The sequence below is a fragment of the Olsenella sp. AGMB03486 genome (assembly GCF_040884255.1).
Lineage (GTDB): Bacteria > Actinomycetota > Coriobacteriia > Coriobacteriales > Atopobiaceae > Olsenella_L > Olsenella_L kribbiana.
In genome coordinates this window covers 1-115,343 of record NZ_JBEVTM010000003.1, presented here as the reverse complement: position 1 = coordinate 115,343, position 115,343 = coordinate 1, and the positions used below count along the sequence as shown (strand labels likewise).

General features: G+C 62.2%; 105 protein-coding genes, 5 tRNA genes and 2 pseudogenes (1 of these 112 running past the window's edge). 94 read left to right on the top strand and 18 right to left on the bottom strand.

Annotated elements, in window-relative coordinates; genetic code table 11:
• The 3 genes in view from aroB to aroF are tightly spaced (at most 4 nt apart) and all read right to left on the bottom strand, a layout consistent with a single transcriptional unit that may run on beyond the window.
• A protein-coding gene (gene aroB / locus ABVS03_RS02445) for a 3-dehydroquinate synthase (RefSeq protein ID WP_368017879.1) crosses the window boundary here: on the bottom strand, window positions 1–294 show its 5' end (the start). The gene continues 798 nt to the left of window position 1, outside the view; 294 of the gene's 1,092 nt are visible here — the first part of the coding sequence; the start codon lies at window positions 292–294; its stop codon lies beyond the left edge, outside the window.
• A 1-nt stretch (window position 295) separates the two neighbouring features.
• On the bottom strand, window positions 296–1,156 hold the full coding sequence (locus ABVS03_RS02440) for a prephenate dehydrogenase (RefSeq protein ID WP_330971972.1): 861 nt from the start codon (window positions 1,154–1,156) through the stop codon (window positions 296–298).
• A gap of 4 nt (window positions 1,157–1,160) precedes the next feature.
• Entirely contained in the window at window positions 1,161–2,183 is a 1,023-nt protein-coding gene (aroF, locus tag ABVS03_RS02435; RefSeq protein ID WP_330971971.1) for a 3-deoxy-7-phosphoheptulonate synthase, read from the bottom strand.
• Window positions 2,184–2,327: 144 nt separating this feature from the next.
• Between aroF and ABVS03_RS02430 the strand changes: the two genes are divergently transcribed.
• The 3 genes from ABVS03_RS02430 (at window position 2,328) to ABVS03_RS02420 (ending at window position 8,172) form a co-directional block, all read left to right on the top strand.
• Window positions 2,328–2,404 (top strand) — tRNA-Arg (locus ABVS03_RS02430).
• A gap of 542 nt (window positions 2,405–2,946) precedes the next feature.
• Window positions 2,947–7,017, top strand: a complete 4,071-nt coding sequence (locus tag ABVS03_RS02425) for a CAP domain-containing protein (RefSeq protein ID WP_368017878.1) — start codon at window positions 2,947–2,949, stop codon at window positions 7,015–7,017.
• 141 nt (window positions 7,018–7,158) lie between these two features.
• On the top strand, window positions 7,159–8,172 hold the full coding sequence (locus ABVS03_RS02420; RefSeq protein ID WP_368017877.1) for a HipA domain-containing protein: 1,014 nt from the start codon (window positions 7,159–7,161) through the stop codon (window positions 8,170–8,172).
• 102 nt (window positions 8,173–8,274) lie between these two features.
• Here ABVS03_RS02420 and ABVS03_RS02415 read toward each other — a convergent pair whose 3' ends face one another.
• Together ABVS03_RS02415 and secA are read right to left on the bottom strand one after the other, a co-directional pair.
• Window positions 8,275–9,669 carry an FctA domain-containing protein gene (locus tag ABVS03_RS02415; protein WP_368017876.1) on the bottom strand — a complete coding sequence of 465 codons (1,395 nt, stop codon included), beginning with the start codon at window positions 9,667–9,669 and terminating at the stop codon, window positions 8,275–8,277.
• Window positions 9,670–10,107: 438 nt separating this feature from the next.
• Complete coding sequence (gene secA / locus ABVS03_RS02410; protein WP_368017875.1) at window positions 10,108–12,564, bottom strand: preprotein translocase subunit SecA; 2,457 nt, start codon at window positions 12,562–12,564, stop codon at window positions 10,108–10,110.
• Window positions 12,565–12,838: 274 nt separating this feature from the next.
• Here secA and ABVS03_RS02405 point away from each other — a divergent pair, with 274 nt between their 5' ends.
• The 18 genes from ABVS03_RS02405 to rsfS all read left to right on the top strand — a co-directional run bounded on the left by ABVS03_RS02405 (window position 12,839) and on the right by rsfS (window position 33,262).
• The gene (locus tag ABVS03_RS02405) at window positions 12,839–15,259 is read left to right on the top strand and encodes an HAD-IC family P-type ATPase (RefSeq protein ID WP_368017874.1); all 2,421 of its coding nucleotides are present in this window, start codon (window positions 12,839–12,841) and stop codon (window positions 15,257–15,259) included.
• Window positions 15,216–17,891 carry an aconitate hydratase AcnA gene (gene acnA / locus ABVS03_RS02400; RefSeq protein WP_368017873.1) on the top strand — a complete coding sequence of 892 codons (2,676 nt, stop codon included), beginning with the start codon at window positions 15,216–15,218 and terminating at the stop codon, window positions 17,889–17,891. The genes ABVS03_RS02405 and acnA overlap by 44 nt, the downstream gene beginning before the upstream one ends.
• Window positions 17,892–17,960: 69 nt before the next feature.
• Window positions 17,961–18,923: a zinc ribbon domain-containing protein gene (locus ABVS03_RS02395; protein ID WP_368017872.1), complete on the top strand. Its 963-nt coding sequence runs from the start codon at window positions 17,961–17,963 to the stop codon at window positions 18,921–18,923.
• Window positions 18,924–19,033: 110 nt separating this feature from the next.
• Window positions 19,034–19,579, top strand: a complete 546-nt coding sequence (locus ABVS03_RS02390; RefSeq protein WP_330971965.1) for a peptidylprolyl isomerase — start codon at window positions 19,034–19,036, stop codon at window positions 19,577–19,579.
• Window positions 19,580–19,612: 33 nt separating this feature from the next.
• A complete protein-coding gene (locus tag ABVS03_RS02385) occupies window positions 19,613–20,914 on the top strand; it encodes a tetratricopeptide repeat protein (protein ID WP_368017871.1) in 1,302 nt (433 codons plus the stop codon).
• A 49-nt stretch (window positions 20,915–20,963) separates the two neighbouring features.
• Window positions 20,964–22,007, top strand: a complete 1,044-nt coding sequence (locus ABVS03_RS02380) for a rod shape-determining protein (protein ID WP_330971963.1) — start codon at window positions 20,964–20,966, stop codon at window positions 22,005–22,007.
• A 16-nt stretch (window positions 22,008–22,023) separates the two neighbouring features.
• Window positions 22,024–23,127: a rod shape-determining protein MreC gene (gene mreC / locus ABVS03_RS02375; protein ID WP_368017870.1), complete on the top strand. Its 1,104-nt coding sequence runs from the start codon at window positions 22,024–22,026 to the stop codon at window positions 23,125–23,127.
• A gap of 17 nt (window positions 23,128–23,144) precedes the next feature.
• Window positions 23,145–23,741, top strand: a complete 597-nt coding sequence (mreD, locus tag ABVS03_RS02370; protein WP_368017869.1) for a rod shape-determining protein MreD — start codon at window positions 23,145–23,147, stop codon at window positions 23,739–23,741.
• Between the two features lie 2 nt (window positions 23,742–23,743).
• Window positions 23,744–25,774, top strand: coding sequence for a penicillin-binding protein 2 (gene mrdA / locus ABVS03_RS02365; RefSeq protein ID WP_368017868.1), 2,031 nt, complete (start codon window positions 23,744–23,746; stop codon window positions 25,772–25,774).
• Between the two features lie 18 nt (window positions 25,775–25,792).
• Window positions 25,793–27,025, top strand: a complete 1,233-nt coding sequence (locus ABVS03_RS02360) for an FtsW/RodA/SpoVE family cell cycle protein (RefSeq protein ID WP_330971959.1) — start codon at window positions 25,793–25,795, stop codon at window positions 27,023–27,025.
• Between the two features lie 27 nt (window positions 27,026–27,052).
• Window positions 27,053–28,051 carry a hypothetical protein gene (locus ABVS03_RS02355; RefSeq protein WP_368017867.1) on the top strand — a complete coding sequence of 333 codons (999 nt, stop codon included), beginning with the start codon at window positions 27,053–27,055 and terminating at the stop codon, window positions 28,049–28,051.
• Between the two features lie 218 nt (window positions 28,052–28,269).
• Complete coding sequence (gene rplU / locus ABVS03_RS02350) at window positions 28,270–28,611, top strand: 50S ribosomal protein L21 (protein WP_368017866.1); 342 nt, start codon at window positions 28,270–28,272, stop codon at window positions 28,609–28,611.
• Between the two features lie 39 nt (window positions 28,612–28,650).
• Window positions 28,651–28,908: a 50S ribosomal protein L27 gene (gene rpmA, locus ABVS03_RS02345; RefSeq protein ID WP_368017865.1), complete on the top strand. Its 258-nt coding sequence runs from the start codon at window positions 28,651–28,653 to the stop codon at window positions 28,906–28,908.
• A gap of 130 nt (window positions 28,909–29,038) precedes the next feature.
• Window positions 29,039–30,436: a GTPase ObgE gene (gene obgE, locus ABVS03_RS02340; RefSeq protein ID WP_368017864.1), complete on the top strand. Its 1,398-nt coding sequence runs from the start codon at window positions 29,039–29,041 to the stop codon at window positions 30,434–30,436.
• Between the two features lies 1 nt (window position 30,437).
• Window positions 30,438–31,553 (top strand): glutamate 5-kinase, encoded by a 1,116-nt coding sequence (gene proB, locus ABVS03_RS02335; RefSeq protein ID WP_368017863.1) that lies wholly within the window; start codon window positions 30,438–30,440, stop codon window positions 31,551–31,553.
• A gap of 20 nt (window positions 31,554–31,573) precedes the next feature.
• Window positions 31,574–32,248, top strand: a complete 675-nt coding sequence (gene nadD / locus ABVS03_RS02330) for a nicotinate-nucleotide adenylyltransferase (RefSeq protein WP_368017862.1) — start codon at window positions 31,574–31,576, stop codon at window positions 32,246–32,248.
• The gene (yqeK, locus tag ABVS03_RS02325) at window positions 32,238–32,879 is read left to right on the top strand and encodes a bis(5'-nucleosyl)-tetraphosphatase (symmetrical) YqeK (RefSeq protein ID WP_368017861.1); all 642 of its coding nucleotides are present in this window, start codon (window positions 32,238–32,240) and stop codon (window positions 32,877–32,879) included. The genes nadD and yqeK overlap by 11 nt, the downstream gene beginning before the upstream one ends.
• Window positions 32,876–33,262 (top strand): ribosome silencing factor, encoded by a 387-nt coding sequence (gene rsfS, locus ABVS03_RS02320; RefSeq protein WP_330971951.1) that lies wholly within the window; start codon window positions 32,876–32,878, stop codon window positions 33,260–33,262. Before yqeK ends, rsfS begins: the two co-directional genes overlap by 4 nt.
• On the opposite strand, the gene dinB is transcribed toward rsfS, so the two are convergent.
• From dinB to ABVS03_RS02305, 3 genes are all read right to left on the bottom strand, one after another.
• A complete protein-coding gene (gene dinB, locus ABVS03_RS02315) occupies window positions 33,259–34,473 on the bottom strand; it encodes a DNA polymerase IV (RefSeq protein ID WP_368017860.1) in 1,215 nt (404 codons plus the stop codon). The two genes, rsfS and dinB, sit on opposite strands and share 4 nt — an antisense overlap.
• Window positions 34,474–34,549: 76 nt before the next feature.
• A complete protein-coding gene (locus tag ABVS03_RS02310; protein WP_368017859.1) occupies window positions 34,550–35,791 on the bottom strand; it encodes a sensor histidine kinase in 1,242 nt (413 codons plus the stop codon).
• Between the two features lie 5 nt (window positions 35,792–35,796).
• Window positions 35,797–36,477: a response regulator transcription factor gene (locus tag ABVS03_RS02305; protein ID WP_368017858.1), complete on the bottom strand. Its 681-nt coding sequence runs from the start codon at window positions 36,475–36,477 to the stop codon at window positions 35,797–35,799.
• A 265-nt stretch (window positions 36,478–36,742) separates the two neighbouring features.
• Here ABVS03_RS02305 and rpsP point away from each other — a divergent pair, with 265 nt between their 5' ends.
• From rpsP to ABVS03_RS02180, 25 genes are all read left to right on the top strand, one after another.
• On the top strand, window positions 36,743–37,051 hold the full coding sequence (rpsP, locus tag ABVS03_RS02300) for a 30S ribosomal protein S16 (protein WP_330971947.1): 309 nt from the start codon (window positions 36,743–36,745) through the stop codon (window positions 37,049–37,051).
• Window positions 37,052–37,055: 4 nt separating this feature from the next.
• The gene (locus tag ABVS03_RS02295) at window positions 37,056–37,352 is read left to right on the top strand and encodes a KH domain-containing protein (RefSeq protein ID WP_330971946.1); all 297 of its coding nucleotides are present in this window, start codon (window positions 37,056–37,058) and stop codon (window positions 37,350–37,352) included.
• 3 nt (window positions 37,353–37,355) lie between these two features.
• Window positions 37,356–37,877, top strand: a complete 522-nt coding sequence (locus ABVS03_RS02290) for a ribosome maturation factor RimM (protein WP_368017857.1) — start codon at window positions 37,356–37,358, stop codon at window positions 37,875–37,877.
• Window positions 37,877–38,632, top strand: a complete 756-nt coding sequence (trmD, locus tag ABVS03_RS02285) for a tRNA (guanosine(37)-N1)-methyltransferase TrmD (protein ID WP_368017856.1) — start codon at window positions 37,877–37,879, stop codon at window positions 38,630–38,632. Before ABVS03_RS02290 ends, trmD begins: the two co-directional genes overlap by 1 nt.
• Window positions 38,613–39,188 carry a signal peptidase I gene (gene lepB / locus ABVS03_RS02280; RefSeq protein WP_330971943.1) on the top strand — a complete coding sequence of 192 codons (576 nt, stop codon included), beginning with the start codon at window positions 38,613–38,615 and terminating at the stop codon, window positions 39,186–39,188. Before trmD ends, lepB begins: the two co-directional genes overlap by 20 nt.
• Window positions 39,189–39,219: 31 nt before the next feature.
• Window positions 39,220–40,125: a glycine--tRNA ligase subunit alpha gene (locus ABVS03_RS02275; protein WP_368017855.1), complete on the top strand. Its 906-nt coding sequence runs from the start codon at window positions 39,220–39,222 to the stop codon at window positions 40,123–40,125.
• Window positions 40,126–42,222, top strand: coding sequence for a glycine--tRNA ligase subunit beta (gene glyS, locus ABVS03_RS02270; RefSeq protein ID WP_368017854.1), 2,097 nt, complete (start codon window positions 40,126–40,128; stop codon window positions 42,220–42,222).
• Between the two features lie 91 nt (window positions 42,223–42,313).
• Window positions 42,314–42,694, top strand: coding sequence for a kinase/pyrophosphorylase (locus tag ABVS03_RS02265; protein ID WP_330971940.1), 381 nt, complete (start codon window positions 42,314–42,316; stop codon window positions 42,692–42,694).
• Between the two features lie 196 nt (window positions 42,695–42,890).
• Window positions 42,891–45,650 carry a pyruvate, phosphate dikinase gene (ppdK, locus tag ABVS03_RS02260; protein ID WP_368017853.1) on the top strand — a complete coding sequence of 920 codons (2,760 nt, stop codon included), beginning with the start codon at window positions 42,891–42,893 and terminating at the stop codon, window positions 45,648–45,650.
• Between the two features lie 192 nt (window positions 45,651–45,842).
• Window positions 45,843–46,187 carry a 50S ribosomal protein L19 gene (rplS, locus tag ABVS03_RS02255; RefSeq protein ID WP_330971938.1) on the top strand — a complete coding sequence of 115 codons (345 nt, stop codon included), beginning with the start codon at window positions 45,843–45,845 and terminating at the stop codon, window positions 46,185–46,187.
• Between the two features lie 62 nt (window positions 46,188–46,249).
• Complete coding sequence (locus ABVS03_RS02250; RefSeq protein ID WP_368017852.1) at window positions 46,250–47,029, top strand: ribonuclease HII; 780 nt, start codon at window positions 46,250–46,252, stop codon at window positions 47,027–47,029.
• Between the two features lie 150 nt (window positions 47,030–47,179).
• On the top strand, window positions 47,180–47,698 hold the full coding sequence (locus ABVS03_RS02245; protein WP_368017851.1) for a hypothetical protein: 519 nt from the start codon (window positions 47,180–47,182) through the stop codon (window positions 47,696–47,698).
• Window positions 47,695–48,597 carry a DNA-processing protein DprA gene (locus tag ABVS03_RS02240; protein ID WP_368017850.1) on the top strand — a complete coding sequence of 301 codons (903 nt, stop codon included), beginning with the start codon at window positions 47,695–47,697 and terminating at the stop codon, window positions 48,595–48,597. The genes ABVS03_RS02245 and ABVS03_RS02240 overlap by 4 nt, the downstream gene beginning before the upstream one ends.
• Window positions 48,594–49,922: a methylenetetrahydrofolate--tRNA-(uracil(54)-C(5))-methyltransferase (FADH(2)-oxidizing) TrmFO gene (trmFO, locus tag ABVS03_RS02235; protein WP_368017849.1), complete on the top strand. Its 1,329-nt coding sequence runs from the start codon at window positions 48,594–48,596 to the stop codon at window positions 49,920–49,922. The genes ABVS03_RS02240 and trmFO overlap by 4 nt, the downstream gene beginning before the upstream one ends.
• Window positions 49,919–50,848, top strand: a complete 930-nt coding sequence (gene xerA, locus ABVS03_RS02230; protein ID WP_368017848.1) for a site-specific tyrosine recombinase/integron integrase — start codon at window positions 49,919–49,921, stop codon at window positions 50,846–50,848. The genes trmFO and xerA overlap by 4 nt, the downstream gene beginning before the upstream one ends.
• Before the next feature lie 244 nt (window positions 50,849–51,092).
• The gene (gene rpsB, locus ABVS03_RS02225) at window positions 51,093–51,845 is read left to right on the top strand and encodes a 30S ribosomal protein S2 (RefSeq protein WP_330971932.1); all 753 of its coding nucleotides are present in this window, start codon (window positions 51,093–51,095) and stop codon (window positions 51,843–51,845) included.
• 42 nt (window positions 51,846–51,887) lie between these two features.
• Window positions 51,888–52,760 carry a translation elongation factor Ts gene (gene tsf / locus ABVS03_RS02220; RefSeq protein ID WP_368017847.1) on the top strand — a complete coding sequence of 291 codons (873 nt, stop codon included), beginning with the start codon at window positions 51,888–51,890 and terminating at the stop codon, window positions 52,758–52,760.
• Window positions 52,761–52,918: 158 nt separating this feature from the next.
• Complete coding sequence (pyrH, locus tag ABVS03_RS02215) at window positions 52,919–53,641, top strand: UMP kinase (protein ID WP_330971930.1); 723 nt, start codon at window positions 52,919–52,921, stop codon at window positions 53,639–53,641.
• Window position 53,642: 1 nt separating this feature from the next.
• Window positions 53,643–54,188 (top strand): ribosome recycling factor, encoded by a 546-nt coding sequence (gene frr / locus ABVS03_RS02210; protein WP_368017846.1) that lies wholly within the window; start codon window positions 53,643–53,645, stop codon window positions 54,186–54,188.
• Window positions 54,189–54,974, top strand: coding sequence for an isoprenyl transferase (locus ABVS03_RS02205; protein WP_330971928.1), 786 nt, complete (start codon window positions 54,189–54,191; stop codon window positions 54,972–54,974). It begins immediately after the preceding gene.
• Window positions 54,971–55,921, top strand: a complete 951-nt coding sequence (locus ABVS03_RS02200) for a phosphatidate cytidylyltransferase (RefSeq protein WP_368017845.1) — start codon at window positions 54,971–54,973, stop codon at window positions 55,919–55,921. The genes ABVS03_RS02205 and ABVS03_RS02200 overlap by 4 nt, the downstream gene beginning before the upstream one ends.
• Window positions 55,918–57,120 (top strand): 1-deoxy-D-xylulose-5-phosphate reductoisomerase, encoded by a 1,203-nt coding sequence (dxr, locus tag ABVS03_RS02195; RefSeq protein ID WP_368017844.1) that lies wholly within the window; start codon window positions 55,918–55,920, stop codon window positions 57,118–57,120. The genes ABVS03_RS02200 and dxr overlap by 4 nt, the downstream gene beginning before the upstream one ends.
• 1 nt (window position 57,121) lies before the next feature.
• Window positions 57,122–58,495 carry an RIP metalloprotease gene (locus tag ABVS03_RS02190; protein ID WP_368017843.1) on the top strand — a complete coding sequence of 458 codons (1,374 nt, stop codon included), beginning with the start codon at window positions 57,122–57,124 and terminating at the stop codon, window positions 58,493–58,495.
• Window positions 58,496–58,503: 8 nt separating this feature from the next.
• Window positions 58,504–59,592: a flavodoxin-dependent (E)-4-hydroxy-3-methylbut-2-enyl-diphosphate synthase gene (gene ispG, locus ABVS03_RS02185; protein ID WP_368017842.1), complete on the top strand. Its 1,089-nt coding sequence runs from the start codon at window positions 58,504–58,506 to the stop codon at window positions 59,590–59,592.
• 161 nt (window positions 59,593–59,753) lie between these two features.
• On the top strand, window positions 59,754–61,451 hold the full coding sequence (locus ABVS03_RS02180; RefSeq protein WP_368017921.1) for a proline--tRNA ligase: 1,698 nt from the start codon (window positions 59,754–59,756) through the stop codon (window positions 61,449–61,451).
• A gap of 106 nt (window positions 61,452–61,557) precedes the next feature.
• Here ABVS03_RS02180 and ABVS03_RS02175 read toward each other — a convergent pair whose 3' ends face one another.
• The gene (locus ABVS03_RS02175) at window positions 61,558–61,938 is read right to left on the bottom strand and encodes a hypothetical protein (protein WP_368017841.1); all 381 of its coding nucleotides are present in this window, start codon (window positions 61,936–61,938) and stop codon (window positions 61,558–61,560) included.
• Between the two features lie 225 nt (window positions 61,939–62,163).
• Between ABVS03_RS02175 and ABVS03_RS02170 the strand changes: the two genes are divergently transcribed.
• From ABVS03_RS02170 to ABVS03_RS02040, 27 genes are all read left to right on the top strand, one after another.
• Window positions 62,164–62,239, top strand: a tRNA-Ala gene (locus ABVS03_RS02170).
• A 115-nt stretch (window positions 62,240–62,354) separates the two neighbouring features.
• Window positions 62,355–62,429: transfer RNA gene (locus tag ABVS03_RS02165), tRNA-Val, on the top strand.
• A gap of 47 nt (window positions 62,430–62,476) precedes the next feature.
• Window positions 62,477–62,552 (top strand) — tRNA-Ile (locus ABVS03_RS02160).
• Window positions 62,553–62,613: 61 nt separating this feature from the next.
• On the top strand, window positions 62,614–63,399 hold the full coding sequence (locus tag ABVS03_RS02155; RefSeq protein ID WP_368017840.1) for a tyrosine-protein phosphatase: 786 nt from the start codon (window positions 62,614–62,616) through the stop codon (window positions 63,397–63,399).
• A 119-nt stretch (window positions 63,400–63,518) separates the two neighbouring features.
• Window positions 63,519–63,899, top strand: coding sequence for a VOC family protein (locus tag ABVS03_RS02150; protein WP_368017839.1), 381 nt, complete (start codon window positions 63,519–63,521; stop codon window positions 63,897–63,899).
• Window positions 63,900–63,910: 11 nt separating this feature from the next.
• Window positions 63,911–65,905 carry an ATP-binding cassette domain-containing protein gene (locus ABVS03_RS02145; protein ID WP_368017838.1) on the top strand — a complete coding sequence of 665 codons (1,995 nt, stop codon included), beginning with the start codon at window positions 63,911–63,913 and terminating at the stop codon, window positions 65,903–65,905.
• Window positions 65,902–66,180 carry a hypothetical protein gene (locus ABVS03_RS02140; RefSeq protein ID WP_330971919.1) on the top strand — a complete coding sequence of 93 codons (279 nt, stop codon included), beginning with the start codon at window positions 65,902–65,904 and terminating at the stop codon, window positions 66,178–66,180. Before ABVS03_RS02145 ends, ABVS03_RS02140 begins: the two co-directional genes overlap by 4 nt.
• 29 nt (window positions 66,181–66,209) lie before the next feature.
• Window positions 66,210–66,878: a site-2 protease family protein gene (locus ABVS03_RS02135; protein ID WP_368017836.1), complete on the top strand. Its 669-nt coding sequence runs from the start codon at window positions 66,210–66,212 to the stop codon at window positions 66,876–66,878.
• A 4-nt stretch (window positions 66,879–66,882) separates the two neighbouring features.
• On the top strand, window positions 66,883–67,692 hold the full coding sequence (locus ABVS03_RS02130) for a ScpA family protein (protein ID WP_368017835.1): 810 nt from the start codon (window positions 66,883–66,885) through the stop codon (window positions 67,690–67,692).
• The gene (scpB, locus tag ABVS03_RS02125) at window positions 67,692–68,384 is read left to right on the top strand and encodes an SMC-Scp complex subunit ScpB (RefSeq protein ID WP_368017834.1); all 693 of its coding nucleotides are present in this window, start codon (window positions 67,692–67,694) and stop codon (window positions 68,382–68,384) included. The genes ABVS03_RS02130 and scpB overlap by 1 nt, the downstream gene beginning before the upstream one ends.
• Window positions 68,381–69,178, top strand: coding sequence for a pseudouridine synthase (locus ABVS03_RS02120; RefSeq protein ID WP_368017833.1), 798 nt, complete (start codon window positions 68,381–68,383; stop codon window positions 69,176–69,178). The genes scpB and ABVS03_RS02120 overlap by 4 nt, the downstream gene beginning before the upstream one ends.
• 5 nt (window positions 69,179–69,183) lie before the next feature.
• Complete coding sequence (locus tag ABVS03_RS02115; protein WP_330971914.1) at window positions 69,184–69,855, top strand: histidine phosphatase family protein; 672 nt, start codon at window positions 69,184–69,186, stop codon at window positions 69,853–69,855.
• Window positions 69,852–71,387 (top strand): (d)CMP kinase, encoded by a 1,536-nt coding sequence (gene cmk, locus ABVS03_RS02110; protein WP_368017832.1) that lies wholly within the window; start codon window positions 69,852–69,854, stop codon window positions 71,385–71,387. The genes ABVS03_RS02115 and cmk overlap by 4 nt, the downstream gene beginning before the upstream one ends.
• A 3-nt stretch (window positions 71,388–71,390) precedes the next feature.
• Window positions 71,391–72,245, top strand: coding sequence for a 4-hydroxy-3-methylbut-2-enyl diphosphate reductase (gene ispH / locus ABVS03_RS02105; RefSeq protein ID WP_368017831.1), 855 nt, complete (start codon window positions 71,391–71,393; stop codon window positions 72,243–72,245).
• A gap of 37 nt (window positions 72,246–72,282) precedes the next feature.
• Window positions 72,283–73,614, top strand: a complete 1,332-nt coding sequence (gene der / locus ABVS03_RS02100; RefSeq protein WP_368017830.1) for a ribosome biogenesis GTPase Der — start codon at window positions 72,283–72,285, stop codon at window positions 73,612–73,614.
• Entirely contained in the window at window positions 73,611–74,288 is a 678-nt protein-coding gene (gene plsY / locus ABVS03_RS02095; protein ID WP_368017829.1) for a glycerol-3-phosphate 1-O-acyltransferase PlsY, read from the top strand. Before der ends, plsY begins: the two co-directional genes overlap by 4 nt.
• Window positions 74,285–75,286, top strand: coding sequence for an NAD(P)H-dependent glycerol-3-phosphate dehydrogenase (locus ABVS03_RS02090; protein ID WP_368017828.1), 1,002 nt, complete (start codon window positions 74,285–74,287; stop codon window positions 75,284–75,286). The genes plsY and ABVS03_RS02090 overlap by 4 nt, the downstream gene beginning before the upstream one ends.
• A gap of 20 nt (window positions 75,287–75,306) precedes the next feature.
• On the top strand, window positions 75,307–75,984 hold the full coding sequence (rpe, locus tag ABVS03_RS02085) for a ribulose-phosphate 3-epimerase (RefSeq protein WP_368017827.1): 678 nt from the start codon (window positions 75,307–75,309) through the stop codon (window positions 75,982–75,984).
• 14 nt (window positions 75,985–75,998) lie between these two features.
• On the top strand, window positions 75,999–77,162 hold the full coding sequence (locus ABVS03_RS02080; protein WP_368017826.1) for a cysteine desulfurase family protein: 1,164 nt from the start codon (window positions 75,999–76,001) through the stop codon (window positions 77,160–77,162).
• Between the two features lie 24 nt (window positions 77,163–77,186).
• Complete coding sequence (locus ABVS03_RS02075) at window positions 77,187–77,906, top strand: zinc ribbon domain-containing protein (protein WP_368017825.1); 720 nt, start codon at window positions 77,187–77,189, stop codon at window positions 77,904–77,906.
• Window positions 77,907–79,100, top strand: a complete 1,194-nt coding sequence (gene coaBC, locus ABVS03_RS02070) for a bifunctional phosphopantothenoylcysteine decarboxylase/phosphopantothenate--cysteine ligase CoaBC (protein WP_368017824.1) — start codon at window positions 77,907–77,909, stop codon at window positions 79,098–79,100.
• Window positions 79,101–79,157: 57 nt separating this feature from the next.
• Window positions 79,158–80,978, top strand: coding sequence for an ABC-F family ATP-binding cassette domain-containing protein (locus tag ABVS03_RS02065; RefSeq protein WP_368017823.1), 1,821 nt, complete (start codon window positions 79,158–79,160; stop codon window positions 80,976–80,978).
• Window positions 80,979–80,993: 15 nt separating this feature from the next.
• Entirely contained in the window at window positions 80,994–82,724 is a 1,731-nt protein-coding gene (locus ABVS03_RS02060) for an ABC transporter ATP-binding protein (RefSeq protein WP_368017822.1), read from the top strand.
• Window positions 82,717–84,591: an ABC transporter ATP-binding protein gene (locus ABVS03_RS02055; protein ID WP_368017821.1), complete on the top strand. Its 1,875-nt coding sequence runs from the start codon at window positions 82,717–82,719 to the stop codon at window positions 84,589–84,591. Before ABVS03_RS02060 ends, ABVS03_RS02055 begins: the two co-directional genes overlap by 8 nt.
• 67 nt (window positions 84,592–84,658) lie before the next feature.
• Complete coding sequence (locus ABVS03_RS02050) at window positions 84,659–86,134, top strand: NAD(P)/FAD-dependent oxidoreductase (RefSeq protein ID WP_368017820.1); 1,476 nt, start codon at window positions 84,659–84,661, stop codon at window positions 86,132–86,134.
• On the top strand, window positions 86,134–87,396 hold the full coding sequence (locus ABVS03_RS02045; RefSeq protein WP_368017819.1) for an NAD(P)/FAD-dependent oxidoreductase: 1,263 nt from the start codon (window positions 86,134–86,136) through the stop codon (window positions 87,394–87,396). The genes ABVS03_RS02050 and ABVS03_RS02045 overlap by 1 nt, the downstream gene beginning before the upstream one ends.
• Window positions 87,397–87,398: 2 nt before the next feature.
• Entirely contained in the window at window positions 87,399–87,758 is a 360-nt protein-coding gene (locus tag ABVS03_RS02040; RefSeq protein ID WP_368017818.1) for a DUF1667 domain-containing protein, read from the top strand.
• Between the two features lie 53 nt (window positions 87,759–87,811).
• Here the strand turns inward: ABVS03_RS02040 and ABVS03_RS02035 are convergent, their stop codons facing one another.
• The 4 genes from ABVS03_RS02035 to ABVS03_RS02020 form a co-directional block, all read right to left on the bottom strand.
• Complete coding sequence (locus ABVS03_RS02035) at window positions 87,812–88,468, bottom strand: DedA family protein (protein ID WP_368017817.1); 657 nt, start codon at window positions 88,466–88,468, stop codon at window positions 87,812–87,814.
• Between the two features lie 97 nt (window positions 88,469–88,565).
• Window positions 88,566–89,261 (bottom strand): response regulator transcription factor, encoded by a 696-nt coding sequence (locus ABVS03_RS02030; RefSeq protein WP_368017816.1) that lies wholly within the window; start codon window positions 89,259–89,261, stop codon window positions 88,566–88,568.
• 8 nt (window positions 89,262–89,269) lie between these two features.
• Complete coding sequence (locus ABVS03_RS02025) at window positions 89,270–90,697, bottom strand: sensor histidine kinase (protein ID WP_368017815.1); 1,428 nt, start codon at window positions 90,695–90,697, stop codon at window positions 89,270–89,272.
• Window positions 90,676–91,080 carry a phosphatase PAP2 family protein gene (locus ABVS03_RS02020; RefSeq protein WP_368017920.1) on the bottom strand — a complete coding sequence of 135 codons (405 nt, stop codon included), beginning with the start codon at window positions 91,078–91,080 and terminating at the stop codon, window positions 90,676–90,678. The genes ABVS03_RS02025 and ABVS03_RS02020 overlap by 22 nt, the downstream gene beginning before the upstream one ends.
• A gap of 333 nt (window positions 91,081–91,413) precedes the next feature.
• Here ABVS03_RS02020 and ABVS03_RS02015 point away from each other — a divergent pair, with 333 nt between their 5' ends.
• The 7 genes from ABVS03_RS02015 (at window position 91,414) to ABVS03_RS01985 (ending at window position 95,649) form a co-directional block, all read left to right on the top strand.
• Window positions 91,414–92,649 (top strand): immunoglobulin-like domain-containing protein, encoded by a 1,236-nt coding sequence (locus tag ABVS03_RS02015; protein ID WP_368017814.1) that lies wholly within the window; start codon window positions 91,414–91,416, stop codon window positions 92,647–92,649.
• 83 nt (window positions 92,650–92,732) lie between these two features.
• A tRNA-Pro gene (locus tag ABVS03_RS02010) sits at window positions 92,733–92,809 on the top strand.
• Window positions 92,810–93,362: 553 nt separating this feature from the next.
• Complete coding sequence (locus ABVS03_RS02005) at window positions 93,363–93,563, top strand: helix-turn-helix domain-containing protein (protein ID WP_059055374.1); 201 nt, start codon at window positions 93,363–93,365, stop codon at window positions 93,561–93,563.
• A 175-nt stretch (window positions 93,564–93,738) separates the two neighbouring features.
• Complete coding sequence (locus ABVS03_RS02000; RefSeq protein WP_368017813.1) at window positions 93,739–93,927, top strand: helix-turn-helix domain-containing protein; 189 nt, start codon at window positions 93,739–93,741, stop codon at window positions 93,925–93,927.
• A 57-nt stretch (window positions 93,928–93,984) separates the two neighbouring features.
• Complete coding sequence (locus tag ABVS03_RS01995) at window positions 93,985–94,260, top strand: helix-turn-helix domain-containing protein (protein WP_059055378.1); 276 nt, start codon at window positions 93,985–93,987, stop codon at window positions 94,258–94,260.
• Complete coding sequence (locus ABVS03_RS01990; protein ID WP_368017812.1) at window positions 94,257–94,703, top strand: hypothetical protein; 447 nt, start codon at window positions 94,257–94,259, stop codon at window positions 94,701–94,703. The genes ABVS03_RS01995 and ABVS03_RS01990 overlap by 4 nt, the downstream gene beginning before the upstream one ends.
• Window positions 94,704–94,734: 31 nt before the next feature.
• Window positions 94,735–95,649 carry an ATP-binding protein gene (locus ABVS03_RS01985; protein ID WP_059055383.1) on the top strand — a complete coding sequence of 305 codons (915 nt, stop codon included), beginning with the start codon at window positions 94,735–94,737 and terminating at the stop codon, window positions 95,647–95,649.
• 206 nt (window positions 95,650–95,855) lie between these two features.
• Here the strand turns inward: ABVS03_RS01985 and ABVS03_RS01980 are convergent, their stop codons facing one another.
• Together ABVS03_RS01980 and ABVS03_RS01975 are read right to left on the bottom strand one after the other, a co-directional pair.
• Window positions 95,856–96,893 (bottom strand): DUF4236 domain-containing protein, encoded by a 1,038-nt coding sequence (locus tag ABVS03_RS01980; protein ID WP_326831963.1) that lies wholly within the window; start codon window positions 96,891–96,893, stop codon window positions 95,856–95,858.
• A gap of 284 nt (window positions 96,894–97,177) precedes the next feature.
• Window positions 97,178–97,630, bottom strand: coding sequence for a hypothetical protein (locus tag ABVS03_RS01975; protein WP_059055386.1), 453 nt, complete (start codon window positions 97,628–97,630; stop codon window positions 97,178–97,180).
• Between the two features lie 283 nt (window positions 97,631–97,913).
• Between ABVS03_RS01975 and ABVS03_RS01970 the strand changes: the two genes are divergently transcribed.
• The 12 genes and pseudogenes from ABVS03_RS01970 to ABVS03_RS01915 all read left to right on the top strand — a co-directional run bounded on the left by ABVS03_RS01970 (window position 97,914) and on the right by ABVS03_RS01915 (window position 112,252).
• The gene (locus ABVS03_RS01970; protein WP_368017811.1) at window positions 97,914–98,528 is read left to right on the top strand and encodes a hypothetical protein; all 615 of its coding nucleotides are present in this window, start codon (window positions 97,914–97,916) and stop codon (window positions 98,526–98,528) included.
• Window positions 98,525–100,291, top strand: a pseudogene (locus tag ABVS03_RS01965) (VirD4-like conjugal transfer protein, CD1115 family). Before ABVS03_RS01970 ends, ABVS03_RS01965 begins: the two are co-directional and overlap by 4 nt.
• Window positions 100,292–100,376: 85 nt before the next feature.
• Complete coding sequence (locus tag ABVS03_RS01960) at window positions 100,377–100,592, top strand: hypothetical protein (protein WP_059055801.1); 216 nt, start codon at window positions 100,377–100,379, stop codon at window positions 100,590–100,592.
• A gap of 9 nt (window positions 100,593–100,601) precedes the next feature.
• On the top strand, window positions 100,602–101,024 hold the full coding sequence (locus ABVS03_RS01955; protein ID WP_059055392.1) for a PrgI family protein: 423 nt from the start codon (window positions 100,602–100,604) through the stop codon (window positions 101,022–101,024).
• Between the two features lie 37 nt (window positions 101,025–101,061).
• Window positions 101,062–103,494, top strand: coding sequence for a VirB4-like conjugal transfer ATPase, CD1110 family (locus ABVS03_RS01950; protein ID WP_368017810.1), 2,433 nt, complete (start codon window positions 101,062–101,064; stop codon window positions 103,492–103,494).
• Window positions 103,491–105,206 carry a glucosaminidase domain-containing protein gene (locus ABVS03_RS01945; RefSeq protein ID WP_368017809.1) on the top strand — a complete coding sequence of 572 codons (1,716 nt, stop codon included), beginning with the start codon at window positions 103,491–103,493 and terminating at the stop codon, window positions 105,204–105,206. Before ABVS03_RS01950 ends, ABVS03_RS01945 begins: the two co-directional genes overlap by 4 nt.
• Before the next feature lie 17 nt (window positions 105,207–105,223).
• A complete protein-coding gene (locus ABVS03_RS01940; RefSeq protein ID WP_059055396.1) occupies window positions 105,224–105,985 on the top strand; it encodes a hypothetical protein in 762 nt (253 codons plus the stop codon).
• A gap of 2 nt (window positions 105,986–105,987) precedes the next feature.
• Entirely contained in the window at window positions 105,988–106,977 is a 990-nt protein-coding gene (locus ABVS03_RS01935) for a conjugal transfer protein TrbL (protein WP_368017808.1), read from the top strand.
• Between the two features lie 58 nt (window positions 106,978–107,035).
• Window positions 107,036–107,560 carry a DNA gyrase gene (locus ABVS03_RS01930; protein ID WP_368017807.1) on the top strand — a complete coding sequence of 175 codons (525 nt, stop codon included), beginning with the start codon at window positions 107,036–107,038 and terminating at the stop codon, window positions 107,558–107,560.
• Window positions 107,561–107,568: 8 nt separating this feature from the next.
• A complete protein-coding gene (locus ABVS03_RS01925; protein WP_368017806.1) occupies window positions 107,569–110,991 on the top strand; it encodes a VaFE repeat-containing surface-anchored protein in 3,423 nt (1,140 codons plus the stop codon).
• Window positions 110,984–111,106, top strand: coding sequence for a hypothetical protein (locus tag ABVS03_RS01920; protein ID WP_268233403.1), 123 nt, complete (start codon window positions 110,984–110,986; stop codon window positions 111,104–111,106). The genes ABVS03_RS01925 and ABVS03_RS01920 overlap by 8 nt, the downstream gene beginning before the upstream one ends.
• 57 nt (window positions 111,107–111,163) lie before the next feature.
• Window positions 111,164–112,252: an ArdC family protein gene (locus ABVS03_RS01915; RefSeq protein WP_368017805.1), complete on the top strand. Its 1,089-nt coding sequence runs from the start codon at window positions 111,164–111,166 to the stop codon at window positions 112,250–112,252.
• 206 nt (window positions 112,253–112,458) lie between these two features.
• On the opposite strand, the gene ABVS03_RS01910 is transcribed toward ABVS03_RS01915, so the two are convergent.
• Genes ABVS03_RS01910 through ABVS03_RS01900 form a run of 3 tightly spaced genes read right to left on the bottom strand, consistent with a single transcriptional unit; the run spans window position 112,459 to window position 114,670 of the window.
• Complete coding sequence (locus tag ABVS03_RS01910) at window positions 112,459–113,004, bottom strand: hypothetical protein (protein ID WP_059055406.1); 546 nt, start codon at window positions 113,002–113,004, stop codon at window positions 112,459–112,461.
• Complete coding sequence (locus tag ABVS03_RS01905; protein WP_368017804.1) at window positions 113,001–114,239, bottom strand: relaxase/mobilization nuclease domain-containing protein; 1,239 nt, start codon at window positions 114,237–114,239, stop codon at window positions 113,001–113,003. Before ABVS03_RS01905 ends, ABVS03_RS01910 begins: the two co-directional genes overlap by 4 nt.
• A gap of 5 nt (window positions 114,240–114,244) precedes the next feature.
• Window positions 114,245–114,670 carry a hypothetical protein gene (locus ABVS03_RS01900; RefSeq protein WP_368017803.1) on the bottom strand — a complete coding sequence of 142 codons (426 nt, stop codon included), beginning with the start codon at window positions 114,668–114,670 and terminating at the stop codon, window positions 114,245–114,247.
• 284 nt (window positions 114,671–114,954) lie between these two features.
• Between ABVS03_RS01900 and ABVS03_RS01895 the strand changes: the two genes are divergently transcribed.
• On the top strand, window positions 114,955–115,158 hold the full coding sequence (locus ABVS03_RS01895; RefSeq protein ID WP_059055413.1) for a YlcI/YnfO family protein: 204 nt from the start codon (window positions 114,955–114,957) through the stop codon (window positions 115,156–115,158).
• A 3-nt stretch (window positions 115,159–115,161) separates the two neighbouring features.
• Window positions 115,162–115,343, top strand: a pseudogene (locus ABVS03_RS01890) (SAM-dependent DNA methyltransferase); the annotation flags it as partial.

Below are 115,343 nucleotides of genomic sequence, written 5' to 3'. Positions count from 1 at the left end.
ACGCGTAAGCGAGGCATCGGCCATGTCTTCGAGGATGCGTTCGAGCGTCGAGAGGCGCTTGTGCTCCTCTCCTGCGGGAAAGACGCTTCTCGCAACGCGGTAGCCTGCCTTCTCGAGCGAGGATGCTACCTTGTCTGCATAGAGCGGGGCGACGTTGGAGTCGCTCACGATGCAGGCGCAATTGCCGCCAGCAGCCTTCCTTGCATAGGTGCCCACTTCGGAGAGGATGCCCGCACCCACATGGCAGAGATAGTGCTTCGTGGGAGTGGGGACCTCTATCGTATGCTCAGCCATGCTACCTTCCTTCGATCTCGCGCTTGCGGCGGTCGCCGTCAGCGAGAAGCTCTCTCAGATGCCTGCTGTCGCGTGCATCGATTGCATCCTTGTATTCCTGCAGGTGTCCAATGAGACAGCCGATCTCACGCGAGAGGTTGTCCGCATCCTCGAGGAAGAGCTCTGTCCACATATCAGGGTTGAGCCTTGCCACGCGCGTGAGGTCCTTGTAAGAGCCTGCAGAGAAGCCCTTGTGGACCTTTGCCTCAGGGCTCTTCACGTAGGCATTCGATACGACATGGGCAAGCTGCGAGGTGAAGGCGATGATCTCGTCGTGGCGCTCTGCTGTCGTCAGCGTGAAGGTGGCAAAGCCTAGAGGGGCCAGGAGCTGCTTCATGCGCTCGAGGAGGTCGAGCCTCTCGAAGTCGTCCATCTTCGGCGGTACGATTACGAGCGGTGCCCCATGGAACATGTTCGCGCGGGCATGCGCGAAGCCTGAGTACTGGGTGCCAGCCATCGGGTGGCAGCCGACGAACGTAAAGGGATAGTTCTCTGCAACCGGGAAGCAGGCATCGCAGATGACCTTCTTGACGCCACCGGTGTCCATGACAATGGCACCAGGGGAGACAAGGGGAGCGATCCTCTTGAGCTCGGAGATGGCGACCTTCGGATATCCGGCAAGCACGATAAGCTCGCAGGTCGGAACTATTTCATCTGTGAGCTCGCCCTTGATGGTCTCGATCTCTGCCATCTCAAGGACGTCCTCAGAGATGTCCCGGCCATAGACCTCAACGCCGGCTGCAGCAAAGGCCTTTGCGAACGAGCCGCCCATGAGGCCAAGGGAGATGATGCCGACGCGTCCTGGGACAAATGTCTTCTCCATCGGCCTAGCTCCTGTCTTCGGCAAGTGCCGCGCGGAGCTTGGCTATGCGTTCCATCATCTGGGCGAACTGCTCCGGTGTGAGCGCGCGTCCGCCGTCGGCCAGAGACTCTTCCATCGGCTGGTCATCGATCTCGATTGTGAGGCCATCGGCCCCTGCTGCGCAGGCGGCGAGGGAAAGACCCGGCACGAAGCGGGCAAGGCCTGCGGCGCGCGAGGGGTCGCAGATGACCGGGAGGTGCGAGAGGCCATGGACGGCGATGATCGAGGAGATGTCAAGGGTATGACGGTAGCGGGTCTCGGCGGTGCGGATGCCGCGCTCGCAGAGGATGACCTGCTCGTTGCCTTCGCTCATCACGTACTCTGCTGCCATGAGCCATTCGTCGACGGTTGCCTCGAGGCCACGCTTGATGAGGATGGGGACATCCGTGCGGCCAAGCTCTTTGAGGAGCGGGAAGTTCTGCATGCTGCGGGCACCGACCTGGATAACGTTGACGCCAGACGAGACGAAGGTCTCTACATCGCGCGGGTCCATGATCTCGGCCACAGCCGGCATCTCATGGACATGGGCGACAGAGCAGAGCTCGGAAAGGCTCTCAGGCCTGAGTCCGCTGAAGGAGTAGGGCGAGGTCTTCGCATTGTAGGTGCCTGCCATAAGAAGGCGGGCACCTGCTGCCTTCGCCTGTGTGGCAAGGGCATCGAGGTCGCGTCCGTCAAGCGCATTGGGGCCTGCCATGACCTGGAAGGAGCCGTCGCCGATCTTCACTCCGAAGCCGCAGTCAATCACGGAATTCTGTGGATGGAACTTGCGGTTTGCCTTCTTGTAGGGCTCGGAGACGCGCTGGACGCGGTCGATGATGTCCATGGACTCGAGGAGGAACGGATCGATCTTCGTCGTATCGCCGATGATGCCGACAATCGTCTCGTTCTCGCCTTTGGAGACATTCGTCCTGAATCCGCGGTTCTCGATCCAGGATATGAAATGCGCCAGCTGGTCTTCGGTGGCGCTCTGGTTTACGACAGCTATCATCGGAGAAACTCCCATCGTTTCGTGGCATATCGCGCAAAATCCTACTACAAATGTATGAAAGCCAGATTTCGTGTATATGTGAGTATCTGGGTCTTGGAAGTTCGTCTCGCCAAATTTAATGTTTCGGCTATAATCATGCCGCATGCTCCCTTAGCTCAGTGGATCAGAGCGTTCGCCTCCGGAGCGAAAGGTCGTGGGTTCGAGCCCCACAGGGAGCACCATAGCTTGCCTGAAAGAAGCGCTCTGCTGAGAGGCAGGGCGCTTTTCTATATTGTGGTCATGCTCTGTTATGCAGATCGGGCTTTGAACTGGATCCATATGATTGCAGCGCCATGCCGAAAAGGGCCAAAGGACCCCATTCGTGTCTTGAACAGAGTCTGTTCGATGAGAATGCTCATGCATTACGCGTTCTGCCAATCCTGAAACGTTTTCTGTCATCCACAGGCCATATCCCGAAGCACAGCACACCCTGCCTTTGGCATTTCCATTCCTCAATAGAAGCTGCATTGGCAGACACGACCGCGATTGAAGCGGGACGAGATCGAGCGGGCAACCGAAAGCGAAAGCGCTGTGCTGTTCCGTCATTTCTGCCTCCGTTTTGCTCCTCTCCACAATAGATGACCAGGAAGGAAAACTTCATGACCCGGCTGAAGACAACGCTTTAAGGAAGCTATCATGTACCTGTGCCGGAACCAAGGGCTTCCGGAAGACAGAGAGTGTCAATCGTTCCTGCTAAGCAGGTGTATGGAAAGGATAGGTCGCTATGAAGAAGAGCATCACAGCAGGACAGAAGGCGATCGCCGCCGCAGCCGCCATCGCCACCGCAGCCGTCCCGGGCGCCGCATTCGCTGAGGAGGCCCCTGCACAGGCGCAGGTACAGGCTCCTGCCGCCGTCGCAGCTCCGGCAGCAGAATCCACGGCCAAGAGCGTCCCCGAAGCCAAGGCCTCGCTGGACGAGGCCCAGAAGGCACAAGATGCCGCGCAGCAGAAGGCAGACGCCGCGCAGGCAGCAGTCGATGCCGACAACGCCGCGAAGCAGGCTGCCGAGACCGCTCCTGCCGAGGCAGAGGCGGCAAAGGATGCAGCAAACACCGCAATCGATGATGCAAAGTCCCAGACCGCAGAGGACGCAGAGAAGGCCGCAGACGCCACAGAGAAGGCAGACGAGGCCGAGAAGCAGGCTGAGGCGGATGCCGCTGCCAAGGACCAGGCTGCCAAGGATGCGGCCTCTGCCACCGACGAGGCGCAGAAGGCATACGACGAGGCGACGAAGGACGGCGGCTCTTCCGAGGACGTGAAGAAGGCGGAGGACGGCGCTGCCGCAGCGAGGGATGCTGCCGATGCTGCCAAGGATTCCCAGAAGGCCGCAGAGGACGCAGAGAAGGCCGCAGAGGATTCCAAGGCTGCAGCCGACAAGGGCGCTTCCGATGCTGCCCAGGGCGTGAAGGACGCCGAGGATTCCCAGAAGCAGGCAGAGGACACCGAGAAGGCTGCCGAGGATTCCAAGGACGAGGCGCAGAAGGCATACGACAATGCGACCGCCAAGGGCGGATCCGAGTCCGATATCGCCGATGCACAGGCGGAGAAGGACGCTGCCGATGCTGCCGTGAAGGACGCCGAGGATGCGAAGGCCAAGGCAGAGGCAGATCAGAAGGCAGCAGAGGCTGCCGAGGCCAAGGCCCAGCAGAAGGCAGCAGATGCCCAGAAGCAGGCCGAGACGGCACAGTCTGCGCTCGATGAGGCCAATAAGACCGCAGACGATGCACAGGCTGCACAGGACGCTGCCCAGAAGGCATACGACGAGGCGACCGCCAAGGGCGGCTCCGAGACAGACATCGCCTCTGCGAAGCAGAAGCTCGATGATGCTGCAGCCGCGAAGCAGAAGGCCGATGTGGCCCTTGACGAGGCACGCACAGCGACACAGCAGAAGAAGGCAGATCTCGATTCCGCCAACGCAGCCCTCGCAGCGGCCACGCAGAAGGCCGCCGACGCGAAGGCAGCGCTCGATGCGGCGCAGAAGGATGCCGACGATGCCAAGTCCGCGCTCGATGCAGCGCAGAAGGCCTATGACGAGGCATCCAGCGATGCTGAAGGCCAGAAGGTGAAGGACCTCAAGGACAAGGCCGATGCCGCGAAGGCTGCAGCGGATGCCGCTCCCCAGGAGAAGGCGGATGCCGACAAGGCACTCGCAGACGCCGCCACGAAGCAAGCAGATGCGCAGAAGGCATATGACTCCGCTGAGGCAACGGCGAAGAGATCATCTGATTACGCCGCGGCTGCCCGTGACAAATACATGAACGAGGAATATCTCGCCGAGGCGAAGGAAGGGAATCCGAAATTCCACAAGAGCGCCGAGGATGCCCAGAAGGCCGCCCAGGCCGCCTATGCTGCAATCAGGGAGTCCATCGAGAAGGCAGGCGGCGACTGGAATGCATACCTCAACGGCTCATTCGGCTTCTTCGAATGCGTCGGCAGCCAGGATGCGCTCGATGCCCTCACCCGCACCGGATGGAACGACAAGGCCACAGACGGATCCAGCTTCTCCGCAGCCACGCACAAGGGCGATGCCAGCTTCAACGATGCTACGTCTCTGGAGAACGTGAGGCGCGCGCTCCAGCTCATAAAGGAGTGCAACGAGAAGAGGGCGCTCTTCAATAGCGAGAATGCAGATGCGATTGCCGCAGGAAGGACCAGCAAACTGGAGCCTCTGCGCATCTCCGATCTTCTCATGGCGATGTCTGAATCCAATGTGAATTGGTCTGCCACGGCAGGAAACCATGCTGACAACTGCGGCGGAGACTTCATTACTGGAGAGAATCTGTGCTGGGGATACAGCGACCCCTTCGATGGCTGGTATACGGAAGAGATGGCGAACCTGAAGAAGGGCTCCGGGCAGACGGGGCATCTCCGCAACATCCTGAATCCGCAGTATACGACCACTGGCGCATCCTTCACGCAGAACGGTGCCACTAGCGGTCAGACCTTCAATGAAGGAGATGCCTTCTGGAAGGCCGGCAAGCGCTTCGAGACGAAGAGCTATACCGTCGACGAGTGGGAATCCCGCTTCATGGCCTACTACAACAAGGTCACGGGCGGCGTAGATGCGGGGAAGCTCGTCTCTGACTGCCGAAGCAAGGTCAAAGAGGCGAACGGGGCCAAGTTCATGGCGCAGCAGTCGGATGCCTATCTCAAGAGCTGCCAGGATGCGGTGGATGCCGACCAGAAGAAGATGGACGACATCGTGTCTGCAGCAACCTCTTCGGCGAAGGCAGCCCTCGATGCCGCCAGCACGGCGCTTGCAGACGCTCAGGCACGCGCAGCCAAGGCAGATGCCGCAAGCACCGAAGCGCAGGAGATAGCTTCCGCAGCACAGGCCGCATACGACGCAGCCGCCCAGAGCCAGAGCGCGGCGCAGAGGAAGGCGGCACAGGACCTCGATGCCGCGAAGGAAGCGAAGGCGAGCGCGGACAGCGCCCTTGCCGCTGCAAAGCAGGGCCTCGCCGACGCGCAGGCAGACGCCTCCGCAGCGCAGAAGGCAGCCAAGTCTGCCCAGGACGCATATGCAGGCGCCCAGGCAGCGGAGAGCGCTGCACAGAAGGCTGCCGCAGGCGCCCAGGCAGATGCCGCCTCTGCACAGAAGGCATACGACACCCAGCTCGATCTCGCGAAGGGCGCAGAGGACGCCCTTGCCAGGCTCGGCGCGGCCAAGGCTGCCAGCGCCACGGCGCAGCAGGCCGTGAAGGACGCCGAAGCGGAGCTGAAGGGCGCAGAGGCTCGGAAGGCGGCAGATCTTGCGGCGGCATCCGATGCCGCCAAGGATGCGGCTGCAGCCAAGACACGCGCTGCAGAGGCCGATGCGAAGCTGCCTGGGCTCAGGAAGGCAGCAGACGACGCAGCATCAGAGCTCTCGCACCAGCAGGAGCTTGCCAAGGGCGCTCAGGCAGCCCTCGATGCCCTGAACGCCGCGAAGCAGAAGCTTTCCGATGCCACCGATGCCAGGAAGGCAGCGGACGATGCGCTCGCAGCTGCGGAGCAGGCGCTCTCTGCAGCGCAGCAGAAGGCTGCGGACGCCCAGAAGGCTCTTGCCGATGCGCAGGCCAAGGTGCAGGAGGCGTCCGGCAAGGCAGCAGATGCCCAGAAGGCATACGATGCCGCTGCGGAAGAGCTCGCCCACCAGCAGGCTCTTGCCGACGCCGCGAAGCCCCAGAAGGACGCCCTCGATGCCGCGAAGGCTGCACAGGCAAAGGCAGAGCAGGATGCAGCGGACGCGCACCAGAAGCTCGCCGACGCACAGGACGCGCTTGCCGCAGCCAGGGCCGCAGCCAAGGCAGCGCAGGACCTCGCAGACGCGCTTGCCGGCCAGGATGCGGACACGCTCCTCGATGACACCTCGTTCGACCATGTTGGCAGCATCGGCACTTCCGAGCAGGCATACCGCGATGCGCTGAAGCGGGCCAAAGAAGCGCTCGCGGAGTGGAACGCCCGCGCCCCGCACCTCGAGGAGAACCTGGATGCGCTCGAGTCGGCAGCCAGGGAGCTTGCCGCCGCGAAGGACTCCTTCGCAAAGGCGCAGGACGCCTATCTCGATGCCCTTTCACGCGAGGCAGCATCCCAGGCTCACGACGCCACAGACGCCGCAGCCTACGGTTCCGCCATCAAACAGGCAGGATTCGGGCAGGCGGCAGCGCCTGCAGCCGTGCAGAAGGCCGCCAGGGTCCAGGCTGAGGCCTCCACGCCTGATACCGGCGATACCAATGCTGGCCTTGCCGGCATCCTCGCGGCAGCAGCCGCGCTCCTCGGCGCTGGCTCTGCGCTCCGCCGCAGGAACGAATAGCCGGAACAAGCGAAGGCACATTCCAGCAGAAAGGGGAGGCATCCAGCCTCCCCTTTCTCATGCAGCACCCAAGCTTCATTCCATGCGACATTCCTATATGATTGCCATATGGCAATCCCTCAAGACAGGAGATGCAGAACCATGCAGCTCATCGACTTCAACAGCAGCAGGAAGATCCTGAAGTTCTATGGTGGCAATGCCGGACGAAAGATCTGCATCGAAGGGCCCGATGGCGAGCCATGGATGCTCAAATTCCCGGAGAGCACAGCCGGCATGCGTGGCCGCGTGGCGTCCTACACGACGAGCCCGCTTTCGGAATGGCTCGGATCGCACATATACGAGGAGCAGGGTCTGCCCGTCCACAAGACGCTCCTCGGCTTCCGAGAAGGCAAGATCGTCTGCGCCTGCAAGGACTTCACGTACCCCGACAAGACGCTCACGACCTTCCATGATCTCAAGAACTCGCTTTCAGATGACCTGGAAGGCATGTATGCGAACCGCCCTTCCGATGGACGCAGCCTCTACCTCGCAGACATCCTCTCTGCAATCGAGGATTCCAGTGCATCCATAGATTCCGGCCTCCTGCGGGAACGCTTCTGGGACATGTTCATCATCGACACCTTCATCGGAAACGCAGACCGCAACAACGAGAACTGGGGCGTCCTCAGCAGGAACGGAGCCATAACCGGTCTAGCACCGGTCTACGACAACGGCAATTCCTTCTTCAGCAAGAGAAGGGAATCCGTCCTGGAAAGACGGTCCAAGAGCCAGGAATCCCTCATCCAGGATGCTGTGGGCGGAGCCCAGTCCTGCTACCTAAAGGATGACGGGCATCATATAAACCCGCTCAAATACATAACCAGCCTCGCCGACGAACAGTGCAATGCAGCGCTGCTGCGCTTCATGGAACGTCTCGACATGAATCAAATACGCGGGCTCATCGAGGGGCTTCCGGAGGAGTTCCTCAACTTCACGGTCATGCCGGAAGCTGCGAAGGAGTTCCATATCGGCGTGCTCGAGCAGCGGATCGAGAGGTACTACAGCCCTGCAGCAGCCGAGCTCTGCCGAAGGCACGAGGACATCTCCGGCCGCGATGCAGAAGAGGATTCACGGCAGGAAGATGAGGACCAGGAGCGCCCGGAAGACCCATCATGAGCACTGCTCTCCGAGAAGCACAGCAACATTGATACCAAGACAAGAGGGGGCAGGGAGCTTCAGGCTCCCTGCCCCCTCTCTGACATGCATCGAAGATAGATGCTAGCGCTTCCTGAACTTCATGGCCAGATAGCCCGCTACGGATGCTGCCGCCACTGCAAGGCCTACCGCTGCAGCCCTGAGCATCCCCGCGCTTCCCGTCTGGGGCATCACGGCGAGCGGCGTGTTCACGAAGGTGGACGATCCGGAGGACGTGACCTTGCAGACGAGATGCCCCGCACCGTCGTCGGCCACCTCGACCTTCTCGGTCAGGACATGCGCGTCGTACTTCACGTCCGTGCGCGTGCCCTTCACCTCGCGGATGGTATAGACATGCGTCCCGGTGTCGTCTGCCGTGGAGTCCTTCCTGTAGGAGATGGGGGAGAAGGAGACCTTACCGTCAGATCCGCTCACCGCCGTGGAGACCACCTTTCCCGACGAGTCCAGGAGCTCGAAGGACCAGCCGGAGGCCTCGAGGCCAGTCACCTGCTTCGTGGCCGCAAAGGAGACATTGCCCTCTGCATGGTAGGAGTTCGTGACCGTCGCAGTCTTCGTTGCATTCGACTCTATGGTGCCTTCCGTGCCGTCGGAGGACACGTATGCATAGCCGGCAGGGAGCGCCTTCTCGGAGACCGTATAGACCGTGCCGCGCGGCAGGCCGTCGATCCTCACGCTCTGCGCCGCCGTGAACCGGAACGTATAGACGCCGTCGGAAGCGGACCTCGTGGCCGGTGTCCCCTTCCCCGAAGCGTCGAGCACGGCAGCAGAGATGGACGTGACGGGCTTGCCCTCTGCGTCAACCAGACGGGCCTCGAACGTGAACGCCGCAGATGCGCCGGATGTGCCCTGGACGACCTTCCTCAGCACGAGCGAGCCCGGCCTGTGCGTGTTGTCGAAGACCACGCCGGAGGCATCGGTTGTAACCGTAGTATTCAGGACCTTTTCGTTCGCTGAGTTCACGCCTTCTGTGACCTTGACCGTCACCGTCTCGACATGGCTGTCGTAGGCAAGGGACGTGTCGCTGCCCCTCACTTCGCTCACCGTGTAGACATGCGTTCCGGTGTCATCCACACCGGCTGCTGCATCCTTCTCGTACTCAATCGTCCTGAACTCGACGATTCCGCCGTCCGCGCTCCTCTGCGTATCGATGACCTTGCCGGACCTGTCCTTCAACTGGAACGTATAGGACGTACCGTCCTCAGGCCGGGAGCCGTCCACGGTCTTGTAGGCGACAATGTTTGCGCTGCCTCTGAGGTCCTCTTCTGTATACGGCCTGTTCTTGAACCACGCCAGCAAGGTCCTGCGCGATGCGATCTGTCCCACCGTGCCGGAGGAATCGATGAGCGTCCAGCCATCGGGCGGCTGCTCCTCGACCGTGTACGTCGTCCCTGCGGGAAAGCCGTTGATATGGGCCGTCTCGCCGGCATGGATTCTCACGTAGAAGGTGCCGGAAGACATGGCGACAGAGGTGTCGATCGGCTTCCACTGTGCATACAGCGTGGCGGTCTTTCCGGCCGGAGCAAGATCCTTGACGGCAGCTCCGTCCGCGATCTTGGTCCCGGTGCCTTCTTGGTTGCCGTTGCATCGGAGGCGTTCCTGTCGTCGCTAATTGCGTAGCAGGCTGTCCGCCTGTGGACGCAGCAGCTTTATGGTCGTGAGTTGAGCTTCGAGAATCGGGACTATAGCTGTTCATGGCATGGGTGTAGCAATATACGGTCGTCCGGCTATTCGTCATGCTGTCAGAATCTGGAATGAGCTTTCCGATAACATCGAGAGCCTGCAGTCTGCCGTACGTATTGAGGAAGTATCCGGGCAGCTTGCATCCAGGACGGGTTGTGCTTGCCGCTCCTTCCTTTGCATCTGGGGCTGCGGAGCTGTCCTCATCTTGGTAGCTTTTTATCTGAAGTTGCCGGCAGCGTTTCTGGAAAGCAGAACCAATGCGCGGATGAAGTCCTCGGAGACGAGGTCTACCATCTTCTCGAAGGCGGCTGAGGCTTCATGGCGGTACTCGGTCAGCGGCTCCCTCTGCGCATAGCTCCTCAGCGTGATTCCCGAACGCAGGTAGTCGAGATCGGCAAGGTGCTCCTGCCAGCGGATATCGATACCGCCGAGCATGGCACGGCGGGCCAGATCCTGGAAGACGCCTTCAGGATAGGCGGCCTTTCCTTCATCGATGATCCCGGAGAGGGCATCATGGAAATCATGGACCAGCACCCGGGAATCCTTCCCTGCGTCCGGTGCGTATGCGGGAAGGAAGGCCTGCATGTACGCCGCTCCATCGGAGAAGCTGCTTTCCAGCGCTGCTTTTGCCTTCGAGCATGCATGCTGCAGGGATGCCTCGATGAGCGGGTCCATCCTGCAGCCGTCGAGGATCTCGTTCCTGCGTGCATAGATGGCCTTGCGCTGGGCATCGAGGACATCGTCGTAGTCGAGCGTCTTCCTGCGCTCTTCCCGTGCATCCTGCTCGGCCTGTATCTGTGCGTTCTCTATGAGCTGCTCTGCAGACCTGCTCCCGAGCGGGCCGACCGTGCACTGGAGGCGCCTATGCGACCTGAACCAGCGTGCCGTCTCCTTCGGGGCATGGAGCCGCATGAGGTCGTCCTCGAGGGAGCAGAAGAACACCGTCTCTCCGACATCACCCTGGCGCCCTGCACGCCCGCGCAGCTGGTCATCGACGCGCCTGCTCTCCGAATGGGATGCCCCGATGACACAGAGACCGCCTGCACGGCGCACATCTCTGCCGCGCTCGCGGCAGAGGAATGCCGCCTGTCTCCGTGCACGATCTTCGAATTCCTGCGGCATGTGCTCTCTGGGCATCCCTGTCCTGCGGATCAACGTCTCTGCTTCGGCCTCTGCATTGCCGCCGAGGAGGATGTCGGTGCCACGCCCTGCCATGTTCGTAGCTATGGTGACAGCTCCCGGCTTTCCGGCTCCGGCGATGATGGCCGCCTCTGCCGCATCGTTCTTCGCGTTGAGGGTGGCGTGCACGACATGGCGGCTGTCGAGGATGCCGGAAAGGGTCTCGGAGTCGAGGACAGAGTTCGTGCCGACAAGGACCGGCTGGCCTTTCGCGTGATGGCGTTCCACCTCATCGGCGACGGCCTGCCACTTTGCCGACTCTGAAGCAAAGACAACGTCCTTGCGGTCATGGCGCTGGACGGGGCGGTTGGCCGGTATTGCCTGCACGGGCATGTGGTAGGTCGCACGCAGCTCGGAATCCACGGAAAGGGCCGTGCCTGTCATGCCGGAAAGCTTGTCGTAGAGGCGGAAGTAGTTCTGGAGCGTGACGAAGGCAAGGGTCCTGTTCTCGGGGTGCACCTTCACGCCCTCCTTTGCCTCCAGCGCCTGGTGCAGCCCATCGGCATAGCGCCTCCCTTCGAGGATTCGTCCCGTGAACTCGTCGATGATCTTCACCTCGCCTGCAACCACGGCATAGTCCTTGTCGCGCTCGAAGAGATATTCGGCCCTCAGGGCCTGAAGGAGCAGGCTGGTGCTCCTGGGGTCCGGAGCGTCGAAGAGCCCCGGTGTGCCGAGACGCCCCTCGATCTTCGAGAGCCCGGCATCTGTCGCCATGACCGTGCGCTGCGGCCTGTCGAGCTCGTAGTCCTCGTCCTCATCGAGGTCCCTTACCGCCTCGGCGAAGCGGCCGTAGAGGGAAGATTCGTCCTCTGCGGGCGACGAGATGATGAGAGGCGTCCTTGCCTCGTCGATAAGGACGGAATCAGCTTCATCGACGATGGCAAAGCGGTGGCCGCGCTGCACTCGGTCGCGCCTGTGGAGGACCATGTTGTCGCGCAGGTAGTCGAAGCCGAACTCCGCGTTCGTCCCGTAGGTCACATCGCACCGATAGGCCTTCTGCCGCGCGGCGCTGTCCATGCCGCTCCTCACGAGGCCGCAGGAAAGCCCAAGGAATCCAAGGACGCTGCCGACCTCCTCTGCATCGCGTCCGGCAAGGTATTCGTTCACGGTCACGACATGGACCCCTCTGCCTTCGAGCGCATTGAGATAGGCTGCAAGGAGGGCCACGAGCGTCTTGCCTTCGCCTGTCCTCATCTCTGCCACGCAGCCATCGTTCAGGACAAGGCCACCCATGAGCTGCACGATGTAGTGCCTCTTGCCAAGGACCCTGAAGGACGCCTCGCGTGCTGCCGCGAAGGCATCGGGCAGGATGTCCTCCAGCGTCTGTCCGCCTGCGAGACGCGCTTTCAACTGTCCCGTCATGCTCCTGAGATCGCAATCGTCCATGGCTTCGTATCTCGGGGAAAGCCCATCTATCTCCACAGCCTTCCGCTGGTATGTCCTGAGCTGGCTTTCGGACCCGGCCGAGAGCGCGAGATCGAGAACCTTGGGCATTGAAATCCTTCCTCTGGGCTTTCCCTGCCTATAAGCTTACCTGCAGGCCATCGTACTTGGCAGACATTCGCAGGAATGGGTCCTTTTCGTTCCCGATCGTGAAAGAAGACGACTCTTTTCTCTGAGCTTGGCACTATGCAAGGGGAGAAGCCTCCTGTGCATGCAGGCTGCATGTCGAGGGTCCATGTTGTTTAACGATGCTTGAGGTATCTAGGATAGGCTTTGGGTAAGGACCAGAGAGTGCCCTGAGCAGAGTAGCTACCGAGGAGGAGTCGTGCCCAGAGATTTCGAGGACCCCAATACGTTTGGTCTCAGCGCCGCCGAAGTGGAGGAGCGCCGGCAGAAAGGCCTCGTCAATGCAAATGCCGATGTAAAGACGAAATCGATTCCCCAGATTGTCGCGGAGCACACCTTCACGCTCTTCAACGGCGTCAATGCCGTGCTGGCGCTGCTTGTATTCCTGACCGGGCAGTACCGCAACATGCTCTTCATGGTGATCGTGCTGGCGAACCTCTTCATCGGTATCGTCCAGGAGATCCGCGCAAAGCTCACGGTCGACCGTCTGACGCTTCTGACTGCAACGGATGCTCTTGTCATCCGTGACGGGGAGAAGCAGAAGGTTTCTGTTTCCGATATCGTCCAGGACGATATCATCTGCCTCGCGCATGGTGACCAGGTGCCGGCAGATGCCACGATTGTCCGAGGCTCCGTCTCCATGAACGAGAGCCTGCTTACGGGAGAATCCGATGCCGTGCACAAGGGGCCGGGAGATGAGATACTCTCCGGCAGCTTCGTCGACTCCGGATCTCTCATGGCAAGAGTCACGCGTGTCGGCGCTGCGTCCTATGCTGCCAAGATCAATGCAGAAGCGAAGTATGTGAAGCAGGCGAAGTCCGAGATCCAGGACTCGCTTCGGATGGTCGTCGAGTTCTCGACGATCCTCATGCCGTTCCTCGGAGGCGGCCTCTTCCTGAGGAGCGTCTTTGCAGAAGGCATGAGCTGGGAAGCTGCCATCCTCTCTGTCGTGGCAGCGCTTGTCTCGATGATTCCGCAGGGCCTTATGCTCCTGACGTCGACGGTCCTGGCTATCGCGACGACGAGGCTTGGCGCCAAGAATGTGCTCGTGCAGCAGAGCTACTGCGTCGAGACGCTTGCACGTGTCGATACGATCTGCCTCGACAAGACCGGCACCATCACTTCAGGCAGGATGGAGCTCATGGGGCTCCTGCCGCTTGGCGGACATGACGTGTCCGAGGTGCGCCAGGCGGTGCTTGCCATCACAGGAGCCGCATCTGACGATGCGAACGAGACGGCAGCTGCACTTCTGCGTGCCGCGGAAGGCTGGACTGAAGAGGCGGGTGCAGTCTCACGTGTCATCCCGTTCTCGTCCGCCCGCAAGTACTCGGGATGCGTGCTCGAGGATGGGCGCTCTCTTGCTCTGGGCGCAGGCCAGTTCGTGATGGGGGAGCGCTATGCTGCGCTTTCCCGTGATGTGGCGACCTTCGGCCTGCTTGCCCGTGTGCTCGTCGTCGGTTCCTGTGGAGGCTTCGACGAAGAAGGAAAGATCGAAGGCTCATTCGAGCCTTGGGGCCTCGTGGCGCTGCGCGATGAGATCAGGCCGACAGCTCAAGAGACGATCTCCTATTTCCGCCGCGAAGGCGTCGATGTACGCGTGATCTCGGGTGACGATCCACGTACTGTCTCTGCCATCGCATCTGCCGTTGGTGTTCCCCATGCAGAAAGATATATAGATGCCTCGACGATCCAGACCGAAGAGGAGCTCGTGCATGCAGTCGAGACAAAGAAGATATTTGGCCGCGTGACGCCGCAGCAGAAGCGCGAGATTGTCCGCATCCTCGAGTCGCATGGCCACACGGTCGCAATGACAGGCGACGGCGTGAACGATGTCCTGGCCCTGCGCGAGGCAGACTGCTCGGTGGCTATGGCATCAGGATCGGCGGCAGCAAGGAATGTCGCCGAGATCGTGCTTGCCGACAACGACTTCGCCCATATGCCCGAGGTCGTGGCAGAAGGCAGGCGCTCCATCAACAATCTGCAGCGCTCGGCCTCCCTCTTCCTTGTGAAGACGGGCTTTGCCATCGCCCTCTGCTTCATCTGCATCTTCTTCCCGCCATTCCCGTTCCTGCCGATCCAGGAATCCTTCTTCTCGGGCCTCATCATCGGCTATCCGTCGTTCGTGCTCGCGCTCGAGCCGAACCATGAGAGGCTGCATGGCGACTTCCTGACGAACGTGCTTGCCCGTTCGCTCCCTGGATCTATCGCGATCGTCTTCATCATCGCTGTCACGATGATGATGGAGCCTCTGATGGGATGGGACTTCGTCCAGACCTCGACTCTGTGCCTGCTTCTCGTCTGCATGGTCGGCGTCGGCCTCATCTGGCGCATCTCGCGTCCGCTCACGCCGCTGCGCTGCGCCCTTATCGCCTCCATCATCATTGCAATCGCTGGCGGGTCATTGCTATTCGGAAACTTTTTCATGATCGAGCCGCTCACGCCCTGGATGGTCGTGTACCTTTTCAGTGCAGGAGCGCTGGCACTCGTTCTCTTTGCCCTCCTGTACCGCCGTTTCGATAAAAGCATCGAACATGAAGGACGTCTTGCATACGTCGTGAAGAAGGCCGAGGTCGCATATGCTCAGCACAGAAGCCGTGTCAGAAGCCGTACGAGAGGCTAGGAAGCCCAAGCAGATCGAGGCAGGTGGCATCTCGCGGGCTGCGACCATCGTGTCGAAGATTCCTGGTGCCGAGAGGCTGCCCCGTGCGCTTCTGATCCTCCTCGAGAATGTCGTGCGCCGTGCCAAGACGGATGAGGAAGCCATGCTCATGTGTGCCCGCATCCTCGAGGCAGGGGAGAAGGGTGCCCAGGGCAAGGAGATCGAGTTCATGCCATCAAGGGTCCTCTTCCAGGACTTCACGGGCGTGCCGGTCTTCGTCGACTTCGCTGCCATGCGCGATGCGATGGCGGCACGTGGCGGCGATCCCGAGAAGGTGAACCCCCATATCCCCACGACCCTCATCATCGACCACTCCGTGATTGCAGAAGAGGCAGGCTGCGCAGGCGCACGCGCCGAGAACGAGCGCATCGAGGCAGAGCGCAACCGCGAACGCTTCGCCTTCCTGAAGTGGGCAAGCCGCTCCTTCGAGAATGTGAAGGTCGTCCCTCCTGCAGAGGGCATCTGCCACCAGCTCAACATGGAGCGCTTCTCGAAGGTCGTCGGCACCGATGCGCTCTGGCAGGGCGAGGGGGAGATGGCGTGCTTCGACACGCTTGTCGGCACGGACTCCCACACGACCACGGTCAATGGCATCGGCTGCATGGGCTGGGGCGTCGGCGGCATCGAGGCAGAGGCGGCAGCGCTTGGCCAGTCGATCACGATGCTCGTGCCTGAAGTCGTCGAGCTCAGGCTCGAGGGCAAGCTGCGCGATGGCATCTCCGGCATGGACTGTGCACTTACGGTCTGCGAGCTGCTCCGCAAGGCACAGGTCGTCGGCTCCCTCGTCGAGGTCACAGGACCGGGCGTGGCCGAGCTCACAGCAACGCAGCGTGCCTGCATCGCGAACATGACGCCGGAGTACGGCGCGACCACGACGCTCTTCCCGGCGGATGCCCAGACATTCAAATATCTGGCGCTCACCGGACGCGACCCTGAAGAGATCGCCTTCATCGAGGCATACCTGCGCGAGCAGGGCATGCTCGGCGAGCGCGACGCCCACTACGCACGCACCTATACGCTCGACCTCTCGACCGTCGAGCCCTGCCTGGCAGGACCTTCACGCCCCCATCGCCGCGTTGCAGTTCCGGGGCTCAAGGCCCGCTTCGAGGAGTCGTCTGCCGAGCATGGCCACAAGCCCGAGACGGGGAAGATGGCGCTCCAGTTCGGCGACAGGACGTGCGAGCTCGACCATGGCGCGCTTGCGATCGCTGCCATCACGAGCTGCACGACGGCAACCGATCCTGCCATGATGGTGGCAGCAGGCCTTGTCGCGAAGAAAGCCACGGATTTCGGCCTTGAGCCCAAGCCCTGGGTCAAGAAGATCATGGCTCCGGGCAGCCATGCGACGCTCGAAATCCTGAAGCGTGCGCACCTCACAGCACCACTCGAGAAGCTTGGCTTCTTCACCTGCGGCTTTGGCTGCATGAGCTGCATCGGCAACTCCGGAAGCATTGCACCTGCCCTTCATGAGCATGCAGACGATCTCGAGCTCACGAGCATCCTTTCGGGCAACAGGAACTTCGATGGCCGCATCTCGCCCGATGTCGCACAGAACTATCTTGCAGAGCCTGCGCTCGTCGTTGCCTACTCGCTTGTCGGCACGCTCGACACCGATCTCTCTGAGGAGCCGGTGGGTACCGGCAAGGACGGCAAGCCTGTCATGCTCTCCGACCTTCTGCCTACCGATGAAGAGATCCGCGATGTGCTTGCAAAGGTGCTCACGAGAGACCTCTACGAGGAGGCGGCCGAGGGCCTCTTCGAAGGCTCGGACGCATGGAAGGCCATTCCTGCATCTTTCTCTGCAACCTATGCCTGGGACGAGAACTCGACCTATGTGCGCCGCCCGCCCTACTTCGAGGATGCAAAGCACGAGACAGTGCGCGCGGTGAAGGACGCACGCGTGCTGGCACTCCTGGGCGACTTCGTGACGACCGACCACATCTCTCCTGCCGGCACGATTGCCGAAGGCTCTCCTGCCGCCCGCTATCTCACGGAGCACGGCGTGCCCGAGAACGAGTGGAACACCTACGGCACGAGGCGCGGCAACCATGAGGTGATGATGAGAGGCACGTTCGCGAACGTGAAGCTCGAGAATGCCCTTGCCCAGGGCAGGCAGGGCGGCTACACCTATGACTTCGAGCGCGATGAGGTCACGAGCATCTACGATGCCGCTATGGACTACAAGGCACAGCACGAGGACGAGGTCGTTGTCGCCGGAAAGATGTATGGCTCCGGCTCGAGCCGTGACTGGGCAGGCAAGGGCCCGGCACTCCTCGGCGTCAAGGCCGTCCTCGCAGAGAGCTTCGAGCGCATCCATCGCTCGAACCTCATCGGAATGGGCATCGTGCCGCTCCAGTTCGAGGACGGTGTCTCAGCAGGCATGCTAGGCCTCGACGGCACGGAGCGCATCACGGTCGAGCCGATCGACTTCTCGAAGGGGCTTCCGGAGCCAAAGATGGTTGCTGTAAGCGCTGTCAAGCCATCCGGCGAGAAGATCGATTTCCGTGCGCTCGTGCGTGTCGATACGCCGAGCGAGGGTGCCTACATTTCAGAAGGCGGAATTCTGCCTTATGTTCTTGGACAACTTGTGTGACATGGTCCCATCTTCGGGGAGAGTGCTACAGTCTCGCTTCAGCATATGAATCGTGATTTGGAGGATTGCTTGATCTGCCCATTCTGCGGAACGCATATCGAAGACGGTCTGGATGTCTGCCCAGCCTGCCATGCCGATCTGACGGCTGTGGCACATGTATCCCATCCGGACCGGCGCTATTGCGCGAGCTGCGGCGCCCTCATCCCCGAAGGAGCCGATGTCTGTCCTCAGTGCGGCATGCCCTGTATCGCAGATGAGACGGATGCAGATGACGGCGAGGAAGTCACCTGCGAAGGTGCTCACGTGAAGGAAGCGCCTGAGACCCCGCGCATCATCTCTGCCATCCCTACGGCAGATGGACCGTTCTCTGCGACGTCTGCCAATGAGCGCCTGCCAAGGAGGCGTGTCTTCACGCTTGCGTTTGTCGCAGCGCTTGTCTTCGTGGGCGGCGGCATCCTCGCAATCACGCAGCCCTGGAACCCGAATGCCTACTCCATCAAGGCCACGACCGCAGCTGATACGTCGAAGGCAGGCTACCCGGGCGAGATCGACAAGCTTGCAGGACAGGATACGGGCATCGATACCTCCGATGTGGAGTCCGGAGACGCCCAGACCTATGAAGCCATCTCGGGCTACTGGGAGCAGCTCGGAGACATCAGGAAGAGCCTCGAGGAGAGCGAGACCGCACTCAAGGCAGATGTCCAGGATTCCTCGAAGGACATCTCGACCGACTACCAGACGGCAAAGCAGAATGCCCTGGATCTTTCGAACCTCATCTCCGATATCGGGGACGTGGATGTGAGCACGGGCACGTACGCCGACGATGTCACGAATCTCCAGACCTTGGGCTCGTGGCTCAGGAACTGGTCCGATGGCCTTATGGAGGCCTGGGACAGGGCGCAGTCCGGCTCGTACAAATCTGCCGACACGATCCTCGCTCCGCTCTCTTCAAGCGAGAGCACGGATGGCTCGAACTCCTATGCGCAGCTCTTCGATCAGAGCTATGACAGATGGCAGCCGCAGGAGAAATAGCTTTCATTTCCCCGCAATGTCTCTGCCGAATGTGTGAAAGACGCGCCGTGCTGGTACTATCAGAAGATGGAAGAATTGTATGAAGGTGCCACAGGGCCGGGGAGGTTCAGATGGGCTTTTTCAATAGGAACAGCGTCTATGTCCCGAAGCGCGAGCTCAAGGGAACGGAAGTTGCTGTATTCAAGACCAGCAAGGGCACGATCAAGGTGCGTCTCGACTGCAAGGGTGCACCCATCCATTGCGCCAATTTCTGCGAGCTTGCAGAGAAGGGGTTCTACGACGGAACGAAGTTCCACCGCTATGTGCCGGACTTCGTGATCCAGGGCGGAGACCCCAATACGAGGAACATGAGCTCTGCCGATGTGGCAGCAGGCAAGCCCGGACCTGATGGCATGCCGGGCACGGGCGGCCCTGGCTACAGCATCAAGCACGAGTGGGATGTGAATCCGCGCAACAGCCATGAGGATGGCGCGCTTGCAATGGCACGCTCGCAGATGCCCGATTCGGCTGGATCGCAGTTCTATTTCTGCCTTGGCCCGCAGCATTTCCTCGACCCGAACTACACGGTCTTCGGCCAGACGATCGAGGGCCTCGACGTCGAGAAGAGCCTGAGGGCAGGAGACGTGCTCGAGTCTGTGAGCATCGTCGACGAATAAGGGCACGCTTAGCAGCACCTGGAGGTGTGACGCATGAACCAGCAGGCATATGAAGCAGGAAAGGCGGCCTATCAGCAGGGCGACTGGAACGGGGCCGTTGCTCTCCTGCATCAGGCAATAGATGCAACAGAGGCGAATGGCGCAGCAGAGCATATGCTCGGCAACGCCTATATGAAGCTCGGCAGGTATGCCGAGGCAGCTGACGCCTATGGCAAGGCTCTGGCAGATGCTTCCTACGGCAAGGTGGGAGCGCTCTCCTGCAACCGTGGCCGTGCCTATCTGGCCGCAGGCCAGCCGGATGAGGCAATCGCCAGCCTCAACGCAGCTGTCCAGGACCAGTCCTATGCCAAGGCATACAAGGCCTATGTGGCCCTCGGCGAGGCATACCGCATGAAGAACGATGTCAGGAATGCCGGCATCGCCTTCAGGAACGCCGCCATCGACGAGAGCAACCCGGATCCTTCGTTCTCGCTTCGCGAGCTCGGTGCCTGCTTCATCGCACTGCACCGTCCGGTCGATGCTGTCGAGGCCTACCGTACGGCACTCGACTTCGCGACGCCGATGGAGAACCAGAACGCCATCTACTCCGAGCTCGGCATGGCATATGTCGCTGCCAACCGCATGAGCGAGGCTGTGGATGCCTTCGCGCATGCAACGGCCGATGGCACCTATATCCTGCCGACCGACATGCAGATTGCCTACGACTCCGCAAAGCGCGCTGTCGCTTCGACCCAGGCGAACAATCCTTCCGAGACCGATGCCCTGCTTGCTGCTGCTGGCTATGGTACGTCCCAGGACACGTTCGATCCGCTCGATCCCCTCGGCCAGTCGGGGGAGTTCATGCCGTCGCCTGAGAAGACCGGCTTCTTCTCTGTCTCCGAGCAGGACCTCGTCGAGGCTGACAAGAAGGAGCGCAAGGTCCGCCGCAAGAAGAAGCATACGGGTCTCAAGGTCTTCCTCGTGCTCCTGATCGTCGTCGTGGTCGTCGGCGGCGTCGGTGCCTATGCGTACTGGCGTGGCTATGGCTGGCCTACGCAGGAGACGGTCATCACCTCGCTCTTCAATTCGAAGGCATCGGGCGACGATCCTGCAAGCTTCATGGCGCCGAGCCTTTCCGACTCTGAGCGTGCTGCCATCGAGGACATCCTGCCTTCTGGCGCCACGATCTCTGTTGACGGACTCGACAAGAGCATGGACAGCTCGACGGCCCGCGTGACCGCCACGCTTTCTTCCGGCACGACCCAGACCTATACGGTCACGCTCGTCCGCGACGGCATCGGCTGGAGGGTCTCTTCGCTCCAGCTGAGCTATGATTCCGTCTCGAGCAATTCTTAGAAGCATCTTCGGCGGAACTAGACATAGGGAATATCAGGGATAGGAAGACATGTCCTTTATCGACTCCATATTTGGTGAGTATGGCGGAGACCTTGCCATCGATCTCGGCACCGCAAATACGCTTGTCTCGGTCCGTGGCCAGGGCATCGTCCTGAACGAGCCTTCCGTCGTCGCAATCGACAAGGAGCAGGAGCGTGTCCTTGCCGTCGGCTCCGATGCAAAGCGCATGATTGGCCGCACGCCGGGATCGATCATCGCCGAGCGTCCGCTGAAGGACGGCGTCATTGCTGACTTCGATGTCACCGAGGTCATGCTGCGCTACTTCATCGAGAAGGCGCGCGAGCGCAAGTATCCCTGGTCGCCGCGTCCCCGCGTCGTCGTCTGCGTGCCGTCGGGTGTCACGTCCGTCGAGAAGCGTGCTGTCTTCGAGGCAACGATCTCTGCAGGTGCCCGCCAGGCGTATCTGATCGAGGAGCCGATGGCTGCTGCCATCGGTGCCGACCTGCCGATCGAGGACCCGACGGGATCGATGATCGTCGACCTCGGCGGCGGCACGACCGAAGTGGCCGTCATCTCGATGGGCGGCATCGTCGTCTCGCAGTCCATCAGGACCGCAGGAGACGAATTCGACCGCACGATCCTCGAGCATGTGCGCGATGCCTACAACCTCTCTATCGGCGAGCGCACGGCTGAGGACATCAAGATCAAGGTCGGCTCTGCCGCTCCTCTTGCCGAGGAGCTCGACGTCGAGGTCAACGGCCGAGACGTGCTCACGGGCATGCCGAAGACCGTGCGCATCGAGTCCGAGGAGATTCGCCGTGCACTCGACAAGCCGCTCGACGAGGTCACGAAGGCCGTCAAGGATGCGCTCGATGTGACGCCGCCCGATCTAGCCTCCGACCTCATGTACTACGGCATCCTCCTCACGGGCGGTGGCGGACTGCTGCGCGGACTCGACCAGCGTCTGCGCGAAGAGACGGGCGTGCCCGTCAACGTGAGCCCCACGGCCCTCGAAAACGTTGTCAATGGCTGCGCGAAGGTCCTCGAAGCGAATGCCCTTTCCGGCGGCTTCGTCCAGAGTGCCGGCCTGTAGACCAAGGATCTGAAGAATGCCCGCAAATGGTGCTCCGCATGGCCTCCAGAGGACAGGCCAGAATTCCTCTGGAGGCCGTCTCGCTATAGTCCTTTTGGCCCTTTCCGTCATCATGTTCACGGTCAGCTGCCGCATGGGCGATGTCGGTGCGCTCGGTGCTGCCCGTACTGTCTGGCAGACCGTGACGATGCCGATAAGCTACATCGGATCTGTTGCGGTCCAGCCGTTCCAGGGCCTTGGCAACATCTTCGCGAACCTCACGGCAGACCAGGAGACGCTCTCGCAGCTGCAGGAGGAGAACAAGCAGCTCGTGGCAGAGAACGCCGAGCTCGAGGAGGCGCAGCAGACCGCAACGCGCCTGCAGGCGCTGCTCGACCTCAAGGATACCTACAACCTGCAGTCGACCGCGGCACGCATCATCAATGCGTCGTATGACAACTGGTCCCGCACGGTGACACTCGACAAGGGCAGCTCGTCAGGACTGGCTGTCGGCATGCCGGTGACGGATTCCTACGGCGTCATCGGCCAGATATCCGAAGTCAGCGCCACGACTGCCACGGTACGCCTCATCACGGATGAGAACTCGGGCGTCTCCGCCATGATCCAGTCGAGCAGGGCACAGGGCATGCTCAATGGCTCTGCCGATGGCACCTTGAGCCTCAACCTCGTGAGGACCGACCAGACCGTCAATGCCGGCGATATCATCGTCACCTCGGGCCTCGGCGGCGTCTATCCGAAAGGCCTGCCTCTTGGCACGGTGACCTCGGTCGAGAAGTACGACGGCGCCATGTACTACACGATCACGGTAGAGCCCTTCACGAAGACAGAGAGCTACGAGGAAGTCCTCGTGATCACGTCGCTTACAGAGGACCAGGCTGCAACTGCTGAAGACATCGCAGCTGCGGACTCGCAGGAGACCTCGTCGGCAGCTTCTTCGACGACGTCGACCTCGACCGATTCCTCATCTGACTCATCGTCTGATGGCTCGTCCGACTCTTCATCGGACAGCACATCTGGCTCTTCGGCATCCGATTCTTCGTCGAGTACGTCCAAGACCACATCTCAGTCCACATCATCTTCCGCGACGACGTCTTCTTCCTCGACGTCGAGCTCCCATTAGGCAAGGCAGGAGACTTCATGCAGATACAGGACACGAACAGATATCGTCACGATGCGCTCGTTCTGGGGATCGTCTGCCTCGTGCTGCAGCTTGCCGTGGCTCCCTATATCGCGATTGCAAACGGGCATCCGAACTTTGCCTTCATCTTCTCTGCGACCTTCGCGCTCACGGTCGGCGGCCCTACCGGTGTCGCTATGGGCTTTGCGGCAGGCATTATCTATGACCTGGGTGCTTCGAGCCCGATGGGGCTCATGGCATTCCTGCTGACGCTCTCCTCCTACATCCTCGGCATCGAGGCAAGGAACAAGCTGAATGACGACCCGGGAGCAGCGCTCGTGAATGGCCTCATCAGCTGCTTCGCAGTCAGCCTTCTCTATGGGCTCGCGATGCTCCTGACCGGCTCGAGCGCCTCATTCATCGATATGATTCTGACAAGGAGTCTGCCATCCTTCTTCCTGACGGCGCTCTTTGCCATTCCGTTCTATCTCTTCTATTCGCGTCCGCAGTCTTCGGGCGCGACCCTGAACCGCAGCCTCGGGACGAAGATGCCGACGCTTGGCAATACCCGCAGGCGCAGCCAGGGACATCTCGGCACCAGAGGGCGGAAGATCTAGCTGTGAGCCTTTCCACCATCATCATCCTCGTGCTCGTCTCGATCATCGTCGTGGCGGGCCTCGTGCTTCTCTTCTCGCGTGGGGAGATGCGCTTCAAGTTCGATATCGGCGGCTCGGCTCCGCGTGCAGCGGGCGGAAACGATGACTCCGGCGACACGACGATCAGGAACCGCATCATGGGCCTCGGCATCTTCTCCGGTGGCGCCATCGCGGTACTCCTTGCACGTCTCTGGTCCATGCAGCTCGTCTCCTCTGACGAGTATGCTGCCCAGGCAGAATCGAACCGTACGAGGACCATCTCGATTGCCGCTCCCCGCGGACGCATCCTCGACCGCAATGGCAAGGAGCTCGTGACGAACCGTCCGAGCCTCACCGTTGTCGCAGACTCTGAGGTCGAGAACGACGACGTGGAGATGCAGCTTCTCGGCAACCTTCTTGGCATGCCCCGCATGGCCGTGAAGAGGAAGGTCGAGGATTCCTCGGAAGGCGCCCAGTCTGCCCGTCCCGTGATGGTCGATGTCTCTATCCGCGTTGTGGCCTACCTCGAAGAGCACCCCGATCTCTTCACTGGCGTCACGGTGCAGGAAAGGACACAGAGAAGCTATCCGTATGGCTCGCTTGCTGGCCAGGTTCTGGGATACGCCGGCACGGTCACGAGCGACCAGCTGGCGGCATCAGGCACCTCGACCGATGAGGGTGCCATCGAATACGAGTCAGGAGATACGGTCGGCCAGGCAGGCGTCGAATACGAATACGAGAATGTCCTTCAGGGCGTCCGTGGCGAGCAGACGGTCTACGTCGATGCCTCGGGCAATGTCACGTCGTACTCGACGACGGTCGATCCCCAGGCAGGCTCCGATGTGCTGCTGACGCTCGACCTTGCGATCCAGCAGGGCTGCGAGAGTGGCCTTGCCCATGCCATCAAGGTTGCAAACGACCTTGGCTACAAGGACTGCAAGGCAGGCGCCATCCTCTGCATGGATGTCACGAACGGCGAGATCCTGGGCATGGCCTCAGCGCCCTCATTCTCTCCGTCGGTCTTTGTCGGTGGTATATCGAACGACGACTGGAATGCGCTGAACTCGGAAGAGGGTATGTATCCTCTGATCAACCGTGCCATCCAGGGCCAGTACTGCTCTGCCTCGACGATCAAGCCGCTCACAAGCTTCGCTGCGCTCTCGAATGGCATCGCGACCATCACTTCGACCTACTACTGCGCGGGCCTCTGGACAGGCTTCGGCGAGGCATATGGCCAGTACTGCTGGAAGAAGACCGGACATGGAACAATGACGATCGAGACGGGCATCACGTATTCGTGCGACGTCGTCTTCTATGAGATCGGCAAGGCATTCTATCTCTCCGACAATCCGGAAGCCCAGCAGGATCATCTGCGCATGTGGGGCCTGGGCTCGACCTACGATATCGACCTTCCGAGCGAGGCGTCAGGACGCGTGCCTGATGCTGATTGGAAGAACGAGTACTACAGCGCCTACGACGAGGACACCCGCACATGGATGGGCGGCGACCAGACGAACCTCTCCATCGGCCAGGGCGACCTGCTCGTGACGCCTCTGCAGATGGCATGCGCCTATGCAGGCATCGCGAATGAAGGCCCGATCTGGCGCCCGCATGTGCTCAAGGGCGTGCAGGCGCAGGGAGCCTCGGGCACGGTCGTCGAATACCAGCCCGAGATTGCGCTCTCGCCGACAGAGGATGCCACCTACTTCTCGACCATCAAGAAGGGCCTGCGCGGCGTGCTCGAGAAGGAATCGACGAACATCATTGCCCACTTCAGCTCGCTCTCCGTCTCCGTCGAAGGAAAGACCGGCACGGGCGAGGTCAATGGCAAGGACCCGGTCGGCTGGTTCGTGGCCTATGCTCCTGCAGAGAGCCCGAAGTATGTCTGCGCCTGCGTTGTCGAGGAAGGCGGCTACGGCGAGAACTCTGCCATGCGTGGTGTGCGTGACGTCTTCGGTGCCATCTACAACGAGCCGGATACATCCGATGCAAGCAGCACGAGCGGTGCCCGCTAGGGGAGAGAGGAGGACAAGATGCAGTACAGAACGCCCAGGTCGCAGGAAGGCTTCTTTGACAGGATGGCGCATGCTCTGAACGGCAGCCATGGCAGGCACGGAGGCGGCAGGCACGCGACCGTCCGGCGCAGCTCTGGCATCGCATCGAAGGTCTATCTTCCCCAGCTCGTGCCGGCAATGCTCCTTGTGGCCTATGGACTTATCGTTCAGTGGTCAGCCTCGCTCTCGATATCGGAAGCCTCCCTCCCGCGCCAGGCGATAGGTGTGCTCATCGGCTGCATCTTCGCCTTCATGATCTGGCGCTATGACTACCGCACGCTTGCAAACATGCGCACGGCCCTCATGGTTGCAGATGCCGTGCTGCTGCTCCTGCCGAGCATTCCTTTCATCGGCGTCTCTGCCAAGGGCATGACGGGCTGGATCCAGATTCCCGGCATCGGCCTTCGCTTCCAGCCATCGGAAATCGCAAAGCTCGTGACGATCTTCCTCATGGCATCAGTCACAGCGGAATACAACGGCAGGATAGAGACGCTCAGGGACTATGTGAAGCTCTGCGGGACCCTGCTCTTCCCGTTCGTGCTGATCATGACGCAGCCTGACCTGGGCACGGGCCTCGTGCTTCTCTTCTCGGGTGCCTGCGTCATCATCTGCGGCGGCGCGAAGAGAAGCTGGGTGCTCGTGACCATCGCCTTGATCGTCATCGGCGCTGCCCTCATCATCGCCACGTCGATGACAGAGGGGCTGCCCCATATCCTGAAGGAATACCAGCTGAACCGACTCATCGTCTTCGTCGATCCTTCGGTCGACCCGACAGGAGACGGCTACAACCTGGCGCAGGCCAAGATCGCTGTCGGCTCGGGCGGCTTCTTCGGCAAGGGCGTCGAGAACGCGACACAGACGATTGCAGGATTTCTGCCTGAAGCCCATACCGACTTCGTCTTTGCCCTGCTTTCGGAGGAATTCGGTTTCCTGGGCGCGCTCGTGCTCCTGGGCCTCTTCGGCTGGCTCATCTTCTCGACGCTTGCGCTTGCCCTCAAGGTGGAGACGACGTTTGCAAAGCTCGTGCTTGTCGGCATTGTTGCCATGTGGACGTTCCAGGTGCTCGAGAATGTGGGTATGTGTATAGGCATCATGCCCATCACGGGCATCCCGTTGCCCTTCATCAGCTTCGGCTCGTCGTCGATGCTGGCGCAGATCACGGCGGTGGGTGTCGTGCAGTCGATATGGCGGAACAGGACGAAGTCCGCGTAAGGCCTGGACTTCAGGATCGGAGGCATTGTGGCCAAGAGCAAAGGAATACCCTTCAGCAGGATATTCGAGGTTGCCGGCGCCATGAAGATGGCACAAGACCGCTCGGAGTCCAGCGTGAAGGTCGAGGTGCTTGTCGGCGCTGGTGCTCCTGCCGACGAGATCTCTGCAATGAAGCGCTGCTTCGTGCCTGAGACCGCGCGGGCGCATGTCCTGGTCTGGGATCTCTCTTCGAGGGCTGAGACGGCACCTGATGCCGATACCGATCTGGCAGTCGTGCTCGTCGGCACGCAGCCGAAAGAGGCAGCCCGGATTGCGCTTGCCTGCGTACGCAGGAAGTGCGGCTGCATCTTCGTTGTCCCGTCTGCGCTCGAGGCTCCCCAGGAGCTGCCGCGCGAGCTCGAGGACACGGTCGATATCGTGGCTGCTGCAGGCGAGGAAGCCATCCTTTCGAAGCTTGCGCTTGCGCTTGCTGCCCAGGAGGAGCGCATCCTCCTTGCCGCTGCCTTCCCGTTCTGCAGGAAGGCTGTCGCCTCTGCGCTTGTTCGGCAGAGCGCATTGGCGAATATGGGTGTCGGTGCCATCTCGCTCATCCCAGGCTCGGACCTTCCGATCATGCTGGCCGAGCAGGAGCGCCTGGCACTCGATCTCATGGGCGTCTATGGGAAGAAGCCCGGCCCCGAGGCAGCGGCAGATCTTGCGGGCGTCTTCGGTGCAGGCTTTGCCTATCGTGCCATTGCCCGCACGCTTGCAGGGGCAGTTCCTGGCATCGGCTGGGCCTTGAAGGCTTCTGTCGCCTACGGAGGAACTGTGCTTTCCGCCTGGGCTGTCGAAACGCACCTTGCAGGTGACATGCCTGAGATCTGGAGCAATATCCAGGAGTTCGTCTCTGCTCTGGCAGGTGCGCAGGGCAGGGAGGCAGCGCCCGAGCGCCAGGAGCAAGAGCAGCCCAGGATTGTGCCTCTTGCCCAGGCAACGCTTCCTGAAGCGCCGAAAGATGAAGGAGATGGCTATATCACGCTTTCCTAGCAGATGAGGTGCGTGGTGAAGCTGTGGAGTGCCGAAATCTTTAGACAGGAATGGCATGCAGGAGGGCTATTCTTTGTTACGCAAAAGGCATCTCATGAAGGAACGTTCACATTTCGCACTAAAACCGCAGCTAGCTGACTTTTTCTGATTGACGATTGTTCTGAGCGCTAGTAGAATAGCTAGCTGTTGCACTCAAATCAGCAATGAAGGGTTCACACATGTACGCAATCGTTTCAACTGGCGGCAAGCAGTACAAGGTTGCCGAGGGCGATATCATCGACGTCGAGAAGCTCGATGCCCAGCCCGGCGACGAAGTCCAGCTTGACGTCCTCATGCTCAACGATGGCCAGGAGGTCACTGTTGACGCATCCACCCTCTCCGACAAGAAGGTTACCGCCGAGGTGCTGGAGCAGTTTAAGGGTGAGAAGCAGCTCGTTTTCAAGTTCAAGAAGCGCAAGCGCTATCACCGCACCCGTGGCCATCGTCAGTACCTCACGAGGATTCGCATCAAGGCTCTCCCCGTCGAGGCTGCAGCAAAGTCTGCAGAGTCGGCCGAGTAAATTCCGTTCGGTATAGCAAGCAGATAGGCAGGTACTCTCATGGCACATAAGAAGGGCGGCGGCTCCTCTCGCAACGGCCGCGATTCCCGCGGTCAGCGTCTCGGCACCAAGCGTTTTGGTGGCCAGGCAGTGAAGGGGGGCGAGGTCCTCGTTCGTCAGTGCGGCACGCACATCGCACCGGGCGAGAACGTCGGCTGCGGCAGGGATTACACCCTGTTTGCACTCAAGGCTGGCACCGTCGAGTTCACCAAGGGCAAGAAGCACATGGTGCACGTCCGTACGGCGACCACCGCGTAGCAATTGTTGGACACGCATTGCTGAAGGGACCCTTCCGAGGGTCCCTTTTCTTTTCTCGAAGACGTTTTCGGGGCAGATAGAACGACAACCGATATACTCGATTGAGTAGAGCACGATACAAGGAGGGGCGATGTTCACTGACTTTGCCCATATCAACGTACAAGGCGGCAACGGAGGCGCTGGATGCATGTCATTCAGGCGCGAGGCCTATGTGCCGAAAGGCGGGCCTGACGGCGGAGACGGCGGACGCGGAGGAGATGTCATCCTCGAGGCGGACCCCCAGCTCTCGTCGCTCATAGACTACCGCTACAAGCATCACTTCAAGGCAGAGCGCGGCACGCATGGCCAGGGAGCGAGAAAGCACGGCAAGGACGGCGAGGACCTGATCCTCAAGGTGCCTCTCGGCACCGTCGTGCGCGAGCTCGACCATGAGACGCAGAAGCCGCTCTACCAGATTGCAGACCTCACGCATCCCGGCGAGCGCGTCGTCGTAGCCCCTGGCGGCATCGGAGGCCGTGGCAACATCCACTTCGTGACATCCGTCAGGCGCTCTCCGGCCTTTGCCGAGAAGGGCGAGCCTTCGCAGGATCACTGGATCGAGCTCGAGATGAAGCTCATGGCAGACGCTGCCCTTGTTGGCATGCCATCTGTCGGCAAGAGCTCGCTCATCGCCCGCATGAGCGCAGCCCGTCCGAAGATTGCCGACTATCCGTTCACGACGCTTGTCCCGAACCTCGGCATGGTCCGTGCCCGCAATGGCCACTCCTTCGTCGTTGCCGATGTACCTGGCCTCATCGAGGGTGCAAGCGAAGGCAAGGGCCTGGGGCACGAGTTCCTCCGCCATATCGAGCGTACCGCCCTCATCATGCATGTCGTGGACGTGACCGGCTCCTATGAGGGGAGAGACCCTGTGCATGACTTCGAGGTCATCAACGATGAGCTCGCAGCCTATGCTGAGGACCTCGCTGTACGTCCCCAGATCGTCGTCGCGAACAAGTGCGATATGCCGGGGACCGAAGAGAATGTCGAGCGCGTCCGTGCTGCAGCCGAGAAAGCGGGATATCCGTTCTTTGCCGTCTCCTGCGTGACGGGTGCCGGCATCGATGCACTCATGGATGCCACGGCAGAAGAGGTCTTCGAGCTCAGGAGCAAGGCGGCAGAGGAAGCCAGGAAGGCAGCTGAAGAGAAGCCGATCCGCGACTGGGAGGCCGACAGGCGCCGCCGCGACCGCCGCATCGATATCAAGAACCTCGGCGGCAATGTCTGGCGCGTCTCGGGCGTCGGTGTCGAGCGCATGGTCATCCAGACCGACTGGGACAACGAGGAGGGCATCTCCTACCTCATGCACCGCTTCGAGAGGATCGGCCTGGACGAGCGTCTCCAGAAGGCTGGCGTGAAGGACGGCGACGAGGTGCGCATCCTGGGCTATGCCTTCACCTACGAAAGCCCGGACCACGACGATGAGTACGCTGAGCTCAAGGACTCTGACGACGAGGTCGTCGAGGAGTTCATCGAGGGGAACGAATAGCGTGGGAGGACAAGGCCCCATCGTCGTGAAGATTGGCTCTTCCACGCTTGTGGATGCCGCAGGCGCACCTGACCGTGCGTTCATCGGCAGCCTCTGCAGCCAGGTGGCGCGTCTCATGGACGAAGGGCATGAGGTCGTCGTCGTGTCATCTGGCGCTGCTGCCGCCGGCATGGAGCGCCTGGGGCTCAAGGCACGCCCGAAGGACCTGCCGACGCTTCAGGCCTGCTGTGCTGCTGGCCAGGCAGCTCTCACGGAGATCTACGCAGAGGTTCTCTCCCAGAGCGGACATGCTGCGGGCCAGGTGCTCATGACAAGAAGGGACGTCGTCGACAGGGAGTGCTATCTCAATACGAGAAACACCTTCGAGCGCCTCCTGGAGCTCGGCGTCGTCCCCATCGTGAACGAGAACGATACGGTCTCTGTCGCAGAGCTCTCGTTTTCCGACAACGATATGCTCGGTGCCATCGTCTCGGCCCTCGTGGGAGCAAGCCTCTATGTGATCCTCTCTGATGTGGAGGGCCTCTATACGGCAAACCCCTCCACCCATCCCGAAGCCAAGCTCATTCCGCGTGTCGAGGAGCTCACCCCCGAGATCCTCGCAGGAGCTACGGGCGCAGGGTCTGCCTTCGGCACTGGAGGGATGGCATCGAAGCTGAGGGCTGCGCGAGCCATGCTTGCTGCCGGGATACCGATGACGATATGCGAAGGCAGAAAGGCGGACGTGCTCGTCGATGTCGTGCACGGCAAGAAGGTCGGCACGCGCTTCGAGGCTTCTGCCGGACACGCTGCGCATGAAGGCGCCCGCAAGCTCTGGATCGGCCTTGCAGGCGTTCCCCAGGGAACGCTCACGGTGGATGAGGGTGCAGTCCATGCGCTTGTCGACAGAGGCTCGTCCCTTCTTCCTGCAGGTGTCATAGCCACAGAAGGGGAGTATGCGGCAGGAGATGTCGTGGACATCCGTGCGGAGGATGGGATGCTCGTGGCACGAGGCATCACGCGCTACTCAGCTGACGAGGTCATGCGCATCCACGGCCTCAAGCTCGATGTGATCGAGCGCTTCCTTCCTGAACGTGAAGGTGCGCCGCTTGTGCACCGCGACGAGATGCTTGTCTTCTGAGCGGGAGGGGATTGAGCCTTATGGAACAGGAGCGCTTCGATCTGCCGCAGCTCGGCCAGGACCCCTCGAGGACCTACCGCCTTGGCATCATGGGCGGCACCTTCGACCCGATACACAATGGACACCTCGTCGCTGCGGAACAGGCGTATGACGACCTGAACCTCGATCTTGTTGTCTTCATGCCGGCAGGAAGCCCTGCCTTCAAGCAGGGCAAGAAGATTGCCTCGGGCGAGGACCGCTACGCGATGACGCTATTGGCGACCTCGGACAACCCGCATTTCGTGGCAAGCCGTTTCGAGGTGGACCGCCCTGGCATCACCTATACCTCAGAGACGCTCCGTCTTCTGAAGGAGCACTATCCTCAGAATGTGGAGCTCTACTTCATCACGGGAGCCGACGCAATTGCCGACATCGTGCGCTGGAACAACTCGGCAAGCATTGCCGAGAACGCGACGCTTGTGGGGGCAACGCGGCCCGGCTACAACCTCGACAAGGCCGCCGGCGCTATCGATTCTTCCGGCATCGACTTCCATGTGATCTATCTCGAGGTCCCGGCTCTTGCCATCTCCTCGAGCTATCTGCGCGAGCGGGTGGCCAAGGGACAGAGCCTGCGCTATCTGACGCCGGACTCCGTCACAGGGTATCTCCACAAGCATCAGCTCTATGGCGCAAAGGCAGGGAAATATGCCAGATAAGGTATGGAACATACCGCGCTGCAGCATCCCCTATACGGATGGGCAGCGGAAAGAGATAGCAGAGCTCGAGCACGATATCAAGGCGCAGCTTGCAGAGAAGCCGAAGCGCCTTGCCCATTCGCTTTCGGTGGCACGGACTGCCGAGTGGATGGCAGGGGTCTACGGTGTGGACTGCTTCGAGGCACGCTGTGCCGGCATCCTGCATGACTGGGTGAAGGCTGAGACGCATGAAGCGCAGATAGAAGAGGCGAAGCATCTCGGCATAGAGCTGGACGCGCCGCTCGAGAAATGCGAGCCGCTCCTGCATGGCCTCATCGCAGCACGTACCTTACCCCAGCGCTATCCCGAGCTTCCTCAGAGCATCTGGCAGGCCATCTCTCGCCACACCACAGGGGCTGCCGACATGTCGGACCTCGATATGGTGCTTTTTGTGGCTGATGGCATAGAGCCGTTGCGCAAGCCCTATCCGGGTATAGACAATATACGCGGACTTGTCGGCACAGCGCCGCTCGATGAGGTCTTCTGGGCGTCGTTTGCAGGCGGCATCGTCTATGTGATCGAGACCCGGCGCTATCTCTATCCCGGCACGGTCGATATATACAACGCACTTGTAGAAAAGGAACATGCATGAGTGTGACACCGCTCGAACTTGCGAAGGTCGCTGCTGCGGCAGCTGACGACAAGAAGGCATATGACATTGCGCTTCTGGACCTCACGCAGCTTTCGGATATGTGCGACTACTTCCTGATCGCTTCCGCGATGAACGCCCATCAGGCTGATGCCATCGTCGACGAGATCGAGAAGAAGGTCCGCCTGAACTGCGCCGAGGACCCCATCTCCATCGAGGGGCGTGACGGCAAGCACTGGATCCTCATGGATTACGGTCCTGTCGTCATCCATATCTTCGATGAGGAGACGCGCAGGTACTACCGTCTCGAGCGCCTCTGGGGCGATGCACCGAGGATCGATCTCGGACTCGAGAAAGATGGGGAAGAGGAGCCGAAGGAGGCCTAGTCCCCTCCCAGCTCGTCGTCAGGACGTTCTGGCACGTCCTTTCCCTTGAGTCTCATATCGCGGCCATATGATACGGCGCTGCTTCCGAAGCGGCGCCGTATTTCGTCTGCCGCTTCTGACAGTGCGTGGAGGTCACGCGGCGCTGCAGGCTCGGGAGCGCCGTCAAGGTTGAGCGCAAGCTGCTGGGGCTCTGCCTCGCGTCCGAATCCAGAAAGGCCGACGCCGACAAGACGGACACCTGTGCCTTCATGCCAGATCTGGGAAAGGAGACGCCGTGCCATGGGGCCGAAGACATGCTCGTCGTCTGTGGCGCGTCCCACAGGCATCTGCGCCGTGCGGTAGCTGAGGTCATGGTAGCGGAGCTTCAGCGTCACGACGGTGCCCTCGAGCTTCTGGGCACGCAGGCGGGTGCCGCACCGTGCTGCTGCCAGATCGATGGCCGCCAGAAGGTCATGCTCTGTCGTGAGGTCATGCGGAAACGTATGCTCGGCAGAGACCGACTTCGGCTCGCGCTTCTGCACGAAGGGACGTACGGGAGAAAGCTCGAGTCCCTGTGCGCGGCGCTTGAGCTGGGGTCCATACTGCCCCAAGAGCGCTGAGAGATCCTCGTCGTCGGCACGTGCGAGGTCGCCCAGGGTTCTCATGCCGAAGGATCTGAGCCTGCGCTCGGTGGCAGCGCCTATGCCTGACATGCGCGACAGCGGAAGGGGAGCAAGAAAGCGCTGCTCTGTGCCTGGATAGACTGGCGTAAGGCCGCGAGGCTTTCGTGTCTCTGAGGCAATCTTTGCTACGGTCTTCGAGGTTCCAAGGCCGATCGAGCAGGTGATGCCAAGCGCAGCCACGCGCTCCTGAAGCCGCTCGGCAATGAGCACAGGGTGCTCGTTCGAATAGCGTCCTGGCGTGATATCGAAGAAGGCCTCATCGATCGACATCTGCTCGACAAGCGGCGTCTCGTCGAGGATGAGTGCCATGACTTTGTGGGAGAGCTCGCGGTAGCGGTCGAAATGGCCGCGCGTCCATATCGCATTGGGGCAGAGCTTCTGGGCAGTGGCAGAAGGCATGGCGGAATGGACGCCGTACTTCCTTGCTTCATAGGAGGCGGTCGAGACGACGCCGCGGTCTTTGGGACTTCCTCCGACAATCACGGGCTTGCCACGCCAGGCAGGATGGTCGAGCTGCTCGACGGATGCGAAGAAGGCATCGAGATCCAAGAGCCCTATGGCAGGACCCTCCCATGCGGGGAGGGTCCTGTGATTTCCTGCATTGGTTTTGCTGTGGCTGTCCATATCACCGTGTCTCGGGCAGACGTACCGTGAAGGTCGTGCCGTGCTCCTTGTCGCTTGCGGCCTCAATCGTACCACCATGCGTCTGGGCGATGGATTGGGCAATGGCAAGGCCGAGGCCAAAGCCGCCTGTCTCGCGGGTGCGCGCCTTGTCAGAGCGGTAGAAGCGCTCAAAGACATGGGGAAGGTCCTCGGGGTCGATTGGCGTGCCGAGATTGTTGACGGAAAGGACCGCGTGTCCGGAATCGTCCTTGAGATTCAAGGTGACGACCGTGCCCTTGGCAGCATACTTCGTCGCGTTGTCCACGAGGATCTTGGCAAGGCGCTTCAGGGACTGAGCATCTCCCTTGACCTTGAGGCCTGGCTCGATCGTGCTTTCAAGCTCGCAGCCGCGCTCGAATGCCATCGCATCGAACTCGAGGGCGACGTTGTCCACGATATCGGAGAAGTCGAGCGTCTCCTGCGGCATCTTGCCCTTCGTGGCAGCACCGTTCTCGTCGGCACGGGCAAGCGTCAGGAGGTCGTTCACGAGCGATGCCATCTGCTGCGCCTCGTCGGCCGTGGAGTCTACCCAGCGCCTCGAGTCCTCGGGCAGGTTCTTGTCAGCCTGAAGGATCTGGCTGTTCGCCAGGATGACGGCAAGCGGTGTCTTGAGCTCATGCGAGGCATCGGCGACGAAGCGCCTCTGCGAGGTCCATGCCTCCTGCACCGGCTTCAGCATCCACTTCGTGAGATACCAGGTGATAAGGAGAAGGGCGGCAAGAGCGCTCGAGATGATGACAGCAGCAGATACAAGCTGGCGCGAGAATGCCTCATCGAGGATCGAGGTCTCGACAAGCGCAATCGTCGTCGTGCCATCTGAGTTGCTTGTGGACTGCCATTGGATGTGCTGGTCTGCGATGTGCCCCGAAGACTGTCCCGATTTCAGGACCTTTGCAATCGTGTCCTCGAGCTGGTCTTCCGTGAGCTGGGCGATTGTCGTCGTATAGCCCGTGATCGTGCCATCGCTCTCGACCCTGACTGCTGCCGTCAGCATGTTGGGGCGCGGGCTGTCCTTCCCGAGGCTGATGCTCGTCGAACCTGTAGCGGAGTTGACCTCATGAAGCACGTGCTCGAGGCTCTCATGCACCATCTGCTGCTGGTTGCTATAGTTCGAATAAAGGCTCATACCCATGACACCCACGAGTATGAGCCCTACGAGAAGAACCGTGACGATCACGAACTGCTTATGCAGCTTCTTGAGCATCTGAGCTACTCCTGATCGAACATCTCCAGACGATAGCCAAGCATGCGCAGCGTCGTGATCTGGACCTTCGAATTGATATGGTTGAGCTTCTTGCGGAGGAACGAGATGTAGGCCTCGGCAGAGTTCTCGGAAGCCTCGCCGTCAGTGCCCCAGACACGGGTCAGGAGGTCCTGCTTGGAGACGACGCGCTGCGTGGAGCTCATGAGAAGCTTCAGGACTTCGAACTCCTTGCCGGAGAGGTGCACGGACTTCGTGCCGCAGGAGAGGTCGTGCGTATTGAGGTCGAGCGTGAGGTCGCCGAAGTTCGCCTCGTCGAGTATCACGGCGCCCTGGCGGCGGCCAAGGGCACGCACACGTGCCAGGAACTCAGCAGACTCAAATGGCTTTGTCAGATAGTCGTCCGCACCTGCGTCGAGGCCCTCGACCTTGTCTTCCGTCGAGGTGCGTGCCGTCAGCATGAGGACAGGGGTGGAGTTCTTCTCATGGCGGAGATTGCGGAGCAGCTCGATGCCATCCATGCCCGGAAGCATGCGGTCAAGGACGATGAGGTCATAGAGTCCGCTTTCGGCATAGGTCAGGCCGCTCTGTCCGTCATAGGTTGCTTCGGCGTTGTAGCCGGCGTCGGTCAGTATGCGAACGATTGCATCGGCAAGCTTGCGCTCGTCTTCTATTACCAGTACATTCATGAGGCCATTCCTTCCTGCCGTGAGAGCAAGGCCATACGCTGTGGAACTTGTCGCGTATCGTACGTGGCCCAGCTTAAGCTACGCTTAACATCTTCCCCTCAGAGGCCTGAAAGCGTGAAATCGGCGCAAAGTCGCTGGCTGCTCCACAAAAACTGCACCTTGCATGCATGCCTGAGAGTCGTACAATTTACAGTTGCTGTATAGAGCCAATGCGGCCCATCATCCCTACATTCTCAGAGGGCCGCGCGTCTAGAGGAGTTTTGCCTTGGCAGTTAAGATTCGCCTGGCCCGCCATGGTGCCAAGAAGCGTCCGTACTATCGTGTTGTCGTCGCTGACGGCCGCAGCCCGCGTGATGGTCGCCTGATCGAGGAGGTCGGCCGCTACAACCCGCTGACCAACCCGAAGACCATCGAGCTCGACCTCGAGAAGGTCGACGCTTGGATCGCCAAGGGCGCTCAGCCCTCCAGCGCAGTGTCTCACCTCATCGACATTGTGCGCACCGGCGCTCCTGCACCTGAGAAGAAGGCAAAGCTTTCGAAGAAGGCTGCTGCTAAGGCTGCAAAGGCTGAGTAGTTTCATGGCTGAGGAAATCGATCAGACCACGGACGAGACCGAGGCCGACGTCGAGATGCCCTCAGACAAGGTTGCGGACCTGGTGGAGTATATCGTCTGCGGACTCGTGGACGATCAGGATGCAGTCTCTCTCGATGTGACGGACTCCGAGTCCGGCACGCTCATCGAGGTCAGCTGCGCTGCTGCCGATGCAGGCCGTGTCATTGGCCGCAAGGGCCGCACCATCAAGGCAATCCGCACGCTTTCCCGTGCACTCGGTCAGCGTGTCGGTACGTCGGTAGAGGTAGAGGTGTTGGGCTAGGGCATGCCCGATTATCGCGTGATAGCCCGTGTCGTCAAAGCGCACGGGAAAAAGGGGGAGGTCGTGACGGTTCCCGTCCACGGCCTTCCCTCTCTTATGCATGAAGGGCTTTCTGTCTGTGTCGTGCCGCCCCGGCTCAAGGGGCCGCGCTGGCACAAGGTCCTTTCATGCGCATCGGATGGGCGCGGACAGCGCATAGCTCTGGACGGCGTAAGCGATCTTGGGGCTGCAGAGGCTCTGGTCGGCCGCTCCCTTCTCGTCTCCGTCGACGATCTTCCTGACAATTTTGCCTTCATGGACCTCGACGCCCTCATCGGAAGGCGTGTCGAAGATCCTGGATATGGCGACCTCGGCGAGATCGAGGAGATCCTGACAGGCCCTGCCAATGATGTATGGGTCGTGAGAGGGACTTCAGCCGGAGAGATCCTGCTTCCCGTCATACCTGATGTCGTGTCCGAGATACCGTCTTCGGGCAGCATCGAGGTGCATGTGCCGAAAGGCACGATTCCCGAGGAGGGGGACTAGTGCTCTTCGAAGCAATATCCGTCATCCCCGAAGTGTTCGAGCCCTATGTTGGTGCCTCCATCCTGGGGCGCGCCCGCAAGAAGGGCGTATTCGATTTCTCTGCCTATGACCTGCGCACCTGGACGCATGACCGCCACCGCACGGTGGACGATGCTCCTTTCGGGGGCGGCCAGGGCATGCTCATGAAGCCGCAGCCCATCTTCGAGGCGGTGCATGCCGTCTCCGAGATGCATGAGGAGAAGCCATATACGATCTTCTTCTCTCCCTGCGGAGAGACCTTCACGGAAGAGATTGCCCAGGAGCTCTCGGAACAGGACCGGATCCTTTTCGTCTGCGGACGCTATGAAGGCATGGACGAGCGCTGCTACACGCTGGCAGACAAGGTGCTCTCGATAGGCGACTATGTGCTTACCGGAGGAGAGCTTGCCTCCCTCGTCGTCATGGATGCCGTGGTGAGGCTCTTGCCAGGCGCCTTGGGAGACGAGAAGAGCGCACTCGACGAGTCGTTCTCTGATGGTCTTCTCGAATACGCCCAATACACGCGTCCTGCATCATTCGAGGGCATGGATGTGCCCGATGTGCTCCTGTCCGGAGATCACGGCAAGGTAGATGCCTGGAGAAGGAGAAGCTCGCTCGAGCGTACGGCTGCCTGGCGGCCAGACCTTCTCGAGGATGCTGAACTAACGCCGGATGAGCAGCGCTTCATCGATGAAATCACCGAGAGGGGGAAGCGAGATGGCAGCACGCCATGCTGATACGGGCGAAGATGCCCCGAAACACAACGAATTCCTGGAATGGATCCTCGTCATTGCGATAGCGATCGGCTGCGCGCTGGCGTTCAGGACATTCGTTGCGGAAGTCTATGAGGTGCCATCGGGCTCGATGCTCGACACGATCCAGATCGGCGACAGGCTCATCGGAGAGAAGATCTCCTACCACTTCAGCTCTCCCAAGCAGGGAGACATCGTGACCTTCATCGATCCTGAGGATTCGAAGTCCACGCTCATCAAGCGCGTGATCGCCACGTCAGGCCAGACGGTAGAGTTCAAGGACGGCGTCGTCTATGTGGACGGCGAGGCGCTCGACGAGCCCTATACGGAAGGCAAGCCGACAGAACCTCTCGCGATGCAGTCTGCGAACGCAGGCTCCATAGAGTACCCTTATACCGTTCCTGAAGGCTGCGTCTGGGTGATGGGGGACAACAGGACCAATTCGCTCGACTCCCGCTACTTCGGTCCCATCGAGGTCAGCTCCATCACCTCGCATGGGCTATTCATCTTCTGGCCGCTATCGGATGCCGGCTCTCTGTAGCAGGCACGCACACATACGAAGGAGATATGTCATGGGCACCTCTGCGCTCACATTCCAGGACATGATCCTGGCACTCGAGCATTACTGGGCAGACAAGGGCTGCACCGTCATGCAGCCGTATGACTCCGAGGTAGGTGCAGGCACGTTCCATACGGCAACGCTTCTGCGCTCGCTCGGTCCGGACGCCTGGAGGACCTGCTATCCGCAGCCCTGCCGCCGTCCTGCCGACGGCCGCTACGGCGACAACCCGAACCGCATGCAGCACTACTACCAGTTCCAGGTCGTCCTGAAGCCCTGCCCTGAGGATTCGCAGGACCTCTATCTCGGCTCTCTTGCCGCCATCGGCCTCGATCCTGCCGAGCACGACGTGCGCTTCGTCGAGGACGACTGGGAGAGCCCGACGCTTGGCGCCTGGGGCCTTGGCTGGGAAGTCTGGATGGACGGCATGGAGGTCACGCAGTATACGTACTTCCAGCAGGTCGGCGGCATCGAGGTCGATCCTGTGCCTGTCGAGATCACCTATGGCCTCGAGCGCATTGCCATGTATGCCCAGGGCAAGAACTCCGTCTACGACATCGTCTGGAGCTATCTGCCGGATGGCACGCCGATGACCTACGGCGACGTGTTCCACGAGAACGAGGTCGAGTTCTCGGCCTACAACTTCGAGGTCGCCAACGTCGACATGATGAGGAACAAGTTCGATGACTACGAGCAGGAGTGCCACTCCTGCCTCGAGCGCGAGCTGCCGCTTCCTGCCTATGACTGCGTCATGAAGTGCTCGCATGCCTTCAATCTCCTCGATTCGCGTGGCGCCATCTCGGCGACGGAGCGCGCGAACTACATCCTGCGTGTCCGCACGCTCGCAAAGCTCTGCTGCGAGTCCTATCTCGAGCACGTAGCCAACCGCAACAAGGCACAGGAAGGCGAGGTGGCCTAGATGGCTGAAACGAAGGACTTTCTGCTGGAGATCGGCACCGAAGAGATGCCGAGCGCTCCGCTCATGAACGCACAGAAGCAGCTTGGCGCGCTTGTCGCCAAGAGGCTTGACGCCGAGGGGCTCTCCCATGGGGAGGTCACGACGTTCTCGACGCCGAGGCGCCTGACGGTACAGGTGAAGGATGTCGCTACGGCGACCGAAGAGGTCCACGAGATCAAGCGCGGCCCCAATGCTGCCATCGCCTTCGGCAAGGACGGCAAGCCTTCGAAGGCTGCCCAGGGCTTTGCCCGCAAGTTCGGCCTCGCAGCCGAGGACCTCGCCGTGCGCGAGGACAAGGACGGAAAGACCTATGTGTGGGCAGAGAAGTCCGTGCCGTCCCGCGCAGCCGAAGGCATCCTCTCGTCTCTTGGCCATGACACGATTGCCGGCCTTGAGTGGCCGAACTACCGCAGCCAGCGCTGGGGATCTGAGCATGAGACGTTCGTGCGCCCGATCCGCTGGATCGTGGCACTTCTGGGCGACGAGGTCGTGCCGGTGACCTATGCCGGCGTCACGAGCGGCAACAAGACGCGCGGACACCGCGTGCTCGGCCCGGGCGAGCACGTCGTGAAGACGCCCGCAGACTACGAGAAGGTTCTCGAAGATGCCGGTGTCCTCGGCGAGAAGAGGCGTCGCGAGGCCATCCTCGAGGGCGTCCGCGAGGTCGAGGAAGAGCGCGGAGGTGCCCACGTGGACATGCCGAAGCGCACGTTCGACGAGGTCGTCAACCTCTGCGAGTGGCCGACCGTGCTTGTCGGCAAGTTCGACGAGGAGTTCCTCCAGGTCCCGCATGAGATCATCTGCGAGTCAATGCTCACGAACCAGCGCTACTTCCCGATCTACGACAAGGACGGAGAGCTCACGCGTGAGTTCGTCGTCGTCTCGAACGCAGACCCCAAGGTCTCCGATACGGTCGTCGACGGCAACGAGCGCGTCGTGCGTGCACGTCTCGATGACGCGAAGTTCTTCTATGAGGAGGACCTGAAGCATCCGCTCGAGTACTACGTGGACAAGCTCGACAAGGTCGTCTTCCAGGAGAAGCTCGGCACCGTGCTCCAGAAGACGAAGCGCATGGTCAAGGTTGCTGGAGCTGTCGCCCGCGAGGCCGGCGCTACCGACGAGCAGACGAAGAACGCAGAGCGTGCAGCCTACCTGGCCAAGGCAGACCTCGTGACGCAGGCTGTCGTCGAGTTCACGAGCCAGCAAGGTGTCATGGGCGGCTACTATGCGAAGGCATCCGGCGAGCCCGATGAGGTCGCAGAGGCAATCCGCGAGCAGTACCGTCCGCGCTTTGCAGGAGACGAGATTCCGTCCCATCTGGTCGGCCGCTGCGTCGCCATTGCAGACAAGCTCGATACCGTGTGCGGCATGTTCGCGATCGACGAGCCGCCGACAGGCTCTTCGGACCCGTTTGCACTGCGCAGGAGCGCCATCGGCATCATCGCCATGCTCCGCACGATGCCTCAGGTCTCGCTCTCTGCCATCATCGAGGCTTCGCTTGCTGCCTATGCCGAGCAGGGGCTCGAGTTCGATGCTGCAAAGGTCCAGGAGGCTGTCGAGCAGTTCTTCGCAGGACGTCTTGCTGCCATCGCAAAGGACGAAGGCATCGCACCCGATACGATCGAGGCAGTCTCTGCCGTCGGCGTCATCGATCCGGACGAGTTCCTGAAGCGCGCACACGCTCTCGACGAGGCCCGCTCGGGCGAGCCTGAGCTCTTCGAGGACCTTGCCATCGCCTATGCACGTGCATCGCATCTGGCCGATGCAACGCTCGGCGAGGACGTGGATGAGTCGATTCTCACAGATCCGGAGAAGGACCTGCTTTCTGCCTGCAAGAATGGCAGGGAGGAGGTCGCAGCAGCGCTTGCGGCAAAGGACTATGCCGGCGCCCTTGCAGCGCTTGCAAAGCTCCGCGAGCCCATCGATGCCTTCTTCGACGACGTCCTCGTCATGGATCCGGACGAGGCCATCAAGAACAACCATCTGAGACTTCTGAACAAGTTTGCGCAGACATTTGCCGATGTCGCCGATATCGGCTGCCTTTCGCGAAAGAAGTAGGGCATTTCGGCGGTGCAGCACTTGCACCGCCTGACATATCCTCTAATCTAGCATTGCACGTATTCGTTCGAATTCGAAGGAGGAATCGGGCATGGACACTCTTGAGCTCGATTACCAGCCCCCCAAGGCCAAGGTCCTTGTTATCTCTGACTCTCTCGGAACCACCGCTTCTGCCGTCGTAGACGCAGCCGAGGCGCAGTTCGACAAGGATCTCGTCGACGTCGTCCGCCTGACCAGGGTCCGCACGATCGAAGAGGTCGAGAAGTTCCTGGACGAGCAGATGGAGTCCGACCGCCCGATGGCAGTGTTCCATACGATCGGCACCTCGGCGCTCCGCCGCGAGGTCCGCGATGCCTGCGAGTCGAGGGGCATCCCTTCGATCGACCTCATGGGTCCGGCCATCACGGTGCTGTCCGGCCTCACCGGTGTCGAGCCGTCCGAGGAGGTCGGCGCTCTGCGCAACCGCCAGTAATCAGAGCTAGCATGTCAGAATCACAACTTGTTAACGAAATCAAGCGTAAATCCGTTAACGGCTAAAAAACCATTCTGGCATAGCGCACTGCATTCCTTGGATATACTAAAAAACGTGATCAGTGGATGCCTGCCTCGGGTAACTGCGGCAGGCATCTTCTTGATAGACGGCAAGTACAAGTTGTTTAAGGAGTGCTATGGCTGAGAAGCATGTGTATCGCTTCGGCAAGGACGCCAACGGCAACAATGTGACCGAGGTCGCAGGCAAGACCGTTGACGAAGCGAAGTGGATTACGGGCGGCAAGGGTGCAAACCTTGCAGAGATGGCAAACATCGGTCTTCCTGTCCCTCCAGGATTCACGATTTCCTGCCAGACCTGCGTCGCCTACTCTGGTGCTGGCAACGTGTGGCCTGATGGCGTTCTCGACGAGATCGATATCTACCGCAAGGATCTCGAGGAGCGCATGGGCAAGAAGCTCGGCGACAAGGAGGATCCTCTGCTTGTCTCCGTCCGTTCCGGTGCACCGTTCTCGATGCCGGGCATGATGGACACGGTCCTGAACCTCGGTCTCAACGATGACTCCGTCCAGGGCCTCATCAAGCAGACCCAGAACCCGCGCTTCGCATGGGACTCCTATCGTCGTTTCGTCCAGATGTTCTCTGACGTCGTCATGGGCGTGAATGGCCAGCTCTTCGAGGATGCCATCAACGCCAAGAAGGCCGAGAAGGGCGTCAAGCTCGACACCGAGCTCGATGCAGACGACCTCAAGGACCTCGTCGCAACCTTCAAGCAGATCTTCGCCGACAACGTCGACGCAGAGAAGTATCCCGAGGTTGCAGAGGGCGGCAAGGCTGTCTTCCCGTCCGATCCGTACCTGCAGCTCCGCCTTGCAGAGCAGGCAGTCTTCGGCTCCTGGAACACGCCGCGCGCAATCCTCTACCGCAAGCAGAACAAGATCCCCGACGATCTCGGCACGGCCGTGAACGTCCAGGTCATGGTCTTCGGCAACAAGGGCAACACCTCCGCAACCGGCGTCGCCTTCACGCGCAACCCTGCTGACGGCTCCAACGAGCGCTACGGCGACTTCCTCGTCAACGCTCAGGGCGAAGACGTCGTGGCTGGCATCCGCAACACCCAGCCGATCTCCGACCTCCCGAAGACCCCGGGCCTCGAGGCGGCAGGCAAGGAGCTCTACCACGTCTTCGAGATCCTCGAGGACCACTACGCAGACATGATGGACCTCGAGTTCACCATCGAGCAGGGCAAGCTCTGGATGCTCCAGACCCGTGTCGGCAAGCGCACTGCACTTTCCGCTCTCAAGGTCGCCATCCAGATGTATGAAGAGGGCCGCATCACCAAGGAGCAGGCTGTCATGCGCGTCGCTCCTGAGCAGCTCGACCAGCTTCTGCACCCGCAGTTCGACAAGTCCGCAAAGTACGATGTCCTCGCCAAGGGCCTCAACGCTTCTCCTGGTGCAGCAACCGGCGGCGTCGTCTTCTCCTCTGCCGATGCAGAGGCCTTCAAGGAGGCAGGCAAGCCCTGCATCCTCGTCCGCTGGGAGACCACGCCTGACGACCTCAAAGGCATGGTTGCAGCTGAGGGCATCCTGACGTCTCACGGCGGCAAGACCTCTCACGCAGCAGTCATCGCTCGTGGCATGGGCGCGCCGTGCGTCTGCGGCGTCGAGGCACTGAACATCGATGCTCCTAACAAGATGGTCTCCGTCTCCGGCACCGATGTCGTGCTCCACGAGGGCGACGTCATCTCCATCGACGGCACGACCGGCGATGTCATCCTGGGCGAGGTTCCTCTGGTACGTCCAGAGCTCGGCGGCGACCTCGAGACCATCCTCGACTGGGCCGACGAGATCCGCAAGGATTCGGAGCGCGGCCGCGTCATCGGTGTCCGTGCAAACGCCGACAACCCGGCAGATGCACAGCTCTCTGCTGACAACGGCGCAGAGGGCATCGGTCTCGACCGTACCGAGCACATGTTCCTCGGCGATCGCAAGCAGCTCATCCAGAACTTCATCCTCGCAGAGGACGACGCCGTCAAGGCTGACTCCCTCGAGAAGCTCGGTGCTGCCCAGAAGGGCGACTTCCTCGGCATGTTCAAGGCCATGGACGGCAAGACCGTCATCGTCCGTCTCCTTGACCCGCCTCTGCACGAGTTCCTCGACAACCCGCGCGATCTTGAAGTCGAGATTACCAAGGAGGAGGATGCTGGAAAGGACTGCACCGAGAAGCGCCAGCTCCTGGCAAAGCTCGACTCCTTCCAGGAGGCCAACCCGATGCTCGGCCTTCGTGGCTGCCGTCTCGGCCTCGTCTATCCTGAGCTCAACGTAATGCAGGTCAAGGCAATCGCCTCTGCAGCAGCCGAGCTCATCAAGCAGGGCCTGAACCCGAAGCCGGAGATCATGATTCCGCTTGTCGGCTTCGAGCGCGAGATCGAGATCGTCCGTGGTGTCGTCGAGGAGAACGTCAAGAAGGTCGCCGACGAGTACGGCGTCGAGCTTGACATCCCCGTGGGCACGATGATCGAGCTTCCGCGTGCTGCCATCATGAGCGAGGATATCGCTCATCACGCAGACTTCTTCTCCTTCGGCACGAACGACCTCACGCAGACCTGCCTCGGCTTCTCTCGTGACGACGTCGAGTCCGCATTCATGCCGCTCTACCTCGAGAAGAAGATCGTCAAGACGAACCCGTTCGCAACGCTCGATCCGGGTGTCGCAAAGCTCGTCGAGATGGGCGTCAAGGGTGGCCACAAGGGCAACCCGAACATCGTCTGCGGCGTCTGCGGCGAGACCGGTGGCGATCCTGAGTCCATCCACATGTACTACGACCTCGGCCTCGACTACGTGTCCTGCTCGCCGTACCGCGTGCCTATCGCACGTCTTGCTGCGGCACAGGCAAAGATCGAGTCCAACGGCGGCGCAAAGACGCTTGCCAAGTAGGCATATCGCCTGACTGATTGAAGGGAGGGACGCGCTGAGCGTCCCTCCCTTTGTGCTATCTTGGATTGTGCAGGTTATCTGCAGTCATGTTTCTGTTGTGGCGGAGCCAGACCTGCCGTATAATCACATCTTGTGTGTAAACCTATGTGTCGTTCGCAGGAGCGTCGGCACCTCTAGAGACAAGGAACGAATATGGACTACATCCGCGCTATCGAGCGTCAGCAGATCCGCGAAGACATTCCGCAGATCCTCGTCGGCGACAATGTGAAGGTTCACTACCGCATCAAGGAAGGCGACCGCGAGCGTATTCAGGTCTTCCAGGGCGACGTCATCCGCATGAGCGGCGCAGGCGCACGCGAGACCTTCACGGTCCGCAAGATTAGCTTCGGTATCGGCGTCGAGCGTACCTTCCCGGTGAACTCCCCGAAGATCGCCAAGCTCGAGGTTGTCCGTCACGGCGAGGTCAACCGCGCAAAGCTCTACTATCTGCGCGACCGCGTCGGCAAGGCTGCTCGCATCCGCGAGAAGCGTGCCTAAGCACACAAGCACGGAAGGAAGAGGGCCGATGAGGCCCTCTTCTGCTATAGAGGGAGCCGCTGGTGGAGAAGAGAGAGCCTGCACGCGATATAGCGCGGAAGCTGCATGGGGCGAGCTTCGAGGAGCTTGGCGCCCTCGAAGAGCTCTATAGGGATGACAGCAGAAAGCAGGTCCAGGACGCGCTTGCGCGCGCAGATAGACGGCACGAGAAGGAGGCAGCAGAACGTGAGCGTGTCGAGCAGATGTATGCCCTCCAGGAAGAGCTCGGTGGCCCTGGGCTTGTCATCGGCGTCGACGAGGTCGGACGTGGCGCCATAGCAGGACCTCTGACCGTCGGTGCCGTCATCCTGCCAGCAGATCCCAAGATCTGGGGCCTCAATGATTCGAAGCAGCTGACGCCAGAGAAGAGGGAAGTGCTTGCGGCAGAGATTGCAGATGTCGCCATCGCTATCGGCATGGCCCATATCCCGCCCGAGACGATAGATGCTCTCGGCATGTCGGCATGCCTGAGGCGTGCCATGGCAGAGGCGATCGCTTCCTGCGGTGTCGAGCCTGACTGCGTCCTGATCGATGGCAACCCGGTGCATGTCCACCCGAAGGAGAAGACCCTTGTGAAGGGCGATGCACGCATCGCTGCCATCGCTGCAGCCTCCATCGTCGCCAAGGTCACGCGAGACCATCTCATGTGCGAGCTTGCGGAGGAATATCCTGCCTACGGGTGGGATGCCTGCAAGGGGTATGGCTCGAAGGAGCACATCGATGCCATCAGGAAATATGGCCTCACACCCTATCACCGGGCATCGTTCTGCAGCAATTTTGTGGAGGGCACCAGGCTCTTCTGATGTTTTCTCTGCCTGAGCTGCTTGCAGCCATGCTTCTGACCAGCACCTCTGGGGTAGCTGCCAGCTTCCTGCGAGGTCCGTGGCAGCGAAGGCTTCTATCTGTGCAAGACGTCTTTGCCATAGTCCTTTCAGCGAAAGAAGGGAGCCTCTATGGCAGAGCGTGGGAATGGCGCAGAAGAGCTGGACGAAAAGGAAGCCAGGGAGTTCGGCGGAAGGCCGGCGGTCTTCTGGCATGCTGGAGATGAAGGCACCGAAGAAGGCGCCTCGCTCCATCAACAGGGCATACGCATCGCTGCATCCTATTTCCGCTACCGGGAGGCAGACATCCTCTCTCTGGGAGATGGAAGCAAGGATACGCCGGATATCTGCTGCACGCTTGACGGCGAGACCATCCTTGCGGACATGGTATCTGTCTCCGATATCGAAGAGCAGATGTCCATACCAGAACTGACGGTCACGTCGGACGACTTCTGGCGCTGCCGCAGGAAAGCGCTCCTGTGGCTTGCAGACCATCGCGTCCCTTCGGTGCGCTACGACCTGATGGCGCTGGGCATCTTCGCTCCGAAGCATGCGCGCATCCGCCATCTTGCCGGCGTCTATTTCTGGTCGGACGAGCCAGACCAGCTTGCCTTCTACTGCTCAGATGAAGACGAAGGCAGTCTGCGATGAGCGGGGAGGAACGCTTCGAGCTCGATCCAGATGATGCCGGCTATCCGGCACTGGTGCAGGAAGGCTATGAGACGCCGCCGCATATTTACGGCATAGGGGACCCGGAGGCGCTCCAAGGGCCTTGCATCTCCATCATCGGGGCCCGGAGAGCGACACCTTATGGGCTCGAGGTCGCGCATATGGCAGGAAGGGTCTCGGCTGAGGCAGGCATCTGCATCGTCTCGGGAGGGGCGCTTGGCTGCGATGCCCAGGCAAGCAGGGGAGCGCTCGAGGCAGGCGGACGTACGGTCATCGTCTCAGGATGCGGCGCCGACCGTGTCTACCCAAGGTCTTCGGATGATATCTTTGCAGCGGCAAGGAAAGGCGCTGGCTGTGTCATTTCGCTTGAAAGGTGGGGCGAAGGGCCAAAGCGCTATACGTTTCCCAAGCGCAATGTCCTGATTGCTGCACTCTCGCCCGTCCTCATTGTCTGCGAGGCAGGCAGGAAATCCGGGACCATGGGAACAGCGGAGGCTGCCATGGAGATGGGGCGAAGCGTCTACGCCGTGCCAGGCTCGATATTCTCGCCGACTTCCCAGGGAACGAACTATCTGATCCAGAATGGCTGCGGCCTCATCGCAGACGAGCTCGGCCTCGAGCAGGTGCTCTCGAGCGATTATGGATGCGAACGCAGGCTCACCCGGTCTGGCATGCCAGCCTGGGGACGTGTTCTTTCGGCGCTCGTGGCCTCTCCGATGCGCCCGCAGGATCTCGCGGGTAAGATAGGTCTCGATGAACTGACAGTCGCCGATACGCTCTCATCCTATGAAGAGATGGGGCTCGTGACGAAGCTTCCGGACGGATGCTTCGCCCCGAGCGAGAAGGCGTATCGCCTCATGGAAGCGGAGCCAGACGGATGACAGATACGGTCACAGTCGTAGGAGCAGGACTTGCAGGGTCGGAATGCGCATTGCAGCTCGCCCATAGGGGCGTGCCTGTGAAGCTCTATGAGCAGCGCCCGACGAACAATACGGTGGCACATCATACTGACCGCTGTGCTGAGCTTGTCTGCTCGAACTCGCTCAAGGCGACACGGCTCGAGAGTGCAGCCGGACTCCTCAAGCACGAGCTCGAGACGATGGGGTCATATGTCCTGGCTGCTGCCAAGGAGCATGCAGTGCCGGCAGGCGGCGCGCTTGCCGTGGACCGCGATGGGTTCTCGGAAGCGGTGACCGAGATGGTCGAGGCGGAGCCTCTGATCGAACTTGTCCGCGAAGAGGTGTGCGAGCTGCCGGAAGGCCCTGCTGTCATCGCCGCGGGCCCGCTCTGCTCGGATGCGCTCTTCAAGGCACTGTCTGACAAGCTCGGCGGTGCAGCGCTTTCCTTCTTCGATGCAGCAGCCCCCATCGTCGACGCCGAGACGATCGACCGCACACGTGTCTTTGCGCAGTCGCGCTACGAGGAAGAGAGCTCAGGGGACTACCTGAACTGCCCCATGGACAAGGAGGAGTATCAGAGGTTCTACGACGAGCTCATCTCGGCCAAGCGCGTGATTGCTCGCGATTTCGAGCAGTCAGATCTCTTCTGCGCCTGCCAGCCGGTCGAGGAAGTGGCACGCACGGGTGTCGATTCCCTGCGCTTCGGTGCCTTGAAGCCGGTTGGCCTCAAGGATCCACGTACCGGCAGGCGTCCCTGGGCGGCCGTGCAGATGAGAGCCGAGAACAAGGCTGGCACTGCCTACAATATGGTGGGCTTCCAGACGAACCTTACCTGGCCCGAGCAGAAAAGGGTCTTCCGCCTGATTCCAGGACTTGAGGAGGCAGAGTTCTTCCGCTACGGCGTCATGCACAGAAATACGTTCGTCGAATCGCCGAAGGTCCTCGACCGTACCTTCGGCATCCCTGGCACGAAGATCCGCCTTGCCGGGCAGATCTGCGGCACGGAAGGCTATGTCGAGGCTATCGCTTCGGGCCTGCTTGCGGCGCTCAATACCTACGCAGACATCACGGACAAGCCTCTCGTCACGCTTCCGCCCGAGACAGCCTTCGGTGCGCTTGCCGCCTACGCGACCGATCCGGAGACGAAGGACTATCAGCCGATGCATGTGAATTTCGGTCTCGTGCCACCTCTTGCAGACCAGTCGCTCAAGAAGCGCGAACGCTATGCGGCCTACCGTGACCGTGCCATTGCTCAGATGGATGCCTTCATGGAAGAGCGCAGAGATCTCTTCGAGAAGGAAGCATGACAGAGGCTGCGGATGCCCGCACGGAGGACCAGACGCGCTTTGCGGACGAAGCGGAAGAATTCCTGCAGTACCTCGGCGAGATCAGGAACCTCTCGCCCCAGACGGTGCGGGCCTATCGCACAGACCTTGCTGCCTACATCGCTTGGACGAAGCGTGAGGGAGTGCTTCCGCATGAGGTGACGCACCGCCAGCTCAGGAGCTACCTCTTCGAGCTCAAGCGTGCAGGATATGCCACGACGACGATCGACAGGCACCTGAGCGCGCTGCGCTCCTGCTACAAGTGGCTCCTGGGCGAGGGGAAGATCGCGACAGATGCGGCTGAGGCCGTCTCTGGCCCGAAACGCGCAAAGCGCCTGCCCCATGCAATGACGGACAGCGAGGCTGACCGTCTCATCGAGGCCTGTCCCGAGACGCCAGAAGGCCTGCGGGACAGGGCCTTCCTCGAGCTCCTCTATGCGACTGGCGCCCGCATCTCAGAGGCTTCTGCCCTCGATCGGAAGGATATCGATTCTGACCAGATGCTTGTGCACCTCTTCGGCAAGGGCTCGAAGGAGCGCATCGTGCCCATATATAGAAGCGCCCTTGACGCCGTGGAGCGCTACGAGAGGGAAGCGCGGCCGCTCTTTGCAAAGGAGAGCCCCGTGATGACAGATGCACTCTTTCTCTCCGCACGCGGACGCCGCATGAGTGCCGATGCCTTGCGCAGGCGCTTCAGAGAGGCTTCGGCCGAGGCGGGGATCGATCCGACCTATACGCCCCACTCCCTCCGACATGCCTTCGCGACGGAACTGCTTTCAGGCGGTGCCGATATGAGGAGCGTCCAGGAGCTCCTGGGACATGAATCGCTTGCGACGACGCAGATCTATACGCATCTTTCGATCGACCGTCTCAAGGATGCGACGCACACGGCGCATCCGAGGGGGTAGAATCTGTGGAGACTGCGTGGAAGTTTTCGTCCTGCGTCTGAAAAATCATGCAGGACCCGTGAAGAGCATTTGCCAGAGACGGGAAGCAGAAGCGCTGCTATACTAAGTACTTGCTGTGCGTCCGCACGGCAAAAGTCGCACACGTGACTACTCGGAGGCCATGGTGCCCGCAGCCATAAGCCAGGCTGAGGGTGGTGCTCCGGGGCTGACATCACGTGGAGGAAGAACCAATGGAGGTTTGAACATGGCTGTCAAGATCAATCTCAAGACCCTGCTCGAGGCTGGCTGCCACTATGGCCACCAGACGCGTCGCTGGAACCCGAAGATGAAGCCCTATATCTTCGGCGAGCGCAACGGCGTCTACATCCTCGACCTCAAGCAGACGGTCATCGATGCCGACCAGGCATACACGTTCCTCAAGGAGACCGCTGCCAAGGGTGGCACCATCCTGTTCGTCGGCACGAAGAAGCAGGCTCAGGAGGCCATCAAGACCCAGGCCGAGCGCTGCGGCATGCCGTACATCGCTGAGCGCTGGCTCGGCGGCATGCTCACGAACTTCACGACGATGCGTTCCCGTATCGACCGCATGGAAGAGCTCGAGGCCATGGTCGAGGACGGCCGCATGGCTACGCTCCCGAAGAAGGAGCAGGCTGTGCTCGGCAAGGAGCTCGAGAAGCTCCAGCGCAACCTCGGTGGCGTCCGTGATATGAAGTCCCTTCCGCAGGCTCTCTTCGTCGTCGACACGAAGCGCGAGGAGCTCGCTGTCCGCGAGGCCAACCGCCTTCACATCCCTGTTGTCGGCCTTCTCGACACGAACTCCGATCCTGACGTGATCGATTACGGCATCCCTGCAAACGACGACGCTATCCGTTCCGTCGCCCTTCTGACCGAGCTTGTTGCCGACGCAATCCTCGCTGGCACGGGCAAGGAGCAGATCACCGAGGCCGAGATGGCAGGTGCAGCCGAGCCGGCTGCAGAGGCACCTGCTGCAGAGTAAGTAGCTGGAAACCGCAAAGTAACTACGCTTTAAGGAGGTCACATGGCAACCAAGATCACCGCCGCCATGGTCAAGCAGCTCCGTGAGATGACTGACTCCCCGATGATGGAGTGCAAGAAGGCACTCGTCGAGGCTGATGGCGACATCGACAAGGCCGTCGATGTCCTTCGCAAGATGGGCGTCGCAAAGGCTGTCAAGCGCGCTGGCCGTGACACGAACGAGGGCACCGTCGCTGCCTTCATCTCTGAGGATGGCAAGAAGGCAGCTCTTCTCGAGCTCTCCTGCGAGACCGACTTCGTCGGCACGAACCCGAAGTTCGTCGGCTTCGCCACGAAGCTTGCTGGTGTCGTTGCAGAGAACAACCCTGCTGACGTCGACGCTCTGAAGGCTCTTCCGATGGCCGAGACGACTGTCGCTGACGAGCTCACCGAGCAGATCCACCTCTTCGGCGAGAACATGAAGGTCCTGCGCTTCGTTGCCCGCTCCACGGAAAATGGCGCCTTCGGCTCCTACATCCACAACGGCGGCAAGATCGGCGTCATCGTCGAGTTCTCCTTCACGAAGCCTGAGACCGGCGCCAGCGAGGAGTTCAAGACGTTCGCCCACGACGTCGCACTCCACGTTGCAGCTGTGAACCCGATTAGCGCTCGTCGCGAGGATGTCCCTGCCGAGACCATCGAGCACGAGATGAGCATCTACAAGGCACAGGCAGCCGAGTCCGGCAAGCCCGAGGCCATCCAGGAGCGCATCGCTCAGGGCCGCATGGAGAAGTTCTACAAGGAGTCCGTCCTGACCGAGCAGGAGTTCGTCAAGAATCCCGACGTCACGGTCGGCCAGCTTGCAAGCCAGGTCTCCAAGTCCCTCGGCGACACGATCGAGGTCGTGAAGTTCGACCGCTTCGAGTTTGGCGAGTAGTTCGAAATATGAGAGCCGGCCTTCGGGCCGGCTCTTTTTTTATGGCGCGAGACCGTTGGTCCTGCTGGGCCCGTTCATATATGCGCCGCTTTGGTACAATCACCTATTGACCTGCGTGCCCGAAGACACGCATAGGATTGAGCTGAGTGGAGGATATCTTGTCCGGCTACAAGTATAAGCGGGTGCTCCTCAAGCTTTCAGGCGAGGCCCTCATGGGCTCCCAGAGCTTCGGCATCGACCCCAAGGTAATGAACAGGCTTGCTGAAGAGATAAAGCCGATCTGGGAAGACGGCGAGGAGATTGCCATCGTTATCGGCGGCGGCAACATCTTCCGTGGGCTCTCCGGAGCGGCACAGGGCATGGACCGTGCCCAGGCAGATAACATGGGCATGCTGGCTACCGTCATCAATTGCCTGTCCCTGCAGGATACGTTCGAGCATCATGGGATGGACTGCCGCGTCATGAGCGCCCTCGAGATCCGCCAGGTCGCAGAGACCTATATCCGCCGCCGTGCCATCAGGCACCTCGAGAAGGGCCGCATCACGATCTTTGCGGCTGGCACCGGAAATCCCTACTTCACGACGGATACTGCAGCAGCGCTTCGTGCCTGCGAAATCAATGCCGAGGTCCTCATGAAGGCAACGAAGGTCGATGGCATCTACGACAAGGATCCTGTGAAGTATCCGGATGCGAAGAAGTACGATACCATCACCTATCTCGATGTCCTGACGAAGGACCTGAAAGTTATGGATGCAACTGCCACGGCGCTCTGCCATGACAACCACATGCCGATCCTGGTCTTCAACATCGAGACCCCTGGCGTCATCAAGAAAGCGCTGTGTGGCGAGCCGGTTGGCACCACCGTCGTAGAGGAGGCATAGAGTGAGCGAGATCACCGATTACGCAAAGAGCCATATGGAGAAGTGCCTGAAGGCACTCCAGGACAATTTCTCCCGTGTCCGTACAGGCAGGGCAAACCCGCATGTGCTGGATGACATCATGGTTGACTACTACGGCCAGAAGACGCCTGTGACCCAGCTTGCTGGCGTCAAGGTCCCCGAGGCTGCCACGCTCGTCGTCGAGCCGTGGGACAAGTCGTCCCTGCGCTCGATCGAGAAGGCCATCGAGGCATCCGATCTCGGCATTACCCCGTCGAACGACGGCATGTGCATCAGGCTTCCGTTCCCGCAGCCGACGGAGGAGCGCCGCAAGGAGCTTGTCCGGGAGTGCCAGAAGTACGCCGAGGAGGCAAAGGTCTCCATCCGCAACGTCCGCCGCGATGCGAACGAGAAGGCGGAGAAGGATGACAGCTACTCCGAGGACGACGTGAAGCGCGAGAAGAAGGCCATCCAGAAGCTCACCGATACCTATGTGGACAAGGTCTCCTCTATGCTCAAGACGAAGACTGCCGAAGTGATGGAGATCTAGGTGCAGATCGATTCCGAAAAGCTTCAAGCCTACTATGCGGATGCGCCAGACGATATTGCCCTTTCCGATATCGATCTTGCGCGCATCCCGCGTCATGTCTCGATCATCATGGACGGCAATGGCCGCTGGGCGAAGGCGCGTGGCCTTGACCGCTCCGAAGGCCATGTCGCAGGCGTCTCATCATTGCGCGAAGCCGTGACGACGAGCGTCAGGCTTGGCCTCGATGTGCTTTCCGTCTATGCCTTCTCGACCGAGAACTGGAAGCGTCCGCAGCATGAGGTGGATCTCCTCATGCATCTCTTCGCGACAACGCTGGTGCATGAGCTTCCGCTCTTCCACCAGGAGAACGTGAAGCTCCGCTTCCTGGGCGACATCGAGTCGCTTCCTCAGGAGACGCGTGACGTCTTCCAGGAGGGCCTCGACGAGACCGCTGATCATACAGGCATGGTGTTCGCGCTTGCCGTGAACTATGGTGCACGCAAGGAGATAGTGCGTGCGGCTCGGCAGCTTGCAGAGGCCGCCTGCGCCGGGAGCATTGCGCCGGAAGAGATCGATGAAGATATGTTCTCCTCGCATCTCTATACGGCAGGGCTTCCCGACCCCGATCTTCTGATCAGGACGTCCGGCGAGCTGAGGCTTTCGAACTATCTGCTCTGGCAGCTTGCCTATACCGAATTCTATGCAACCGATGTCTTCTGGCCCGACTTCACGCGCTGGGACTTCCTGCGCGCCATCCGCTCGTTCCAGGGGAGGAACAGGCGGTTCGGAGGGGTCCAGAACGCATGAGCGGACATGAAGGGGAGAGCGGACACAGCGGGGAGAGCCGTGGACTTGACCGCGGCATCGATTCGCTCGAGCGGAAGCGCCAGGCGAAAGAGCCTGCCCGCATTGCGGGAACGCTCCGCGGCCAGAAGGTGCGCCTCGGCACGGAGAAGCTCCTGACGAGGACGACCTCCGGCATCATCTACGCGATCGTCGTGCTTGCAGGCCTCTTCATCGGCCCTCATGCGACGATGATTCTCGTGGCGGGCATGGCATGGCTGTGCTGCTCCGAGTTCTTCCGCATGTGCCGCATGTCTGGCAGGATGCCGAACGAGGCCATCGGCCTTGGCGCGGCAGTGCTCTTCCCTCTGGCTGCGCAGTTCAATGGCTACCAGTCGCTCATGGCCCTTCTCATCATCCTCTGCTTCGCTGTCGCGGGCTGGTATGTCGTGACGCCACGTGCGAACATCGCCGATGTCGCGACGACGATCTTCGGGCCGATCTATACGAGCTTCCTCTTCTCGAGCGTCGTCCTCATCAGGAATGTGGACCCCGGCTTCGAAGGAGCGCTCCTTGCCTTCGGCGTCATGGGCTCCATCTGGGCAAATGATGCAATGGCCTATCTGGTCGGGTCGAGGATCGGACGCCATAAGATGGCGCCACGCATCTCCCCGCACAAGTCATGGGAAGGCTTTGCCGGCGGCATGTGCGCCTCTCTCATCGTCTGGCTCCTGACTGCAGCGCTCCATGTCTGTGGCGTCACGTGGCCGCTGGCCCTTGCGGGCGGCCTTCTTTCGGGCATCGGCGGCGTTGTTGGCGATCTCTTCGAGTCCAGGATCAAGCGCGGTGTCGGCGTCAAGGATTCCGGCAACATCATGCCTGGCCACGGTGGCCTTCTCGATCGCTCCGACTCCATGCTCTTCGGTGCGACTGCGGCCTATTTCATACTTTTCCTAGGAGGAATCCTTTGAGCTTGAAGACGACTTCTGAGACGGCTTTGGTGCCGGAAGGAAGGAAGCTGCGTCTGGCTGTGCTTGGGGCCTCGGGCTCCATCGGCACGCAGACGCTCGATGTCGTGAGGCATCACAGGGACAAGACCGAAATCGTCTGCCTCTCGGTACACACGAGGACCGATGTCGCTGCAGCCGCAGCGCGCGAGTTCGGCTGCCGCCTCATTGCCGTGACCGATCCGGCCCATGCCCATGATGCTGCGCTCGAAGACCTGCCCGAGGGCACGAAGGTGCTCGTCGGCCCTGAAGCGCTCGTAGAGCTTGCGACCAGGGACGATGTGGACTGCGTCGTATCGGCGGTCGTCGGCTTCGCTGGCATCGAATCGAGCTATGCCGCAGCCAAGGCGGGAAAGCGCCTTGCCTACGCGAACAAGGAATCCATCGTCGTCGGCGGCGACCTCATCATGCCGCTCCTTCAGCCGGGCCAGCTTGTGCCGGTCGATTCAGAGCACTCCGCCATCTTCCAGTGCCTTCAGGGGGAGGAGAAGGGCACTATCGAGACGATCTGGCTCACCTGTTCGGGAGGTCCGTTCTATGGGATGGAGCGCAAGCGTCTGCGTGAAGTGACCGTCGCGGATGCGCTGGCGCATCCGACATGGTCCATGGGATCGAAGATCACGATCGATTCTGCGACGCTCATGAACAAGGGCCTCGAGGTCATCGAAGCCTGCCGTCTCTTCGATGTGGACGAGGCGCAGGTGCATGTCCTCATCCAGCGCCAGAGCCGCATCCACTCGATGGTGGAGTTTGTCGATGGCTCCGTGAAGGCGCAGATGGGTGCTTCCGATATGAGGAGCTGCATCCGCTATGCCCTGAGCTATCCTGGACGCTGGGCATCGCCCGAGGCAGAGCGCGTCTCCTGGGGCAAAGAGCAGCCGCTCACGTTCGGCGAAGCAGATATGCAGACTTTCGGGTGCCTTGCGCTTGCCAGAGAGGCATATCGCCGAGGGGGTACGCTTCCCTGTGTGATGAATGCAGCGAACGAGGTGGCAAATGCTGCCTTCCGCCATGGTTCCTGCGGCTTCCTTGATATCGAGGACACCGTCCGTGCCGTGATGGATGGCGCGAAGATCGAGCCTGTCGAGAGTGTCGAGCAGCTCGAGGAGGTCGACGCCTGCGCCCGTGCAGCTGCACGCAGCTATCTCGGGAGGAGGCGCTAGCATGAGCGTCGCATCTGCTGTCTTCTGGGGGTTGATCACCCTCTCATTCCTTGTCTTCATCCATGAGGGCGGGCATTTCCTTGCTGCCCGCATGTGCGGCATGCGCGTGACCGAGTTCTATCTCGGCATGCCCTGCCGCTTCAAGCTGTTCCGCAAGAGCCGCCGCTATGGCACGGAGGTCGGCGTCACACCGATACTTCTGGGCGGCTATACGCGCATCTGCGGCATGGAAGGCGAGCCTCACGAGCGTCTGGCCGACATGCTCTGGCTTGTGCAGCAGAAAGGGCGCTTGAGCGCCGAAGAGGCTGCGTCCGAGCTTGGCTGCACCGAGGATGAAGCCTATGGGATGCTCTCGATGCTTGTCGACTGGGCATCAATCGATCCCTACTACAACCCTGAGCTCGGCGAGAAGCCGGGACAGCGCGACTGGCCTCAAGCCTTCCAGACCGTGAAGAGGGACGCAAAGTGCCTTACGGAGTATGACCGCGAAAGCGACTTCACGCTTCCGGGCGCGACCGAGGCAGGGGAGGCAAGGCTTCCTCAAGGGGATGCTGCATCGTTTCTTGCGGCCGAGAAGTCCCATACCTATGCAGGCCACGGCTTCTGGGCGCGCGTCTTCACGCTCTTCGCAGGTCCTCTTATCAACCTCATCTTTGCTCTCGTCGTCCTTATGGCTGGCTTCTCGCTTGTAGGCGTCACGGTCAGCGTGAACGAGAACACGATCGGACAGGTCGTCTCAGGCTCGCTTGCTGAAGTCTCGGGCCTGGAGGCGGGGGATACCGTGACGGCAATAAATGGCGAGGAAGTCACGGACTGGCAGAGCCTCGTATCGGCGCTCCAGCCCTGTCTTGCAGATGGCTCTGACTTCACGCTCGAGATCGAGCGCGATGGAGCCGCACAGACGCTCTATGTCGATCAGGATGAGAGCGCGCCATCTTCGACGCTTGGCATCGTCGCACCCTCGAAGACCGTGCATCTGAGCATCGCCGATTCCTTCCAGGCTTCGGTCTCCTATGCGAAGCAGGTGGCAGATGCTGCGATATCGCTCATCAGGCCATCGCAGACGATGCAGGTGCTCAACGAGTCCACCTCCGTCATGGGCATATCGGTCATGGCATCAGAGGCAGCATCCGAAGGCGTCTGGGAGCTCATGCTGTTCATGGCAATGATCTCTATGTCGCTTGGCTTCATGAACCTCCTGCCGATCCCCCCGCTCGATGGCGGGAAGATCGTGATCGAGATCGGCCAGAAGATCGTGAGGAAGAACCTTCCCCAGAAGGCGCAGATCGGCATCTCCTATGCAGGGCTTGCCTTCTTCCTCTTCGTGTTCGTCTTTGTACTCAGAAATGACATCCTGAGATTCGTAGTGGGGTAGATGCAGGCATGAGCGAAAAAGCAGCACGTACAAGAACACGCCAGGTGCAGGTAGGTACGGTCGCCGTCGGCGGCGGCGCGCCGGTATCGGTGCAGTCGATGTGCACGACGAAGACCGATGATGCAGAGGCGACGCTGGCACAGATCGAGAGCCTGGCTTCTGAGGGCTGCGAGATCATCCGTGTCGCTATCCCGAATGCCGGAGCGCTCGATGGCTTCGAGGAGATCTGCGCTAGGTCTCCGCTTCCTGTGATTGCAGATATCCACTTCGACCACAAGCTTGCTATCGAGGCGGCAAAGCGCGGCGCTGCCGCCTTCCGCATCAACCCAGGAAACATCGGCTCCTGGGAGCGGGTCGACGCCTGCATCGAGGCGGCGGGGGAGGCTGGCATCCCGATCCGCATCGGCGTCAATGCTGGTTCTCTCGACCCGAAGGTGGACGCTGACGAGAAGCTGACGCTGCCTGAAAAGCTTGTGGCCTCATCGGTCTCCTTCGTCGAGCACTTCGAGGATCGAGGCTTCAAGGATATCGTCCTTTCTGCCAAGGCACATGATGTGCCGACGACGCTTGCGACCTACCGTGCACTCTCGCGCGAGCTCCCCGACATTCCGCTCCATGTCGGCGTGACCGAGGCAGGCACGCTCAGACAGGGCACCGTGAAGAACTCGGTCGGCGTAGGCATCCTTCTTGAGGAGGGCATAGGAGATACGATCCGCCTGTCGCTCACGGCTGAGCCCGAAGAGGAGGTGCGCGTTGCCTGGGAGCTTCTCCAGGCCCTTGGCATGCGTCGTCTCCATCCTGAGCTCGTGAGCTGCCCGACCTGCGGACGCTGCCAGGTGAACCTCATCGGCCTTGCCGACGAGGTGGAAAAGCGCCTCTCGAAGATCGAGGCACCGATTTCTGTCGCTGTCATGGGCTGCGTCGTGAATGGCCCGGGCGAGGCAAAGAGCTGCGACATCGGCATCGCATCCGGCAAGGGGCAGGGGCTTCTCTTCCTCGAGGGAAAGCCGCTCAAGAAGGTGCCTGAAGACCAGATGGTCGATGCGCTCTTCGATGAGATCAAGGAACGCTTCCCTGAGGCGCAGGCAAAGGAATAAGGGGAACTTCCAGAAAGGCTCCTGCGGGAGCCTTTCTTCTCTCCGGCATGTGGTTGTGTCCAAGAGCGGCATCGATGGGCCATCCGGCAGCTCAAAAGGCTTAGAATGAAACCCGTATGTGTGGGATGCCGAAAGGACATGCATTGAATACCTACAAGCTCATGAGCAATCTCTATGCGCCGACCCTCAAGGAAGACCCGACGGAGGCCGTGCTTGCCAGCCACAAGCTGCTGCTTCGTGCCGGCATGATTCGCCGTGGCTCGGTCGGCCTCTATTCCTATCTGCCGCTTGCCTGGAGATCGATTCTGAAGATCGAGAACATCATCCGCGACGAGATGGACAAGATCGACTGCCAGGAGATGATGACGCCGATCCTGACCGACGCCGAGCTCTGGCGCAAGAGCGGCCGCTGGAATGCCTATGGCCCCGAGCTCATGCGTCTCAAGGACCGCTATGGCCATGAGTATGCGCTGGGCCCCACGCATGAGGAGACCTATACCGATCTCGTGACGAACGAGCTCAAGAGCTACAAGCAGCTGCCTGTCATGCTCTACCACATCCAGGACAAGTTCCGCGATGAGCGCAGGCCGCGCTTCGGCCTCATGCGCTCCCGCGAGTTCATCATGAAGGATGCCTATTCCTTCTCCGCGAGCGTCGAGTCCATGCGCGAGTGCTACGAGGAGCAGAAGGAAGCCTATGCAAACTTCTGCCGCCGTGTCGGGCTCAGGGCCCTTCCGGTCGTGGCCGACTCCGGCCAGATCGGCGGCGACACCTCCGTCGAGTTCATGGCGCTTGCCGATGCCGGCGAGGCCGAGATCTGCTACTGCGATGCCTGCGGCTTTGCAGCAGACACCGAGGCGGCAACGGCCAAGATCAGCCTCGTCGAGGGCGAGGCTGGAGAGCTCGAGAAGGTAGAGACGCCCTCCTGCAGCACCATCGCAGATCTTGCTGCCTTCCTCAAGGTCCCCGAGGCAGGCACGCGCAAGGCGCTTGCCCTCGTCGACGGCGACAAGTGTCCGGTCGTCGTCTTCGTGCCGGGAGACCATGACCTGAACGACGTGAAGGCAGGCCATGTCTTCGGCGAGTATCACCTGATGTCCGACGAAGAGCTCAAGGAGTATGGCCTTGTGAAGGGCTTCATCGGGCCGATCGGCCTGCCTGAGAACGTGAAGGTCTACGCCGACGAGACGCTCAGGAGCTCCGTGTGGTGGGCTGTCGGCGCCAACGAGCAGGACTTCCACTACATCCATGCAAAGCAGGGACGCGACTTTGAGATCTCGAACTGGGCAGACCTGATCACCGCAAAGGAGGGCGACCTCTGCCCGCACTGCGGCGCTGCGCTCAAGATCGCTCGTGGCATCGAGGTCGGCCAGGTCTTCCAGCTCGGCACGAAGTACTCCGAGACCATGGGCGCCACGTTCACGGATGAGGATGGCACGGAGAAGCCGTTCCAGATGGGCTGCTACGGTATCGGCGTCGGCAGGACGCTGCAGGCCATCGTCGAGCAGCACCACGACGAGCACGGCATCATCTGGCCGGTGAGCGTCGCTCCCTACGAGGTGGAGATCGTGCCGCTCGATACGCATGACGAGCTCGTGTGGCCGATCGCAAAGAAGCTTGCCGGCGAGCTTGTCGAGCGGGGCATCGAGGTCATCGTCGATGACCGCAAGGAGCGTCCAGGCGTCAAGTTCAACGAGGCAGACCTCTTCGGCTTCCCGTATCAGGTCGTCTGCGGCAAGCGTGGCATCAAGAACGGTGTCGTCGAAATCAAGGAGCGCGCAACGGGCGAGCGCCAGGAGATTGCAATCGATGATGCAGTCGACGAGCTCGTCGAGGCCATCGTCTCGAAGCGTGCCTAAGCACTGAAGGCACTGAAGACGCTGCGTCAGACATACAGCGAATGAAAGAGGCGCCCAGAAGCTCTCAGAGGCTTCTGGGCGCCTTCTGTACCTATTCGCGGAAGCGCTACTTCAGGCTTTCCTGATAGACGCGGTTGCCGGCAAGAGCGCCGATAAGACCATCGGCGAGGACGAGGATGGCAAGGAAGGGGAAGACGACACCTGGATTGGGTGCGAAGAGGCCTGCGGCATAGAGGATGACAGAGACGACGCCGAGGGCGCAGGCCACGATATAGATCGGGATGATGCCCTTCGTGCGAGACGGCGTATTGGCAGCACGTGCTCCCTGGAAGCCGGAGATGGCGCATACGAGCCCGTCCACGCCGAGCACGCCGTATGCCATGCCATTGCCGAGGCAGGCAGCGACGATACCGACGATAGCAAGGACAAGGCCTGCGAACATGCTGGCAAGGCTCCAGATCTTCAGGAACTTCTGATTCTCTGTCATAGGATGATTCCTTTCAGGTGTAATCGAGCTTCTAGGTCCTTGTACCACATTGGCCTGTGCGTAAGCCGTGTTCGGGCCAAATAGCGCCTGAAGGGCATCACGCGCAGGGGAGCGGATGGGCTGGACAGCGGTTTCCGGCATGTCGAGAAAGCGTGAAGGCGCAAACTTGCGAAAATCGTGCTTGACCGGAATCGAGCTTCTGTTATAGTAATTCCCGCACCGCATGGGGAATTAGCTCAGTTGGGAGAGCGCGTGACTGGCAGTCACGAGGTCAGGGGTTCGAATCCCCTATTCTCCACCATGATTACTCCGCAGGCCACTTAGTGGCCTGCTTGCTATGGGAGGGCAGCGAGGCGCTGCATTTCATCCGGCTGGATGGACTGAAGAGGCTGAATCTGCTAATATCACTCCCGCACGGGCGATTGGCTCAGGGGTAGAGCACTTCCTTCACACGGAAGGGGTCGCTGGTTCGAATCCAGCATCGCCCACCAGGAATATGAGGGCGGCGGCTCAGGCCGTCGCCTTTTTTCTCTATTTCGGGCTCATGGCGCAACGGTTAGCGCAGGGGACTCATAATCCCTGGGTTGCAGGTTCGAATCCTGCTGGGCCCACCAGAAGATCGAGGCCGGCAGCCAGCGCTGCTGGCCTCTTTTTTGTGGAAAGGATGGTCTGCCGATGTTCGAGTTCCTGAAGCGGCATGGCAAGAATGCGGAATCCGGCACGCAGGACAGCGATGCCTTCGGCCTCGAGGATGCGACATCGATCTTCAACCTCCGCGAGCTTGCCGGATATCCTGCTGAAGGCGGACTCACGCTACCTCACCGGTTCCTCCGTTCGGGTGCCTTGGACACAGCCGCAGCTGCCGACTGCGACTTCCTGAAGAGCTACGGCGTCACGCGTGTCGTCGACCTCAGAGGAGAGGCCGAAGTGGCCCGGGGCGATGGCCCGCTTGCAGAAGATCCTGACATCTCCTGGATCAATGTGCCGCTCTTCGACTACAACATGAGCGATCCCTACCTCATGCCCCGCACGGGTGCTGCGGGATATCTCGCCGAGAGCTACTGCACAATCCTTGCGAACAAGCCTGCCGTGAAGGAGATCTTCGAGTTCTTCGCAGAGGCAGGCGCAGATGATTGCGTGCTCTTCCACTGTGCCGCTGGCATGGACAGGACCGGCGTGACCTCCATGCTCCTCTTGGGCCTCTGCGGCGTCGACCGCGACCACATCATCTGCGACTACTCCTACTCCTTTGGTGGCGCCCGCGAGGTCGACAAGGCGGTCATGTCCGGAAAGCCTCCCGAGAAGATGCGCGTGCGCCCCGAGCTCAAGAGCCGCATCAAGGCGATATCGGAGACCTGGGACCTGCTCATTGCAGGATATGGATCGGCCGATACCTATCTCGACTCCTGCGGCATCATGCCGGAGACGAGACGTGCCGTGCGGGAGCATCTCGAGGGCTGAGAGAGCCTCAGCAAAGCTGCAGCTCCAGGCGCTTCCCTGTACTTCACGTGGCGTTTTCGCAGACGTGCTTTCCGTACCTTATACTCTTTGGTTAAGGCAAAGTCCGGAAAGGGGACGCTATGGCAGAAAGCGAAGATCCGAAGCAGCTCTTCGGCATGTATGTGGCACATGTCGGCATCAACGCCTCGTCTGACGAGGAGGCCGAGGCCATCGTGAAGGAATTCTCCGACCTTATGGGCCTTGCCCGTCAGGTCATCTCGCCGGCCTCCGTCTTCGCGAGCGACCTTATCGAGGTCATGCGTCCCGGCCGTGGCCGTGGCACGAAGGGCCATATCGGCTTCCACGTGGACGATATCGCCGCTGCGGAGAAGTGGTTCAAGTCCCGCGGCTTCGAGATCAACGAGGATTCCCGCGTGAAGAATCCGGACGGCTCGACATACCTTGTGTATTTCAAGCATGAGATCGCTGGATTCGCAATCCATCTGACCGTGCAGAAGTAGGAGTCTTCCACGTGATAGTTCTTGCGGACAAGATCACAAAGTCATTCGGCGGCCGCGTTCTCTACGCGGCCGCTACCTTGCAGCTCAATGCTGGCGAGCGCTGGGCGCTTGTCGGCCCTAACGGAGCAGGCAAGACCACATTCCTCAAGATCCTCATGGGTCAGGAGACGCCTGATGAGGGAACAGTCTCCTTCGCGAAGGATACGACGGTCGGCTACCTCGAGCAGGAGACGAAGATCTCCGGCACGAAGACAGCTCTCCAGGAGGTCATCGATTCGGCAACCGAAATCAGGCGCTGGGAGAAGCGCGTGCACGAGCTCGAAAGGGAGATCTCGAACACGCCGGAAGGGCCTGCCCTCGACCATATGCTCGAGGACTATGCACATGCCCAGGAGCGCTTCGAGCACCTCGGCGGCTATGAGCTCGATGCCCGAGCCCGCCAGATTCTCGCTGGCCTCGGCTTTCCTGTCGAGGACTTCGACAAGCCTGCCGTCGACTTCTCGGGCGGCTGGCAGATGCGCATCGCGCTCTCGAAGCTCCTTCTCCGCCATCCCGACCTGCTGCTCCTCGACGAGCCGACAAACCACCTCGACCTCGAAAGCGTCCAGTGGCTCGAACACTTCATCTCCTCGTATGATGGAGCAGTCCTCATCGTCTCGCACGACCGCTCCTTCATGGATGCCTGCGTGAGCCATGTGGCTTCGATCGAGAACCGCAAGATCCAGACCTATGTCGGCAACTACGACTCCTACCTGAAGCAGCGCGAGGACAACCTCGAGCAGATGCGTGCGAAGCGTGCGGCACAGGAGCGCGAGATTGCCCATATGCAGGTCTTCGTCGACAAGTTTCGCTACAAGCCGACGAAGGCAGCACAGGCGCAGGAGCGCATGAAGCGCATCGAGGAAATCAAGAAGGAGCTGGTGATCCTGCCGGAAGGCCAGAAGCAGGTCCACTTCTCGTTCCCCGATCCTCCGCGCACAGGCGATACCGTGATTGCCATGAAGGATGTCGCGAAATCGTTCGGTACGAACCATGTCTACGACCATGTGAATGTGAGCCTCTACCGTGGCGACCATGTGGCGCTTGTGGGCCCGAATGGCGCCGGCAAGTCGACGCTCATGAAGCTCATGAATGGCAAGCTCACTCCCGATGAGGGCACGGTCGAGCTGGGCCAGAACGTGACGGAGTCCTACTACGCCCAGCACCAGCTCGAGGAGCTCGATCCTGCGCATACGGCGCTCCAGGAGATCGATGCAGTGGCACCGGGCTGGACGACATCGGAGGAGAGGCGCCTGCTTGGTGCCTTCCTCTTCCACGGCGACGATGTGGACAAGCACGTGAGCGTCCTTTCCGGCGGCGAGCGGGCGCGTCTGGCACTTGCCAAGATGCTCGTGAAGCCAGATCCCCTGCTTCTGCTCGACGAGCCGACAAACCACCTCGATATCGACTCGGTCGATGTCCTCGAGGAGGCCTTGAAGGACTTCCCGGGCACGATCGTCCTCATCAGCCACGACGAGCATCTCGTGCGTGCTGTCGCGAACAAGGTCATCGATGTCCGCGACCACAAGGTCACGATCTACGACGGCGACTACGAGTACTACCTCTGGAAGAAGGCAGAGCTCGAGGCGCGTGCCGCCGAGGACGAGGAAGGCTCCGGCGTCGTGGCGGCTCCGCAGAAGAAGGCGCCTGTGCCTGAAACGGAGCAGACTGGCCGCAACGTGAAGACGAAGGAGCAGCGCCGCGCCGAGGCAGAGGCCAGAAATGCGCTCAACCGTGCGCTCAGGAAGGAGCGCAAGCGCCTGAAGGAGGTCGAGGCAGCCCTCGAGCCTGCCCGCAAGCGCTACGACGAGCTCATGGCTGAGATGGCATCAGAGGAGCTCTACAACGATGCCAAGAAGTTCGATGAGTGCATGAAGGAATACACGGCGCTCAGCAAGAAGATTCCGGCCCTCGAGGACGAGTGGCTCGAGCTCTCGACGAAGATCGAGGAGGCGGGCCAGGAGTGAAAGAGAGAGCGCTCCCTATCCTGTCTTTGGCCTTCAGGGTCATGGCAATCATATGGGTGGCTATCGTTCTTGCTGTTGCGCTCTATGCGGGAACGAACCGCCTCCTGCTGGTCGGATTCACGAATGCGGCTGCAGCCTTCGTGCCTTCTGTCTGGCGCGGCATGCTCGTCTTTCCGCTTCCGACAGGAGGAAGCCTGCGCGGCGACTTCCTGATCATGGCAGCAGCCTCGACTGCTCTCTCGCACCTTTGCGCCTGGCTTTCCCGGCGCATCTAGCCCTCGACGAAGATGGAGGAGATGGCACGATGTATCAGCTGATGACAATAATCACGGCAGCGATCTCCGTCGCGCTCTTGATGTTCTCTGCCATGGTCCACGAAGTTGCCCATGGCTGGGTGGCCTACAAGCTCGGAGACCCGACGGCAAAGAATGCGGGCAGGCTCACGCTCAGCCCGAAGGCGCATCTCGACCCCTTCGGCTCCATTGTCCTGCCTCTCATCATGGTCCTCCTCAAAGGGCCGGTCTTTGCCTATGCAAAGCCGGTGCCCTACAACCCCCGCAATCTCCGCCATCCCGACCGCGATGAGGTGCTGGTCGCAATTGCGGGGCCTGCCTCGAACATCCTGCAGGCGCTCAACGGGGCCCTTCTCTTCGACATCCTCTATCCGGTGCTGCCGCTTTCGCTCTATGGCCCGGCGTACTGGCTGCTGTATATCCTCTCGAGCTATGTCTACGTGAACCTCATGCTTGCGTTCTTCAACCTGATTCCGCTGCCGCCGCTTGATGGGTCGAAGATCATCATGCCGCTGCTTCACGGCGAGGCACGCCAGAAGTACTACGCGATCCAGCAGTACGCGATGCCGATCCTCATCATCGTCCTCTATCTCGTGCCCATGGTGTTCCATGCAGATCCGCTCGGCATCTACCTCGACGTCACGGCGGACAGGCTCTACAGCCTGCTTCTGGGGGCGTGAGAGCGTGTCGTTCCGTGTCCAGACGCAAGGGTATTCGGGACCGTTCGACCTTCTTCTCCAGCTTGTCACGAGGAAGAAGGTCGCAATCGGCGCCATCTCCATTTCTGAGGTCGCAGACCAGTATCTCGAAGAGGTCAATCGCATGGGCGACCTCGACCTCGATGTCGCAAGCGACTTCGTCCTTGTCGCCTCGACGCTTCTGGATATCAAGGCGGCATCCCTTGTGCCAGAAGAGCCGGCAAGAGTCCAGGATCCTGACGACCTCGACGATACGGGGCTCGAAGACCTCGATCCGGCACAGGCACGCGAGGTCCTGATTGCCCGCCTCATTGCCTACAAGCAGATCAGGAATGCGGCAGCTGCACTCTCGTCGCGTATGGAGGCAGAGAGCAGGATGCTGCCGAGAACGGCAGGCCCCGACCCCGAGTTTCTGGGCCTCATGCCTGACTATACGAAGGGCATCACGATATCGAGCCTTGCGGTCATCTGTGCCGACCTCGATTCGCGCCACGAGCATTTCCTGCTCGAGGCGGAGCATATCGCTCCGAAGCGGATCTCGCTCGCTCTTGTCATGGCATCGGTCGACCGCTTCACGCGCTCCCGCGGACACTGCTCATTTGACGAGCTCCTCGAGGGCTCGAAGGACCCGGAGAAGGTCGTCGCGACCTTCCTTGCGATGCTCACGCTCTATCACCGGGGCTCCATCACCGTCAGACAGGAAGAGAATTTCGCTCCGATCGAGATCTCCAGGGTCGAAGGCGCTCCAGCCTACGACCCTGCAACCGATCTCGATGAATTCGAGGAGGACTCATAGTGGAAGATCTCGCACATCTCGACGATGCATCCGTGAAGGGTGCGACCGAAGCGATCCTGCTTGTGTCGTCAGATCCGCTCTCTGCGGTAGATCTTGCAAAGATCCTGGGGATACAGCCAGGAGAGGCGGCAGGCGTGCTTGCCGAGCTCTCTGCAGAATATGCCGATGCGAACCGTGGCTTCCAGCTGCGCGAGGTCGCAGGCGGCTGGCGCCTCTTCACGCATCCTGCCTACCACGATATCGTGGAGCGCTATGTCCTGAGCTGGGACACGAGGAAGCTCTCGCAGGCTGCGCTCGAGACCCTTGCCGTCATTGCCTACCACCAGCCGGTCACGCGCGAGGGCGTGAAGGCCGTGCGTGGCGTGAATTCGGAAGGCGTCATCTCGTCGCTCATCGAGAAGGGGCTGGTCCGTGAGCTGGGACGCGCGCCCGAGCATGCGAATGCAATCGTCTACGGGACGACGCGTGCCTTCCTTGAGCAGTTCGGGCTCAGGAGCCTCAAGGACCTGCCGCCGCTCGAGGACTTCGCTCCCGACGAGGAGTCGAAGCGCTTCATCCGCGAACGCCTTTCGGGCAGCTCAATCGCATCGACCCTCGAAGAGACCGCAGAAGACATCGACGACGAGCGCGAGCTTCTGGACGGTGCCGAACTTGCAGACGACGAGGAAGAAGCAGGAGGGGACGAGCAGTGACGGATACGGATTTCCAATATCCCTTGAGGCTCCAGAAGTTCCTGGCCCGCGCCGGCGTCGCCAGCAGGCGGGGATCGGAGGACCTCATGACCGCCGGACGCGTCACCGTGAACGGCGAGGTCGTGACAGAGCTTGGCAGCCGTGTCGATCCGAGCCACGATGTGGTATGCGTCGACGGCAGGCGGGTAGAGATTGCAGAGCATCCGGTCTACCTCATGCTCTACAAGCCACGGGGCTATCTCACGACGATGGACGACCCCCAGGGACGTCCCTGCGTGCGCACGCTCGTGCCCCAGAAGCAGTATCCGGGGATCTTTCCGGTCGGACGCCTCGACAAGGACACGACGGGGCTTCTGCTCTTCACGACGAATGGCGATGCCTCGCAGCAGCTCCTGCATCCCTCGAAGCATGTCTGGAAGCACTATGTGGCGCTCGTCGAGGGAAGGATCACGAAAGAGAACAGGCGTGCGCTCGAGCAGGGTGTGGAGCTCGATGACGGGTGGACACAGCCGGCAGAGGTCGACTTTCCGGAACGTGGAAGCGAGGCCTGGGATGCCGTGACGCCCGAAGGCATACGCGTCGGCCAGACCGTCGTAGGGCTCACGATACATGAGGGCAGGAAGCATCAAGTCAAGCGCATGCTCAAGGCGGTGGGGCACGAGGTGGTCTTCCTCCACCGCGATGGTTTCGGGCCGCTCGAGCTCAAGGGTGTTTCATATGGCTCATGGAGGCTTCTCGACGAGGGCGAGATAGCATCGCTCGAGAAGATCATCCAGGACAGGAAGAGGCAATAGATAGCATGGCACAGGAACTCCAGCGCATCCTCGTGATGCGCCATCCGCAGACGACGGCAAATCTCGACCAGACCCTTTCGGGGAGGCGCAATGTGGATCTGAGCCCGAAGGGCGAGGAGCAGGCACGCCGTGCCGTCGATGCCATCGTCACCTGGAAGCCTGACCGCATCCTGACCTCGCCGCTCCAGCGCTGCACGAAGCTTGCCTATGCAGCCGGGAAGCGCCTGGGCATCGAGCCTCAGGTAGAGGACCGCATCATCGAGATGGACTTCGGCGAGGCCGAGGGCCTCTCTGCCCAGGAGGCGCACAAGCGCGGCTGGTCCTTCCCGTGGGCGCTCGACGCCGAGGGGCACTCCATCACGGCTCCGGGCGGGGAGACCTACGAGCATGCCCTCGCACGTGTGCAGTCGCTCCTGGACGACCTCGAGAGCGTGCGGGGACGCACCGTGCTCCTCACGCACGGCGGGATCTCGAGGAGCATCCTGCGTGCCATCTACGGAACGCCGGCCGACCGCTTCTGGCGTATCCAGATTTCCAATGTCTCCTCGTTCGTTCTCTCCTACGATGGAAAGAGATATTTCCTTGCTGCGCTCGGCCTTACGCCTGAAGAGGTCAAGCGCCGCGTCGAAGAGGATGTCGTGAAGGATCTCGACAACTGGGATGGTGATGCCAAGTGAGGATTGCTATCGACGGACCGGCAGGCTCTGGCAAGTCGACAGTCGCAAAGGCGCTGGCGAAGAAGCGTGGACTGACCTATCTCGATACCGGAGCGATGTATCGCGCCTGCGCCCTGCGTGCCGAGCGCAATGGCATCGATTTCAAGGATTCCCAGGCGCTTGCCGCCTGTGCAAAGGAAGCAAAGATCGAGTTCGGCCCCTTTGCCGAGAAGACACGGGTCTTTCTCGATGGCGAGGACGTGAGCGATGCAATACGCACGGCCGAGGTCGACCGCGATGTCTCTGTCGTCGCGGGCATCCCTGAGATCAGGGCCGATATGGTTGGGCGCCAGCAGGCATTCGGTGCCCAGGGCGATGTCGTGGCTGAAGGAAGGGATATCGCCTCGGTCGTCTTCCCTGATGCCGAAGTCAAGGTATTCCTCGTTGCGAATCCCGAAGCCAGGGCGCACCGCCGTGCGGTCGAGCGTGCGGGTGGCGATACGGCGAAGGGGGAGACGGTTGCCGTCGATCCGCAGTCGGAGGAAGCCATCCTGAAGGACATGGCACGCCGCGACAAGGCAGACTCCTCCCGCGCCTCGTTCAAGCTCGAGCCGGCGCCTGGCGCTGTCACGATCGACTCGTCAGAGATGACGGTAGAGGAGGTCGTGGACGAGATCTCTGCCCTCATGGACAAGGCTGAAGCGAAGGAGCATGCGAAGCCTAGACCCGTGAAGGAGGCAGCGCCCGCTCTTTCGAAGGAGGCTGCTCCTGCAAAGGAGGCAGCTCCCAAGAAGAAGGCTCCGAAGAAGGCAGAGCCCATGAAGGCATTCCATGGGAACTCCGAGGAGCTCTACTACGAGCATCCTATGCGCGAGTTCCCGTGGCCGTCGCGCGCGTGGCTTGCCATCTCGATGACGGGTGCCTGGATCTGGACGAAGATCTTCTTCCCCTGGAAGATCGAAGAGGCGGAGAAGCTCTGGGGCGGCTGGAAGCCCGGCGACAAGGGCCGTGTCCTTGTGATGAACCATGCATCGATGCTCGATCCGGTCGTCGTCGCAATCGCGCTCTACCATCACGGCATCAGGACCCGCCCGATCTCGAAGAGCGAGTTCGACAAGAACAAGCTCGTCTCCTGGGCATTCTCCCGCTATGGCTGCATCCCTGTCGTGCGTGGCACGGCTGACGTGAAGGCAATCCGCCGTGCGCAGCGAGCGCTCGAGGCAGGCGACTGGGTGCTCATCTTCCCCGAAGGCACCCGCATCAAGACCGACGACCAGCCCGTCACGATCCACGGCGGCTTTGCCCTGATCGCCCAGATGGCGCGCACCTGCGTGCAGCCAATCGCGATTGTCGGTGCCCGCGACATCACGCCGAAGGGCAAGCATTTCCCGCGTCCGAAGCGTGTCTTCATGAAGGCGGGAGATCCGATCGAGTTCTCGTCCCTCGGCGTGAAGAAGCGCAAGGAGCAGATTGCCGCGATGGAGAAGGTCTCGATGGAGCGCGTCTATGCGCTCAGAAACGAGCTTCGCCAGGAGCATCCCGGAAAGAGGTAGGAGATGGCAAAGATCGAGATAGCGGCTGAGGCAGGCATGTGCTTCGGGGTCGCCCGCGCGCTCGACCTGGCCGAGAAGGCAGCCCACGAGGTAGAGGGCCCCGTGAAGACGCTGGGGCCTCTGATTCACAATCCGAAGGTCGTCTCCGAGCTCGAGGCTGAAGGTGTCGGTGTTGCCGCAAGCCCCCGCCAGGCCCAGGGATCGACCCTGATCATCCGTGCCCACGGCGTCGTGCCGGAGGCTGTCGAGGAAGCAAAGGCAGCTGGCGTGCATGTCGTGGATGCGACCTGCCCCTATGTGCAGAAGGTACACCATCTTGCAGAGCAGCTCTCGCGCGACGGCTACACGGTGCTTGTCCTCGGCGAGCGGGGACATGCTGAGGTGGAAGGCACGCTCGGACATGCTCCTGGTGCACTTGTCGTCAACAGTGCTGCCGATGTCAGGCAGGCTTATGAGAGCATGAAGCTCTCCCGCCGTGTCGGCATCGTCGTCCAGACGACGCAGACAAAGGCACGCCTCCAGGAGGTCGTCTCCGAGCTCGTGCCGCTTGTCGAGGAGCTCCGTGTCTACAACACGATCTGCGAGGCGACGGAGAGGCGCCAGAAGGCGGCGGCAGAGCTTGCTTCGCGCGCCGATGCGATGGTCGTTATCGGTGGCCGCAACTCGGCGAATACCACGCATCTTGCGGAGATTTGCTCAGATAGGTGTCCGAGAACGTATCATATCGAAGACGTATCTGAGCTCGAAGGCAGCTGGCTCGCCGGTGCTTCCACCATTGGCATCGCCGCTGGAGCTTCGACCCCTCAGAAGCAGATAGATGCCGTGCGCGCAAGGATAGAAGAGCTCGCCGGCAAGTGAGCTAGCGAGGCGCGCTGAGCGCGCTTAAGGAGTGAATATGGGAAAGCCGATCGTCGCTGTCGTAGGGCGCCCGAATGTGGGCAAGTCGACCCTCGTCAACCGCATCGCGATCAAGCGCGATGCAATCGTCCATGAGTCCCGCGGCGTTACGCGCGACCGTTCCTATCATGAGGCGGACTGGTCTGGTCGTGACTTCGTGCTCGTCGATACCGGTGGCATCGAATCTGTGAAGTCGAAGGACGTGTTCGCGCCAGGCATCCGCGAGCAGGCGCTCACGGCCTGCGAAGAGGCCGATGCCATTGTCTTCGTCGTCGACGCCACGACGGGCGTGACAGACGAGGATGAGGAAGTGGCGAAGATCCTGCGCAGGAGCGACAAGCCGGTCTTCCTGGTCTGCAACAAGTGCGACAACCCGGCAAACGAGCCGGACCTCTGGGAATTCTATTCCTTGGGCGTCGGAGAGCCGAGGCCTCTTTCTGCCTCGCACGGCATCGGCACAGGAGATCTCCTCGACGATATCATCGCCGTGTTCCCGAAAGATGACGGGACAGGGACTGAGGAGATCGATGACGGGACGCTCAAGATCGCTCTGATCGGCCGCCCGAATGTCGGCAAGTCCTCCATCACGAACGACCTCATCGGCAAGAAGCGCTCCATCGTCTCCGATGTGGCTGGCACGACCCGCGACGCAATCGATACGGTCATCGAGCGCGAGGGCAGGAAGTACCGTCTCATCGATACGGCCGGCATGCGCAAGCGCAACCTCGTGCATGAGGATGTCGAGTACTACTCCTATGTCCGTGGCCTTCAGGCCATCGACCGTGCGGATGTGGCCCTTCTCGTCGTCGACGCGACGGAAGGCGTGACAGAGCAGGACCAGAAGGTCGCCGAGATGGCAATCGATCGAGGCTGCGCCATCGCTGTCCTTCTCAACAAGTGGGACCTCATGAAGGACGACCATGCAAGGGACGAAGCGCTCCGCACCATCCAGCAGCGCCTTGCCTTCATGCCCTGGGCACCCTACCTCAGGGTCTCTGCCAAGACCGGCCGCTCGGTCGACAAGATCTTGGCCCTTGCCGACAAGGTGCAGGAAGCCCGCACGATCCATATCCCGACCTCGAAGCTCAACAGCCTCATGGAGCGCCTGCGCGAGACCGGCTATACCGTCGTCCACAAGAACCAGCGCCTCAAGGTCAACTATGTCACCCAGACCGGCTACCAGCCGCCTGTCTTCACCCTGTTCTGCAACAGCACCGAGCTCGTGAACGATAACTACCGCCGCTTCATCGAGAACCGCCTGCGCGATGAGTTCGAGCTCGAAGGAACGCCGATTCGTCTGAACTTCAGAAGGAAGGAAGCGCAGAAATGATAGATGCCGGAGGATACTGTCTGCTCCTCGTTGCGGCCGTTGTCACCTACTTCGTCTGCGGCATCCCGTTCGGCCTCCTCATCGCTTCGAAGGAGGGCCATATCGACGTGAGGAAGGTCGGGTCGGGCAATATCGGCACGACGAATGTCGCACGTTCGGTCGGAGCCAAGGCAGGAGGGCTCACGCTCCTGCTCGATGCGCTCAAGGGATTCCTTTCGACCTTCATCTGGCAGAAGGTATTCTGCATGGCGGTCTTTGCAGGCAATGCCTCCATGGTGGCGCCGACAGGGGAGTTCGGATGGATGGCATCCATCATCTTCCTTGCTGCCATCTTGGGACATGTCTTTTCGCCCTATCTCCATTTCCATGGAGGCAAGGGCATCGCGGTCGGCTTCGGTGCAGCGCTTGGCTATATTCCGGCAGTCGCTTTGGGACTCCTTGTCGTCTTCGTCGTCTTTGCGGTGCCATCGCGCTATGTGTCGCTCGGCTCGAGCATGGCAGCCGTGTCGCTTCCGATCTGGGGAGCGGTCTTCGGCTATGCGCCAGCCACGATCTGCCCGCTTGTCATAATCACCGCGATCGTCGTCTGGGCACATCGCGCGAACATCAAGAAGCTCGTCCACGGCGAGGAGCGCAAGTTCTCGTTCCATCATGAGAGCAAGGGCGCGAAATGAAGGTCGCGGTCATAGGCCTCGGCTCCTGGGGCACGGCAGCCGCAGGCCTTGTCTCGCTCCATGCTGATGAGGTCATGGGCTGGGCACACTCGGAGGCAGTCGCCTCTGGCATCGAGCATGAGCACAGGAACCCGCGCTATCTCACGGGCTATGTGCTGCCGGAGAATGTCCATGCGACGACCGATCTTTCTGCATGCGTGAAGGATGCAGATGCGGCTCTTGTCGTCGTGCCTTCATCGCATCTGGCGCATGTCTCATCCGAGCTTGCCCGCATCATCTCTTCAGAGCTTCCGCTCCTTGTCCTCACGAAGGGCATGGAGGAAGCGACGGGCAGGCTCATGACGGAAGTCGTGGGGAATGCCGTGGGGCATCCGGAGCGCATTGCCTGCCTTTCGGGCCCGAACCACGCCGAAGAGATCTGCCTCGGCAAGGTATCTGCTGCGGTCATCGCCTCTGCCAATCCTGATTGTGCCGCCTTCTTCCAGAGGCTCATGGTCTCGCCGAACTTCCGTGCCTATGTATCGGACGATCTTGTCGGCGTCGAAGTGTGCGGTGCCGTCAAGAATGTGATCGCTATCGCCTGCGGCTGCGCGGTCGGGCTCGATGCCGGCGACAACACCCTTGCTGTCCTCATGACACGAGGGCTTGCAGAGATCAGCCGCATCGTGGCAGCGCTCGGCGGAAATCCGCTCACCTGCATGGGTCTTGCCGGCATGGGCGACCTTGTCGCGACCTGCACCTCCGAGCATTCGAGGAACCGGACCTTCGGCGAAGGGTTCGTAGCTGGCGAGAGCTTGGAAGCCTATGAGGCACGCACCCACATGGTCGTCGAGGGTGCCAGAGCTGCAAAGAGCGTCTGGAAGCTCTGTTGTGAAAAGGGTATCGAGGCACCCATAACAGGAGCCGTTCACGCTATCCTGTATGAAGGAACACCAGTAGATGCAGCCATTGCAACCCTTCTGGGGAGAAGTCCCCGTGTGGAGTTCTACGGGCTGTAGCGCAAGAGAATAGGGGCGGCATGCTCGACGAGATCGGAATCGCTCCGTCTATCCTTTCGGCAGATCTGATGGATCTGGGCCATGAGGTGAAGACGGTGGCTGGGGCGCGCTATATCCATTTCGATGTGATGGATGGCTCGTTCGTGCCTGAAATCTCCTATGGACATCCGGTTCTGAGAGCCCTCAAGAAGACGACGGATATCCCGGTAGATGTCCACCTCATGATCTCGAACCCCGATGAGGAGGTTGCCTCCTATCTCGAGGCAGGCGCCGACATGGTCTCATTCCATGTGGAGTGCGCAAAGCATGCGCAGCGCATTGTCGATGAGATCCACGCCGCTGGAAAGCTCGCAGGCATTGCCCTCAATCCGGGCACCTCTGCCTATGCGCTCGATGCGCTTCTGCCGACGGTCGATATGGTGCTCGTGATGTCGGTGAACCCAGGATTTGGCGGGCAGAAGTTCATCCCTGAGACGCCCGAGAAGATCCGTACCATCCTGCGTCTTGCCGAAGCCCATGGGGCACATCCTCTGATCGAGGTCGACGGCGGCATCTCGAAAGAGACCGCAGGGCTGGTCGCGTCTGCAGGCGCACGCCTGCTCGTGGCCGGGTCTGCCGTCTTCAAGGCAGAAGACCGCCACAAAGCAATGGCAGAGATTGCCCAGGCTGCGCAAGCCGGGCTTGGCAGGAAAGCGTAAAGCGGCGTATACCCATGGATTCATACGTATATCTGGACTATGCAGCCTCGGCGCCGATGGTGCCTGAGGCAAAGGCGGCAGAGGCTGCATATGCTGAGGCACCTTATGCGGGTGCCAACCCCAACTCGCTCCATACGCTCGGACGCGAGGCGGCCATGGCTCTCGAAGGGGCCAGGCGCGAGATTGCAAAGGCGCTTGGCGGCGGCTTCCGTCCCGGCGAGATCGTCTTCACATCGGGCGGCACGGAATCGAACAACCTTGCCCTCTACGGTATCGCTGAGGGCGCCCGTGCACGCGACCGGAAGCGTACCCGTGTCGTCGTCTCTGCCATAGAGCATGACTCGGAGCTTGATGTCGTGCCTGCACTCAAGGACCGTGGATTTGCGGTCACGCTCGTGCGCCCGGGACGTGATGGCAGGATTGCGCCGGAGGAGCTCGAGCGTGCCGTTGGTCCTGACTGCGCCCTCGTCTCCGTCATGTCGGCAAACAATGAGACCGGCGTCATCCAGCCTGTTGCCGAGCTTGCAGAGATCGCCCACAAGGCCGGTGCCCTCATGCATACGGACGCTGTGCAGGCATTCGGACGCATACCGCTCGCTATCGACACGTGCGATGCGGTGAGCATCGCTGCCCACAAGATCGGCGGCCCTGTCGGTATCGGCGCTCTGGCCCTGCGCATGAGGTGCCCGTTCCGTCCCCAGAACTTCGGTGGCGGCCAGGAGGCGGGAAAGCGACCAGGCACGCAGGATGTAAGGGGAGCGCTCGCCTTTGCAGCAGCTGCAAAGGCACAGACCGACCATCTCGCAGAGCGCAGGAGCGCCTGCGCTGCCAAGGCAAACAGGCTCTTCCAGAAGATCTGCGCTCCCGGAACTGGCATCCAGCCGACGACCACGGCTCAGATCGACGATACGAGGCTTCCGGGCATGGTGAGCATCTACGTGCCAGGGCTCGACTCCGAGACCCTGATCTTGAAGCTCGACCAGAAAGGCTTCGAGGTATCGGCAGGATCTGCCTGCTCCTCGGGATCGCTCGATCCTTCCCATGTGCTCTCTGCCATGGGCATAGCAAGAAACGATGCATTGGGTGCGCTCAGGATCTCGTTCGACGAGCGCATATCCGATGAAGACCTTGACCGCTTTGCCGATGCCCTCATCGGCATTGTGGCTGCAAACAACTAGTGGATGAAGGAAAGGCGAGAATCCATGAATGAGGCACAAGCGCTGGTACGTCTGCAGGAAATCGATCTTTCGCTCATCAGGTACGACGGGGAGATCAGGAAGCTTCCGCAGCTCAAGAAGCTCGCAGCCATCAAGCAGGCACAGAAGAAGCTTGCGCAGGACATGACAAAGATCGTGGGCCAGCGCAAGGATGCCGAGCTCGAGCTCAAAGACAACGAGGACATGACGGAGCGCCTGAAGCAGCATGAGGAGGAGGTCAAGGCCGAAGCGAACGAGGACGGCCACACGCCGCGCGAGCTTCAGGATTTCGAGAACCAGCTCACGATGCTTGCAAAGCGTCGCGAGAAGTATGAGTTCACGCATGAAGGCCTGAAGCAGAATCTGCAGAAGATGCTCGATGCCGAGGCGCATGCCGGCGAGCTCAAGATTCGCCTCGACGAGGAGACCGAGAACCAGACCCGTGCCTATCAGGATGTGACGGCAGGCATCAGGGAGTCCGTGAAGGAGCTCACAGAGGAGCGCAGGCGCGTCCTTTCCCATATCTCGCCCGAGATGCAGAAGAAGTACAGCGAGACTTCGACGCGCTTTGGCGGCCTGGCCGTGGAGACGCTCCATGGGAACAAGCCATCGATCTGCCGTGTCGCGCTCCAGCCGTCCGATTTCGGCGACATCGCCCGCAAGGGCCAGATCTGCGAGTGCCCGTACTGCCACCGCATCCTGGTGACCGGCACCGAGGAGGAATAGATGGCAGAGGAGAAGGTGTCGCATGTCCTGCTGCATGTCACGGGCTGCATCGCTGCCTACAAGGCGGCAGAGGTCCTGAGGCTTCTCCAGAAGGCCGGCTGCGAAGTCCATGTGGCCATGACAGAAGGCGCTTCCCGCTTCGTCGGCAAGGCGACATTCGAAGGTCTCACGCGCTATCCCGTGCTCGAGGACCTCTTCGACTTTGCGCCTACGGCAATCCCTCACATCGACAGCGCCGAGTGGGCGGATCTCCAGCTTGTCTGCCCCTGCACCGCGAATGTGCTGGCAAAGATTGCCCATGGGATGGCAGACGATGCGGTGACCTCGAGCATCCTTGCTGCGACATCTCCTGTGCTCGTGGCACCGGCCATGAACGTGCATATGTGGCGCAATCCCGCGACGCAGGAGAATGTGGCGCTGGCACGGAAGCACGGCATCAAGGTCATGGCTCCCTCGTCGGGCCGTCTTGCCTGTGGCGACATCGGCGAAGGCAAGCTTCCGCCTGTCGAGGAGATCGCCGAGGCGGCGCTCATGGTCCTGAAGAGGACTGACGGGCTTTCCGGCAAGCGCATCCTCATCACGGCAGGGCCGACGCATGAGGCGATAGACCCGGTCCGCTATATCGCGAACGCCTCTTCGGGCAAGATGGGCTATGCGCTTGCTGCCGAGGCAGCCCGCCGCGGAGCCGAGGTCACGCTCGTTTCGGGACCGGTGAGCCTTCCTTGTCCTTACGGCGTGGAGCGTGTGAGCGTCACGAGCGCCGAGGAGATGCACGACGCAGCTCTTGCTGCGTGGAAGGATGCCGACATCGCTATCTGTGCCGCTGCCGTCTCCGACTATACGCCTGCAGCGCCGAGCAGCCACAAGCTCAAGAAGGGGCAGGAGCAGCTCGATTCGATTGCCCTTGTGGAGACGAAGGATATCCTCAGGGATCTGGGCGCCATGAAGGGAGACCGGATCGTCTGCGGCTTTGCAGCGGAGACCGGCGATGCAGAGCGCTATGGGCGCGAGAAGCTCGAGCGAAAGCGCGCCAGCATGATCGTTGCAAACGATGTCTCGCGTGCGGATTCTGCCTTCGGGTCGGATACGGACAAGGTCTCCTTCATCCTGCCTGGCAGGACGATCGAGCTCCCGGTGCTTCCGAAGACGGAGGTTGCCGCGAAGATCCTGGATCAGCTGCAGGAGCTTCTCTAGGAAAGAACGAGAGAGGGCCTCGCCAGAGGCCCTTTTCATGAAGAGGGATGGAACGTTTTGGCAATACTCATCGGATGCGAGCACCTGTCCCAGGAATGGCCGGGCAAGCAGGTGCTCAAGGATGTAACAATCGGCATCAATGCCGGCGAGCGCATCGGCATTGTCGGCAGGAACGGCGACGGCAAGTCGACGCTCCTGGATCTCATTGCGGGCAGGATCGAGCCAGACGACGGCACGATCGTGCGCCGCGGCAACATCACGGTCGGCTATCTCGGACAGTCAGACGAGCTCGACGACGAAGATACGGTCGCTCACAGCGTCGTCGGCGATATGCCGGAATATGAGTGGGCATCGGATCCGAAGATCCGCTCCATCATCGATGAGCTTCTCGTCGGCGTCGACTGGAATGCAAGGATCGGCGACCTTTCCGGAGGACAGCGCAGGAGGTGCGACCTTGCCCGCCTGCTTGTCGGCGACTGGGATGTCATGCTCATGGACGAGCCGACGAACCATCTCGATATGCATGCCATCACCTGGCTGGCCGAGCATCTGAAGAGAAGGTGGCCCGAAGGCACAGGCGCCCTCCTCGTCGTGACGCACGACAGGTGGTTCCTCGATGAGGTATGCGAGCACATGTGGGAAGTCCATGACGGCACGATCGATCCTTTCGAGGGCGGCTATTCTGCCTACATCCAGCAGCGTGTCGAGCGCGAGCGCATGGCGCAGGCATCGGAAGACAGAAGGCAGAACATTCTGCGCAAGGAGCTCAACTGGCTTGCCCATGGAGCCAAGGCACGCTCGTCGAAGCCGAAGTTCCGCATCAAGGAGGCAGAGGCCCTGATCGCAAACGACCCCCCTCTGAGGAACACGGTCGAGCTCAAGAGGCTTGCCGTCTCGCGTCTTGGCAAGCTCGTCATCGAGATGAAGAATGTCACCGCCGGCTACGGCGATACGCCGGTGATTCAGGACCTCACCTGGCTCATCGGACCTGGCGACCGCTACGGCATCCTCGGCGAGAACGGCGCCGGCAAGTCGACGCTTCTCAAGGTCATGTGCGGGCGCATGAAGCCGAGTCGTGGCTATGTGAAGATTGGAAAGTCGGTCCGTTTCGGCATCCTCTCCCAGAACCTCGACGAGCTCCACAAGAAGGATGACTGGCGTGTCGAGGAGCTTCTTGCCACCTACAAGAAGTACTATGTCGTCGACGGCAAGCCGCAGAGTCCCGAGCAGCTGCTCGAACGCCTTGGCTTTGCACGCCGCGAGTTCCCGACCTTCATCAAGGACCTCTCAGGCGGCCAGCTCCGCCGTCTCGCTATCATGTGCGTGCTGCTCGACGAGCCGAACGTGCTCGTGCTCGACGAGCCTGGCAACGACCTCGATACGGACATGCTTGCTGTCCTCGAAGACCTGCTTGATACGTGGCCAGGAACGCTCCTGCTTGTCTCCCATGACCGCTACCTCATGGAGCGTGTGACAGATGACCAGTTCGCCCTCATCGACGGCCATCTCCGCCATGTCCCGGGCGGTACCGATGAATACCTTCGTCTTCTGAATGCAGCCACACAAAACAGGAATGCCCAGGCACCCTCTTCTGAAACTACAATGTCAGATGGCAGCCAGGCACAGGAGAGCCCGTCTGAGCCTGCACTCTCGAATGCAGAGCGCCGCGAGCTCAGGAAGCGCTTCGACGCTGTGGCACGAAAGCTCGAAAAGAGGCAGGCGGAGCCTGACCGCATCCGCAAGGAGATGGCAGAAGCCGACCCTACCGACTACGAGCACCTCATGGAGCTCCAGAACGAGCTTGCCGCTGCCGAGAAGGAAATATCGGATCTCGAAGACGAGTGGCTGGAGCTCTCCGACACGCTCGGCATCGAGTAGCTTTCGGGAGTGTAGATGGAGCAGGAGCTCTGGAAGAAATACCGTCTGAGGACCATCGTCGGCATGCTCTTCAAGACGGTCGAGGTCGTCTTCGATGTCATGACGCCTCTGATTGTGGCCGATATGATCGATGTGGGTGTCGCGACGCATGACGCAGAGTATGTCGTGCGGCGCGGCATCCTTCTTGTGTGCATGGCATGCGCAGGATACTGCTCGACGCTCGTGACGCAGCATGTCGCATCGAAGGTCTCGCAGGGTGTCGGCACGGACATGAGGAATGCGCTCTTCAGGAAGATCAACAGCTTCGGCGCTGCCGAGATCGACCGCATCGGCACCCCGTCTCTCGTGACGAGGATCACAAACGACGTGAACCAGATCCAGCTCGCGGCTGCCATGGCAATACGGCAGCTCATCCGCTGGCCGATCCTGGCGGTCGGCTCGCTTGCCGCTGCCATCATGATCGACCGCACGCTCGGCCTCATCTTCCTCGCCGTGACGCCGCTGGTCGTCCTGGTCTTCTATCTTGTGATGAAGCGCTCGATTCCGTACTACACGCTCATGCAGAAGAAGCTCGACCATATCTCGCTCGTGACACGCGAGGCGCTCTCAGGTGTCCGTGTCATCCGCGCCTTCAGGCATGAGAAGGAAGAGGAGAAGCGCTTCCATGCGGCTGCCGTCTCCCAGGCAGATACTGCCATCAAGGTCGGAAAGCTTGCTGCGCTCCTGAACCCGGGCGCCTATCTCCTCATGAACTTCGGTGTCGTCTGCGTGCTCTGGGCAGGCGGCTTCAAGGTGGAGGCAGGCGTCCTCCAGCAGGGCCAGATCGTTGCCTTCGTGAACTACATGACGCAGGTCCTGATTGCCATTGCCTATGTCGCGAATCTCGCGATCATCTTCAACCGAGCGGCTGCCTCGAGGAAAAGGATCGACGAGGTGCTTGCGACCGAGCCATCTGTCTGCGATGCGCAGGATGCGGAGGCTCCTGCAGCTGCCGCTGATGCTCCTGCGCTTGCGCTCGACCACGTCGGATTCTCCTATGGACCTGGCAAGCCTGCACTCGCCGATGTGACGCTCACGCTTGGACAGGGCGAGACTTTGGGCATCATCGGCGGCACAGGTTCCGGCAAATCGACGCTTGCGAGCCTCATTCCGAGGCTCTATGACGCAACGGAAGGCACGGTCTCCGTCTTCGGGCAGGATGTGCGTGCATGGCCCCTAGACGAGCTCAGGCATGAAGTGGCAAGCGTTCCCCAGACCGCGCATCTCGTGACGGGCACGATCCGCTCGAACCTGACCTGGAGGGTGCCTGATGCGACAGATGAGAAGCTCTGGGCAGCCCTTCGGGCAGCGCAGGCAGCAGACTTCGTCCGTGCGAAGGAGGCTGGTCTCGACTCTGTCGTGGAGGCAGACGGCAGGAACTTCTCCGGCGGCCAGAAGCAGCGCCTGACGATTGCCCGCGCCCTTGTCGGCGAACCATCTCTCATCGTGCTCGATGATTCGGCATCTGCCCTCGACTTTGCGACCGATGCACGTCTGCGCGAGGCGCTGAGGTCTCTTCCTCAGCATCCGGCCTGCGTGATCATCTCGCAGCGCATCTCTGCTGTCATGGGTGCAGACCAGATATTGGTCCTTCATCATGGCAAGGTCGAAGGCCTGGGCACCCATGAGGAGCTCCTCGGCACCTGCGACATCTATCGCGAGATCTGCTCGTCGCAGCTTGCTGGAAAGGAGGCAGACCATGCCTAATGCCTACCAGGGAGGCGCCTCTGCCAAGGCCATGCTTTCTGCCGCAGCAGGCGCTCAGGGAGAAAGCCACGACCCGCGCTTCGATGCACCGGACATGCCGGTAAAGATCGTGCTTGCGCGCCTTTCACATTATGTGAAGCCCTATGCAGCGCTGGCGCTTGCCTCGTTTGCGTGCTCTGTCATCTCTGTCGTGGCACAGCTCATCGTCCCCATCCTGATCGGCCAGGCCATCGATACGATGGTATCGGCTGGGACGGTCGATTTTGCGGCGCTTCAGCCTATCCTCATCCGCCTGGCCTGCACAATCGCTGTCGCGGCAGCTGCAAACTGGGCAGGTGGCTATGGCACGAACCGGCTTGCCTACCAGACGGTCAGAGACCTCCGCGTCGACGCCTATGACAAGTTCGACCGCGTGCCGCTCTCCTTCCTCGATACCCATGCTCATGGCGACCTGCTCTCCCGTGTCATCAACGATATCGATGCGGTGGGAGACGGTCTTGTCCAGGGCTTCACGCAGCTCTTCAATGGCATCGTGATGATTGCGGGCACGCTCATCTTCATGTTCTCGCTCTCGGTGCCGGTGGCCTGCATCGTCGTCGTGCTGACGCCGCTATCCATCCTCGTCGCATGGCTCATTGCCCGCGGCTCTGCGAAGAGCTTCGCTGCGCAGCAGGCGCTCCAGGGCTCGCTTACCGGCTATGCAGAAGAGATGATCTCGAACCAGAAGCTTGTGAGCGCCTTTGCCTACCAGAAGAGAAGCATTGCTGCATTCGAGGCCATCAACGAGAAGCTCTATGGTGCCGGCCGCAAGGCTCAGTTCATAAGCTCCCTCTCGAACCCTTCGACCCGTCTGGTCAACAACATCATCTACGCCGCGGTTGCCGCTGTCGGCATCTCTGCGGTCGTGACTGGCTGGCCATCTCCTCTGACCGTCGGCCAGGTGCAGAGCTTCCTCACCTATGCGAACCAGTACATGAAGCCCTTCAACGAGATCTCTGCCATCGTGACGCAGGTCCAGACAGCCTTCGCCTCGGCCAGGCGCGTGTTCGCATTGCTTGATGCCGAGGAAGAGAAGCCGGATGCAGTGGATGCGATTGTCCTCGAGGATCCGAAGGGGGAGCTTGCCTTCAAGGATGTGAGCTTCTCCTACAGGAAAGATGCAAAGCTTCTCCAGGACATAGCGTTCTCGGCCAAGCCGGGCACACGCCTTGCACTTGTCGGCCCTACAGGCTGCGGCAAGACGACCTTGATCAACCTGCTTCTGCGCTTCTACGACGTGGATTCGGGCTCGATCGAGGTCGACGGCCATGACACTCAGACGCTCACACGTGCCTCGCTTCGCTCTGCCTTCGGCATGGTCCTTCAGGATACGTGGCTCTTCAAAGGCACGGTGCGGGACAACATCGCCTATGGCAGGCCCGATGCGACCATCGGAGAGGTCGAGGCAGCCGCACGTCAGGCACATGCCGACGGCTTCATCCAGCAGCTGCCTCAGGGCTATGACACCGTGATCGGCGAGGATGGCGGGACGATCTCGCAGGGACAGCGCCAGCTTCTCTGCATTGCCCGCGTCATGCTCCAAGATCCTCCGATTCTCCTCCTCGACGAGGCAACGAGCTCTATCGATACGCGTACCGAGCTCCAGGTGCAGGATGCCTTCGACCGCATGATGGTGGGAAGGACCTCGCTCGTCGTGGCGCACCGCCTCTCGACGGTCAGGAATGCCGACTGCATCCTCGTGATCGATGGCGGCCACATCATCGAGCGTGGCACGCACGACGAGCTGCTTGCCAAGGGCGGCTTCTATGCGAACCTCTACAGAAGCCAATGGGCTGCATTGCCGAAAAGTGGCAGTGCCGCGGATTGACATTGCATAGACTCACTCTCGGGGAAGGAAGTACGGCTTTCTTCCAACGAGAGGGGGTTATGCTTTCATGAATGACGCATATGATGTCTGCATCATCGGCGCAGGCGTTGTCGGCACGGCCATTGCGCGCAATCTTTCAGAGCGCCAGTGCAGCATCCTCGTCCTCGAGCGTGGAGACGATGTCTGCTCCGGCACCTCGAAGGCGAATTCCGCTATCGTCCATGCGGGCTATGACGCAGAGCCGGGCACGCTCATGGCAAAGTACAATGTGGCCGGAAACGAGATGATGGGCAAGGTCTGCGAAGACCTCGATGTGCCGTTTGAGCGCATCGGTTCTCTTGTCGTCTGCACGGACGTGGAGGATATGCCGAAGCTCGAAGCATTGAAGGAGCGCGGCGAGAAGAACGGCGTCAAGGGCCTTGAGGTCATCGGGCGCGACCGCCTCGTCGAGATGGAGCCGAACATCTCTGACGAAGCAACAGGAGCCCTGTGGGCGCCGACCGCAGGGATCGTCGACCCGTTCCTTCTGACGATTGCGCAGGCCGAGGTTGCAGAGACGAACGGCGCCACCATCCTTACATCTTGCGAGGCCAAGACGCTCTCGAAAGAGGCAGATGGCCTCTGGAAGATAGAGACCGAGGATGGCACATTCCGCGCCCGCTGTGTCGTGAATGCCGCCGGCACGCATGCTGCCGAGATCCACAACCAGGTCTCTGCCGACAAGATGAAGATCGTGCCGCGGCGCGGCGAATATCTCCTGCTCGACAAGCGCGCGGGCGGACATGTGCATCACACGATCTTCTGCCTGCCATCGAAGATGGGCAAGGGCATCCTCGTGACGCCTACCTGCCACGGGAACCTGATTCTGGGTCCCACGGCGACCGATCAGGAAGACGAGGACGATACCACGACGACTGCAGAGGGGCTCGACGCCGTCAGAAAGGGCGCTGCCAAGACCGTGAAGGATCTGCCGCTCCGCGAGGTCATCACCTCCTTCGCAGGCCTTCGCGCCCATAGGCCTGAGCATGAGTTCCTTGTGGGAGAGGCAAAGGATGCGCCGGGCTTCGTCGACTGCTCCGGCATCGAATCTCCGGGCCTTACCTCGGCGCCTGCCTTGGGCGAAGCTGTTGCTATCATCGTCTCTGACATCCTGAAGCTCGAGCGGAAGCCAGAAGGCAGCTACGCCACGAAGCGCCAGGGCATCGTGCATGCAGCAGCACTTCCTGTCGAGGAGCGCCGCGCGCTCATAGAGAAGAATCCCGCCTATGGCAGGATTGTCTGCCGCTGCGAGGAAGTGAGCGAGGGCGAGATCGTCGATGCAATAAAGCGCCCCTGCGGAGCCCGGTCCCTTGACGGCATCAAGCGCCGTGTGCGCTGCGGCATGGGACGCTGCCAGGGAGGCTTCTGCACTCCCAAAGTCATGGATATCCTGGCCCGCGAGGTGCCAGAGCTCACGCTCGAGAGCATCACGAAGAAGGGCAAAGGCTCGGAGTTCGTGGTTGGCCACGACAAGGACTGCTATGGGGAAGGAGGCGAGCGCTGATGAAGCGTTCCTGTGTTGTCGTCGGCGGCGGTCCTGCCGGCCTTGCTGCTGCCATCTCTGCCTATGATGCAGGGCTCAAAGATATCGTCGTCCTCGAGCGCGAAGACAGGCTCGGCGGCATCCTCAACCAGTGCATCCATAACGGGTTCGGTCTCCATACGTTCGACGAGGAGCTCACGGGCCCCGAGTATGCGCAGCGCTATATCGATGAGGCAAAGAAGCGCGGCATCGAGTGCCTGCTCGAATGCACGGTCATCGATATCAGCCACGACCGCGTCGTCACGGCCGTGAGCCCCGAGCTCGGCCTCATCCAGATCGAAGCAGGCTCTGTGATACTTGCAATGGGCTGCCGAGAGAGGCCGCGTGGCGCCCTCAATATCCCGGGCACCCGTCCTGCCGGCATCTATACGGCAGGATGCGCGCAGCATCTCGTGAACATCGAAGGCGTCCTTCCGGGACGTGAGGTCGTAATCCTAGGCTCGGGCGACATTGGCCTCATCATGGCCCGCAGGCTCACGCTCGAAGGCGCCCATGTCCAGGTCGTCGCTGAGCTCATGCCATACTCGGGCGGCCTCAAGAGGAATATCGTGCAGTGCCTCGATGACTTCGGCATCCCGCTCAAACTTAGCCATACCGTCGTGAAGATCGAAGGCGACAAGCGTGTCGAGGGCGTCTGGATCGCTGAAGTCGACGAGCATCTGAAGCCGATTCCGGGGACCGAAGAGCACTACACGTGCGATACGCTCCTTCTCTCCTGCGGCCTCATTCCGGAAAACGAGCTCTCGCAGAAGGCAGGCGTCGCACTCTCTCCGGTTACGAAGGGCCCGGTCGTGAACGAGCAGCTTGAGACCGACGTGCCGGGCGTCTTTGCCTGCGGCAATGTCCTGCATGTGCATGATCTTGTGGACTACGTCTCTGAGGAGGCTGCTGCAGCAGGTGCGCATGCGGCTGCCTATGTGCAGACAGGAGAGCCTGAAAGCGAGCGCAAAGGCATTCCCGTCGTGCCGGAAGGCGGCGTGCGCTATACGGTTCCCGCCACGATAGACCCTGCTTCCATGGACGAGAAGCTCACTGTGCGCTTCCGTGTCGGTGCCGTGAAGCGCAATGTCTTCGAGTCGGTCTATGTTGATGGCGCGCGCATCGCGCACAAGAAGCGCCCGATTGTGGCGCCAGGCGAGATGGAGCAGGTCATCCTCAAGAAGGCTGACCTGGAAAAGCATCCAGATGCCGAGAGCATCCGCGTCGTCCTCGAGGAGGCATGATCATGGAGGAGAAGACGCTTACCTGCATCAACTGCCCCCTCGGCTGCCAGGTGACGGTCACGTTCGACGGAGACAGCATCGTCTCTGTCACGGGCAACACCTGCAAGCGTGGCGACATCTATGCGAGGCAGGAGCTCACGAATCCGGTACGCATCGTCACGACATCCGTTCCGGTGGAAGGCTCTGCCACCTCGAAGATGGTATCGGTCAAGACTGCAGAGCCCGTGCCGAAGGGCAAGATCTTCGATGTGATGGCAGCACTTGCGAAAACAGAGATAAAGGCGCCGGTGCATATCGGCGACACGGTGCTTGCAGATGTCGCAGGAACCGGGGTCGATATCGTCGCGACGAGGAATGCCTGAGGGCCAAGAGACGAAAGGAGGGCCGGAGCGATCCGGCCCTCCTTTGTAGGCGGCTATTCTGCGACAGGGCCTGTGCCACCCCTGCCCTGGCTCTTGATCTTCGGAAGGACTCTCTTCACGAACCAGGCAAGCGCCGCTACGGCGATAGCGGCAAGAACGATATAGGTGACATGGTCGATGACGGAAGCGGCGCCTGATGCGGCATTCTGCCAGGCATCTCCTGCAAGATAGCCGAGCGCGCAGAGGATCGCATTCCAGATGAGCGACCCTGCGAAGGTCATGGCACTGAACTTCAGGATTCCCATGTGCGACATGCCGGCAGGGATCGAGATGAGGCTCCTCACGACAGGGACGCAGCGGCAGATGAAGACGGTCTTGGCGCCCTTCGTCTCGAACCAGCCAAAGGCAGCCTGCACATCGCCCTTCTCGAAGCCGAGAAGGCGTGCGGGACGTGAAGAGAGGATCTTCTCCATGCGGCGCTTATCGAGCCTGGTGCCGACAGCATAGAGCACATAGGCACCGGCAAGAGACCCGGCGGTTGCTGCGAGGATGGCGAGCGGAAGCCAGAGCGCGCCGGCATTCGAGAAGAAGCCGGCAAGCGGGAGGATGAGCTCGCTCGGAATCGGCGGAAAGACGTTCTCGAGGAAGATGAGGGCACTGACGGCAAGATAGCCGAACTGCAGCATGAAGGCGAAGATTGCGTCCTGCATGGGAAAGCTCCTTAGGTTGCGCCATGTAGTGTCCTCATGGTACGGAGCAAAGCTCAAGGCTCTCCCAACGCAGGATAAACAGTTCATAAACTCGAGGTCAGCGACGGATGATGTAGCCTGCGCCGCGCACGGTCTGGATGATCTTCGGGTTCGAAGGATCGGGTTCGATCTTCTCGCGCAGCCGCTGGATATGGACCGTCACGGTCGCACCATCCCCCAGGGCTTCCTCGCCCCAGACACGCTCGTAGAGGGCATCGCGGGAGAAGACTGTGCCTTGGTGCTTCATAAGGAAGAGGAGAAGCTCGTATTCCCGGTTCGTGAGCTCGACATCTTTCCCTCGTGCCTTCACCTCGTGGCTGGCAGGATCGATCGTGACTCCATCCGCCTCGATCAGGGAGGAAGGCTCAGCTGCCTCTGTATCGGCATTTCTGCGCGCTGCCGTGGCGAGGAGCGCCTTCACGCGGGCCACAAGGACAGAAGGGGAGAACGGCTTCACGACGTAGCCATCGGCCCCGAGACCGAGGCCTCTGATCTGGTCGATATCCTCCGTGCGTGCTGTCACGAGAAGTATAGGCAAGGCCGACTTCTCGCGGACCTTCCGGCAGACATCGAACCCGTTCATGCCGGGAAGCATCACATCGAGAATCATGGCATCGAAAGAGCCTGAGAGCGCCTTGGAGAGGCCTGTGGGGCCATCCGAGGCAATCTCTGCCTCGAGGCCATTGGCCTCAAGATAGTCGCGCTCAAGCTCGGCGATGTCTTCGTCGTCTTCGACGATGAGTATGCGAGACATATCTGCTCCTAGAATTTCGGGAAGGTGAGACGTATCGTGAGGCCACCACCAGGTGTCTTGGCAGCTTCTGCCCTGCCGTTCATGCGCTGCATGGCACGGGCGACGACAGCGAGGCCCAGACCGGAGCCGGATTCCGGATGCTGGCGGGCAGGGTCGGTGCGGAAGAAGACATCGAAGAGATGGGGAAGCGTCTCTGGTGCAACTCCAGGGCCGTTGTCGGCAAGCTCGAGCACTGCGCCATCTGCCGTGGTGGTTGCAGAGATGTGGAGCGTTGCGCCGGGCGCGTATTTCTGTGCATTCCCGACAACATTCGATATGCAGCGGAAGAGGAGCTTGCGGTCGAAGCGGCAAAGGACTGGCGTTTCCAGGTCCTCCTCGATCATGATGCTCTCGGCAGTGTCGCCTTCGCGGGTGTTCTTCAAGATAGAAGAAGCGGCGCTCGAGAGGTTGCCCTCCTCGATGGATGCCGGGTAGTCATCGAGGTCGAGCTTCGAGAACAGGAAGAGCTCGGAGACGAGGTGCGAGAGCTCCTGGGCCTTGCGGTCTATCGTCTCGAGGTAGCGGCGCTCGCGCTCCGGCGTCTTGGCAATTCCGTCGAGCAGGCCCTCCACATAGCCCTGGATCGACGTCAGAGGAGATCTGAGATCGTGGCTGATGCCGGCAATGAGCTCTTGGCGGGAGCGTGCATTGGCTTCCGAGCGCTCATCTGCCTTCATGAGAGCATCTGCCATCGTGTTGAAGTCATGGCAGATGGGAGAGAACTCGTCTTCGTGCCCTTCTGGCAGGCGGAAGGAAAGATCTCCCTGAGCGATGCGCGAGACGCCCTCCTGGAGCTCGTCGAGGCGCTCCACGATGCGGTCAAGGACAAGATGCTTCGAGACACGGTCAAGAAGGAGGATGGTGAAGGCAGCTGCTGCGACGACAATCGAGAAGGAGATTGCAAAGGCGCGCTTGAGCACATGGCCACGGACTTCCGCGTAGTGCCCGAAGAGTGCGACGTCGTAGCTTCCCTCCTGATGGAGATAGAGGCTCGTGCCAGCTGAAGAGACGAGGACACCATCTGTGTCGTCGAGCGTGCGCGCAGAGGCGAGGAGTTCCGATTCCAGTGATGCCGTGCCCGAAGAATAGAGGACCGAGCCGTCCTCCCCATAGACCTGGAGGATGGCTCCTGAACCTGCAACAGACTGTGCGATCTCATCGAGTGCAGCCTGCTCCACGCCTGACTCGAGCACGGCACCGGAAGCCTCCGATACCATGCGGCCAAGCGCGACCATGTCCTCGGCATCCGATATTTCGAGATCGAGGCCGCCTCTGAGCTGGAAGAGAAAGACTGCTGCACACGCCAGCGCAACGACGATGCAGACCGCGAGTGGCACGATGAGCGACAAGATGTTGGAGAGGCGGAGACGCTGCTTTATGGTAGTCGGTTTCTGCATAGGGTGCCTTTCACAGACTGCTGCTTGCGTGGCGGCGAACCGTAAATCCTCTGGTGCGAAAGCGGCTTGAAATGCTTTGCTGCCATCCGGATTGCACAGGCACAGATGGAGCCGAGCGGCACAGCAGCAAGGACATCTGTTACATAGTGTACGCCGAGGAAGACGCGCGAAAGCGAAACAAGGATGGTCGACAGAAGGCAGAGGGAGATTTTAGCTGCAGGATGATCGGGGCTCCTCCCGAGCCAGATGAGTGCCATGAGCGCTGCAGCGCAGACCACGGGCGTTGTGTGGTCCGAGGGCAAGCTCCAGTCGCCTGCAGCAGCCAGAGCCATCTCGGGATGGGGACGGATGAGGATTGCCTTGAGGATATGGTCCGAGGCAATCGCAAGCGCGCAGAGAAGCCCTGCTGCATCATGATGGGACCCGGTGTCGTGTCAGGCTGATACCAGGGCCTGCGCCTCATCGACGAGGCTCCTACTGCGATGAAGCTTGCGGGCATCCCCTTCGACGAGGATATGCTCGACGGTAGGAGTTCCTTCTGAGAAGGCGGATTCATATGAATTCAGCAGGGAAGCCGCATGCTATGTGCGGCTTCCCTGCTCTTCTGAATGGAGACACCCTGCCCTCTGTGTCAGCCTGGCGGCATGGCTAGATATGGCCATCTGCGCCCGCTATCATGAAGCTTGTCAGCGTGCATTCAGGATGGGAGACGCAGCATGGCAGCAAGCCATATGAGACCGACAGGCCCGGATGAGAAGCCGTATGAGCCCCGGCATTCGCGTGCAGAGGAGGCCAGGGGCTATGCAGAGCGCAGGGTCAAGCAGGAAAGCAGAAGGCGCAGGCATATAGCAGCCTTCATCATTGCTGCCGTCGCGGTAGCGCTCTGTGTCGTGGCTGCCGGCCATGGGCTGATGAAGAACGAAGGCAAGCAGCCGGAAGAGCAGAACACCACAGCTGCCGAAGAGCAGATGACGGATGAGACCGAAGATACCTCTGAAGATTCGACAGGCCTTCCCAATGACGGCCGTATCGTCATGACCCTTGCCGGCTCTGCCGATACCTATGTGAAGCGCGGCGAGAGCTATATCGAGGGCGGCTGCTACGCGCATGACGCTGCGGATGGGCAGATTACGGACAAGGTGACGGCGTCAGGGACTGTGGATGCTCAGAAGGCAGGGGACTACACCATCACCTACACGGTTTCAGACTCAGCGGGATATGTCGCGACGGCGACCCGCACGGTCCATGTGATGGATGAAGTCGATGGGGGATGGGATGCAGATGGCATAGCGGTCTTCATGTACCACGATGTCTACGATCCGGCGAACCCTCCTGAAGGCGCCACGACGAACCAGAACATGATCTCCACGACAAGCCTCGACGAGCAGCTCCAGTGGCTGAATGACCACAGCTATTACTATCCGTCCTGGGCAGAGCTTGCAGCCTACATCGAGGGGAAGCACTCCCTGCCTGACAGGTCCTGCGCGCTCACATTTGATGATGGAACACAGGGATTCCTGAACCTCGCGATACCTGAGCTCGAAAAGCACAAGATTCCAGCGACATCATTCTTGATCTGCTCAGATGCAGATGTCCAGGACAAGCTTTCGCAGCATGCAAGCCCCTATGTCGTGTTCCAGTCGCACTCATATGACATGCACCGCGCTGGCTATACGCAGAAGGGCCATGGCGGGAGAATCTTCGATATGAGCGAAGAAGATATCGTGGCCGACCTCGACAGATCTGCCCAGATCCTGAAGACAAAGGATGCCTTTGCCTATCCCTTCGGAGATGTATCCGACATCGCTCCTGAGGCAGTGAGGGATGCCGGCTTCCAGCTTGCCTTCACGACACAGTATGGCCTGGTGCAGCCAGGAGACGATCCCATGCAGCTCAAGCGCATGCGCATCTTCGGAACCTACGGGCTCGACAGCTTTACGGGAGTCATATAGAAAGGAATAAAAAAGTCCTTTGCGCTTTCCAGATTTCATGCTACTATAGCAGAGCTGTGCGAGCGAGTGGCACAACACATAAACGGGTGGTGGCGCAGTTTGGTAGCGCACTTGACTGGGGGTCAAGGGGTCGCTGGTTCGAATCCAGTCCACCCGACCACGAAACCGCAGGTCAGAGGCTTAAGCCTCTGACCTTTTTTCTTATACGTACTATTTGACGTACTATTTACGTACTGCAAACCGTGTCCCTCGTTTCTTTTGAAGTCCATTTTTGTCTTTTCTCTCGCCGTGAGAAACTGTTCGGTGAACGGTCGCGGTACGCGTCTTCGTGCAAGATCATCGCATCAGTAACGTGCCGATTCGTCTGCCCTAGAAACCCCTCCCGCTGGCCTTCACGCGTGTAATCCGCCCGTCCTTCGGCCCCTCGGTTCCGCAAGGGTGCTCGCCTGGAGACAAATGTCCGCGACTATGCTCGCAGCATACGAACTTTCAGCCGGCCTTGGGTATCCTCGGAGTTGGGCGCATGTGTAGGAATCGTGGCGCCCTGGGGGAACTCCGGGCCATTGCGGCCGATACGGACAGTGGGGACAGGTCGGCCAACGCGGCCAGAGGTGCCGACACCAGCGGATAGCATACGAACCGTCAGGTAACCCAAGGGCGTCACGCTCCATCGGAGGATGGGAGGTGACACCAGATGAGGGAAGGCGACACGCATGCAGGAAGAGCAGACACCAGACCTCTCCCAGATGAACCGACCGCTCAGCACGCAGGAGGTCTCGCGGTACCTAGGGCTGTGCGAGCGCCAGGTCCTGCGCATGGTCCATAACGGGCAGATCCCAGCAAAGAAGTTCGGCCACAACTGGTACTACTCGCCGAGGAAGATCGCCCAGCTGGTCGGGATGCTGGACCAATGACGCCGCCTTTGGGAGCGGCGTCGTGCGTTTTGTGCGCAGGCCGCCGTTGTGGAAGCTTACGGAAGGTTGGCCGCGGGCCCGTCCTGAAGGGGCGTGCCGTCACCTCGTATCCTCGCTGCCTGGTAGGGGCAAGGGGGTTCGGATGATTCGTCGGGAAATCGGAAGCAACCTGGACATGATATCGGCGGACGAGGCGGCAAGGATCCTGCGGGTCTCCGCCAGGACGGTCAGGCGGCTCTGCATAGACCGCAAGATTCCCGCCGTCAAAGTCGGCAACCAATGGCGCATCGACAGGACGGAGCTCATGAGAACGCTCGGCAGGGACAGCAGGATGTCCTGCTGGCTCGGCATGGATGGCAAATAGGCCCGGTTCCCGTCTGCGGTCGGTCTCGCGCGGCGTCTCGAATGGAGCTGATCAGAGATGAGACAGACCACAAGCTCGCGTGGAATCAAAGGCAGCCGCAGCGCCGTACTCTACAAGGAGTACTACTCCGTCGAGGAGGTGTCCCGCCTCCTGCACATCAGCGAGAGGACGATCAGGGAGCTGGCGCATCGCGAGGATGACCCGCTCCCCTTCCGCATCCTGTTCGGGCAGCAGAGGAACTGCTTCATACACCGCGAGGACCTCATGGACTGGCTCGAGTCGAACTCTCAGCTCGTACGCGATGCCGCGAAGAAGCAGACGGGCCAAGCGTGATGCGGGGGCACTCGGCCGGCGAGTTCGCAACGGTGTATCGGTTCATGACGGAGGGGCTGGGGCTTCGTGGGTCCGACCTCCTCGTCTACGCCAGGGTCTTCAGCTTCTGCCAGGAGGATACCGGCGCCTACTTCGAGTCGGCCGAGAGCTGCGCGGAGTTCCTGAACATGTCAGAGAGGCAGGTCAGAAGGTCCCTGGGAAGCCTCCTCTCGAGGGACCTCATAGCCGAGGCGGACTGCCCCGCGCAGTGCGCGAGGGGCAGGGCGTTCGTCCTGCGCAGGGAGGCAGTCAGGGACGCGATTCAGCTCGTGGAGCGCGGGGCCGACGCGGACAAATTGTCCGCGAGGGCGCCCGGGGGCGGACAATTTGTCCGTGACTCCGGACATCCTGGCCATGATGGCGGACAGAATGTCCGCCCCTATATAGATAGAAAAGACGATTAGAACGAATCTCATAGGAGAGTTCCTAGAGGGGGTGGGCATCGTGGGCTCGATGGGCGATTTCCACGCGGACACGGGACGTGACGGAAGGGAGACGCGCCCGCAGGTACTCATAACGCCCGAGGAGGCGATTGCACGGGGCTTCGCACGGGAGGCACCGCCTCCCGTGAGGTGCGCGCACTGCGGGAGGCAGCTCCGACCGCTCGGAATCCCCGTCTTCGGCAGCATTGCCTGGGTGTCGCACGAGCCCTGCGAATGCGACGGGTCCGTGCGCGAGAGGATGGAGGAGGAGCAGAGGATCCTGGAAGAGAGGGCGATGGAGAGGGAGCGAAGGCTCGATAGGTCGGGCATCCCGCTCAGGTTTCGCCGTGCGGCGCCGACCGAGGCCCAGTGCATCGCCTATGCGGACGCGATCTCCGGGTCCACCTCTGACGGGCTCTTCATCCACGGTCCGGTCGGCACGGGGAAGACCCACAACGCCGCGGCGGTCGCGATCGCCGCCTCGGACCGTGGTCTGAGGACCGTCTTCACCTCCGCTATCGCGATCTTCTCGAACATCAGGGAGACCTTCGACGGAGGAGGCTCGAGCAAAAGGGCGCTCGAGAGGTACGCCTCGTGCGAGATGCTCGTCCTCGACGACCTGGGCAAGGAGTCGAGCTCGAGGTGGTCGCTCATGACGCTGTTCACCATCGTCAACGCGAGATACGAGGGAATGAGGCCGACCGTCATCACGTCGCAGTACACGCTGGGACAGCTGAGGGCAAGGCTCGCGTCGACCGGCGAGGCGGAGACTGCGGCTGCGATAGTCTCTCGAATCGCCGCGATGTGCGCCGACGTGACGCTCTCGGGGCCGGACCTGAGGGGGGACGCCTGGAAACCTCTTGGGATGCAGACTATGCAAAGGACATGTGATGTTGCGAAACGATCAAAGCTCGACAATTTCAGGTAGCGGCTTGTCGATGTTCCTGTCCGTTGTTCAGTGAACCACAGAGAAGAGCTTGTGCAACAGGCGGATTGACATCTGCCAGCAGAAATTGGCCCTGTGTCACCGTTTGTGACACAGGGCCCATTCAAAGCCCAACGTTTATGAAAGCAGCCTCAGATTCATCTGAAGTTGCTGCTCCATTCCTCACTGTCTCATGTCGGTGATCTGCTTTACCGTAGGAAAGTCTCAAACTTTTTCGCAGATGTGCGCATCTCGCTGACCGTGTTGCTGTTGGAGCACATCAGCTCGATGTGCAGACCCGAATTCGACGTCACGAGCACGCTTCCGTATTCACAGATAGGCACCTGCTTGTTGTTCTTGAAGCGTTTGTCGGGTGTCCCGTTCTTGTTCACCTTGAGCCACGTCTGCCCTATGACCTTCGCATCCTTGGGGACAGAGTCCGTCTCCACGAAGTGTGACATGCCAAAGTCCATGTCGAGGTCCGCATAGCTGATGGCGCCCACGTCTGTCCTCGCGACGACGAGGACCTTGTCGGGCAGGAAGTAGACGCGCTGCTTGCGCAGCTTCAGGCCGAACGGCTGAACGTTGGACTCCACGAAGAACGGCAGCTTGTTGGTTGCCCTGGCCGGAATCCTCTTGACGCCGCGCGCCGCCCCGCCGCTCGTCTTCCTGTCCAGGCTGGTCTCGGAGACCGTCTGCCAGAACCTGTTATTCTTGTTTAGGCTCATCCAGATCGCGGAGAGGTCTACATAGGCGGCCCGTGACTCGTCGTCGAACGAGTACTCCATCGGTACCCTCATCTTCGAGCGGACGACAATCTTGAGAACGGCGCCAGCGAACGCCGTGAGGATGAAGGGCGGGAGGGCTGCGAGGATTATCGTCGCGATCAGCCAAGAGCTGAGGTAATCGAGCCTCTGCGCCTTCCTCATCTGGGCCAGCAGCTCCTCGTACTCCGCCGGCTGGTAGTCGCCAGCATTCACGCTCTCCGTGCTTACGGCGTTCGAAACCTCCGCCTGCTGCGAATGGCTTGCTCCACGGGCGTGGCTCTCTGAGCTCGGGCGCTTACTCTTGCCGCTCTCGCTGACGTACGAGAGCCCAGTGCCCGGTATCGAGTACGTCCGTCGCGAGGAGCCCTTCGCTGTCTTCGTGTAGCGGTAGCCCTTCGTGCCCCAGCTGTACCCGATGCCGCTCTTGCTGACGTTGACGCGGAATCCTCCGCCCAAGTTGACGCTCTTCCGAAAACGCACACCCAAGGTACATTCCTCCTCAATCACCGCATGTCTGCGGGGTCAGCCTTAAGCCCAACCAAGACCTTATCATGCCGTTGCGAACTTGATAACCTTGGTGTAGTTAGGCATATTGGCCCATGTCGCTGAGACCTTGCTCTGGGCCGGATCGATGGCATGCGCATCATGTATGAGAACTGGGCCTATCGTGATGGCCCGAAGTATCGGAAGTAGTTCAGCTCTAAGTCTACTTTCGACACAGAGCTCTGGCTGTCTTCTGCAAAGCTCTCCCTACCACATTGGTACTACCAGTCCTCGGCATCTGGAAAGGTAAGGGGACGCCAGAACACGGCACCGCAGCGAACCCAGAAGCATCCCAGGCAGCTTCGCTCGTCGTCCATCTCCTTGTCGGTGAGTCCCGAGTCATCCGCAAAGATCCAGACCCCTTGGATTGATTTCCTGAGCGTTGCCTCGTATATCGGGTCGGGGTCTCTGTTGGAGGAGAAGGAGAGCTGGTACACCTCCTGGAACATCATCTCGAACTCTGGGTACACCCCGTCGCGCGATTCCGAATCGTACCTGAAGCCGACTACGAGCGAGTCCGTCTCGGTCTTGAAGCGGCCTAGACTCAAATCCGTACCGCCAGCCCTGCCCAACGGGTCGTATGAAAACCCCGAGACGTACCAGTCGTGCATTCCGTCGAGACGCTCCATCATGGCGTCTGCGGCCATCTGAGAATCGATTCCTATCCACTCCATGAGACGCTCCCAGTAATCGAGCACTCGGAACCCTTGGGCGAGGTCCGCGGCGCGTATATAAAGCGGCGGTTCCGGTAGCGCCAAACCTGCCTGCCATAAGATGCTAGCAATTCAGAGGCCCGGCAGCAGGTACTTAGCCGGCCACCGCGGACAACGCGGCCCATACGGACAGCCGCCTCGCATTGAATCGTAGGCGGCGGGCCGCAACCGGCACCCAGCATACGACGAGAGAGACAGGCCGCGCGAGCCGGCCCGTCCACGAGCCGCCCGCCATGGAGGGGACATGGCAGACGACTTCGGCGACGACGCCGGCCGGCAGATATTCGACTGGGCGCTCCGACTCGGCATGGAGGGGTACCGCCGCGGCGGCGGGGCTGCGGGGCAGCGCGCCGTCGAGGACGCGATAGGGCGCCTCGAGGCCGCTCTGGAGAACGCCAGGGACGCCATAGGCGCGAAGCCCGGGCCATCGGGCGGAGCCCCGCAGGCGGCACGGACCGACGCGAGGTTCGCCCGTCTCGACATGTCCGAGTTCGCCGCGCTCGAGGACGGCCAGAGGATAATCTCGGCGGTGGACGCCAAGCTCGCCGCCAACGACATATGGCACGGGATGACGGAGGACGGCGGCACGCCCTGGCTCGTCTTCAAGACGGCGGACGCCCCGGCGGTGGCGTCCGCCTTCGACCAGCTCGTCTCCGACACAAAGGAAGCGGCGAGCAGGGCGGCGGAGCGGATGCGCCAGGAGCAGGTGCGGGACGACAGGTCCCGCGCCGCGGACCGCGACAGGGAGCCCCTCAAGGACAGGGCGGAGCGCGCGAGAAGGGCATCCGATGTCCAGTCGCACGACGCGGAGCGCGGCCGCGCGCCGGAGCAGAACCGCGCTGAGACGAGGTCGAAGTGAGGGCGCGCGGCGCTGGCGCCGTGGTCGCGGCAGGGCTCTCGGCGGCCGCGTTCGCGATCGGCGACGTCGCCACGGCGGCAGCCCCCGCGGGCGCGCCCACCGACCCAGGGCTGGCGGCGCGGGAGGCGCTTGCGAGCGTGCTCGCCGGGAACGCGGCGCCGAGCGCGGAGCCGCTGCCGCTCGCCGTAGGGCTCGCCTGCGCCGCGGGCGTGTGGCTCTGCTGGGCGAGGAGGCTCTCGCTCGCTGGGGAGCACAGGAGCGGCGAGGAGCATGGCAGCGCGAGGTGGGCGAGCCCCAGGGAGGCAAGGGCCTTCGCGGACCGCAGGGACCCCGCGAACAACATCATCCTGACGCGTCGCGTGTCCCTCGCAATGTCGAGGGCAGACCACGACCCCAGGTTCGAGCGCAACCGGAACGTCCTGGTGATCGGCGGGTCCGGGTCCGGCAAGACCCGCTCCTACGTGATCCCCAACGTCCTCCAGATGAACGCGAGCCTCCTGGTGACGGACCCCAAGGGGACGCTCGAGGCAGAGCTGGGCCCGGCGCTGCGCGCCGCCGGCTACGAGGTCGCGAGGATCGACACCGTGGACTTCGGCCGCTCCGCCCGCTACAACCCGCTCGCCTACGTGCGGACGCAGCAGGACGTGCTCGAGGTCGTCGACTGCATCATCGCAAACACCACGAGGGAGGGCGCGTCCTCGGCGGACCCGTTCTGGGAGAACGCCGAGAGGCTCCTGTACAGCGCTCTCGTCGCCTACCTCGTATGGCACTGCCCGGAGGCGGACAGGAACCTTCCGGGGCTCATGACGCTCCTCTCGCTTGCGTCGGCGAGCGAGGGGGACGAGGGCTACAAGAGCCCGCTCGACGTGCTCTTCGACGAGCTCGAGACCGGAAAGCGGTGCGTCGCCGGGGAGGAGGGTCCCCGCCAGGAGGGCGCGCGCTCGTTTACGGGCGGCACCCGCGTGGCGTGGGTCAGGGTCGCGGAACCGCTCGCGCCGGAGGACGACTTCGCGCTCGGCCGCTACCGGGCCTTCAGGGTCGCCGCCGGCAGGACGCTCAAGTCGATAATCATCAGCTGCAACGCGCGCCTCGCCCCGCTCGGCGGCGAGGAGATCCGGCGCGTCCTCTCGGGCGACGACCTCGGGATCGACCTCATGGGCGAGCCTGGCCGCAGGGTCGCCATCTTCGCCACGACGTCGGACACGAACGGGACGTTCTCGTTCCTCCTGGCGCTCCTCGTCTGGCAGGCGACGAACCTGCTCTGCGAGCGGGCGCTCAGGGTGCACGGCGGGTCGCTCCCGACCCCGGTCCACCTCGTGCTCGACGAGTTCGCGAACATCGGGAGGCTCCCGGACTTCGAGCGCACCATCGCCGTCGTCCGCTCTAGGAACATCGGCGTCTCGGTCATCCTCCAGTCGCTCTCGCAGCTGAAGGCCCGCTACGGGGAGTCTGCGCAGACGATCGTGGACTGCTGCGACACGACCCTCTTCCTGGGCGGCAACTCCAACGAGACGAACAGGGGGATCTCCGAGAAGGTCGGCAAGCAGACCGTCTCGGTCATCGGCGCGAGCGAGAGCAGGGGCTCCTCGAGCAGCTCCACGTAGAGCAGGCAGGCCGCGGAGCGAGACCTCATACAGCCCTCCGAGCTCGCGCGGCTCGACAGGCGCAAGGCCATCGTGCTCATCGCCGGCGCGGACCCGGTGATGGACAGGAAGTACGACCCCAGGAGGCACCCTGCGTGGCGCGGGGGGTGGTCGCGATGAAATGACCGGGCGGCCCGGCGAGTCGGCGGCGGCGCCGGGCCGAGACAACGCCGCCACCATGGACCCCTACGCTTCGGAGGGCAAGTTGCTCAACCAAATCATCAAGCTCGTCTCGGGCTGCGTCTCGTTCCTCGGCGGGTTCCTCGTCGTGTGGGGCGCCGTGAGCCTGGGCCTCGCGATACGCGAGCAGCAGGGCGGCGCGCAGATCGCGAGCGCCATATCGACCATCGCGGGCGGGGCGATCATCATCGCCGCCTCGGTCTACTTCGGGATGCTCGACACGTCCTGGCTCCCGGCCTAGGGGGCTGCCATGGCGTCGCTCTCGGTTGCGGTCCACAAGGACATAGGCGAGTACCAGGAGAAGGTCGTAGGCAAGCTCAGCCTGAGGACGCTGCTGTGCGTCGCGGGCGGCCTCGCCGCCTCGGTGGCGACGGCCTCCGCGCTCTATGCGGCGCTCGGCGTGGAGCCCGCCGACGCGAGCCTGCCGGTCATGTGCGCGTCCCTGCCGTTCTGGCTGCTGGGCTTCTGGCGGCCGCACGGGATGAGGGCGGAGGAGTTTGCCCCCATGCTCTGGGAGCACGCAACCTGGGACGGGGTGCTCGCGTACGGGACGTCGTGCCTGCTCGCGGCGCCGCCGGAGCCGATGGCGCAGAGGACGACCAGGAGGCACAGGAGGAACTCTAGGAGGAAGGGGGCGGAGCTCCGTGAGCCGAGCAGGGAAGCAGGGCGGTAGCGGCCCCAAGGCGGGCCCCTGGGAGAGGCTCTCACTGATGATATCCGGCGGGGGCTCAGCCGAGCGCGACCTCAGGGAGCACGACCGCGAGGCGAGCGAGAGGGCAGCCGCTCGCAGGAGGTCGCTGCGCGCGGCGCGTGACGTGTACGGCGCGGTCGGCTTCGACTCGCTGTGGGCGGACGGCATCTGCGAGGTGGACCCCGGCCTCTTCTCGCAGACCCTCGAGTTCTCCGATATCAGCTACCAGAGCGCCCGCAGGGAGGCGAAGGAGTCCGTCTTCTCGGCGTGGTGCCAGCTCTTCGACTCCATCGGCGAGGACGTGGCGCTCCAGCTCTCGGTCGTGAACACGCCCATCCCCGCCGAGGAGATTGGGCACCGCTCGTTCTTCGCGGAGAGCGGCAGGACCGCCGCGCTCGCCGAGGAGTACAACCGCATCCTCAACGACAAGATGCGCGAGGGGGTCTCCAACCTCGTGCGCTCCCGCTACATCACGTTCTCCGTGGGGGCGAGGGACGTGGAGTCGGCCGTGCCCAGGCTCGCGCGCATCCGCGGTGATGTGACGCAGTCGCTCCAGAGGATACGCTGCGACGCCATGCCGCTCGACGGCCCGGCTCGCCTGCGCGCGATAGCGGAGCTGCTGCGCCCTGGCAACCCTCCCGCCGCTGGGTGGGAGGCCCTCGGGGCGACCTCAGGGCTGCGCGCGAAGGACCTCGCGTGCCCCAACTGCATCGAGGCGAAGCCCGAGGGCTCCGCGACGTGCCTCAGGATCGACGGCAAGTGGTGCCAGACGCTCGCGTTCCGCTCGTTCGGCTCTGAGCTCTCGGACCGGTGCGTGGCCGAGATCGTGGACCTGCCCATCCCGCTCGCGGTGAGCCTGCACGTGAGGGGCATGGACAAGTCGCGCGCGATTGCCTTCGTGAAGAAGCGGCTGGCGTGGATGGACAAGGAGATCATCGACGAGCAGATGACCGCCGTGAAGCGCGGCTACGACTTCGACATCCTGCCCTCGGAGCTCAAGTACTCGAAGGCCGAGGCAGAGGACCTCCTCGACCACCTCCAGAACAAGAACCAGCGGCTCTTCCGATACACGGGGCTCGTGTACACCTACGCGGACACCCGCGACGCGCTGCGCAACCAGGTCGAGCAGATAATGCGCACGGCGCGGTCGAACTCGATCGACGTCGGGACGCTCGACTACCGGCAGAGGGAGGGGCTCAACTCGGTGCTCCCTCTCGGCGCCAACCGCGTGGAGGTCGGCAGGATGATGACCACCGCGGAGGTGGCGATCCAGATGCCCTTCGCCACGCAGGAGCTCAACCAGGAGGGCGGCGGCTACTACGGACAGAACAAGGAGAGCTCGAACCTGGTGATCTGCAACAGGCGCAGCCTCGCGAGCCCCATGGGGTTCGTCGCCGGCAAGCCCGGCAGCGGCAAGCCCTTCTCGACGAAGCGCGAGATCCTCAACACGATCCTCGCGTATCCCACCGACCAGGTGATCATCTTCGACCCCGCCGGGGAGTACTCCGCTGTGACGGAGCCGTGCGGCGGGACCACCATAAGGCTCGGGCCGGACTCCGACTCGCACCTCAACCCCTTCGACCTCACCGACGTGGCGGACCTCAGCCCGAGCGCCCAGCGGGCGTTCAAGATCGACGCCTTCCTCGCGCTCTCGGCCGCGACCATGTCCGAGGGGAGCCAGGGGCTCCCCGAGGCGGACAAGTCCATCATCGCTCGCTGCGTCGAGGCGTGCTACGAGGGCCGCTCCGGGGACGGCGGGACCCCCACGCTCGGAGACCTCTACGAGAAGCTGCTCGCGCAGGAGGAGCGCGAGGCGCGGGACATCGCTCTTCGCTACGAGCGCTACGCCGTGGGAGCGCAGTCGTTCTTCAGCCACGAGTCTGACGTCGACCTCTCGAACCGGATCGTCGACATCGACCTCAGGGACCTCACCTCTAACCTCAGGACCTTCGGCATGCTCACGGCGCTCGAGTCCGTGCGGAACCGCATGTACTCGAACTACGAGCGGGGCGTCACCACGTGGCTCTACATCGACGAGGTCCAGTCGCTCTTCGAGCACCCTGCCATCGTCTCGTACTTCTCGCGGTTCTGGGCCGAGGGGCGCAAGTTCGGCCTCGTCGCCACGGGCATCACGCAGAACTCGGTCTACATGCTGGAGCACGAGGAGGCCAGGAACATGGTCCTCAACTCGGACTTCATCCTCCTCCACAAGCAGTCGCCTGTGGACCGCAGGGCGTGGGTCGACCTCCTTGGGCTCTCCGAGCAGGAGTCGCGCTACATCGACGAGTCGATCAAGCCGGGCGAGGGGCTCCTCGTCGCCGGCGGCGCGCGCGTCCCCATCAAGGACGACTTCCCCAGGGGCGCGCTCTACGACCTCTTCAACACGAAGCCGAGCGAGCAGGCGCCGAAGCGGCGCCGCAGGAAGGCGACGACTCGGAAGGCGGAGAGGTGAGCGCCCGACAGGGAAAGGCGGGCGGCGGCGCCGTAGCGCGCGAGGTGGCGGACGCCTCCTCGGTCGCGTTCGAGGGGCGCACGGACGCCGTGAGCGCCGGCATCGCGCACGACGAGGGCGACGCCGCCCTGTCGGAGCTCAAGGGCCGCCGGGCGGCAGCGATGGGACGGGCAGCCAGGCTGCGCCGCGCGTCCGGCACGGCGTCGCGCGACGCGTTCGGCGAGTCCGACGAGGAGCTTGGGACGGACGCGCTCTCGCGTCCTGCCTCCATGGCATCACGACCGATGCTCGCGAGGGCCCGGCGCACGTCGCTCGCGACGGGCAGGTGGGGCGTTCGGGCAGCCGAGGGCGGCGAGGGGTGCCAGGGACGGCCTCCGGCGCCCTCGGACCCGGTGGAGGGTGCCGACCCGCAGATGGCAGCGACGACGGTGCAGTGCGCCCGCGAAACCAAAGAGGGCGAGGCAGCGCCTCGGACGGTCGCCTCGGCGTCAGAGGCACCCCGACGCCACGGCGCGCGGTCCAGGCTCTCCGCGCTCGACGGGAGGGCCGCGTCCCGACCCGGATCTCCAAGGGCGCGCCGTGCGGCGCGACGCGGAGGACGTGCGAGAGGCGATGCGCCCACGCGCATGGCCGCACAGGGCACGGCAGCAGGCACGACACCGGCCCCCGCCGACAGGGCGGCTGCGTACGCGGCGGGCGCGCCCGCCGCCGTCCCCGTAGCCGGCATCCTCGCCGGAGCGGTCGTCGCGGTGCTTGTGGCGGCGACGCTCTCGCAGGCGATAGGTTCGCTCTTCGGGTTCTGGGACAACGAGGCCTCGAGGCGGGCCTCGGTGGAAGGGCTCCCTCCCTACGTCACCTACTCGATGGTCCTCACGGCCCTCGAGTGTCAGGAGGAGTACGGGCACCCGGCGGGCTGCACGCTCGCCCAGATCATCGTCGAGTCGGGCGCAGGCGACCACCTCTCGGGGCTCGCGACGAGGGACAACAACCTATTCGGCATCAAGTGGGCTTCGAGCTTCGCCTCCTGCCCCGAGGTCGCGGGCAAGGAGTCATGGCAGACGCGGGAGGAGTACGGCGGTACCCCGGTAACCGTCATGGACGCCTTCACGAGGTTCAGGTCCTGCGAGGACTGCATACGCTTCCGCTCTCGCGTGCTGCTGCAGTCGGAGAGGTACGCGGGCAACGAGAAGATCCGCCGGGCGATCGAGGGACGCGACTCGGACCTCATGGCGGAGGGCCTCAAGGACGCCGGCTACGCGACGTCCTCCTCCTACGTGGACTCGCTCAAGGCGGCCATGGACGCCTACGGCCTCCGGCGGTTCGACTCGATGAGCGCCGACGAGCTCAGGGAGGCCGGGCCCGCGGGCGCGGCCTCGGGCAAGGGGGCGACCATCGTCGCCGCGGCGCAGTCGCAGCTCGGCACGCCCTACGTCTGGGGAGGGTCGACGCCCTACAAGGCGCTCGACTGCTCCGGGCTCACGCAGTGGTGCTACGCGCAGGCGGGGATCCGGATACCACACCAGAGCGAGGCGCAGATGAGGGCGGGGACGAGGGTCCCGCTCTCGCAGGCGGAGCCGGGCGACATCCTCTGGAAGCCGGGCCACGTCGCCATCTACGTCGGGGGCGACTCCTACATACACGCGCCGCAGCCTGGGGACCACGTGCGCGTGGGAACCGGCATCGGACGCTTCACGTGCGCGGTCAGGTTCTAGCAGAGAGGGAAAGAAGGATGGAGAAGAGGCACAGGGCAGTAGCAGCGGTGGCGGCGGGCGCCGTCGCGGTCGCGCTGGGGGCCGGGGCCGCGCGGTCCTGCGCGGGAACCAGCGAGCCGACGGCCGGCTCGGACCCGCGGGATGCCGGGGGGTCCACGGCATGGGTCGAGGTGGTCCCCGGGACGGGATCCTCCGGGGACGCCGAGGAGGGAGGAGCGGGCGCTGCCGCCGAGGAGGCGACGTCCTGCGCCGCCGAGCTCGAGTCGCGCGAGTGGATGGGCGCCGAGGACGCGTCGCTCAGGATGACCGCGTCGGGCGGCAGGCTCGTCGAGACGGACGGCACCGACACGTACACGTCCTCCTACGTTGTCACATCCGACGGCGATGGCAGCTGCGGGCTCGCGGTCACCCGCGCCGACGGGACCGTTGTGCAGGCCACCGTCACCATCGAGGGCGAGGGGGACGACGAGAGGCTCACCTGCGAGCAGCTCCAGACCGCCTTCGACTGGGTGCCTGCCCCCAGGGACGGCGAGGTGAGGGTGACGGACGTGGACGACGCCTACCTCTCGCTCGTGGGCGGCAGCGAGGACGCGCTCGACCTCGCCGTCTCCCTCTGGGCGTCCGAGCACGTCCCCGGCGCCTCGGAGGCCGCGTTCGACGGAGAGGTGTACCTCGACACGAGGACGGGCTCGGTCACGGCCACCTTCACCTGCGACGACCCGGGGAGGACGATCCTCTCGGTCACGTGGGCCGACGGCGCCTTCTCGGTGACGGGCTAGCCATGGACGGGACCACGACAAGGCGCGCGTTCCGCCTCGCCATGGCGGCGGCGCTCGCCGTCGGCATCGCCCTCCTCGTGCCGCGTCCCGCGTGGGCGTCCATCGGCGACGACATCAACTCGTGGATGTGCGGGGTCCTCCGGGACACCTGCAACTGGATCTTCGACGCCCAGGCCAAGGTGCTGGCCTCTATAGGCGTCGACGGCGTCCTCTCGAAGCCCTTCGACAGGATGCTGGGGACGGCGGGCGAGGTGACCCTCTTCGACATCGCCCGCGGCGTGTGGAAGACGGCGGTCCTGCCCATCGGCTGCGGGGTCCTGAGCATGGTCTTCACGGTCCAGCTCATCCACCTCTCCCAGCGCATGGACGGCAACGCCTCGATGCCGGCCGTGCGGGAGGTCGTCTTCCTGCTCGTGTTCTTCGCCGTCTGCCTCTTCCTGGTGCAGAACTCCTTCGAGCTCATGCGCGCGGTCTACGAGGTGGCGCGGCTAGCGATAACGAGGACGACCTCGGCATTCGGGTCCGGCGGCGCGATGGACCTCGCAAAGGTCTCGATCGTCACCACCGAGGACAGCGTCCCCGCCCTGGTCGCGATGATCGTCGTCGCGCTCGTGAGCTGGGTCGTGGTCATCGTCGCCTACGTGGTGGCGCTCGTCGTCTCGTGGGCCCGCGCCATCCAGCTCTACCTCATGGCTGCCCTCAGCCCGATCCCTCTTTCTCTGCTGGGGCTCGAGGACACGCGCCAGGCGGGCGTCGCGTACCTCAGGAGCTTCGCCTCCGTGTGCCTCGCCGGCCTCATCATCACCGTCACCCTCATCGCCTTCCCGGTCGTGCTGGGAGGGCTCAACGCGGCGAGCGCCGGCGCGGGCGCCGCCGTCGACACCGTGGTCGGGGGCCTCAGCTACGCGCTCCAGTACCTCGCGATGTGCGTGCTGCTGATCCTCTCGCTCACGAAGAGCGGCTCCTGGGCCAGGGACGTCCTGGGCGGGTAGCCGAGCAGAGCCAATCGGCCGGGGCAGGCCCCGGAGGCAGGAGAACAGGAGGAAGGACATGGAAGGTCCGGAAGGCAAGCGAAGGGGGCGCGTCTGGCTCTCGTTCCACGAGAGGTTCGTGCGGAGGGCGGAGTACGCAGACCGCGAGACGGGCGAGGAGAGGGTCCTCAACACCGTGACCCTCCCCAGCGGGACCGTGGTCGACGGCACCGACTACGGCGGCTGGCAGTTCCACCCGAGGTACGTCGAGCCGAACCACTCCAAGTACCACGACGGGCACTGGAGGGACGTGCCGCTGCCCGCCGGAAGGGTCGTGAGGCTCAGCCGGGACGTCCTCGACGCGGACGGCAGCCCGATGCCGGACGGAGAGGGCGGCAGCCAGAGGGAATTCGCGGAGGTCGACCCCGCGAGGCTCAGGCTGGCGCTCGTCGAGTCGCGGCGCAGGTGGTACGAGCAGAACGGGCGCGACCGAACGGAGGCCCGGGACGACGGCACGGATGGGCTCTCTGAGCGGGCGCAGGGCGCGCGGGCCGCCTCCGAGGCGATCGGGAGACCAGGCGCCACCAACCCACAGGAAAGATAGGAGAAGAGATGAAAACCATGAAGGTGAGGGCCCGGTCGGCCCGTCGCGCCCTGAAGGCGTGGAGACGCGACGGAGGGGCGAGGCGCATGCAGGCCCTGGCGCTCTCGGTCGCGCTCGTGCTGGGCCAGCTGCTGGGGGCGCTCGCGCCCACGGTCGCGCACGCGGCGACGGGCGACACGGCCTACTTCTACAACGACACGTCGGGCGACGTGGGACCGTTCAGTGCGAAGACGTTCGGAGCCTACCAGCGAACCGATGACGCGTCGGCATCCGGCGTGGCCTACTGCATGGACGGGGAGCTCGAGGGCCCCGGGCTTGGGAAGGTCACATACACGTGCGAGGGCGATGCCGACACCGTCCTCGGCTACATCGTCGCCAACGGATACCCGAACCAGACCACCATCGGGGGCAGGGCGCTCTCGGCCGGCGAGGCGCGCGCCGTCACCCAGATGGCCATCTGGTACCACCGGGGCTACGACCTAGGCAAGCAGGGGCTTTCCGCCGAGAAGCTCGACCTGTACGAGCTCGGCGTCGCCCTCTGCCGCGAGGCGGAGGCCTACGAGGCGTCGGGCGGGGCGAGCCTGCGGTGCGGCACGGTATGGTTCGCGACCACGGACAGGCAGCGGATGCTGCTCACGTCGGTCCCCACCGGCGGCGTGGAGCTTGTGAAGTCCTCGTCGAACCACGAGGTGACCGACGGCAACGGCAGCTACTCGCTCGCCGGAGCCGTGTACACCGTCTATTCGGACGAGGCGTGCACGCAGGCAGTCGCGACGATCACCACGGACGCCGACGGCCGAGGCTCGGTCGAGGGCCTGCGCGCCGGGAGCTACTGGGCGAGGGAGACCACCCCGGCGAGCGGGTACGCGCTCTCGCAGGACGTGATCGCGCTCTCCGTGGAGGCGGGCAGGACGACGAAGGCCACGGCGACGGACGCGCCGCAGACGAACCCCCTCGGTCTCGTGCTCGCCAAGGCCGACGCCGAGACGGGCGAGGCCTCCCCTCTCGGCGCCGCCAGCCTCGCGGGCGCGGAGTTCGAGGTCCGCTTCTACGCGGGTCAGTACGACGAGGGAGACCTCCCCGAGGACGGAACGCGCACCTGGACCGTGACCACGGGCGAGGACGGCACCGCGGACCTCTCGTCCGCCACGGGCGACGAGCTCTACCGCGACGCGTCCGGGAACGCCGTCGTCCCCCTGGGCACCGTCGCCATACGGGAGACCAGGGCACCAGAGGGCTACAAGGCCTCGGTCGGGACCTTCGTGACGCACGTGACCGCCGAGGGCACCTCCGAGCGCGTCTCGACCTACGCCGCGCCGACCGTATCCGAGCAGGTACGCCGGGGCGACCTCGAGCTCGTGAAGGCGGAGTCCGGGAGCATGCGGCGCCTCTCGGGGGTCCCGTTCCGGATCACCTCTGCCACCACGGGCGAGTCTCACGTGATCGTCACCGACGAGAACGGCCAGGCTGGCACCGCGGCCTCCTGGAACGCCCATACTAGCCGCACCAACGCCAACGACTCGGCGGCGGAGGGCTCCTGGGACGCCTCGGCGGGCGTATGGTTCAGCGGCGCCACGGGCAAGGACACGGCCCCCGACGACTCGAAGGGGGCGCTGCCCTACGACACCTACACGGTGGAGGAGCTCCGCTGCTCCGCCAACGAGGGCCTCAGGCTCGTCAGCATGACCGTCACGGTATCGCGCGACGCCACGACCGTAGACCTGGGCACCATGGACGATGACGAGGGCCCGCGCATCGCCACCACGCTCACCGGCGAGGGCGGAGAGCACCTCGCCGAGGCGGCCGGGAAGGTCACCCTCACCGACGAGGTCGCCTACGAGAACCTCGTCCCGGGCCAGGAGTACGAGCTGACAGGCACCCTCGTGGACCGCGGGACCGGCGAGGCGGTAACGGATGGGGACGGGAGTCCCGTCACCGCGAAGACGAAGCTCGTCCCCAAGCTCTCGAGCGGGAAGGCGAAGGTCACGTTCGAGCTCGACGCCTCGGGGCTCGCGGGCCGCTCCGTCGTGGCCTTCGAGGAGCTGTCCCAGGGCGGGACCACGGTGGCCGCGCACGCCGACGTCGACGACGGGGGCCAGACCGTGCTCTTCCCCCGCATCGGAACCACGGCGACGGACGCGGAGGACGGATCCCACGAGGCCGCCGCGGACGGCGACGTCACCATCACCGACGAGGTCGCCTACGAGAACCTCGTCCCAGGCAGGGAGTACGAGCTGACCGGCACGCTCATGGACCGAGAGACCGGCGAGGCCGTGACAGGGGCGGACGGCAGGGCCGTGACCTCAACCACCAGGCTCACGCCGGAGTCCGGGTCCGGCACTGCCGAGGTCACCTTCAGCTTCGACGGGTCCGCCCTGGCGGGGCGCACGGTGGTCGCGTTCGAGACGCTCTCGCTCGGGGGAAGGGAGTACGCGGCGCACGCGGACCTCTCGGACCAGGGCCAGACGGTCACGTTCCCGGGCATCCGCACGACCGCCTGCGACGCCTCCGACGGCGACAAGGTCATCGACGCGGCACCGGGGCAGAAGGTCACGGACACCGTGGCGTACTCGAACCTCGTTCCCGGCGCCACCTACAGGCTGACGGGCAGGCTCGTGGACCGCGACTCCGGCAAGGAGCTCGCGACCGCGGAGGCGGAGATCGCGCCCGAGTCGGCCACCGGCACCGCAGAGGTTGCGTTCGACGTGGACGGCACCGGCCTCGAGGGAGGGAGCCTCGTCTGCACGGAGGAGCTCTCGCGCGACGGCAAGGTGGTCGCCGTGCACGCGGACCTCTCCGACGAGGGGCAGACCGTGAGCCTCCCCGGCATCCACACGACGGCGACCGACGCCGACGACGGCGACCACGAGGCCACGGCCTCGGAGCGGGTGAGGATCACCGACAGGGTCGAGTGGTTCGGGCTCGTCGCGGGCCGCGAGTACACGGTGAACGGCACCCTGGTCGACGGCGAGACCGGCGAACCCGTCAGGGACGCCGACGGCACGCCCGTCACGGCGAGCGCCACCTTCACGGCCGACGCGACGTCGGGCAGCACGGACGTCACGTTCGAGTTCGACGGGAGCTCGCTCGCGGGTCGCGACGTGGTCGCCTTCGAGACGATCACGCACGAGGGGAAAACCGTGGCCACGCACGCCGACCTCGAGGACGAGGGGCAGACGGTGTCCATCACCGAGGCCCCGCCCGAGACCCCGAATGAGGAGGAGAGCAAGGGCGGCGAGGGTCTGCCGAAGACCGGTGATGCTGGCATCCCGGTTGCCCCCATCGCGGGGCTCTGCGCCGCCGCCGGGCTCTCCCTCGCGGGCGCGAGGGCGCTGAGACGCCACGAAGCCCACGACGAGTCCGAGATGCGCATCGAGCGCGGACCAGAGAGCGGACCCGACCCGCTGGGAGGAGGCGAGGACGATGAGTAGCCAGTTGGGAGGCCTCGCCTGGTTCGTCCTCGGCGTGCTCAACGGGGCGACGGCAGTCGCTGCCCTCGCGCTATGCAGGGCGGCCGGGCTCGCCGACGGGTGTGGAGAGGAATAGGCATGGCACAGTGGGCGGTCCCGAAGGGGCCGCCCCGTCTTCCACAGGGAGGAAGAGATGCGCGGGGAGAAGGGCAAGGACACGCTCGCCGAGGGGCGGGCGAGGCTCGTCGAGTCGCTGGCTAGGGCGATGGAGGAGGAAGGCCTCTCGTGGTACGCGGGATGGGAGAGGTGCTGGTCAGCGAGGAACGCCGCGACCGGCGCGCGATACAGGGGCATCAACAGGCTCTCCCTCGCCGCCGCGTCCGCACGCTGCGGATTCGATGATCCCAGGTGGATCACGTACAACCAGGCGCGCGAGGCGGGCTGGCACGTGCGGCGCGGCGAGCGGGCGCAGGCAACGGTGGAGTTCTGGAGCTGGTACGTGCGCATCGTGCGCGCGGGGAGGCAGTCGGTCGTGACGGTCCAAAGGGCACTCGAGCTCGTCTCGACGGGGAAGATCACCGAGGGGGACGTCTGCGGAGAGAAGTTCCTGAGGGGAAGAGGAGCCTGGGTCTTCAACGCGAGCCAGGTTGAGGGCGTCCCGCCACTCCCTGTGCCGCATGCGTCGGACCCGAGGTCGCAGCCCTGGAGGGTCGCCGACGACCTCGTCGCGTCGTCGAGGTGCCCCGTGAGGGAGACGAGGAGCGACGACGCCTTCTACGCCCCCGCGGAGGACGCAATCACCATGCCGCTGCGCGGGCAGTTCGAGTCGGCCGAGGGCTTCTGCAGGACGCTCATGCATGAAATGTGCCACTCGACCGCGGGAGAGCTCGGCAGGCCGCTCCCGACCGACCACGAGTCCTACGCGTTCGAGGAGCTGGTCGCGGAGCTTGGCAGCGCCTTCTCCGCCGCGGACGCCGGGCTCGACATGTCGGCTGTGGCGAGGGGAGGGTCGGTGCAGACCTGGACGCAGAACCACGCGGCGTATCTCAGGTCGTGGCTGGACGAGATCAGGGACGACCCATCCGCGCTCGCCCGCGCCGCCTCGGAGGCTTCGCGGGCCTCCGACCTCGTCATCGGCAGGTACGAGAGGACGAGGGACGAGCGGCTGCGGCCGCGCGCGAGGGACGAGACGCCGCTCGCAGAGAGGGCGGGATCCGCAAGGGAGGCTTCGGAAAGGCTCGCTGCGTGGGACATGACACCAGAGGACATGAGGGCAAAGTAGTAAACCAGCAGGTAGACGAGCTGCTGTAAGGCCATCTGAGGCCATCTGGGAGCGCCCCGGACCAACCGTCTGGGGCGAGGCCAGGCAAATAGGGGCATGCCCTCAGAACACGGCGCGCAGCGCCAGCCTCAGCGCCCAGATGAGGACGCGCAGGAATCCCCTCAGAACGGCGAGCGTGATCCTGCCCAGGGCCGAGAAGAACCGCCTCATGACGCACCTCCGAATCCGGGATCCGACGTTTGCGAGACCGTAGCACGCACGCGCGACAAGAATTCGAGGCTCCCGGCAGGCACGCCCATCCAAGCGCAGACCCTTTCCGTGGCATCTCGCGGGTCGTCGCCCGCCACCTCCGGGATCGAGAGGCCCGTACGGTACGCCCAGGCGGAAAGCGCCGGGAGGTCGGACGGGCCGTCATCGAGCATGGCGCGGACGTCATCGAGGCGCGACACGTCAACGAGCCCGCCTCCCGCCCTCAGCCACCTCGCTGCGCCGTCGACGTCCACCCTGGACACAGAGCCGAGCTCCTTTGGCGTCGCGAGCTGCGCCCGCCATCCGCGGCGCCTCCTGAGCGCCTCACCCTCCGCGACGCCCTGGGAGTCGTAGTAGTCGAGCTCGAGCCAGATGCCGTCGTCCCCCAGCGAGAGCACGAGGTCGGAGAGGACGCTCCTCCCGGGAAGCGGGTCCGGCCGTGTGAGTCTGTCGGAGTCGAACTCCTCCAGGCGCCCGTCCACGAATGACACCGTTACCCTCATCGCGGCCTCCCGTCCATGCGGCGGTCTTGCCCGAGCTCCGGCTGCTGCCGGCCGGTGCGCCCCTCGTCGTTCTGGGTGCTCTGGCGCACGCCACTGCGAGCGTCCTTCCTCTGCGCGTGCCCGGTGCGCCTCGCAGCCTCCCTGCGTTTCGGCAGCATGCCGTACTCCCTTGCCAGCGCGGCGGCGGCATCGATTCGCTCCCTCACGCCGGGCTCGTCGCAGCGCTCGGCCGCCGCGACGAGCTCCTCTACGGAGCGTGCGCGCGTCTCCTCGATCACTGCGACGGCGGAGGAGAGTCCCCTGAGCTCGGAGAAGTCCCTGAGCTCGATGGCGCGGCGCGCCGCTTCCTCAACGCTCACGACGGACCCGTCCGGCAGGAGCGCCTCTCCGCGTCGCGCGGCGAGCCTCGTGAGCACGTCTGTGCGGCGGTAGTCGGTGCCGAGCCGCGTTCCGCTCACCCTCCTAGAGGGCTGGTCTGCGAGGGAGAAGGTCCAGTCGCTGCCGTCGCCGCGGACGCTCGCCTCGACGCCCAGGCGCGAGAGTCTGCCGAGCAGCTCCCGCTCCGTCCTGGAGGAGGCGATGGCGACGTCGACCCTCGACCGGATGTCTGCGACCCAGGAGTAAGCTCCCCTGGAGGAGAGCTCCGCCTCCGCGCGTCCCACGTGGACCCTCTGGTAGTTCTCCCGCGAGGCGCGCTTGCGCGTGTCAGGGTGCCCTGCGTCGATCCTGCCCTCGAAGTGCGAGAGTCCCATGTTCAGCGCGATCGCCTGGAGGCGCCCGTTCAGGAGGCCGGGGTCGGGGTCGCGGAGCCTGTTCCCCGTGGCGAGGTTCGTGTTGTTCACGATCACATGCGCGTGGGGGATGCGCCCCTCGTTGTCGTCGTGGTAGACGATGGCCACCTGGAAGTCCGGGAAGCTCTCCTCGGCCCAGCGCACGGCGAGCCCTCTGAGGTCCGCGAGCGAGACGCCGTCGCGCGGGTCGGGCGAGAGGACGTAGTGCTTGTAGGTCCTGGCCGGCCTGCCGCGCCAGGGGGCGTCGTTGCCGTTTGCGCGCCTGGTCTCGTCCATGGCCACGTCCCATTCGAAGTCGTCCACGCCGCGCCCCGACTGTCGCACGGCCTCGTCGATCCGCGAGAAGTGCAGCAGGTCTCTGGCGAGCGCCCTCCCGTCCCGCTCGAGGTACCTCCTCGCGGCTGCGAGACCCGTGTGCCCCGATATGGCCTTGATCGCCGGCATGCGCGTCAGCTCCAGAGGAAGACGGCGGGCCTGTCGGAGAGCCTCGCCATGTCCTCGCGGAGGCACCCGATGGAGTCCGCCACGTAGGTCATCTCCGCGTCCACGACCCTGAGCGTCTCGAGCGCGTCCTCGGCAGCCACCTCGTCCGGCGACTCGCGGGCGACCTTGGCGATGGTGTTCAGCGCGGCCACGGACTGGTTGTAGAGCGTCCCTATGGAGCGCAGGTTTCTCACGATGCCGTGCGAGGTCTCGTAGTCGAAGGCGACGGTGCCGACGCCCATGCGCGCCCCGCCGTCCGCGAGGCAGTGGATGAGGAGCCTCACCACCTGGCTCCTCGAGCAGGAGAGCTCGGCGGAGGCCCTGCGCAGGGCCTCGAGCTCCTCGTCGGACACGCGGACGTTCAGGCGGTTCGGCATGGCGTCTCGGCTCAAGTCGGTCACCCCCAGGGGCGCGGGGCATCCCCCGCAGAGCGAAAGGACGGTCGGACGGTTCTGCCCGCGGGGGCGTCCCCCGGGGCACAGACGCCAGTCTGCGCCAACGGGGCTGCCTCCGCGGCCAGCCTGTCCGCGCCGTCCGCCGCGTCCATCCTGGCCACCGTGGGTGTACAGGATGGGCTACTTGCTGTCCCCGGAGAAGCTTGTTTACGGATAGGGGCAAACTGCTAGAATGTAGTTACATTTATTGCATTTTGCACGCTAATTGCGAGGGGTGAGCCATGAAGTACTCCGAGCTCGTCGATTCCGGCGCCACGTCCACTCAGGTGATGGACTATCTCTCCGAGGGCGAACCTACGCCGATAACGCTAAGGGTCCCGAGGAACCTCAAGGACGCAGCGGCGGAGACCGCTCGCCTCAGGGGCGTCAGCTTCTCGGCATTCATCCGCTCGTGCATCATCAACGAACTCTCCGAGGGGGACTAGAGGGTGGCAGGACAGGTCAAGTCAAGGGAGCGCGTCCAGGAGCACGGCGAGGTGTTCACGAACGAGCGCGAGGTCAACGCCATGCTCGACATGGTGAAGCAGGAGACCGAGCGCATTGACTCGCGGTTCCTCGAGCCCGCCTGTGGCGACGGCAACTTCCTCTCCGAGGTGCTCAGAAGAAAACT

Coding starts and splice junctions, on each gene's coding strand:
- nadD (WP_368017862.1), top strand. CDS start 31,574: ATGGAACAGGAGCGCTTCGATCTGCCGCAGCTCGGCCAGGACCCCTCG.
- der (WP_368017830.1), top strand. CDS start 72,283: ATGGGAAAGCCGATCGTCGCTGTCGTAGGGCGCCCGAATGTGGGCAAG.
- ABVS03_RS01955 (WP_059055392.1), top strand. CDS start 100,602: ATGGCGTCGCTCTCGGTTGCGGTCCACAAGGACATAGGCGAGTACCAG.
- mreC (WP_368017870.1), top strand. CDS start 22,024: ATGCCCGCAAATGGTGCTCCGCATGGCCTCCAGAGGACAGGCCAGAAT.
- trmFO (WP_368017849.1), top strand. CDS start 48,594: ATGACAGATACGGTCACAGTCGTAGGAGCAGGACTTGCAGGGTCGGAA.
- ABVS03_RS01905 (WP_368017804.1), bottom strand. CDS start 114,239: ATGCCGGCGATCAAGGCCATATCGGGGCACACGGGTCTCGCAGCCGCG.
- ABVS03_RS02150 (WP_368017839.1), top strand. CDS start 63,519: ATGGCAGAAAGCGAAGATCCGAAGCAGCTCTTCGGCATGTATGTGGCA.
- ABVS03_RS02030 (WP_368017816.1), bottom strand. CDS start 89,261: ATGTCTCGCATACTCATCGTCGAAGACGACGAAGACATCGCCGAGCTT.
- ABVS03_RS01925 (WP_368017806.1), top strand. CDS start 107,569: ATGAAAACCATGAAGGTGAGGGCCCGGTCGGCCCGTCGCGCCCTGAAG.
- ABVS03_RS02045 (WP_368017819.1), top strand. CDS start 86,134: ATGAAGCGTTCCTGTGTTGTCGTCGGCGGCGGTCCTGCCGGCCTTGCT.
- ABVS03_RS02135 (WP_368017836.1), top strand. CDS start 66,210: ATGTATCAGCTGATGACAATAATCACGGCAGCGATCTCCGTCGCGCTC.
- ABVS03_RS01935 (WP_368017808.1), top strand. CDS start 105,988: ATGGACGGGACCACGACAAGGCGCGCGTTCCGCCTCGCCATGGCGGCG.
- ABVS03_RS02360 (WP_330971959.1), top strand. CDS start 25,793: ATGCAGTACAGAACGCCCAGGTCGCAGGAAGGCTTCTTTGACAGGATG.
- ABVS03_RS01895 (WP_059055413.1), top strand. CDS start 114,955: ATGAAGTACTCCGAGCTCGTCGATTCCGGCGCCACGTCCACTCAGGTG.
- tsf (WP_368017847.1), top strand. CDS start 51,888: ATGGCAACCAAGATCACCGCCGCCATGGTCAAGCAGCTCCGTGAGATG.
- ABVS03_RS02275 (WP_368017855.1), top strand. CDS start 39,220: ATGGGCACCTCTGCGCTCACATTCCAGGACATGATCCTGGCACTCGAG.
- obgE (WP_368017864.1), top strand. CDS start 29,039: ATGTTCACTGACTTTGCCCATATCAACGTACAAGGCGGCAACGGAGGC.
- rplS (WP_330971938.1), top strand. CDS start 45,843: ATGGACTACATCCGCGCTATCGAGCGTCAGCAGATCCGCGAAGACATT.
- rsfS (WP_330971951.1), top strand. CDS start 32,876: ATGAGTGTGACACCGCTCGAACTTGCGAAGGTCGCTGCTGCGGCAGCT.
- ABVS03_RS02025 (WP_368017815.1), bottom strand. CDS start 90,697: ATGCAGAAACCGACTACCATAAAGCAGCGTCTCCGCCTCTCCAACATC.
- ABVS03_RS01950 (WP_368017810.1), top strand. CDS start 101,062: ATGATATCCGGCGGGGGCTCAGCCGAGCGCGACCTCAGGGAGCACGAC.
- rpmA (WP_368017865.1), top strand. CDS start 28,651: ATGGCACATAAGAAGGGCGGCGGCTCCTCTCGCAACGGCCGCGATTCC.
- aroF (WP_330971971.1), bottom strand. CDS start 2,183: ATGATAGCTGTCGTAAACCAGAGCGCCACCGAAGACCAGCTGGCGCAT.
- lepB (WP_330971943.1), top strand. CDS start 38,613: ATGGCAGCACGCCATGCTGATACGGGCGAAGATGCCCCGAAACACAAC.
- ABVS03_RS02050 (WP_368017820.1), top strand. CDS start 84,659: ATGAATGACGCATATGATGTCTGCATCATCGGCGCAGGCGTTGTCGGC.
- ABVS03_RS02115 (WP_330971914.1), top strand. CDS start 69,184: ATGGCACAGGAACTCCAGCGCATCCTCGTGATGCGCCATCCGCAGACG.
- ppdK (WP_368017853.1), top strand. CDS start 42,891: ATGGCTGAGAAGCATGTGTATCGCTTCGGCAAGGACGCCAACGGCAAC.
- ABVS03_RS02245 (WP_368017851.1), top strand. CDS start 47,180: ATGGCAGAGCGTGGGAATGGCGCAGAAGAGCTGGACGAAAAGGAAGCC.
- ABVS03_RS01975 (WP_059055386.1), bottom strand. CDS start 97,630: ATGGAGTGGATAGGAATCGATTCTCAGATGGCCGCAGACGCCATGATG.
- ABVS03_RS02005 (WP_059055374.1), top strand. CDS start 93,363: ATGCAGGAAGAGCAGACACCAGACCTCTCCCAGATGAACCGACCGCTC.
- ABVS03_RS01920 (WP_268233403.1), top strand. CDS start 110,984: ATGAGTAGCCAGTTGGGAGGCCTCGCCTGGTTCGTCCTCGGCGTGCTC.
- ABVS03_RS02240 (WP_368017850.1), top strand. CDS start 47,695: ATGAGCGGGGAGGAACGCTTCGAGCTCGATCCAGATGATGCCGGCTAT.
- yqeK (WP_368017861.1), top strand. CDS start 32,238: ATGCCAGATAAGGTATGGAACATACCGCGCTGCAGCATCCCCTATACG.
- ABVS03_RS02060 (WP_368017822.1), top strand. CDS start 80,994: ATGGAGCAGGAGCTCTGGAAGAAATACCGTCTGAGGACCATCGTCGGC.
- ABVS03_RS02420 (WP_368017877.1), top strand. CDS start 7,159: ATGCAGCTCATCGACTTCAACAGCAGCAGGAAGATCCTGAAGTTCTAT.
- acnA (WP_368017873.1), top strand. CDS start 15,216: ATGCTCAGCACAGAAGCCGTGTCAGAAGCCGTACGAGAGGCTAGGAAG.
- ABVS03_RS01910 (WP_059055406.1), bottom strand. CDS start 113,004: ATGAGGGTAACGGTGTCATTCGTGGACGGGCGCCTGGAGGAGTTCGAC.
- ABVS03_RS02385 (WP_368017871.1), top strand. CDS start 19,613: ATGAACCAGCAGGCATATGAAGCAGGAAAGGCGGCCTATCAGCAGGGC.
- ABVS03_RS02155 (WP_368017840.1), top strand. CDS start 62,614: ATGTTCGAGTTCCTGAAGCGGCATGGCAAGAATGCGGAATCCGGCACG.
- ABVS03_RS02200 (WP_368017845.1), top strand. CDS start 54,971: ATGAGCGGACATGAAGGGGAGAGCGGACACAGCGGGGAGAGCCGTGGA.
- ABVS03_RS02440 (WP_330971972.1), bottom strand. CDS start 1,156: ATGGAGAAGACATTTGTCCCAGGACGCGTCGGCATCATCTCCCTTGGC.
- coaBC (WP_368017824.1), top strand. CDS start 77,907: ATGGCAGAGGAGAAGGTGTCGCATGTCCTGCTGCATGTCACGGGCTGC.
- ABVS03_RS02305 (WP_368017858.1), bottom strand. CDS start 36,477: ATGAATGTACTGGTAATAGAAGACGAGCGCAAGCTTGCCGATGCAATC.
- ABVS03_RS02425 (WP_368017878.1), top strand. CDS start 2,947: ATGAAGAAGAGCATCACAGCAGGACAGAAGGCGATCGCCGCCGCAGCC.
- ABVS03_RS02080 (WP_368017826.1), top strand. CDS start 75,999: ATGGATTCATACGTATATCTGGACTATGCAGCCTCGGCGCCGATGGTG.
- ABVS03_RS01995 (WP_059055378.1), top strand. CDS start 93,985: ATGAGACAGACCACAAGCTCGCGTGGAATCAAAGGCAGCCGCAGCGCC.
- ABVS03_RS02380 (WP_330971963.1), top strand. CDS start 20,964: ATGTCCTTTATCGACTCCATATTTGGTGAGTATGGCGGAGACCTTGCC.
- ABVS03_RS02035 (WP_368017817.1), bottom strand. CDS start 88,468: ATGCAGGACGCAATCTTCGCCTTCATGCTGCAGTTCGGCTATCTTGCC.
- ABVS03_RS02310 (WP_368017859.1), bottom strand. CDS start 35,791: ATGCTCAAGAAGCTGCATAAGCAGTTCGTGATCGTCACGGTTCTTCTC.
- ABVS03_RS02090 (WP_368017828.1), top strand. CDS start 74,285: ATGAAGGTCGCGGTCATAGGCCTCGGCTCCTGGGGCACGGCAGCCGCA.
- ABVS03_RS02055 (WP_368017821.1), top strand. CDS start 82,717: ATGCCTAATGCCTACCAGGGAGGCGCCTCTGCCAAGGCCATGCTTTCT.
- rplU (WP_368017866.1), top strand. CDS start 28,270: ATGTACGCAATCGTTTCAACTGGCGGCAAGCAGTACAAGGTTGCCGAG.
- ABVS03_RS02015 (WP_368017814.1), top strand. CDS start 91,414: ATGGCAGCAAGCCATATGAGACCGACAGGCCCGGATGAGAAGCCGTAT.
- mreD (WP_368017869.1), top strand. CDS start 23,145: ATGCAGATACAGGACACGAACAGATATCGTCACGATGCGCTCGTTCTG.
- ABVS03_RS02390 (WP_330971965.1), top strand. CDS start 19,034: ATGGGCTTTTTCAATAGGAACAGCGTCTATGTCCCGAAGCGCGAGCTC.
- ABVS03_RS02415 (WP_368017876.1), bottom strand. CDS start 9,669: ATGTCTTCCGGCACCTTCTACGTGAGAATCCATGCCGGCGAGACGGCC.
- ABVS03_RS01940 (WP_059055396.1), top strand. CDS start 105,224: ATGGAGAAGAGGCACAGGGCAGTAGCAGCGGTGGCGGCGGGCGCCGTC.
- ABVS03_RS01915 (WP_368017805.1), top strand. CDS start 111,164: ATGCGCGGGGAGAAGGGCAAGGACACGCTCGCCGAGGGGCGGGCGAGG.
- rpsB (WP_330971932.1), top strand. CDS start 51,093: ATGGCTGTCAAGATCAATCTCAAGACCCTGCTCGAGGCTGGCTGCCAC.
- ABVS03_RS02040 (WP_368017818.1), top strand. CDS start 87,399: ATGGAGGAGAAGACGCTTACCTGCATCAACTGCCCCCTCGGCTGCCAG.
- glyS (WP_368017854.1), top strand. CDS start 40,126: ATGGCTGAAACGAAGGACTTTCTGCTGGAGATCGGCACCGAAGAGATG.
- plsY (WP_368017829.1), top strand. CDS start 73,611: ATGATAGATGCCGGAGGATACTGTCTGCTCCTCGTTGCGGCCGTTGTC.
- ABVS03_RS02290 (WP_368017857.1), top strand. CDS start 37,356: ATGCCCGATTATCGCGTGATAGCCCGTGTCGTCAAAGCGCACGGGAAA.
- ispH (WP_368017831.1), top strand. CDS start 71,391: ATGGCAAAGATCGAGATAGCGGCTGAGGCAGGCATGTGCTTCGGGGTC.
- ABVS03_RS01970 (WP_368017811.1), top strand. CDS start 97,914: ATGGCAGACGACTTCGGCGACGACGCCGGCCGGCAGATATTCGACTGG.
- ABVS03_RS02175 (WP_368017841.1), bottom strand. CDS start 61,938: ATGACAGAGAATCAGAAGTTCCTGAAGATCTGGAGCCTTGCCAGCATG.
- ABVS03_RS01930 (WP_368017807.1), top strand. CDS start 107,036: ATGGAAGGTCCGGAAGGCAAGCGAAGGGGGCGCGTCTGGCTCTCGTTC.
- ispG (WP_368017842.1), top strand. CDS start 58,504: ATGAGCGAAAAAGCAGCACGTACAAGAACACGCCAGGTGCAGGTAGGT.
- ABVS03_RS02180 (WP_368017921.1), top strand. CDS start 59,754: ATGAGCAATCTCTATGCGCCGACCCTCAAGGAAGACCCGACGGAGGCC.
- secA (WP_368017875.1), bottom strand. CDS start 12,564: ATGCCCAAGGTTCTCGATCTCGCGCTCTCGGCCGGGTCCGAAAGCCAG.
- ABVS03_RS02265 (WP_330971940.1), top strand. CDS start 42,314: ATGGACACTCTTGAGCTCGATTACCAGCCCCCCAAGGCCAAGGTCCTT.
- ABVS03_RS02000 (WP_368017813.1), top strand. CDS start 93,739: ATGATATCGGCGGACGAGGCGGCAAGGATCCTGCGGGTCTCCGCCAGG.
- ABVS03_RS02075 (WP_368017825.1), top strand. CDS start 77,187: ATGAATGAGGCACAAGCGCTGGTACGTCTGCAGGAAATCGATCTTTCG.
- xerA (WP_368017848.1), top strand. CDS start 49,919: ATGACAGAGGCTGCGGATGCCCGCACGGAGGACCAGACGCGCTTTGCG.
- ABVS03_RS02295 (WP_330971946.1), top strand. CDS start 37,056: ATGGCTGAGGAAATCGATCAGACCACGGACGAGACCGAGGCCGACGTC.
- rpe (WP_368017827.1), top strand. CDS start 75,307: ATGCTCGACGAGATCGGAATCGCTCCGTCTATCCTTTCGGCAGATCTG.
- ABVS03_RS02190 (WP_368017843.1), top strand. CDS start 57,122: ATGAGCGTCGCATCTGCTGTCTTCTGGGGGTTGATCACCCTCTCATTC.